Origin of the sequence: Frankia sp. CcI49, assembly GCF_001983215.1 — a bacterium.
Lineage (GTDB): Bacteria > Actinomycetota > Actinomycetes > Frankiales > Frankiaceae > Parafrankia > Parafrankia irregularis.
Genome location: NZ_MOWP01000020.1, coordinates 173015 through 282099, shown reverse-complemented (window position 1 = coordinate 282099; position 109085 = coordinate 173015). Strand labels below are relative to the sequence as shown.

Annotated in this window: 79 protein-coding genes, 5 pseudogenes and 1 CRISPR repeat array (1 of these 85 cut by a window edge); of the genes and pseudogenes, 27 read left to right on the top strand and 57 right to left on the bottom strand. The window is 68.8% G+C overall.

Going from position 1 to position 109085, the window contains the following annotated elements; all coding sequences use genetic code 11:
* Positions 1-11: 11 nt before the first annotated feature.
* Positions 12-832: a CRISPR direct-repeat array (repeat unit 29 nt; unit sequence GTCCTCCCCACGCCCGTGGGGGTGATCCG).
* Positions 833-1138: 306 nt separating this feature from the next.
* From CcI49_RS20215 to CcI49_RS20205, 3 genes and pseudogenes are all read right to left on the bottom strand, one after another.
* Positions 1139-2290: a hypothetical protein gene (locus CcI49_RS20215; protein WP_076828546.1), complete on the bottom strand. Its 1152-nt coding sequence runs from the start codon at positions 2288-2290 to the stop codon at positions 1139-1141.
* Positions 2290-3948 (bottom strand): annotated as a pseudogene (locus tag CcI49_RS20210) (type IV secretory system conjugative DNA transfer family protein). Before CcI49_RS20210 ends, CcI49_RS20215 begins: the two are co-directional and overlap by 1 nt.
* Before the next feature lie 203 nt (positions 3949-4151).
* Positions 4152-4901, bottom strand: coding sequence for an RNA polymerase subunit sigma-24 (locus tag CcI49_RS20205; protein WP_076828544.1), 750 nt, complete (start codon positions 4899-4901; stop codon positions 4152-4154).
* Positions 4902-5339: 438 nt separating this feature from the next.
* On the opposite strand from CcI49_RS20205, the gene CcI49_RS20200 reads away from it, so the two are divergent.
* Positions 5340-7070 (top strand): hypothetical protein, encoded by a 1731-nt coding sequence (locus CcI49_RS20200; protein WP_241840155.1) that lies wholly within the window; start codon positions 5340-5342, stop codon positions 7068-7070.
* Positions 7071-7260: 190 nt separating this feature from the next.
* Here CcI49_RS20200 and CcI49_RS20195 read toward each other — a convergent pair whose 3' ends face one another.
* From CcI49_RS20195 to CcI49_RS20140, 12 genes and pseudogenes are all read right to left on the bottom strand, one after another.
* On the bottom strand, positions 7261-8790 hold the full coding sequence (locus CcI49_RS20195; protein ID WP_076828539.1) for a TIR domain-containing protein: 1530 nt from the start codon (positions 8788-8790) through the stop codon (positions 7261-7263).
* Between the two features lie 351 nt (positions 8791-9141).
* Complete coding sequence (locus CcI49_RS20190; RefSeq protein WP_241840154.1) at positions 9142-12123, bottom strand: SARP family transcriptional regulator; 2982 nt, start codon at positions 12121-12123, stop codon at positions 9142-9144.
* 162 nt (positions 12124-12285) lie between these two features.
* Positions 12286-12738, bottom strand: a complete 453-nt coding sequence (locus CcI49_RS20185; protein ID WP_076828535.1) for a hypothetical protein — start codon at positions 12736-12738, stop codon at positions 12286-12288.
* Positions 12735-13184: a hypothetical protein gene (locus CcI49_RS20180; protein ID WP_076828532.1), complete on the bottom strand. Its 450-nt coding sequence runs from the start codon at positions 13182-13184 to the stop codon at positions 12735-12737. The genes CcI49_RS20185 and CcI49_RS20180 overlap by 4 nt, the downstream gene beginning before the upstream one ends.
* On the bottom strand, positions 13181-13591 hold the full coding sequence (locus CcI49_RS20175) for a hypothetical protein (protein ID WP_241840153.1): 411 nt from the start codon (positions 13589-13591) through the stop codon (positions 13181-13183). The genes CcI49_RS20180 and CcI49_RS20175 overlap by 4 nt, the downstream gene beginning before the upstream one ends.
* Positions 13592-13612: 21 nt before the next feature.
* Positions 13613-13861: a hypothetical protein gene (locus CcI49_RS20170; protein WP_076828617.1), complete on the bottom strand. Its 249-nt coding sequence runs from the start codon at positions 13859-13861 to the stop codon at positions 13613-13615.
* 95 nt (positions 13862-13956) lie between these two features.
* Positions 13957-14601: a type II secretion system F family protein gene (locus tag CcI49_RS20165; RefSeq protein ID WP_241840152.1), complete on the bottom strand. Its 645-nt coding sequence runs from the start codon at positions 14599-14601 to the stop codon at positions 13957-13959.
* A gap of 418 nt (positions 14602-15019) precedes the next feature.
* Positions 15020-15397: pseudogene (locus CcI49_RS39790) on the bottom strand (toll/interleukin-1 receptor domain-containing protein); the annotation flags it as partial.
* 453 nt (positions 15398-15850) lie between these two features.
* A complete protein-coding gene (locus CcI49_RS20155; RefSeq protein WP_241840151.1) occupies positions 15851-16606 on the bottom strand; it encodes a tyrosine-protein phosphatase in 756 nt (251 codons plus the stop codon).
* Between the two features lie 1346 nt (positions 16607-17952).
* Positions 17953-18183, bottom strand: coding sequence for a hypothetical protein (locus CcI49_RS20150; RefSeq protein WP_054571521.1), 231 nt, complete (start codon positions 18181-18183; stop codon positions 17953-17955).
* Positions 18184-18478: 295 nt separating this feature from the next.
* The gene (locus tag CcI49_RS20145) at positions 18479-18811 is read right to left on the bottom strand and encodes a hypothetical protein (RefSeq protein ID WP_076828525.1); all 333 of its coding nucleotides are present in this window, start codon (positions 18809-18811) and stop codon (positions 18479-18481) included.
* Between the two features lie 30 nt (positions 18812-18841).
* A complete protein-coding gene (locus CcI49_RS20140; RefSeq protein ID WP_076828523.1) occupies positions 18842-19150 on the bottom strand; it encodes a hypothetical protein in 309 nt (102 codons plus the stop codon).
* Between the two features lie 192 nt (positions 19151-19342).
* Between CcI49_RS20140 and CcI49_RS20135 the strand changes: the two genes are divergently transcribed.
* The 5 genes from CcI49_RS20135 to CcI49_RS20110 all read left to right on the top strand — a co-directional run bounded on the left by CcI49_RS20135 (position 19343) and on the right by CcI49_RS20110 (position 26346).
* Positions 19343-19753, top strand: coding sequence for an ankyrin repeat domain-containing protein (locus tag CcI49_RS20135; RefSeq protein WP_054571518.1), 411 nt, complete (start codon positions 19343-19345; stop codon positions 19751-19753).
* 584 nt (positions 19754-20337) lie between these two features.
* Positions 20338-22926 carry a family 78 glycoside hydrolase catalytic domain gene (locus tag CcI49_RS20130; protein WP_076828518.1) on the top strand — a complete coding sequence of 863 codons (2589 nt, stop codon included), beginning with the start codon at positions 20338-20340 and terminating at the stop codon, positions 22924-22926.
* A gap of 381 nt (positions 22927-23307) precedes the next feature.
* Positions 23308-25239 (top strand): alpha/beta hydrolase fold domain-containing protein, encoded by a 1932-nt coding sequence (locus tag CcI49_RS44490; RefSeq protein ID WP_198955576.1) that lies wholly within the window; start codon positions 23308-23310, stop codon positions 25237-25239.
* Between the two features lie 426 nt (positions 25240-25665).
* Positions 25666-25860 (top strand): FHA domain-containing protein, encoded by a 195-nt coding sequence (locus CcI49_RS43435; RefSeq protein WP_076828516.1) that lies wholly within the window; start codon positions 25666-25668, stop codon positions 25858-25860.
* Positions 25861-25875: 15 nt separating this feature from the next.
* Complete coding sequence (locus CcI49_RS20110) at positions 25876-26346, top strand: FHA domain-containing protein (protein ID WP_076828513.1); 471 nt, start codon at positions 25876-25878, stop codon at positions 26344-26346.
* Here CcI49_RS20110 and CcI49_RS43430 read toward each other — a convergent pair.
* Together CcI49_RS43430 and CcI49_RS20105 are read right to left on the bottom strand one after the other, a co-directional pair.
* Positions 26283-26450, bottom strand: a pseudogene (locus CcI49_RS43430) (GGDEF domain-containing protein); the annotation flags it as partial. The gene CcI49_RS20110 and the pseudogene CcI49_RS43430 sit on opposite strands and share 64 nt — an antisense overlap.
* Before the next feature lie 323 nt (positions 26451-26773).
* Positions 26774-27088, bottom strand: a complete 315-nt coding sequence (locus CcI49_RS20105; protein ID WP_054571516.1) for a hypothetical protein — start codon at positions 27086-27088, stop codon at positions 26774-26776.
* Between the two features lie 792 nt (positions 27089-27880).
* Between CcI49_RS20105 and CcI49_RS20100 the strand changes: the two genes are divergently transcribed.
* The 10 genes and pseudogenes from CcI49_RS20100 (at position 27881) to CcI49_RS20055 (ending at position 41627) form a co-directional block, all read left to right on the top strand.
* Positions 27881-28228, top strand: coding sequence for a metalloregulator ArsR/SmtB family transcription factor (locus tag CcI49_RS20100; protein ID WP_076828611.1), 348 nt, complete (start codon positions 27881-27883; stop codon positions 28226-28228).
* A 64-nt stretch (positions 28229-28292) separates the two neighbouring features.
* A complete protein-coding gene (locus CcI49_RS20095) occupies positions 28293-29522 on the top strand; it encodes a malic enzyme-like protein (protein WP_076828510.1) in 1230 nt (409 codons plus the stop codon).
* Positions 29523-29619: 97 nt separating this feature from the next.
* Complete coding sequence (locus CcI49_RS44485; protein ID WP_076828507.1) at positions 29620-30321, top strand: SulP family inorganic anion transporter; 702 nt, start codon at positions 29620-29622, stop codon at positions 30319-30321.
* Between the two features lie 563 nt (positions 30322-30884).
* On the top strand, positions 30885-32699 hold the full coding sequence (locus tag CcI49_RS20085) for a phosphoenolpyruvate carboxykinase (GTP) (protein WP_076828505.1): 1815 nt from the start codon (positions 30885-30887) through the stop codon (positions 32697-32699).
* A 261-nt stretch (positions 32700-32960) separates the two neighbouring features.
* Positions 32961-33293 (top strand): metalloregulator ArsR/SmtB family transcription factor, encoded by a 333-nt coding sequence (locus CcI49_RS20080; protein ID WP_006544955.1) that lies wholly within the window; start codon positions 32961-32963, stop codon positions 33291-33293.
* A gap of 331 nt (positions 33294-33624) precedes the next feature.
* Positions 33625-34827, top strand: a complete 1203-nt coding sequence (rpoD, locus tag CcI49_RS20075) for an RNA polymerase sigma factor RpoD (protein WP_235498509.1) — start codon at positions 33625-33627, stop codon at positions 34825-34827.
* 329 nt (positions 34828-35156) lie between these two features.
* Positions 35157-36902 carry a SulP family inorganic anion transporter gene (locus tag CcI49_RS20070; protein WP_076828503.1) on the top strand — a complete coding sequence of 582 codons (1746 nt, stop codon included), beginning with the start codon at positions 35157-35159 and terminating at the stop codon, positions 36900-36902.
* A 1897-nt stretch (positions 36903-38799) separates the two neighbouring features.
* Positions 38800-38972 (top strand): annotated as a pseudogene (locus CcI49_RS20065) (IS6 family transposase); the annotation flags it as partial.
* A gap of 278 nt (positions 38973-39250) precedes the next feature.
* Entirely contained in the window at positions 39251-40480 is a 1230-nt protein-coding gene (locus CcI49_RS20060; RefSeq protein WP_131831143.1) for a glycosyltransferase, read from the top strand.
* Positions 40481-40580: 100 nt separating this feature from the next.
* A complete protein-coding gene (locus tag CcI49_RS20055) occupies positions 40581-41627 on the top strand; it encodes an NAD-dependent epimerase/dehydratase family protein (RefSeq protein WP_076828499.1) in 1047 nt (348 codons plus the stop codon).
* A gap of 320 nt (positions 41628-41947) precedes the next feature.
* Here the strand turns inward: CcI49_RS20055 and CcI49_RS20050 are convergent, their stop codons facing one another.
* Both CcI49_RS20050 and CcI49_RS20045 read right to left on the bottom strand, forming a co-directional pair.
* Complete coding sequence (locus CcI49_RS20050) at positions 41948-42289, bottom strand: metalloregulator ArsR/SmtB family transcription factor (RefSeq protein WP_054569756.1); 342 nt, start codon at positions 42287-42289, stop codon at positions 41948-41950.
* A gap of 679 nt (positions 42290-42968) precedes the next feature.
* Positions 42969-43184, bottom strand: a pseudogene (locus CcI49_RS20045) (IS6 family transposase); the annotation flags it as partial.
* 467 nt (positions 43185-43651) lie between these two features.
* Here CcI49_RS20045 and CcI49_RS20040 point away from each other — a divergent pair.
* Positions 43652-44047, top strand: a complete 396-nt coding sequence (locus CcI49_RS20040) for a hypothetical protein (RefSeq protein ID WP_076828496.1) — start codon at positions 43652-43654, stop codon at positions 44045-44047.
* 208 nt (positions 44048-44255) lie between these two features.
* Here CcI49_RS20040 and CcI49_RS43425 read toward each other — a convergent pair whose 3' ends face one another.
* The gene (locus CcI49_RS43425) at positions 44256-44657 is read right to left on the bottom strand and encodes a TetR/AcrR family transcriptional regulator (protein ID WP_076828494.1); all 402 of its coding nucleotides are present in this window, start codon (positions 44655-44657) and stop codon (positions 44256-44258) included.
* 349 nt (positions 44658-45006) lie between these two features.
* On the opposite strand from CcI49_RS43425, the gene CcI49_RS20030 reads away from it, so the two are divergent.
* The 3 genes from CcI49_RS20030 (at position 45007) to CcI49_RS20020 (ending at position 48134) form a co-directional block, all read left to right on the top strand.
* The gene (locus CcI49_RS20030) at positions 45007-46161 is read left to right on the top strand and encodes an ABC transporter substrate-binding protein (RefSeq protein ID WP_054569759.1); all 1155 of its coding nucleotides are present in this window, start codon (positions 45007-45009) and stop codon (positions 46159-46161) included.
* 345 nt (positions 46162-46506) lie between these two features.
* The gene (locus CcI49_RS20025) at positions 46507-46971 is read left to right on the top strand and encodes a Zn-ribbon domain-containing OB-fold protein (RefSeq protein WP_241840149.1); all 465 of its coding nucleotides are present in this window, start codon (positions 46507-46509) and stop codon (positions 46969-46971) included.
* Positions 46968-48134: a lipid-transfer protein gene (locus CcI49_RS20020; RefSeq protein ID WP_054569760.1), complete on the top strand. Its 1167-nt coding sequence runs from the start codon at positions 46968-46970 to the stop codon at positions 48132-48134. Before CcI49_RS20025 ends, CcI49_RS20020 begins: the two co-directional genes overlap by 4 nt.
* Before the next feature lie 260 nt (positions 48135-48394).
* Here the strand turns inward: CcI49_RS20020 and CcI49_RS20015 are convergent, their stop codons facing one another.
* From CcI49_RS20015 to CcI49_RS20000, 4 genes are all read right to left on the bottom strand, one after another.
* Positions 48395-49543, bottom strand: a complete 1149-nt coding sequence (locus CcI49_RS20015) for an acetyl-CoA C-acyltransferase (RefSeq protein ID WP_076828492.1) — start codon at positions 49541-49543, stop codon at positions 48395-48397.
* A 142-nt stretch (positions 49544-49685) separates the two neighbouring features.
* Positions 49686-50504 carry a crotonase/enoyl-CoA hydratase family protein gene (locus CcI49_RS20010; protein WP_054569762.1) on the bottom strand — a complete coding sequence of 273 codons (819 nt, stop codon included), beginning with the start codon at positions 50502-50504 and terminating at the stop codon, positions 49686-49688.
* A gap of 184 nt (positions 50505-50688) precedes the next feature.
* Positions 50689-51615 carry an alpha/beta fold hydrolase gene (locus CcI49_RS20005; RefSeq protein ID WP_277872743.1) on the bottom strand — a complete coding sequence of 309 codons (927 nt, stop codon included), beginning with the start codon at positions 51613-51615 and terminating at the stop codon, positions 50689-50691.
* A gap of 132 nt (positions 51616-51747) precedes the next feature.
* Entirely contained in the window at positions 51748-52200 is a 453-nt protein-coding gene (locus CcI49_RS20000) for a hypothetical protein (protein ID WP_131831142.1), read from the bottom strand.
* A 789-nt stretch (positions 52201-52989) separates the two neighbouring features.
* On the opposite strand from CcI49_RS20000, the gene CcI49_RS19995 reads away from it, so the two are divergent.
* Positions 52990-54324, top strand: a complete 1335-nt coding sequence (locus CcI49_RS19995) for an ABC transporter substrate-binding protein (protein ID WP_076828486.1) — start codon at positions 52990-52992, stop codon at positions 54322-54324.
* Between the two features lie 75 nt (positions 54325-54399).
* Here CcI49_RS19995 and CcI49_RS41600 read toward each other — a convergent pair whose 3' ends face one another.
* From CcI49_RS41600 to CcI49_RS19970, 5 genes are all read right to left on the bottom strand, one after another.
* Positions 54400-55338, bottom strand: a complete 939-nt coding sequence (locus CcI49_RS41600) for an acyl-CoA thioesterase domain-containing protein (protein ID WP_083749629.1) — start codon at positions 55336-55338, stop codon at positions 54400-54402.
* Positions 55339-55405: 67 nt separating this feature from the next.
* Complete coding sequence (locus CcI49_RS19985; RefSeq protein ID WP_083749628.1) at positions 55406-56218, bottom strand: enoyl-CoA hydratase-related protein; 813 nt, start codon at positions 56216-56218, stop codon at positions 55406-55408.
* On the bottom strand, positions 56215-57417 hold the full coding sequence (locus tag CcI49_RS19980) for an acyl-CoA dehydrogenase family protein (protein WP_054569767.1): 1203 nt from the start codon (positions 57415-57417) through the stop codon (positions 56215-56217). The genes CcI49_RS19985 and CcI49_RS19980 overlap by 4 nt, the downstream gene beginning before the upstream one ends.
* A 111-nt stretch (positions 57418-57528) precedes the next feature.
* Positions 57529-58602, bottom strand: a complete 1074-nt coding sequence (locus CcI49_RS19975; RefSeq protein ID WP_131831140.1) for an amidohydrolase family protein — start codon at positions 58600-58602, stop codon at positions 57529-57531.
* 41 nt (positions 58603-58643) lie between these two features.
* A complete protein-coding gene (locus tag CcI49_RS19970) occupies positions 58644-61160 on the bottom strand; it encodes a CoA transferase (RefSeq protein ID WP_076828482.1) in 2517 nt (838 codons plus the stop codon).
* A gap of 499 nt (positions 61161-61659) precedes the next feature.
* Here CcI49_RS19970 and CcI49_RS19965 point away from each other — a divergent pair, with 499 nt between their 5' ends.
* A complete protein-coding gene (locus tag CcI49_RS19965; RefSeq protein ID WP_054569770.1) occupies positions 61660-62322 on the top strand; it encodes a TetR/AcrR family transcriptional regulator in 663 nt (220 codons plus the stop codon).
* Between the two features lie 94 nt (positions 62323-62416).
* Here the strand turns inward: CcI49_RS19965 and CcI49_RS19960 are convergent, their stop codons facing one another.
* The 3 genes from CcI49_RS19960 to CcI49_RS19950 form a co-directional block, all read right to left on the bottom strand.
* Positions 62417-63319 carry a crotonase/enoyl-CoA hydratase family protein gene (locus tag CcI49_RS19960; protein WP_076828480.1) on the bottom strand — a complete coding sequence of 301 codons (903 nt, stop codon included), beginning with the start codon at positions 63317-63319 and terminating at the stop codon, positions 62417-62419.
* Between the two features lie 198 nt (positions 63320-63517).
* Positions 63518-64777, bottom strand: a complete 1260-nt coding sequence (locus CcI49_RS19955) for an acyl-CoA dehydrogenase family protein (protein WP_054569989.1) — start codon at positions 64775-64777, stop codon at positions 63518-63520.
* A 147-nt stretch (positions 64778-64924) separates the two neighbouring features.
* Complete coding sequence (locus tag CcI49_RS19950; RefSeq protein WP_076828478.1) at positions 64925-66286, bottom strand: ABC transporter substrate-binding protein; 1362 nt, start codon at positions 66284-66286, stop codon at positions 64925-64927.
* A gap of 885 nt (positions 66287-67171) precedes the next feature.
* Between CcI49_RS19950 and CcI49_RS19945 the strand changes: the two genes are divergently transcribed.
* Positions 67172-68572 (top strand): diguanylate cyclase, encoded by a 1401-nt coding sequence (locus tag CcI49_RS19945; RefSeq protein ID WP_241840148.1) that lies wholly within the window; start codon positions 67172-67174, stop codon positions 68570-68572.
* A gap of 142 nt (positions 68573-68714) precedes the next feature.
* Here CcI49_RS19945 and CcI49_RS19940 read toward each other — a convergent pair whose 3' ends face one another.
* The 6 genes from CcI49_RS19940 to CcI49_RS19915 form a co-directional block, all read right to left on the bottom strand.
* Positions 68715-69581 (bottom strand): SDR family NAD(P)-dependent oxidoreductase, encoded by an 867-nt coding sequence (locus CcI49_RS19940; RefSeq protein ID WP_158230788.1) that lies wholly within the window; start codon positions 69579-69581, stop codon positions 68715-68717.
* Between the two features lie 147 nt (positions 69582-69728).
* Positions 69729-71138, bottom strand: a complete 1410-nt coding sequence (locus CcI49_RS19935) for an aldehyde dehydrogenase family protein (RefSeq protein ID WP_131831139.1) — start codon at positions 71136-71138, stop codon at positions 69729-69731.
* A gap of 312 nt (positions 71139-71450) precedes the next feature.
* Complete coding sequence (locus CcI49_RS43420) at positions 71451-71648, bottom strand: malonate decarboxylase subunit alpha (RefSeq protein ID WP_054569776.1); 198 nt, start codon at positions 71646-71648, stop codon at positions 71451-71453.
* A 59-nt stretch (positions 71649-71707) separates the two neighbouring features.
* The gene (locus CcI49_RS19925; RefSeq protein ID WP_235498301.1) at positions 71708-72526 is read right to left on the bottom strand and encodes an SGNH/GDSL hydrolase family protein; all 819 of its coding nucleotides are present in this window, start codon (positions 72524-72526) and stop codon (positions 71708-71710) included.
* 69 nt (positions 72527-72595) lie between these two features.
* Complete coding sequence (locus CcI49_RS19920) at positions 72596-73867, bottom strand: cytochrome P450 (RefSeq protein ID WP_235498302.1); 1272 nt, start codon at positions 73865-73867, stop codon at positions 72596-72598.
* 110 nt (positions 73868-73977) lie between these two features.
* On the bottom strand, positions 73978-74736 hold the full coding sequence (locus CcI49_RS19915) for a glucose 1-dehydrogenase (protein WP_076828473.1): 759 nt from the start codon (positions 74734-74736) through the stop codon (positions 73978-73980).
* Between the two features lie 466 nt (positions 74737-75202).
* On the opposite strand from CcI49_RS19915, the gene CcI49_RS19910 reads away from it, so the two are divergent.
* Positions 75203-76090 (top strand): SMP-30/gluconolactonase/LRE family protein, encoded by an 888-nt coding sequence (locus tag CcI49_RS19910; protein WP_076828471.1) that lies wholly within the window; start codon positions 75203-75205, stop codon positions 76088-76090.
* 30 nt (positions 76091-76120) lie between these two features.
* Here CcI49_RS19910 and CcI49_RS19905 read toward each other — a convergent pair whose 3' ends face one another.
* From CcI49_RS19905 to CcI49_RS19850, 12 genes are all read right to left on the bottom strand, one after another.
* Positions 76121-76714: a TetR/AcrR family transcriptional regulator gene (locus tag CcI49_RS19905; protein WP_076828468.1), complete on the bottom strand. Its 594-nt coding sequence runs from the start codon at positions 76712-76714 to the stop codon at positions 76121-76123.
* Positions 76711-78564: an acyclic terpene utilization AtuA family protein gene (locus CcI49_RS19900; protein ID WP_076828466.1), complete on the bottom strand. Its 1854-nt coding sequence runs from the start codon at positions 78562-78564 to the stop codon at positions 76711-76713. Before CcI49_RS19900 ends, CcI49_RS19905 begins: the two co-directional genes overlap by 4 nt.
* A complete protein-coding gene (locus CcI49_RS19895) occupies positions 78561-79373 on the bottom strand; it encodes a TIGR03084 family metal-binding protein (protein WP_076828464.1) in 813 nt (270 codons plus the stop codon). Before CcI49_RS19895 ends, CcI49_RS19900 begins: the two co-directional genes overlap by 4 nt.
* On the bottom strand, positions 79373-81367 hold the full coding sequence (locus tag CcI49_RS19890; RefSeq protein WP_241840158.1) for a biotin carboxylase N-terminal domain-containing protein: 1995 nt from the start codon (positions 81365-81367) through the stop codon (positions 79373-79375). Before CcI49_RS19890 ends, CcI49_RS19895 begins: the two co-directional genes overlap by 1 nt.
* Before the next feature lie 65 nt (positions 81368-81432).
* A complete protein-coding gene (locus CcI49_RS19885) occupies positions 81433-83085 on the bottom strand; it encodes a carboxyl transferase domain-containing protein (protein ID WP_076828460.1) in 1653 nt (550 codons plus the stop codon).
* Positions 83086-83103: 18 nt separating this feature from the next.
* Positions 83104-83883 carry an enoyl-CoA hydratase/isomerase family protein gene (locus CcI49_RS19880; RefSeq protein WP_054569786.1) on the bottom strand — a complete coding sequence of 260 codons (780 nt, stop codon included), beginning with the start codon at positions 83881-83883 and terminating at the stop codon, positions 83104-83106.
* A 14-nt stretch (positions 83884-83897) separates the two neighbouring features.
* A complete protein-coding gene (locus CcI49_RS19875) occupies positions 83898-85061 on the bottom strand; it encodes an acyl-CoA dehydrogenase family protein (RefSeq protein WP_076828458.1) in 1164 nt (387 codons plus the stop codon).
* A gap of 548 nt (positions 85062-85609) precedes the next feature.
* A complete protein-coding gene (locus tag CcI49_RS19870) occupies positions 85610-86617 on the bottom strand; it encodes a TIGR03617 family F420-dependent LLM class oxidoreductase (RefSeq protein WP_054569788.1) in 1008 nt (335 codons plus the stop codon).
* Between the two features lie 108 nt (positions 86618-86725).
* The gene (locus CcI49_RS19865) at positions 86726-87700 is read right to left on the bottom strand and encodes a zinc-binding dehydrogenase (RefSeq protein WP_076828455.1); all 975 of its coding nucleotides are present in this window, start codon (positions 87698-87700) and stop codon (positions 86726-86728) included.
* A 123-nt stretch (positions 87701-87823) separates the two neighbouring features.
* The gene (locus CcI49_RS19860) at positions 87824-89344 is read right to left on the bottom strand and encodes a carboxylesterase family protein (protein ID WP_076828453.1); all 1521 of its coding nucleotides are present in this window, start codon (positions 89342-89344) and stop codon (positions 87824-87826) included.
* A 6-nt stretch (positions 89345-89350) separates the two neighbouring features.
* A complete protein-coding gene (locus tag CcI49_RS19855) occupies positions 89351-89668 on the bottom strand; it encodes a hypothetical protein (RefSeq protein ID WP_054569790.1) in 318 nt (105 codons plus the stop codon).
* A 2-nt stretch (positions 89669-89670) separates the two neighbouring features.
* Positions 89671-90840 carry an acyclic terpene utilization AtuA family protein gene (locus CcI49_RS19850; RefSeq protein WP_241840147.1) on the bottom strand — a complete coding sequence of 390 codons (1170 nt, stop codon included), beginning with the start codon at positions 90838-90840 and terminating at the stop codon, positions 89671-89673.
* Positions 90841-90867: 27 nt separating this feature from the next.
* Here CcI49_RS19850 and CcI49_RS19845 point away from each other — a divergent pair, with 27 nt between their 5' ends.
* The gene (locus tag CcI49_RS19845; RefSeq protein WP_076828448.1) at positions 90868-91749 is read left to right on the top strand and encodes a LysR family transcriptional regulator; all 882 of its coding nucleotides are present in this window, start codon (positions 90868-90870) and stop codon (positions 91747-91749) included.
* A 25-nt stretch (positions 91750-91774) separates the two neighbouring features.
* On the opposite strand, the gene CcI49_RS19840 is transcribed toward CcI49_RS19845, so the two are convergent.
* Both CcI49_RS19840 and CcI49_RS44190 read right to left on the bottom strand, forming a co-directional pair.
* On the bottom strand, positions 91775-93091 hold the full coding sequence (locus tag CcI49_RS19840; RefSeq protein WP_076828446.1) for an ABC transporter substrate-binding protein: 1317 nt from the start codon (positions 93089-93091) through the stop codon (positions 91775-91777).
* A gap of 664 nt (positions 93092-93755) precedes the next feature.
* Positions 93756-93881: a hypothetical protein gene (locus tag CcI49_RS44190; protein WP_255354789.1), complete on the bottom strand. Its 126-nt coding sequence runs from the start codon at positions 93879-93881 to the stop codon at positions 93756-93758.
* A gap of 696 nt (positions 93882-94577) precedes the next feature.
* Between CcI49_RS44190 and CcI49_RS19835 the strand changes: the two genes are divergently transcribed.
* Entirely contained in the window at positions 94578-96656 is a 2079-nt protein-coding gene (locus CcI49_RS19835) for an EAL domain-containing protein (RefSeq protein ID WP_241840145.1), read from the top strand.
* 109 nt (positions 96657-96765) lie between these two features.
* Here the strand turns inward: CcI49_RS19835 and CcI49_RS19830 are convergent, their stop codons facing one another.
* From CcI49_RS19830 to CcI49_RS19810, 5 genes are all read right to left on the bottom strand, one after another.
* Entirely contained in the window at positions 96766-98079 is a 1314-nt protein-coding gene (locus tag CcI49_RS19830; RefSeq protein ID WP_241840144.1) for an ABC transporter substrate-binding protein, read from the bottom strand.
* A gap of 829 nt (positions 98080-98908) precedes the next feature.
* A complete protein-coding gene (locus tag CcI49_RS19825; RefSeq protein ID WP_076828439.1) occupies positions 98909-100420 on the bottom strand; it encodes a hypothetical protein in 1512 nt (503 codons plus the stop codon).
* Between the two features lie 5 nt (positions 100421-100425).
* Complete coding sequence (locus CcI49_RS19820) at positions 100426-103635, bottom strand: hypothetical protein (RefSeq protein ID WP_076828437.1); 3210 nt, start codon at positions 103633-103635, stop codon at positions 100426-100428.
* 28 nt (positions 103636-103663) lie between these two features.
* Positions 103664-106129, bottom strand: a complete 2466-nt coding sequence (locus CcI49_RS19815) for a hypothetical protein (protein WP_076828435.1) — start codon at positions 106127-106129, stop codon at positions 103664-103666.
* Positions 106130-106190: 61 nt separating this feature from the next.
* Positions 106191-107498 (bottom strand): DUF4407 domain-containing protein, encoded by a 1308-nt coding sequence (locus CcI49_RS19810; RefSeq protein ID WP_158230787.1) that lies wholly within the window; start codon positions 107496-107498, stop codon positions 106191-106193.
* A gap of 605 nt (positions 107499-108103) precedes the next feature.
* Here CcI49_RS19810 and CcI49_RS19805 point away from each other — a divergent pair.
* A protein-coding gene (locus tag CcI49_RS19805) for a helix-turn-helix transcriptional regulator (protein ID WP_083749618.1) crosses the window boundary here: on the top strand, positions 108104-109085 show its 5' portion. 542 nt of this gene lie beyond the right edge of the window; 982 of the gene's 1524 nt are visible here — the first part of the coding sequence; its start codon is at positions 108104-108106; its stop codon lies beyond the right edge, outside the window.

Sequence of the window (109085 nt, the reverse complement as noted above, 5' to 3'; positions counted from 1 at the left end):
GCAGTGGTGAGGTCCTCCCCACGCCCGTGGGGGTGATCCGACATCCGAAACCGCGACGTTATCTGGATACGTGTCCTCCCCACCCCGTGGGGGTGATCCGACGTACGACGGCCGCGAGTGGGTCGTCCGCGCGTCCTCCCCACGCCCGTGGGGGTGATCCGCCTCATCGAGTGACGGTCTCTGTCTACGGCGCGTCCTCCCCACACCCGTGGGGGTGATCCGAGGCTGGAGATCAGCGGGGATTTCGGCTCGCGGTCCTCCCCACGCCCGTGGGGGTGATCCTAGCCGGCCACTGTCGGCATGCTGTTGAACGGCGTCCTCCCCACGCCCGTGGGGGTGATCCGGCTCGGATCAGTGAGCAGACCAGAAGATCACAGTCCTCCCCACGCCCGTGGGGGTGATCCGGCTCGTTACCTCGGGAGTCTGGATACCACAGGGTCCTCCCCACGCCCGTGAGGGTGATCCGAGAATGCCGCCGCGCAGGAATCCCCCACAACCGTCCTCCCCACGCCCGTGGGGGTGATCCGAGCTTCGCTTCGGTTTCGGTCATGGCGTTTCCGTCCTCCCCACGCCCGTGGGGGTGATCCGGTGACGGGCCAGGGCTGGAACGGCGCCGAGACGTCCTCCCCGCGCCCGTGGGGATGATCCGCAGGTCGACCCGCAGTGATCTAGCGGGACCGGGTCCTCCCCACGCCCGTGGGGGTGATCCGAGGGCGACCCGCCGCGGGTCTGGAACAAGGTCGCCCTCCCCACGCCCGTGGGGGTGATCCGGGCTGACCGGTTGGGGGTGGTTGCCTGCTTCGGTCTTCCCCACGCTCGTGGGGGTGATCCGCATTCGAACCGCTGGGACGGCCGGCGCTTCGCGGCCCCGCTGGGGGTCAGCTTTCAGGAAGCTGCGACACCGTGGGGGTGATCCTGTGCGCGTGCTGTTCCGGTGGGTTCCCTGGACGTCCTCCCCACGCCTGTGGGGGTGATCCGTACGAGCGCTACATCATGGGCGGGACCTACGTGTCCTCGCCACACTCGCATCAACAGGCGATGAAACCGGACCCTTCATGACCACCCAGGATGACCCAGCGTCAAACGCGGAAGCGGAAACGTCACTGGCGAGGCAGTCCCTGCCTACCACCCTGCCTGGTCACGGCAGATCCATCCCAGGGCCGGGCGGCGTGATGTCCAGCGGAATCCAGCCATGACCATCCAGATCACCGACGTCGACCACGTCCGCCTGGCCAAACCCGATTGCTGCTTCTGCAGGGTTCGGGTCTGCCTCTGGCCAGCCGGGGGCGTGGGATTGGTTCGGAGAGGGCGCCGCGGGCTCCGGCGGGGTCCTTGAAGGCGATCCCGGCGTTTCCGCTGGTTGATCTGTTGTAGCTGGTGTCGCTTGAGGAGCATTTGACGGATCGCGGTGAACAGCAGCGGGCCCAGTTGCCGGAGATGGTACGGCGGGCGAAGTATTTCCACCGGATGGTGGTTCATTCGGCCCGGCCAGTGTCGGGTCGGGAGGTTCCGGGACGTCTGGAGGGACCGGCATTGGGGCCGGAGGGTTGAGCAGGCTGGGGAGCTGATGGGGGATGTGGCGGGCGGCGAGGGCAGCGATGGTGACCTGGGGTTCTCGGCCGTTGAGGTGGGGGACGTGGCGGCGCAGGTGCTGGAGGAGTTCCTGCCGGGGAAGCATCAGGGCGCTGGCGAGATCGCGGCTGGGGACGGTGATCCATCCGTGGTAGGGGTCACCGACGGTGGCGGAGTCGCCGTGGTAGTCGAGGCTGACGGCGGCTGGCGGTGCGGCCGGGTGGAGGGGTTCGGCGTGATGGGCGACCTCGCGGGTGGTGTCGGTGCGGGCGAGGTCGATCTGGAGGGCGCGTTGCGCGGCGTGGTAGGCGGCTTCGGGTGTCCGGTAGGGGCCGCGGACGATCAGTGAGGTGCGGGTGATGCCGTGGAGGTAGCCGAACCAGGAATGCGCCGGCTGTGGCTGCTGGGTGTCAGGCGCCCCTGGTGCGGACCAGACGTTCGCGGTCAGCTCGCGCTGCGGGGTCGGGGATTCGGTGGCGAACTGCACGACGTCGCCGACGTCGGTCAGGCCGGGGACGAATCCGCGCCCTCCGGGTCCGATCGCCCAGTGGTCGGCGCCCCAGCCGTGCGCGGAGCGGGAGTCCGGCCACAGGGTGGCGGCGCGGACGTTCCAGCCGGGTGGCGGGCGGAACGGCAGGTCGAGGACGACCGATCCGGCGGCCACCCGGAAGGAGTGGAATGGGGTGTTGTCCGGCGCGGTCGGCGAGGGCAGGCTCATCAGAACCGCCGTTGGCCCCGGGGCCGTTTCCGCCGCGCCCGGCCGCCGCTCGAATCACAATCTTGCTGGGGCAGCGGCGGCAGCCCGGCGGCAGGCCTCGACCATTCCCGGAATATGTCCCACGGTGCTTCCCCGTCCAGGTCACCCGTCGGGAACGTCGTCCCCTGGCCGGCCCGGGCGGTCGGGGATCCCGGCGGGGTGTCACGGTCGTCGGGGCTGATCCGGCGGCGGGCGGCGGCCTGGCGGGCGAGGTCGCCGTGGGAGAGTCGGCGGCCGGTCGCGAGGGCGTGCAGGTCCTCGTCGAGGTACCAGTAGCGGCCGAACAGGTGGGCGGGCGGCAGGGTGTTGTGGACGAGCAGCGCCTGGCCGGGGGCGACCTGGCGCAGCAGCGCGGAGGGCAGCAGTTCCACCCGGGTCGGGCTGCGTGAGACCCCGCGCCGGCCGGCCGGACCGCCCAGACCGGTGCTGTCGACGGAGGTGGATGTCTGCAGGATGTGCTCCTGGCCGAGCAGACCGGCGGCGTAGTCGAGGGTGGAACGGTCGGACAGGCCGGCGAAGAACACCTTGGTGACCGCGTTCGAGATGACGACGTCGGCCTTCGGGCCGTAGGCGGCGTCGATCTGCGCCTAGCTCTGATAGATCAGCAGCAGTTGGATGCCGATGCCGGCGCAGGTGGAGATCCGTCCGGGCAGGTTACGCATCGGCCAGTTGCCGGCCTCGTCGACGACGACGAGCAGCGGTGGGTCCAGCGGCGTGTCGGTGTGGCCGACATGGCTGTAGGCCTGGCGCATCAGGTCGTCGAGCAGGCCGCCGAGGACCGGGGCGAGGCGTTCGGCGTCGTCGAGGTCCGCGCTCAGGTACAGGGTGTTCGCCGCCCGGCCGTCGGGGCCGCGGTCGAGCAGCCAGTCGAGATCGATCTGGGACACGGCCGCGGAGGCGGCGATCCGCGGCTCCTGCCACGGTTGGATCATCTGGCGGGCGACCAGGTAGGTGGACGAGACCTGCTTGCGGTCGTTCGCCCAGATCCCTTCGAAACCGGCGAAAACCTGCGCGCCGTCGGTGGCGATGGCCTGGTCTCGGTGGGACGCCAGCGGGTTCAGCAGGCCACGGACGGTGTCGCGGTCCATGCCGACGACCCAGCGGACGACCGTGTCCATGCCGAGGTCGACGGTGGCCGCGGTCCAGAACAGCTGGCCGAGGAGGTCTTCGGCCGCGGACGTCCAGAAGCTCATGTCGCCGGAGGAAGTGGACGTCCAGGAGGTGGCGTTCGCGATCGAGCGGGCGGCGCGGCGCGCACCAGCCAGGGTGCGCGCCGCGCTGAGCGGGGACCAGGACGCGCCGAGCTCACCGGTGGCCCCGGCGGGGTCGAACACGGCGACGTCGCCGAGCTGGCGGCGCCGGGCGATCGTGGCGCCGAGCAGGTCGTTCTTCACGCTCAGGGCGATCAGCGGGCCGTCCCATTCCAGGATGGCGGGGATCGCCAGAGCGGCGGTCTTGCCGCACTGGGACGGCCCGAGGACGATCACGCTGCCGCGCGGGCCGCGGCGGCGCTGCGCGCGCCGCACCAGCCAGCCTGGCACCGCCGGGTCCAGCGGGCGGTGGGAGTCCTCGGTGGCGACGAGCCGTCCACGGGGGCTGCCGACCCGGCCGAGGATCATCCGGCCGCGGCGAGGGGCACCCACCCACAGCGCGGCCAGATCCGCCGGGCGGGCGAGCCGGGCTTCGGGATCTATCCCGAGCCGGCGCCGGTCCGCCACCCCCGCCCGGTCGCGGACCATCACCAGCGCCGCCAGCCCGCACAGCACGGCCAACACCACCAGCGGCAGGACGGTCGCCGCCCACGAGCCGAACGGTCCTGGACTCATGCCGCACGTCCGTCCGGTCGGGCCTGCCGACTGCCGGGCCGGTGATGTGGGTGCGCCTTCGCACCGGCGCCGGCCGCCCGCGGCGATGCGCTTCCGGTGCTGTCGCGCAGGCCGAGCAGGGTGACGAGTTCCGTGACGGCCCGCTGCCGGCGCAGCCGAACCGCCCGATCGGTGACGCCGTCGCGGGCGGCCACCTGATGCGAACTCAGGCCGTCGATGCCGAACTCGACCAGGACGTTCAGCGCGGCGTCCGACAGCCCGAGGCGACGTCCCGCGGCCAGCAGGTCGACCAGCTCCAGCAACGGGTCCCGGGCAGGGCCGTCGGTCGCGGACGCGGCCCGGCGGATCGTCAGGTGCTCGGCGAGCAGCGGTGGTGGGACCAGCGTCGTCAGCCGATCCACGAGCCGCTGGCGGCCGAAGACCGCGCGCTCGGTGTCGAGAACGATGTTGATCCAGGTCTTCTCGGGCCGGCGCTCCACCGGGTAGGTCGTGACGACGATCCACGCCGAGGCCAACAGCTCGTCGAAGACCGTGTCGAAACCGCGGCCGGCGCTCCGGCAGTGCGCCGCGGTCTTCATGACCAATGCCGGGACCACCCGGGCAACGGCGACCCTGGCCGCGGCGACGTCCCCCTGCGTTGCCCGGCACAGCAGGAACAGCAGCCGGCCGTTCGCCACGACATCGGGGACCGACCGGTCACGCCCGCACCCGTCGACCACCTCCTCGGCCCCCGCGAGGCCCGTCATCAAGGATGACGCCTCCTGCCAACGGCGCACCGCGTCGATCGACTCCGCGCTGTCCGTCCAGGCGTCCCAGTCGCGCCGCCAGCGCGCCAGGCACGGCGATACAGACCGGTTCTGGTTACCACGAGCCGGATTCGCGCCCGTGGAGATTCTTTTCGTCATGACCGCGCAGGCTCGCGACCGGTATCCCCGCGCTGTTCCCGGGCGAGCTCCCCGCCACCGTCCGCTCGGTTTTCTCCACCGGTGTTCTCTTCGCCCCCACGACACCCGTGCCGGGAGCCTTCCCCATCACGGCCTCAAGCGACGTCCGGGTGTTCGTGACTTCGTCGCGTCGTCCGCTTCCAGCGGGGCTCTGGCACGCACTTCCTCCTGCGTGCGTGTCCCGCGCCCCTCCCGCGGCTCACCGACGCCTACCTGCGCGGGGAAGGACCCGAGAGCATCGTGGCGAACAACGACGCCAGCCAGCCCGGCCAGCGCCCCCGAGGTACGGCGCACATCGAGATCGAGGTACCTGCCGGTGGATGGCGGTTCCGCCGCTCCCCCGGTAACACCGGCCGCATCACCGCGGAACTCGTCATCCGAGGCGAGAACCCGGCAGACAGAATTTCCGTCTACGGCGCCGAATCAACCGCGTGGGGCATCGAGACACAGCTCGGGTTCCCCATTCCCGCCACCGTCAGGGAAGCGCTACGGCTCATACCTCCCGCGGCCACGAACCCAGGGCTCAGGATCTCGGCACCCGCGCCTTGGATAGGCGCGAGCGACTATCAGCCCACACGCGCCAGCATGGTCCACCTCCCCGACACGTTCAACGTCTTCACCTACGGAACACTCCTCCACATAAAACCGCCGATACGCACCTGGGAAGAGGGGCCATACCGCATCGACGTAGTCGGCACCGAGCTAACCTTCGAAAACCGGGATAGCCCGACTCTGCAGGTCGCGTACCGAATCTGGCACGACCAGCGCGTCGTCTTCGCCTCCGGTGATCTTCCAGTGCCCATCGGCTCCGACATCCAGGCAGACGCCACCCTACGAAGCATCGCCGACCATGCGCTCACAGCAGGAACCGGTCGGGAGCCAACCGACCTGCAACGAGAATTTCTCACGAAACACAGCGCCGAGCTCCGCTCCGTGCTCACCCCACCGACTGCGCCATACCCGATCGGAACACGGGTGAAGGTCCGCGGCCTGGCCGGTGCCACACCTGCCAGTGGCATCATCACCGACACGATCGTCGGCGACGACGGCTCGCTGCACTACGGCTGGCGCCCCGACGTCGCACGCCTTCCCGGCCACCCCATGGGGCAACACCTCGATCAGCAGCTCGTCGCCCCCGCGCAGAACGTCCAACCCACCCTGCACTCCCCCGACGCGGGCCTCAACAGCAACCAGGAAGCCGAAGTCCTCGTCTACGGCGCCAGGGTCCGTGYCATCGACGACCCCCGATTCGCCACCGGAACCGTCCTGCGCGCCATCCTCAAACCCGGCGGTCAGCCGACCTACGACATCCAGCCCGACCAGAGCTCATACGCGCCGATCCGCATCCACGCCGCCGACGTCGAACCAATCGCCGGAACCGCCTGGCCCACCCTCCAGGCCCTCCTCGACGCCCGCGCCGACGCCGGCATCTCCCTCGAATCCGGCGAACTCCTCATCACCCTGCGCGAAGCCACCTTCGTCCGCGACGGACCCACCGGCCCGCTGCCCGCCTTCCCCCCGCAGGAATGGCCATCCCAGGACCCAATTCTTGACCCCGAATCACCCGACATTCCCATCTCAGCCCCGCCGCACCGCGGGCACCCGACCCCCACTCCGGCGCCCAGAATCGTCATCGAGGATGACTACACCCGTGTCTACGACCCCCGCCACGAACTCCTCATCGCCCACAAACAGCCATTCGAAATCGCCATTACCCAGCCTCGAGAAAAACTTGTCGAACTCCTCAACACCCTCCCAGATCTTCACCTCGGCGGGGACGAGTCCCTCGTCACCCTCGCGGCCCTGGCCGCCCAGCACATGCCCGACGAAGTCAACTCCATCTTCGCGGCAGGACCAGGAGCGGACCCGAACAACCCGGATCAGGCCGCCGCAGTCGAGCCAGACCTCGACGATATTTACCCTCCATCGGTAGGCGACACAGAGCCACCCGACATGGACCTTGACTTATAGAGCTCCTGTAGAGCGGCCATGGTTTCTGACCGCATACCCGACGCCAACCGGACCCACGTTCGCGTTTCTCACCCGCGGGCCGCGCAAAAATCCACGCAGCCTTCCAGCTCGATACCAGGCCGAGAGACACGGTCACCCGCACTCAGACGTCTTCCTGTCCCGATCCGTTCCTTCGGCGAGGAGTGGGGGGTCAACTTATTTGCCACAACCGCACCGCACCGCCACTGGTCGCGATAGCGAGGAGGCGGCCGTCTGGCGAGAATGCCACTGATTTCGCACTGCCGGGCAATGGCCGACCGAGTGAGCGAGGAGCCTCCGGGTCGCCCACATCCCACAGCCCCGTCCCACCACCGCCGCCACCTGCGAGGGTGCGGCCGTCCGGGGAGAACGCCACCGACCGTATTCCGCGAGTTTGACCGTTCATGAGTGGCTGACCGAGCAAACGTGGGTTGGCCGGGTCGGAAACATCCCACAACCGCACCACCTCGTCCGCAACAGCAAGGACACCACCCTCTGTGGAGAATGCCATCGACTCGACCGGCCACCCGGTGCCAGTGCGGCCGTTCAGTATCGAGCCGAGGCAGCTGGGGGCGGTCGGATCGGTGGTGTCCCACAACCACACCGCGCCGTCATCGCTGCCACTGGCCAGAATGCGGTCGGTCGGAGAGAACGCCACCGGCCGCATTCCGCGAGTTTGGCCGTTCATGAGTGGCTGACCGAGAGAACGCGGGTTGGCCGGGCCGGTAACATCCCACAACCGCACCATCTTGTCCGCGGTGGCAAGGACACCACCGTCCGTGGAGAAAGCGGCCATCAGCGAGTGGGAAGAGCCCACAAATAGGCGGAACATCGTCGCCGGCTTGCTGTGGTGGGTCAGCGTCCCACCAATCCGACGCGGGGATGCCGGGTCCGTCACATCCCACAGCCGGAGGCTGAGATCGTTAGCGATAGCCAGAATCGTGTCATCTGGGGAGAATGCCACCGACGCCTGGGTGGCGAAGCCGGAAGCGCTGCCGAGCGAGTCACCGAGCTTGCGGGGAGCCTCCGGATCCGTCACATCCCACAGTTGCACCTTCCCGTCGTTATTGCTGGCGCTGGCAAGGGTGCGGCTGTCTGGGGAGAATGCCACGCCGTGGCCGGTGAGCGGCTGACCAAGTGGGCGGGGCCTGGGTGGCCTGTGAACGGCGAGTCCTGCTGCCCGCGACTCCTGTGCCGCCGGGGGAAAGATCGGTTCTGCTGCCGGTTTTACCCGGCCTGCAAGGGCTGTCGCGATCGTATCGAGGAGGTGTTGGCGGGCGACGTCGGCTGAGTGGCCGAACAGGTCGATCGATACGATTTGGCTGAGTAGCCCCGGGCGAGGGCAGTCCTCTAGCCGGATCGGTAGCAGCTTACGGGCGAAACCGAGAGGATCTGCTGCGTGGGCGGCCTGCCACTCACTCTGCCCGTAGACCGACTTCAAGTATTCGGTCGACAGCAGGGCGATGGTACGCTGCGCGTGGACGACACCCTGCTGCATGCGGACCGCCCAGTTCGATCCGGGAACGAAATCCCAGGCCTGGACGAGCACCCGGTAGTCGGCGGCCTCCAGTTGCCAGGAGATCCATTCGGCCCAGCGCTTGTCGGCAGCAGTGTAGGAGACGAAGAAGTCCCACCGCGGTGCGGGGTCGCTGCCGTCTTCACTTCCGAGGAGGTCCCCGGCCCGATCCCCTGTGCTACCCATATCTCCTTAGCTTGCCATCCGCACCTCGGGCTCCGGTCATCAGTCCGTGACTCCAGCGCCAGCGGTGACCTCGAGGCGCCGTTGACGGCTTCTCCGCTGGTGTGAACTACGCGAGCCAGGTCGGATTTGCACGCACAAACGCGGCGCGTAGCCGCAGCTCGCGGACCTTCTCCCACGCCGGTCCGGGCGGCAGCTCGGTTACACCTTCGATGGTGACTGAATGTGATCTAATCGGGTCCTGCCCGCGGAGATCCGTAGTCACATGGAGGTCGTCCGAGACGACGTTGTCACCGCGAGGCGTCGTCGCTCGCGGCTCGATGGGGCAGCAAGGGCGCGAAGAGCGATCCTGATCTACGCCGACGCAGCTGGACCACGGTGGGCGAGCCTCTGGTGGAGGGCTTCGAGTTCGCGGTCGGTGTCGCCGTCCCAGAGGGGCTCGGCCTTTTCGGCACGGAGGTAGGAGCGGTATTCGGCCTTGACCGCGTCCGTGTCGCCAGCGGCGGCGTGGGCGCGCATCCGCAGGGCGAACAGCGCGGTGTGGGCCGGCAGGATTTCCAGGCCGCGGGCGGTCGTGCCGAGGACGCCGGCCGTATCGCCGGCGGAGAGCTGGTGTTCGGCGAGCAGGATCGCGGCGTTGACGGGGGTCGTGGTCAGGATCGATCCCATCTGGGCGTCCAGCCACGGGTAGCCGGCGGGCACGCCGCGGACCAGGTCGAGCGCCTCCGTCAAAGCGGCGATGGCGGTCTCGCGGTGGTGGCGCTGCTCGACGGCGTGGCGTAGGAGAGCCTCCAGGATCTCCAGGTCGGACACCACCCGGGCGTCGAGGGTGAGCGTTCCGCGGTCGAAGCGTGGCAGCCAGTCCTGAGCGTGCTGGCCGACCAGGTTGATGAGCAGGCGCCGCACGCGGCTGAGCCCGTTCGACAGGGTCTTGGATGTCGCTCCCCGAGGCCAGAGCGCGGACTCCAGGTCGATGCGGGTGCCGTGCCGGTGGGTGACCAGCCAGGCGAGGACCTCGTGGGTGCGTTCACGGGTCTCGTCCTGCGGCGGCGTGCGGCCGTCGCGGCTGACGACGTCCACGGGGCCGAGCAGGCGCACCATCACCTCCCATGGTGGCGGGACGAAGGGCTCGCTGATCGCGGCGGGGGGATTCGGCGCAGGCGGGTCGACGGGCGGCGCGTCCGCCTCCGCGACGAGTGTGGCGAGGGCGGTCTGCTCGGTGTCGGTGAGCCCGGCCGGGATCAGAGCGATGCCGAGAGGATCCAGACGCCACACACGGTCACCGAGATCCACGCCAGCCATCTGTTCGCCGATGGGGTAGGCGTCGGGCCGCAAGGTCCAGGCGGTGGAGATTCCGGGCTGAGTGGGGAGGACGACGGCCAGTCCGCGCCGGCCACTGCCTGCCAGGTCGGAGAGGCCAGCGAACGCGGCGACGGACGCCTGGCTGCTCTCGGTGTCGGGTGGTGTGGCGAGGAGGACGATGGTCGGGTCGAACTCCTCGCCCGGCTCGGCGATCCGCGCATGGAGCGTGCTGGAGTGCTCCTGTCGGCGCAGCGCGGCATCCAGGAAGGCTGCGTCAGCTTGGGCCTTGCCTGCCAGCTCGGTGATGTCCCTGGCCGCGTGCACACGTTCTTCGCCAGCGAAGGTGCCCGGGTGAAGGCCGATGGTGCGCACCAGGCTGAGGCCGGCCCACGGTGAGACGACGATCGCGGTGACGATCGCCCGTGTGAGGGAGGCCAGCCGGTCGACCTCGGTGGGGCTGGCCGCGACGCCGAGGGTTCCGAGGGCTTCGAGGTCCGCGAACACGGCTGCGCCCGTGAGGGTTGTGCCGAGTTGGACGAGCGCCGGGCACGGTGGCGGGATCTCCGAGTCGATGTCGAGTGCCGCGGTTGCGGGCAACGTCCAGATCCGCTGGTCGGGTCCCGGTTCCCAGGGCGGGGGCAGGCTGTGGGTTCCGTCGGGGTGGAGGAAGACCTCGATGCTGCGATCGGGGTGGACGAGCAGGACCTGCGGGCTTGGTCCCTCGGACTGGTCGCGGTGTGCCGCGCCGATGCTGCGCAGGGCGGCGTCGAGGCGGTCGAGGAGATCCGGTTCCTCCATGTCCAGCAGGGCTGTGTGCAGTTCGGCCGACGCTGGCTGCAGGGCGGGGAGGCTCCGACCCGGGGTGATGATGTTGTCTCGACGGCGTCGGCGCGCCGCCAGGAGGCCGACGATCGCGGTGGCCAGAAGCCCGGCACCGCCGATCCAGCTGGCGGGCGGGACAGCCGGTGGGCTTTCGGGAGCCCGACCGGGAACGTTGTCGGGAACACCGGCAGACGGTGTTTTCGCCGCAGGCGACTCGGGCGGGATGGCGGATAGCGGACCTTGGAAGGGCGCCGGCGTGAGCGAGGGCATCGGCGTAAACGAGGGCGTCGGCGCGCCAGGAGTGCCTTGATCAGGTCGTTCCGTGGTCGGCGGCATCGTCGCCGAGGGTTCGGATGAAGTTGCGGGCTCTGGTACTGGCAGGGGTGCCGTCGGTGCGGGTGTTGCTGGTGGCGCTGGCTGAGGGCTTCGTCCCGGGCTGCTGGTTCCGTCGCCGCGGTCGGCCTGCTGCTTCGCTCCGAAGGCCGGGAGGCGCAGTTCCATACCCGGGTTGATCACCTGCGGATCCCGCAGGGTGCGGCCGCGTGCGTCGGTGAGGCCACGGTTGGTCTCGAAGACCTCGTCGATGACTTCGGGGATCGAGGCCGGGCTCAGATCCGGGTACTCGTCCTCGACGATGCTCCACAGGTTCTCCCCCGCCCTCACCGTGTGCTGGCGCCAGGTGGCCGCACCGGGGGCGGCTTCGGGCAAGGCGGCTTCGTCGATCACCGTTCCGTCCGCGGTGTGCGTGGCGGTACGGGTGGGATCGACGCTGAGCCCCGCGATGACGGCGTCTGCCGGCAAGGACTGTGTGGCCGCGGCGGCGGTGGGAGGCAGGTACACGTCGAAGGACACCGCGACCGCGGTAGTGCGGCCGGCGGTGAGGCTGAGCAGGATCGCCAGAGAAGCGATCCAGCTGCCGGCGAGGTGCTGGGCCGCGCCGGACAGGAAGACGGTTCGGGTGGCGGTCACGCCATGCCGCAGGCGGGCGGCGATTTCCCGGACGAGCGCCAGCGCGACCTGCGCCCAGGCGATCCAGATCAGGACGGCGAGCGTGTTCGGCAGGACGTCGGGGTGCAGGTAGCCGCGGCGGGCGAGGGTCAGCCATCTGGCCGGTTCCCAGGTGCCGGGCAGTGGCAGACCTCGCCAGGCCCACAGTGCCAGCGGGATTGCCGAGAACGCCGCGAGCGCGATGAGCGCGGCCACCGCACTCATGACCACGCGGCCACCCGGGCGGGCGGAGTCGGCTGGCGGAGGCCCAGCGGCGGGCAGGGTTCCGCTCACGGGCAGGGGCCGAGCCGCCGGCCTGGATCTGTTGGTCCCGCGGCGGTCGGTTGCTCGGTGATCTGGCATCAGGTTCCACCTCACGATCGCGGGTCAGGGACCGGCGGTGGCTGTCGCGGATCGCGTCTGGGTGATGTCGGCGCCGGAGGAGCCTGCGAGCAGGGGAATCCGGAAGGAGAGGTGCTGGGTCAGCGTGACGGTGACCGTCGCTCCGGTGACCGTCACCGTGATGTCGTCGATGTCGTGGGCAGCCAGGAACGCCCGCACCGTGGAGGTTGCGCTCCGTCGGTCGACCAGGATGGTCCCGTCAGCGAGCGCCGTGGTGTCGAGCTGCTGAGCCCCGACCCGCGCCGCGCTTCCGGCCAGGTCGAAAGCTTGGGCGTTGGCGTGCAGCACGCGGGCCTGATCGCTGAGCAGCGCGACGAACAGCAGTGCGGCGCCGAACAGCACCATCACGAGGAACACGCTGATCGAGCCGTCGTCCTTGCCTGGGGCCTCCTGCGCCGTCGGCCGAGTCGCCGCCGGCCGACGGCGGATCCTCGTCACGGGACGCCTCCGCGGTAGCGGTCGATGACCGCCTCGTCGGTGGCCCGCAGGGTGCGCTGCCAGCCGAGCAGGCTGTTCGTCCGGCACGTGACCGTCACCCGTACCGTGCCGGCGGCCCGGAACTGCGCTGTGGATGTCTCCACGGTCAGCTCGGCGCAGACGTCGGTGTCGGCGAACCGGGTGCGGACGAGAGCGTCGGCTGCTCGCCGGGCGCCGTCCGCGGAGTTGGCGAGCGAGGCCGTTCGGGCCGCCTCCCTGGCGGCGTTCGTCATCGCGGCGCCGCTCTGGCTGGTCTGGTAGGCGACCGCCATCACGAGGATCGCGGCGATGACGATGCCGAAGCCGGCGGCAAACTCGACGGCGAACGAGCCGGCGTCCCGCGTGCCACGCCTGCCAGGGTGCGCGCAGGCGTGCCGGCGGCGGGCGGCGAACATCCCGTGGATCATGGGAGTGACCGGTTCTGGGGTACGAAGCGGATCAGTGGTCCGGTGGCGGAGCGGCTGGCGGCTCCGCCGAGTCGGTCGTGCGCTGTCACGGTTACCGTGACCGTCTCGTCGGCACGGGCGATTGTCACGTCGACGTCGGCGATCAGGCTGATCGAGGTCGCGAGGCCGGTGGCCGTGGCCTGCGCGGCGTGGTCCGTCCCGCCGGGCGACTGCACGATCTCCAGTGCGCGTTGGCTTGCGGCGGCGGCCGCTTCGGCGGCGAGCCACCGGATCCCCAGCGAGAGCAGGAGCACGAGGAGCATCAGCACCGCGCCGACGACGGCGGCGAGCGCGACGACGTTCCCCGCGTCCTTCTCTCCCGCGGGCTCGTGTTCGTCCACGGAGGGCCGTGGGGGCACGATGTTCACAGCTCTGCCCATCCGCCCCGGCTACGGGCGGCATTCCGCCTGGTCGGTGGAGGTGCAGATGTTGCGGGCGATCTCGGTGGCTCGGTCCCGCAGGATGGCGATCACGATGATGGCGATCGCGACCAGGCCGACGGCGATCATGGCGGTGCCCAGGGCGTCGCCGCGGTCCCGGTCGTCATGGAGCGCTCGCCGCTGTTGCTCGGTGCGCGCGAGGTACGCCGCGACGGTCGACGACAGGATCAGAAGGTGGGTGCTCAGGCGTCGGATCATGGTCGCCGTCCTCTCAGGCTTCCTGGGATCGAGCTGCCGGGCCCAGAAAATGCCTGGGCCCGGGTCTGTGGGGGCGCGGCTGCCGGCGGGTTCGCTCAGAAGCCGACGCCGCTGTTGATCATGACGAGGAGGGGGTAGGTCAGGAACGCCACGAAGGCGAGCGCGACCGCGGTGGCGGGCAGTTCCATCTGGGCGTCGGCGGCAGCTTCCCGGCCGCGGACGCGGGCGGTCTCCTCGGCGCGGATCGCGGCGGCCCGCGCTTCCAGCGCGAGGACAGGGGACGCCCCGCGCAGCGCGGAGGCGACCGTGCGGGCCAGGTCCGCGAAAGCGGGGATCGGCAGTTCGGTGGCCAGGGCTGTGAGCGCGGTGTCCGGGGGCAGGCCGCGCAGCTGGGCGTCGTCCAGGCCGCGCCGCAGGAGAGCGAACGTCCATCCGTCGCCGGCCTCCGCGGCGGCGCTCAGCGCGGCGTGCAACGGCAGGCCGCCGACGACGAGGATGCGCACCAGGTCGGTGTAGGCCGCGACGGCCAGGGCGGCGTCCTGTCTGCGCGCGGCGGCGAGGCGCGCCATCGGCCGGTCGGCGAGGTGGATCCCGAGCAGGCCCGCGGTGAGGAGAAGCAGCGGGAGCGCCGCCGGGGGCAGCAGGCGGGCCAGCACGCCCGGCGTGGCGAGCAGTGCGACGGCGCCGATCCCAGCCAGCAGGTGGCCGAGGCGCGAGGCAGTGTGTGCTTCGACGGTCACCTTTCAGGGCTGGTGTTGCAACCACCGTTAGAACCCAAGTCGGTAGGTGTGGCAAGAAGAATCCCTTCGAACCACCGAACCGTTCGCCTGGAGCGGCACCCGCGGTTCCAGCGGGATCAGACACCGGCCGGTCGCCTACCTGCCAGGTGAGCGGCAACGGATGCATGCTCATCAGCCGCGCCTCATGGAGAGCTCGGGTCTCCCGGCCCGACCACCTCGCCACCACCACCACTCCAGGCGCCTCCCTCGGAGAACCATCACCACCGTCGCTTCCCCCATCCCATGAGACCCCCGACAGCCTCAGCTCCCCGTTGACCAGATCGCGCAGGCCAGGGAAACAGGGAGTGGGATCGGACGGGAACACCGGCGCGGTGGCAGGCTTGCGCCGCGCGGCCACCGCCGCGCCTATCAGACGCTCGCGCGCTGTGTCGTCGTCCAAGCCGAAAAGATCCACCCCAATTAGCGGTCGCAAAAGGCCCGGCTGCGGGCAGTTCTCCACCCGCGCCACCAACAGACGCCGCTCTTCCCCGGTCGGATCACCCGCCCACACAGCTTGCCACTGCGCGGTCTCGATCGCCGACATCAAATACGCCGGCGACAACACCACAACTACTCGCGCCGAGGTTGAGAGTGCCGCCTGCGTCTCCTGCACAAGGCTCGACCCGACGACGAAGTCCCAGGCCCCCAGCACCACCCGAAAGCCGACGGCCTCCAACTGCCAGCCGATCCACTCCGCCCATGCCACGTCCGCGGTCGCATACGACACGAAAAAATCGGCGGCAGCGTCTGCTCCCATGACAGCCGACCGGCCTCCCCCTATGACCATGCTCACAGACTGCCACAAGCTGTGAGGCGCCGTGGTTCGAGTGAGAGTCAGCCCAGCAACGGTGTAACTGAGATTGGTCGGACTACTGCGACCTGCGGTGAGCCGGCCGTCGAGGGTGATTGTGGCCGTGAGGGCTCAGGAGATCCTTGACGGTTCGTGCTCAACACATCCTTGGCTGCAGCCCTCTATCTGTGATCTTGTTCTGTCGGTTGTTCGTGGCGGAATGGGCGGGTTCGTGGATCAGCTGGCGAAGCGCTGTTGCATTCTGGGGATCCGGCGCAGGTCGGAGGCCTGCCCGCCACCGGTCAGACCGCGCTGGGCGTACTGTCATCCGCTTCGCTGCCTCAGAGCTACGCCCGCCCCGGTGGCGACGCCAACGTCAATCCATGTCCGAGGCGGCGACTGAGCCGTCGGCCACACCGGTCAGCGCGGCTCGATGATCATGTGGCGCCACCGGTCGATCTGCACGCGGGTCGCGCCGTGGGCGAGCAGGAAGCCGGCAGCTCCGCCGTGCGTGGCGTCCAGGAAGTCCAGCGCGCCGATGATCGCCTGGGGGTCGACCACGGGCGCGGGCGCCGACCGGCCAGCTGACGCCTGCTCACGAAGGTGCTGGTACTCTTCCCGATGCGCCAGCGCCTCGCGGACGAGCTGGATCCGCTCCGCGGTGGCGAGATAGTCCGCGATGATCGCCTCACGCTCGACGTCGGCGGCGGCCAGCAGCACGGCGACGGTGACACCCGTACGATCCTTGCCGGCGGCGCAGTGCACGAGCGCCGGTGTGCGGCTGCCCGAGACCAGGAAGTCCAGCACGCGGACCAACCCCGCACCAGCCGACTCGAGCATGGTCGCGTACAGCTTGGCGAAGTCGTAGCCGCCTGCCTGCCCGCGCCTCACCGACGGGTCGGTGAGGCCGGTGAGATCGAGCAGCGGCTCGTGAAGCCAGCTGATGCCGAGGCCCGAGAACCAGTCAGCTTCGCGGGGGTTCTCGAACGGCGCGCGCAGGTCCACGACGCCGCGCAGCCCCACCTGATCCCCGAGAACGGCGATGTCACCGGCGGTCAGGCTGTCCAGATTGTCGCCGCGCAGCAGTACTCCAGGTCGGACCACACCTCCAGCGGCGGCCAACCCGCCGAGGTCACGCACGTTGTAGGCACCGGCGAGATCGATCCAGCGAGGCACACGAGGAGCAGTCACCATACCGGCAACAATAGATAGTCGCGAGACTATAGTCACCCGACTAAAAATCGCCTACCCGTTAGCACTGCAACGGGTGCACCCAGCGATCAGGAGATGGTCGCCAGCGACCCTGATGATCTCAAGCTCGTCGTCGCCTGCCGGTGGGAGTCCGGTCCGGGTAGCTGCCAGGAGGCCCGGTAGCAGGCTGGCAGCTTCGGGGAGAAACTCCCGGGGTTGAAGCCCAGCGTCCAAAGCCCTTCAGGGGGAGCGAGTGGACGGTCCGCAGCATGAAGCGAAGCCTGCCACGTCGTTAGACACCAAGAGAGAGCCGAGCCGATCTGCGGGTAGACCGGGGCCGCCGGCGCCGATCTGATCTGGGTACCCGACTACGCGGCGGGCACCCCCTCGACGCCGCGCACGAGCGCGGCACCCGCCGCGACAACATCATCGACTGGCTCAAGGACCAGTGCGTCCGAGCAGCAACCCCCAGGACCGCCACCCCGAAATGACGGCCGCGCGGTCCCACGCCTGGAAGCCAGACACAGCGCCACCCCGGACACTCGCCGCGATCCGTAGGAACTCGCTGACCGTCGTGTCCTCCGGGCCGTGGGCGTGGTCCGAGGAGCGCCCTGCGACGCAGGGCGATAGCGACGTCCAACCCGCCCTCGCACTGCTCGACCGTCCGCCGATCAACTATCCATCTCAGCCGGGTCCATGGGGCGGAGGGATTATTCACGATGGCGTGAGTTCAGGTTCAGCTGTATTTTCGGGTCGTGGCGACCATCGCTTCGGATATCTAGTCGGCCGGGCGTTGGCTGATCCGATCAGGGCCCGGCTGGCTGCTGGCTCTTCGAGACCGCCCGGCGCATTCGGCCGGTCTGGCGGAGGCGATGGGGATCTGCCCGATGCGTGGGGGCGGTTGACGTAATTCCGCTTTACCGGCTGAAAGCGTCGAGCTGTGGCGATCGTCGGGTCCACGGATGACGAAACCCCGCCGTGTCACGTAGCGTGCCTGCGCATGTCTCCGCCTGACATTACGCTCGCAATCTTGGTTAACGGGCCCTTCCGGGGTGGCACGTTCATGGTGCGCCCCGGCCAGCCCCTCACGTTCGGTGCCTCGTGGCTGAACTCGCATCCCGTGGTCTACCGGCCCACGGACAGGGTCATCGCAACGATGGAAGGTGACGCGGTGGTCCTGCGATGCGCGCCTGCCGCTCTGCCGGCATCACGCATGGTTTCAGGTGACCGGGAACGGCCAGATCACCCGAACAGGCGTTTTCCGACCGGCTGGTGACGGTCGGTTGCCCACGGTGTCGCGCCCCTGCGTGGCCGCGCGGGTGGCTCCAGAGCTACCTGGGCCGGTGGGGCTCGATCATCCAGGCCAGATCGCTGGGCTGGACGTGTAGATGGTCCGCTATCTCCTCGTACGTGCGGCCCGCGTCGATGGCCTCCAGGATCGCCTCACCGCGGATCGTCCGGAGATCCTTCGGTCCGGGGGTACCGTTCCAGAGCAGGTCGTTGGCGGTGACGGCCCGCAGCACCGGGTCGTCGATAGCACTCAGGCTGGGGATGGGAGTCACCGGCTCATGGTGGCGTTGCGGTGACCAGACGGCAAGCGGGATGTGTCCATTTGCTGTCAACTGTCGGTCATCCCACTCACGGCGGCCGGATCGCCCATGGTCGTGGCCTTCTCCCGGATACCGGCAGGGTGCGGCGTGATCGCGCCGGCGCATCGTCGCGGGGGGCTGGACACAGGGCCCTCTGGAGCCGGGGCGCCGACGTCCTGGAGGCCCGGCTACGCGCTCATGGCAGAGTTGCGGTAAGCCGCCCATTACCGCCGACCGTGGCCACAAGGTGCGATTCCGCCGCCGTTCTTCACTCAGCTGGGCCGGCTTCCGTGGCGGCGGCGCGCAGGGCGGTCAGGATGTYGTGGTCGGCGGGGCTGCCTTGGAGCGCACCGGCCGTCTGGTAAAGGCGGCATTGCAACCCGTAGCTGGTGGCGCGCTCGGCGGTCGGGTCCACGTCGCGGCCGTTGATCCGTAGCGTCGGGGAGCCGAGGAACCTCGTGGTCTGCGCGGTCAGGTCGTCGTCGATCCGCCGTAGTAGTACGGGCTCGGACACGCCGTCCGCGTCGAGGAGGCGGCGCAGATGGTCCAGGAACCGGTCATGGTTCGGGCAGCCAGCGACATACAACACCTCGATCAACATCGCTCCTCCTCCACATGCGGCGAGGTGGACTTAGGGAAGGCGATTACCAAGCCACCGCAGGGGCCGGCCGACCAAGGCGCTCTCGTGCCAACGTCGCCGGATGACCAGGCTCCGGGCGGCGCGCAGCACGTCGCGTAGCCGGGCGGTTGGTGAGCGGTGTCGCGCGTCCTCTCGGCCGCGGGCCTGCTGGTGCAGGTAGTGCGCACAGGGCAGGCAGAGCCCGACCTCGGGATGGTTGCCAAGCCGCACCATGTCGGGCTCCGCGCAGCTGCATCCACAGCACCAGCACGCCTGCGGCTCGGCGGTGTCAGGCCCGGTACTCGCCTGGACGGTCGTCATCAACGTCCCTCCCTGTCGGTCGCGCGGTCAGATGCTCTGCCCGCGCGGCGAGAAGATCCTTAGCCTGCCGGTCTGGGTCGGTTCCTAGTCTGAGCAGCACCAGCCGGATCGGGTAGTCCCCGCCGCGGTTCAGGCCGAGACCGGCGCTCTCGCGGTGCTCGCTGTCAGCCCTCAGCGGTGGCACGCGCACGCTTGACCGCGGCATCGATCCGCCCGGACAGTGCCGAGGTGGACGCACCCGAACCAGACAGCGCGATCGAGCTCGGCGCCATCCATGCCGGCGACCTCGACGCCGTACGTCGTCTCATCACCGCCGCGCCCCAGCTGCTCAGCGGCCCTCTCGGGGGACCGTTCAAGACCCGCACCGCGTTGCATGTCGTGACTGACTGGCCGGGCTACTTCCCGAACGGCCCGCAGGTCGTGCGGATGCTGCTGGAAGCGGGCGCGGATCCCGACGGCCGCGGTCCGGGTGAGGAGACCCCGCTGCACTTCGCGGCCAGCAGCGACGACGCCGATGTCGCCGCGGCCCTGATCGACGGCGGCGCCGACCTGGAAACCCCTGACGGGTCGATCGGCAGCCCGCTGGACAACGCGATCGGCTAGTACTGAGTCGAAAATGACTCAGTACTAGGACGGGCGCGTCTGATGGATGTGTTGCATCGGCAGAGTCCGCTGTCCAGCGGCCGTCGATCGGTCATGATCGATTTGATGCGTCGGCGTCGTGGCTGTCCGCCGTGGTCCACCGCCAAACCAGCTGAGCCCGGACGGGGCCCTTCGGTCGGGCTTCGTCCTGGTACGGTGGCTGCGCACTTGCGCGCGCTAGTTTCGTAGTGCTAACGTTCGCCCGTCGGATTGGCTCGTAGGCGCGGAACCTGGGACCGACACCAGCGGGAACCGTGCCGACGCCACCATGCTTCTCGGCCCCGGCCGCACCGCGGACGACGTCAGGTCACGGGCGCTGCCCCGGTCCGCCGTCCTCGACTATCTCTGCGATCCTCCCCGCGCGCGCTGGACCCGAATTCCTCGCGCCGATGAAGGAGCCCCATGAGCAGCAGGTACCGTAGCCCGTTCGGCGTCCCCGGCGCCGCGCACTCCGGCGACACATCGCGCACCCCGTTCCGCACGCGGACCGGTCCGTTCCCGAGGAATCCGGGTAACGCCGCCCCGACATGCACCGAGGCTGCACGATGAGGGCGGTCCGGCTGCGGACGGAGTATCTCCACGAGCCGCTCGGCCTGGGCATCGCGGCTCCTCGTCTGTCCTGGAACACGCACGATGGCATCCAGCAGTCCGCATACCGGATCGTGGCGCGGCGTGCCGGCGACCTGGTGTGGGACAGCGGCACGGTCGCCTCAGCGAGGATGACGCACATTCCCTACGAGGGCGCCGTGCTCGGCAGCCGCGACCGCGTGGACTGGTCGGTCGTGCTGTGGGACGAGAACGGCGCCGCGGGGCCGGCGGCGACCTCGTCGTTCGAGCTCGGGCTGCTCGACCCGGCCGACTGGACGGCCGAGTGGATCACCGGTGACTACGAGCCCGAACAGAACGTCCGTTACCCGGTCGACCATTTCCGCCGCGAGTTCCTCGCGCCGCTGCCGGTGCGGCACGCTCGCCTGTACATCACCGCGGCCGGCGTCTACGAGGCCACGCTGAACGGCCGGCCCGTCGGCGACATCCGGCTTGCGCCCGGCGCCACCGACTACCGCCATCGATTCCAGTATCAGACCTTCGATGTCACGGAGCTCGTCGGCCAGCGCAACGCCCTCGAGATACAGCTCGCTGACGGCTGGTACCGCGGCTCGGTCAGAGCCTTCGGCGTCACGAACGTGTTCGGGCGGCAGACCAAGGTGCTCGCCCAGCTCGAGCTCACCTACCAGGACGGCTCGACGGAGAGCATCGGCAGCGACGCGCGCTTCCGGTGGAGCAACGACGGGCCGAAGCGGTTCGCGGACCTGAAGGACGGCGAGGTCCACGACGCCCGGCGCCGGGCAAGCCACTCCGGCCACGCGCGGGTGACGACCGATCCCGTGGTCCCCACCGCGTCCGACAACGTCGCGCCGACCGAGCACGAGCGCTTCCAGGCGCGGTTGCTGACCACGCCGAGCGGACAACGGGTGCTCGATTTCGGCCAGAACATCGCTGGCTTCGTCGCGTTCACCGTCTCRGGCAGCGAGGGCCAGCAGCTCACCCTGCGGATGGGAGAGATCCTCGACGCGGCCGGTGAGTTCACGCAGCGCAACTTCCAGCTACGTAAGCCGGTCGATGAGTTCGGGCCCGACGTCGAGGTGCTGCTCATGACCGGCGGGGAAGACCAGATCGAGGGAGAACTACAACCCACGCCCCGGCAGGAGATAGTGTTCACCGCGAGTGGCGGGGTCGACCACTATGTGACGCGGTTTGCCGTCTTCGGCTTCCGCTACGCGCTGGTGGACACCGACATCGATATCGACCCCGACGCTTTCGAGGCGATCGCGGTCTACTCCGACATGGAGCAGACCGGAACATTCACCTGCTCGAACGAGGGAGTCAACCAGTTTCTCGAGAACACCCGCTGGAGTATGAAGGGAAACGCCCTCGACGTGCCCACGGACTGTCCGACCCGCGAGCGCCTCGGCTGGACCGGAGACGCCCAGGTCTTCTTTGACACCGCGGCCTATCTCATGGATGTCGCCGCCTTTTTCCGCAAGTGGCTGCGGGACCTGAGCGACGGCCAGCTCGATGATGGGAAACCACCGGCGGTCGTCCCGTACAACGGCGTCGCGATGCTCTACGACAGCACGGGCGGCTCCGTCGGCTGGGCGGACGCCGTCGTGCTTGTGCCGTACCGGTACTGGAAGCGGTACGGCGACCGGAGCATCCTGAGCGACTGCTACGGCGCGATGCGCCGCTACGCGATGTTCATGATCGCGAATGTGGGCCCGCTCGACCCCGAGCGGGCGGCCGACAACCCGCACGCGGCCTATATCTACGAGAAAGGCGTGCATCTCGGCGAGTGGCTGGAGGCGGCTGAGTTCCGCGACCCAAGCCCGGGCCTGACCCCGATGCCGGAGGAGGCCACCGCGTACCTGCACTTCTCGATGCGTCACCTGGCGGAGATCGCGGCCGAGCTGGACGAGACCGCGGACGTCAAGCTGTTCACCGAATACGCCGACGGCGCGCGGGCGGCCTATCGTCACCTGTATCTCCACGCGGACACGACCGATACCGACCGGCAGGCGAAGATGGTGCGCCCGCTGGCGTTCGGCCTCGTCGAGGACACCGAACGGCGCCGCCTCGAGGAACGGCTTGTCCGGGCGGTCGAGAACCGGAGCCATCACGTCAACACCGGATTCCTGTCGACCGCGTTCCTGCTACCGACGCTCACCGCGGCCAACCGAGCCGACACCGCGTACCGCATGTTGGAGAACGAGGACGCGCCGAGCTGGCTCGCCGAGGTAAAGGCCGGCGCGACGACCGTCTGGGAGGACTGGGAGGGGGCGGCGAGCCACAACCATTACTCGCCCGGGGCCGTCTGCCAATGGCTGTTCGACACGGTCGCCGGCATCCGCGTCGCCGCCGAGCGGCACTTCGTCATCGCGCCTGTTCCAGGTGGCACGCTCACCCACGCCCAGGCGTCCTACACCAGCGTCTACGGCACCGTGACCAGCGCGTGGACACGAGCGGGCGCGGGCGTCGCGCTGACCATCACCATCCCGCCGAACACGACGGCCGACATCCGGCTGCCGGGCGGCGGCGCGTATGCCGTCGGACCTGGCACGCACCGGTACGCGGTGTGACCCCCAACTCCGGGTGTGAACATCGCACAGCCGTCGGCTCGGCCTGAGGTTACGCGCTCGGCGGCCGGCGCGGCCGGACCGCTCGCGAGGCCGTCGGCCGGTGCTGCCATCCGCGCGGACCGGTCGCGGACCATCTGGGACGCGGCGCCGTTGGGCTCGACCCAGACGAAGGCGTAGTGCGACAGCGGCCTGCCGCTGTCGTCGACAAGGTTCACCGGGGAACCATGCCGGCGACGTCGTCGGCGACGTCGCGCAGCGCCTTGGTGACCTTGGCCAACCCCGGCGTCGTGCGGTCACCCTCCTGGTCGCATTCCGTCGCCAAGCCGTCCGAACTTGCGCGCGCTAGTCCATGATGTTAGCTTCCGTCCTGTGCTTCCAGTCTTGGACGAGGAGTGTGCCGCAGCCTGGCGGCTCATCATCGAAGGACACTTCGGCGGCGTCGTCCCCGAGATGACCGAGGACGAGATCCCGAAGGCACGCGCGAGCAACATGCTGACCCGCGACCTCATGCTCAGTTTGTTTCCCTTCACCGAGCGGGAAATTACGTTCCCCGGGCCCGAGTCACCGATCACACTGTCCGTCTTCACCCCGGTCGGCCATGTGCCCGGCGGCCCGGGGATTGTCTGGATCCACGGTGGCGGCATGACCACCGGTGACCGCTTCTGGGCCTTTCCGGCTCTCCGGCTGGCGGCCGCAGCCGGGGCCGTCGTCGTGTCGGTCGAGTACCGCCTGGCGCCCGAGCATCCCGATCCGGCGCCAGTCGACGACTCCTATGCGGGCCTGTGCTGGACCGCCGCGCACGCGGCCGAGCTGGGGATCGACGGCGACGCGCTGGTCCTGGCCGGCAGCAGCGCCGGAGGTGGGATCGCCGCGGGGACGGCGTTACGCGTACGTGACGATGGTGGGCCCGCGCTTGCCGGCCTGCTGCTGTTGAGCCCGATGCTCGACGACCGTATGCGGACGGTCTCGGCCGGCATGGCCGGAGTGCTGCCGTGGAGCGGGGCCAGCAACAGAACCGGGTGGCGGATGCTGCTGGGCGACCGTTCGGGCACTGACGACGTCTCCATCTACGCCGCACCGGGCCGGGCAACGGATCTTTCCGGGCTTCCCCCCACCTTCCTCGACGTCGGCAGCGTCGACCTCTTCCGTGACGAGGGCGTCGCCTTCGCGTCGACGATCTGGGCGTCCGGCGGCGATGCCGAGATCCACGTATGGCCCGGCGGATTTCACGGGTATGAGGACCTGGCGCCAGCCGCGGCGCTCTCCGTCGACACCATCGCCACCCGCGAGCGGTGGCTCACCCGCACCCTCACCCGCGCCCACGGCCAGCCGGGCAGCCAGCCCGAGGACGAGCGAGCGGCCCGTGACACCGAGGCCCCCCAGCCGCCCGGCGCGGACTCGGCGGCTCGGTCGGGGGCCACCCTGGCCGAGATACAGATCAGGGATCCGTTTCTCGTCACGCCCGCGAACAGCACCCAGTACGTCCTGTTCGGCAGCACCGATCGTGACATCTGGCAGGGACCCGCGACCGGCTTCGACTGCTGGACCAGCACGGACCTGCGGACCTGGCACGGCCCCGTCGCCGCCTTCCGGCCACCGGCCGGCTTCTGGTCGACAAGCCAGTACTGGGCGCCAGAGGTGCACGAGTACGCCGGCCGCTGGCACATGCTGGCCACGTTCGGCGGGCCGGACGTCATCCGCGGCACGGCGGTCCTGGTCGCGGACGCGCCCACCGGGCCCTTCGAGCCGTGGAGCGAGGGACCGGTGACGCCCCCCGATTGGGAATGTCTCGACGGGACGCTGCACGTCGACGCCGCTGGCCAGCCATGGATGGTGTTCTGCCGAGAATGGGTCCAGATCGGCGACGGAGAGGTCCTCGCCCAACGACTGACGAGTGACCTCAGATCGGCCGCGGACGAGCCGCCGGTGTGCCTGTTCCGCGCCTCGGCGGCGCCCTGGGCCCGCTCGATAGGAGCGCTGGAAGACGGCCGGCTCGCCTACGTCACCGACGGTCCGTTCCTGCACCGGACCTCGGATGGCACCCTGCTCATGCTCTGGTCGAGCCTCGGCGAGCGCGGGTACGCGATGGGCGTGGCACGCTCGGAGTCCGGGCACGTGCTCGGGCCGTGGACGCAGGAGCCCGCGCCGCTGTGGCCCGAGGACGGGGGCCACGGCATGATCGCCGCAATGCGCGACGGCGGCCTAGCCCTGCTGCTGCACGCCCCGAACGAGACTCCCCGGGAGCGCGTGGTCATCTGCCGGCTGCGCGAGGTCGCGGGCGGCATTGATCTTGCTCTATCGGCGGATGACTGACCTGGCAATGCGCTGTTACCACCCGGCTCGGCGCCGGCCGTTCAGGATGACGACCGACCGGCGCCAAGGCATCAGTATTCCTCATTCCTCGCGCTGCTGGATATCGTCACGCAGACCATCGAGCAGTATCGGCGGGCCGCCACGGCCACCAAGCCATCACCAGGGTCAGCACCAACCGAGTGGCCGCTTACAGGCTTGTTCACTGCGACGACCGGATGGCCCAGACGGAGTCGAACGGCGTCTGGGACGCGACCTGGTGGCGGTTCACGCTCGCGCGGGAAAGCCCGCAGATCGGCAACGAAGCTCTCCGAGTAGCAGGCCGGTGTTAGAGAAGCCTCGCGGAGTACGGACGATCCGCGGCCCTGCGCACCCGGCGAAGGCGTAACGGGACGGACACCACGGTGGCAGACGTGAAAGGGAGCTCAGGTGGAGCGGACCATGCTGAGCGTGCTCAGCCCGGCAGGTGAGGTGACGCTGACCGGCGACGGGCCGTGCGCGGTGGGCCGTTCGCACGGAGTCGACATCATCATTCGGGACAGCAGGGTCTCCCGCCGCCATCTAGTCCTCGAACCGACGGACGCCGGCTGGCTCGTCCGGGACACGAGCCTCAACGGGCTATGACAGGCCGGACAGCGCATGGACAACGTCACCGCCGTGGACCTGGCCGAGACACGGTTCCGGCTCGGTGCCCCCGACGGCCCCGAAATCATCCTCACACCCTTCACAGGCGATGGGGACGTCACCGCCATCGCCGGGTCCCGGTCTGCCGACGTCGACACAACCTTCGACGACCAGCCACGGCTGCACCCGCTTCGGCCTGGAACGCTGCGCCTGGGCCGCGTCCACGGCAATGACATCACCGTCTCGGACCTGCTCGCCTCACGACACCACACCGAACTACACATTCGCGGCGAAATTGCGGAAATTGTCGACCTCGACTCGGCGAACGGAACGTTCGTCTCCCCGGCCAGCGCGACGGACCGCATCTCGCTGAGCGCCCGGCGGTACCTGTCGACCTGCTGCGGCTCGTCGATGTCGACGGGGAGGCGTCGAGCGAACAGTGCCCGGTTGGCCAGGCCGGTCAGGGGGTCATGGAACGCCTGGTAGTTCAGCTGTTTCTCGCGTTCCCGCACCGCTGCCAGGAGGCGGGTGTTCTCGGCGAGGGTGATCATCTGTCGGGCGAACGCCAGGGCCAGCAGTGACACCGCGCCGTTGTTTGTTCCAGACCTGGTACCCGGTTTAGCGCGGATTCGCGAGGATGGCCTGTACGGCCCCCTTGGACCGGATAAGGTCAGAAACCATCACGCGTTTGAAGTCCCGTATCTTGCGGACTGGGAACGGGGATCTTCAAGCGCCCATCCTTTCTCCTGGCCCACCACGAAAGGTCCACCACGGAGCCACGGAGTACCACATATTCCGGAAATATATCGCACGTAATACGGCCACTTCCGCTCTCCGGGGTTGGGGAGCCGGGCGGGCATGCCAGGTTCGGTGGCTGCCGTTCCCTGCCACGCCCGCCCGGTATCTGAGGTGGCTACTCGCGGCCGAACGGCTGGCCCTGCCGCCCCTGATCAGCCTGCTCACCGCCGAAACGCTCACCGGACTGCCCGCCCTGGCCAACGCCGACGCCGACGCCGACCAGTTCTCGCAGCCGGTTCTCGACGTACCGCTCGCTGTGGTTGGACTTGTCGGCGATCCGTGCGATCAGGTCATTGACACCCGTCGCGGCATCCACATCCGATGCGCTGACCTGGCCGAACTGGTCGAGCAGACGGTAGCGAAGCTGCCGCCAGTTCTGACGCAGCTGCTGCTCCACCTGCCGACGCTCCTGCTGCTCCTGCTGAGTCATCCCGCTCCTCTTTCGCCGTAACATTTATTCCTTGGAAACGACCCGGGGGGAACGCTACCCAGCGGTTCGCGGATTCGCGAGCCCGGCCGTAGCGGCGGCGTGGCTACCGCCATCGCGCACAACGGGAACGTCTCACACGACAAGCCCGCATAGGACCATGAGGTCGATGGGCATGCTGCCCGTAAAGAATAGGCCTGGCCGAGCTCAGGCGATCCCCCGACGGCGGGGCCACGATCATACATATACTTCGTTCCGCTCGTCTGCGATATACCAGACCACGGAGGCGCTGCTGCGATCGCGGTAACGGCGACAGAGGCGAAGGAATGACACAAGTCGCCAGCATCGGTCAGACCTAATGTCACTACAGACCTTGAAAGGTCTGGGTCACGGGGGTTAGGGGCCGGAATGACGCTCCACTGGCCACCCGCGTGGTGGCTCAGGCCGTCGGCTGCGCAGACCAGCAGAGCGTCCAGCCGGTGCACCTGCCACCGGACCAGCGACAACGTCGGCAGACAGGTGCGACGGCAGTCATCGGTCCGCCCCGGCGATGGCCGATAGAGATCACCACGACTGCCTCGGCGGCTCCTCCCGCTGGCGGTCGTTGCCGATCCAGGGCCAGTTGCGGACAGCACACACCCGTCGCAGATCCCCCACGACGACTAGTTGCTGAATTCTGCAACTTCTAAGATAATACTGCCGCGATGTTGCCGGGCGGCCGCGCGAGGGGGCGGCCGGGCGGGCTTGGCGTCATGGACGGTGAACGTGGCTGTACTGGCTGAGAGGGGTGCCCTGGTGGTGGTTCCACTGCATCAGGTGAAGGCGGAGTTCTTCCGCATGTTGGGGCATCCCGTTCGAATCCGGGTGCTGGAGTTGCTGGTGGACGGGCCGACACCGGTACGGGATCTGCTGTCGAAGATCGAGGTGGAGCCACCGAACCTGTCACAGCACCTCGCGGTGTTGCGCCGCTCGGGCCTTGTGACGGCGACCCGAGAGGGGCCGACCGTGGTGTATGCGCTGGCGGGTGGGGATGTGGCCGATCTGATGGGGGCCGCACGGCGGATCCTGACGGAGGTGGCGGCAGGGCAGGTCGGTTTGTTGGAACAGCTGCGCGAAGCCGAAGCCGAAGCCGGCCGGTCATGAGAGTGCCACGGAGACGGCGACCTATGCCGCCGGCTCGGCGGCCTGGAGACGTGGGGGCGGTCGCATGACGTCCCGCGGATCGGCCCGGGTGAATCCAGCGTTCGGTCTCGCGGTGTATGTGTCCGCGCAGGCTCGGCCGGCTCTCGAGACGGTCCTCGCGCGGGCCCCGGGCATGGTGGTTGTTCAGGCGGATGATCCCGGTCCGGACAGCTGCCGGCGGATCATCGTGGACGCGGACAGCGGGTCGACCCTGTTGTGGCTGGTGCACGCACTGCAGGAGACGTTGGGGGCCGAGCTTCTCCATACCGAGGATCCGGTGTTCGCGGTCGCGTCCACGGGGAAGCTCGGTCAGTCGCTGCGGGCGTCGATCGCGACGGGGCGGGACCTGGCGTTGTTGGACGTGGACGCGGACCGTCGCGTGGTCCGCCATCTGTCCACCCATCCAGGGCAGATCGACAGATTCAGCGGCCGGACCCGCAGAGTGGCCTTGCTCAGCGATGCCAGCGCGGTGCTGGACTTCGAGCCGTTGCCGGCCAGCGCCTCATTGCCGGCGGTGGAATCCCAGGCGGTCCACCTGCACCGGGAGACCGGTTTCGATGTTGTTCCGATCCCGATCACGGTCGACGGTCCCGACGAGCTCGCCTTACTGGTCCGCATGATTGATGCGGGGTTCGGTGCGTCGGTGCTGGTGCACACGCATGTCCGCCACATCGACGCGGTTCGCGCCGCCCTGCGGTCCGCTCCCGCGCCGCATCCGGTGCTCCTCGACACCATCAACGATGGTTTCGCCGTGGCGGCCGCGGCAGCTGCCCTGAACCATCTGCGACGTCAGGGGGTCGGACCGGGGCAGGCTCGGGTGGCCGTCGTCGACCCGCACCGCGGTGGGGATCTCGCCGGTCTCCTGCTGGCCGCCGGCATCGGCGATCTGATGTTGTACGACCCGGTCATCTACGGTGTGCAGTTGCTGCACCAGCTCGCGGACCGTCTCGATCTCGTCGTCGACCTGATCGGTCTGGCGGCACCCCCCGCAGGTCCCGCGGTGTTGCGCGCCCGGCCCGAGGCACCACCCCGTCTCACCCAGGCGACCATGCAGCCACGGCCCCTGCACGCGCTGCCGGGCCTGCTGCGCGCCGCCGTGACCGCCCGCCGCTCGATCACCATGGCTGCTCGCGTCGCCGCGGTCCACGCTGTGGCGGAGCAGGCCCCCTTCGGCGCTCTGCTTCCACGACCGGAYCATCCCCAGCTCGTGTCGGCTGTTTCGGACGCCGCCCTGTCAGTGCTGTCCACTCCCTGATCCCGACGGACCCGCCCAACCGCCCCGCATCCATGTCCACCACTTGCAGATATTAGCAATTCAACATTACTGGAGGCAGTGACATCATCATGGCTATATGTATGCGGGACGCCGCCCGTCCGCAGGTCCGGTCCGGCTGCCCTGTCCCCAGGGCAACGTGGTGAACACGGGGCTTACCTCACAGGCGGTCTCGCTCCGTGCGTTGCCCTACCGGTATGAGCTGGCCGCATACCGGTACCGGCCGACCCAGAACCTGCTCGCGGGTGTCATCGTCGCGGTCGTCGCGCTCCCGCCGGCGTGGGGTCTCGGTGTCGCCTCCGGAGCGGGAGCCTCGGCGGGGCTCATCGCCGCGATCGTCGCCGGTGCCATCGCGGCGAAGACCGGGACAGACCGTGAGATGCAACGCCGTGCTCGTGATCGGCACAGCGGATTCGTCGCTCGCGTTCATGGCCGGGCACCAGCGGACGGAGTCGGCAGGGACATCGTTGAGAACGCGAGTGGACGCGCGCAGACGGACGTGGGCACCTCGGGGTGTCCAGCGCATCTGCTGTTTGTGGACCACGCGTCCGCCGATGATCTGGTTGGCGGATTCAACGGTGAACGCGTCTGTCTGCCTGGTGCCGAGGCAGCGCCACCAGCGGAGGCTGGGCAGGGTGCTGGGTGCGCAGCACGATCGCGCGGCTGTTTGTACGTCGGTTGGCGCGGGCGCAGGCCGGGCAGTAGGCCTGGTCGGAGAAGGCGGTGTCGACCTAGCTGGCGAGGACCTGGTGGGCCGCTGCGACCCGCATCCCGGCGCTGAGCGGACCGTCCACGCACGCCGACCTCGACGAGGGCGGAGGCAGGTCCATCTTCACCGTCGACGACACGCCGACCCACCCCCTTCCTGGCGCACCGTCTCCCAGGGAAGCGCCGCGGGGCAGGGTGTAGTCGACCGCGGCCCGGTCAAAGGCGTAAATGCAGTCCGGGCCAGCATGTTGGTCCTTCCCTCGCGATGGCCTGCCAGGTCTCCCAGCAGCTCGGTCATCCGCGCCGCGCCCACAGGCGGCAGGTATGCCCGGCACAGCACCGGGAACGCCGCGGGTCTGCCGCTGCCCTCCAGAACAGCAGCACGCTCCACCGCCGCAGACCGGGCACTGCCGACCCGGGGCTCGCGCGGAAGGCGTGGCTTCGACGATGCAGCATCGGTCGTCGAAGGGCTGTTGCGCGCCCCAAAGTCCGGACGCGATCGCGATGCGCCCTGCTTGGGGCTGTCGACCTACCCGCAACAACACATGGATGACCTTCCCTCTCAACTATCTGACGACTTCATCAGATAGTTGAGATACAGTTCGATCGTCTTACAGTCTGCCGAAGGAGTGGGAGATGCCCGTCACGATCCCGGGCCTGCAAGCGACACCGACGACACATCCGGCGTTGCTGGAGTGGGTCGCCACGATCGCTGATCTCACCCAGCCCGACCGGGTTCACTGGTGCGACGGCAGCGACGCCGAGTACGACCAGCTCTGCGCGGAACTCGTCGACAGGGGCACGTTCCTGCGCCTCGCCGAGGACAAGCGGCCCCGCAGCTACCACGCCGCGAGCGACCCCCGTGATGTCGCTCGCGTCGAGGACCGCACCTTCATCTGCTCGAAGAGCCGGGACGACGCCGGTCCGACGAACAACTGGACCGACCCGGACGAGATGCGCAGCACCCTGCGGGGCCTGTTCGCCGGGTGCATGCGTGGCCGCACCATGTACGTCGTCCCGTTCTGCATGGGACCGCTCGGGTCCCCGATCTCCGCACTCGGCGTCGAGATCACCGACTCGGCCTACGTCGCGGTCTCGATGCGTGTCATGACCCGCATGGGCCGACCGGCCCTCGAGCAGCTCGGACAGGACGGCTTCTTCGTCCCCGCCGTGCACAGCGTCGGCGCGCCGCTCCAGCCCGGGCAACCCGACGTCGCCTGGCCCTGCAACCCCACCAAGTACATCGTCCACTTCCCCGAGACCCGGGAAATCTGGAGTTACGGCTCCGGCTACGGCGGCAACGCCCTGCTGGGCAAGAAGTGCTACGCGCTACGGATCGCCTCGGTGATGGCCCGTGACGAGGGCTGGCTCGCCGAGCACATGCTGATCCTCAAGCTCACCGGGCCCGACGGGAACGTCCACTACATCGCGGCTGGGTTTCCCAGCGCCTGCGGCAAGACCAACCTCGCCATGCTCGTCCCTACCATCCCCGGCTGGAAGGTCGAGACGGTCGGGGACGACATTGCCTGGATGCGCTTCGGAGACGACGGACAGCTCCGCGCCGTCAACCCCGAGGCCGGTTTCTTCGGCGTTGCGCCGGGCACCGGCCGGACGACCAACCCCAGCGCCATCGACACGATCCGCAGCAATGCGATCTTCACGAACGTTGCGCGGACCGACGACGGAGATGTGTGGTGGGAAGGGCTGACCGAGAACCCCCCTGCGCATCTCCTCGACTGGCAGGGCCGGGACTGGACACCGCAGTCCGTAACGCCGGCGGCGCATCCCAACGCACGTTTCACCGCCCCCGCCGGCCAATGTCCGACGATCGCCGCGGAATGGGCCGACCCGGCCGGCGTTCCGATCTCGGCGATCCTGTTCGGTGGCCGGCGCGCCACCGCAGTGCCGCTGGTCGTCGAGTCCACCTCCTGGCAGCACGGTGTCTTCCTCGGCGCCACCGTCTCCTCCGAGACCACCGCCGCGGCGGCCGGGACGATCGGTGAGCTGCGCCGCGACCCGTTCGCCATGCTCCCGTTCTGCGGCTACAACATGGGCGACTACTTCACCCACTGGCTGGCGGTCGGCGACCAGCCCGGGGCGCGGCTGCCGCGTATTTACCACGTCAACTGGTTCCGCCGAAACCCCGACAGCGGCGCGTACCTGTGGCCCGGCTACGGCGAGAACAGCCGCGTCCTCGCCTGGATCATCGGCCGGCTCGACGGGTCCGCCGAAGGTCGGGTGACACCGCTCGGTGTGGTCCCCACCCCCGAAGCGCTCGACGTCACCGGCCTGGACGTGACCGCAGACGACATCGACCTGCTCCTGTCCGTGGACCGGGCCACCTGGGAACACGAAACCGACTCGATCCGGCGATATTTCGTCGGTCTTGGCCCCCGCGTGCCCGACGGCCTCTGGGTCGAACTCGCGGCCCTCGCCGACCGGCTCCGTTGATGGCGATGTCCCCCGTCCCATCGCCGCCCCGGGCGTCAACAGGCCCGGTCAGCGTCGCAGCCTGGCGGCGGTGCCCCCCCATACAGCTGGCCGTCCTGTCAGCAGGACTGGTCTGGCGACACCACCGTCCACCGATGCCCGCTCGATGACTGAACGACGCCGTTCCAATCTGATGAAGTTGTAAGGTTGTCGAGTCACGTGACGAGCTGTTGGGCTGATGTCGTTCCTGACAGGCGAATAATGGCTGGAGGGAGAGGTCATATGGCGACGCCGTTGTACAAGCTGAAGGCGGAGTTCTTCCGGACCCTGGGCCACCCGGCACGTATCCGGGCGTTGGAGCTGCTCAGCGAACGGGAGTGGTCGGTGAGCGAGCTGGTGCCCGAGGTCGGACTGGAGGCATCGCATCTGTCCCAGCAGCTCGGGGTCCTGCGTCGCGCCGGGCTGGTGACGACCCGCAAGCAGGGCAACACCGTGTTCTACGCGGTGGCGTCGCCGGAGATCGTGACGTTGCTGGCGGTGGCCCGCTCCATCCTGACCGGCGTGCTCCACGAGCAGGCCGACCTCCTGCGGGACCTCCTCGCCACCGAGCACTGACCCTCCTGACGGAACCGCGGCCACGCCTGGCCACGACCATCGAAACGGTGATCCCCTCTCAGGACACCGAGAGGCTGCCCGCCCCACCCCAGTCGACAGCGCAAGGAAAGGCCCGTGATCGGGGGCACCTCACGGACATCGTTACGTTCGCCACGTGGAGAGAGGACCTGCTCAGTGGTCGGCACTCTGAGCGCCTCGCGTCTTTCAGGAGTCTACGGGTTCCACGATCCACGTCGGTGGCGCGGACCCGTTTCCAACTGCGACACAGGACATGGCCGGACCTCCCGGAAACATCCGCGATCTCCGGCACCGGACATGGATGCCGCTTGACATGGGTCGTCTTCTTCACGGACAGGTCCAGGCGCCGCTCACAGATCTGAACGCCTCCGACGGGACCGCGGTGGAAAAGCTCGCAGAATTCATCACCCGGGGTAAGGAGAACGGTTTCGTCACTCCGGAGGACGTTGCCACCGCGCTCCTCGACGCAGAGCTGCCGCCCGAAAGAAGCGACCTCGTCCTACGGCTGCTCGCAGACGACGGTATCGAGGTCCTCGACGAGGCCGACAACGACGCTTCAGACACACCTGGGCGGCGTCGCGCCCCGGAGGAACACGCGTCCGCGATGCCGACCTCGGATCCGGTGCGGATGTATCTCAAGACCATCGGCCGCGTGCGACTGCTGACCGCAGCGGAAGAGGTCGACCTCGCGAAACGGATCGAGGCGGGCCTGTTCGCCTCCGAGAAGCTCGCCACCATCCGAAGGATCTCCCCGCAGCTGCGTCAGGACCTGCAGGTGATCGAGCAGGACGGGCAGATCGCCAAGCACAAGCTGGTGGAGGCGAACCTGCGCCTCGTGGTGTCCATCGCCAAGCGGTACGTCGGCCGGGGCATGCTGCTGCTGGACCTGATCCAGGAAGGCAACCTGGGTCTGATCCGGGCGGTGGAGAAGTTCGACTACACAAAAGGCTACAAGTTCTCCACCTACGCCACCTGGTGGATTCGGCAGGCTGTCACGAGGGCCCTCGCGGATCAGGGGCGTACCATCCGGATCCCGGTACACATGGCCGAGATGGTCAACAAGGTGACGCGAATCCAACGGCAGCTCCTGCAGGAATTAGGCCGAGAACCTTCACCGGAAGAGATCGCCACACAGGTCGACCTCGCCCCGGACAGAGTGGAGGAGATTCTCAGGATCGCACAGACACCGGTCGCCCTGGAGACCCCGATCGGCGCGGAGCAGAACTCCCAACTCGGAGACTTCATCGAGGACGACGACGCGGTTGTTCCCTTCGAAGCGGCAAGTTCCGTCCTCCTGCAGGAGCACATCGAATCGGTCCTCCACACCCTGCCCGCACGGGAAAGGAAAGTCATCCAACTCCGGTTCGGTCTGGCAGACGGCCAACCCAGGACGCTGGAGCAGGTAGGCCGGGAATTCGGGATATCGCGGGAAAGGATCCGGCAGATAGAGTCAAGAACCCTGGCGAAGCTCAGCCACCCGGCACGTTCACAACGCTTACGCGACTACCTGGCATAGCGTCCAGACAGGACCGGGGCGCAGGGTCTGCGTGTCCAGCCGCCGTTGCCGGCAGGAAGAACCTGCGGAGACTGTTGAGGTCTGAGGAAGCCCATACTCCGCCTTCTCCTCTCTGCCGCGTATCACCTCGGCCCGACGGTCGGGTTCGGTGCGATCTCCAACGTCACACCGAACCCGACCGGGGTCTCGCACCCACGGCACCGCGAACTGAAGAAACTATTCCTCATCATCTCCACCCGGATGGGTACGGAGATCCACATCCTGACGATGATCGGATTGTTCATGTACCCGACCACTCCGCCTGTCCTCAGCGCCCCCGCCCTGCCACGATGAATACCGCCTCCTCACGGTGGATAGCGTTGCCTGGTCGGTTCCTGCCCGGCCGGGCCGATGCGCTGGCCATGCGCCGTCAACCCGGCCGCGATCTGATCGCGGGGATGACCGTCGCGGTGGTCGCCCTGCCCCTCGCGCTCGGATTCGGCGTCTCCTCCGGCCTGGGCGCAGCCGCGGGACTCACAACCGCCATCGTCGCGGGCGCGGTCGCGGCCATCTTCGGCGGATCCAACCTCCAGGTCTCCGGACCCACCGGGGCCATGACCGTGGTGCTCGTACCGATCGTGCACGACCACGGTCCGGGTGGCGTCCTGACCGTCGGCCTGCTCGCCGGCATGATCCTGCTCGCGCTCGCCGTCCTTCGCGTCGGCCGCGCCATGCGCTACGTACCGGCCCCTGTGGTGGAAGGATTCACCGCAGGTATCGCCGCGGTGATCTTCCTTCAACAGGTTCCCGCCGCCTTGGGAGTACATCCACAGAACCAGGACACGGTGACCGCCGTCGCCTGGGGGGCCATCACCGATTTCGCCCACCGGCCGCGCTGGACCGCCCTCGCCCTCGCCGCCGCCGTCGTGGYGTTCATGCTCGCAGGCGCCCGGATACGACCCACCGTGCCGTTCTCGCTGATCGCCGTCGCCACCGCCTCCATCCTGGTCGCGGTGACCGGGTGGGACGTCGCCACGCTGGGCGCACTGCCCGCGACCCTACCCAGTCCCTCCCTCGGGTTCCTCGACATCTCCGCCATCCCGGCCCTCGCGGCGTCGGCGGTGGCGGTCGCCGCGCTGGCCGCCCTGGAAAGCCTGCTCTCCGCCAGCGTCGCGGACGCGATGACGTCCCAAGAACAGCACGACCCCGACCGCGAACTGTTCGGCCAAGGCCTGGCCAACCTCGTCGTTCCGCTGTTCGGCGGAGTACCCGCCACCGGTGCGATCGCCCGCACCGCCGTCAACGTCCGCTCCGGAGCATCCTCGCGCCTCGCGGCCCTCACCCACGCCCTGCTCCTCGCCGGGATCATGCTCGTAGCGGCGCCCCTCGTCGCGTACATCCCGCTGGCCGCGCTCGCCGGTGTTCTCCTCGCCACCGCCCTACGGATGGTGGAGATCGCCTCGTTGCGGGCCCTCGGCCGCACATCACGCTCCGACGCGGCCGTCATGACACTGACCGCCACAGCGACCATCGCTCTCGACCTCGTCATCGCCGTCCTCCTCGGCCTCGTCACCGCCGGAGCCCTCGCACTACGGCAGATCGCCCGCAGCGCGCGCCTGGAAGAGGTACCCCTGGACACAGCCGATCATCACGACGCCGACCAGGCACTTCTCACCGACCACGCGCTACTCACCGAGCACATCGCCGTCTACCGCATCGACGGACCCATGTTCTTCGCCGCCGCCCACCGCTTCCTTCCCGAACTCACCGCCATCGCAGACGTCAAGATCCTCATCCTCCGGCTTTCCAGAATCAGCGCGATCGACGCCACCGGCGCGATCGTTCTACGCGACATCATCGACCGTCTCGAACACCGCGGCACGACCGTCTACCTTTCCGGCCTGCGCCCCGAACACACAAAAGCCCTGGCGGCCATCGGTCTGCTCGACCGACTGGAAAAACAGGGGCACCTGTTCGACTCCGCCGCAGCGGCCATCCAGACCGCCCGAAACCATCTCCGCCACACCGGAAACCTCCCGGAACAAGGACAACCACTCCCGGCGCACAGCACCATCCTTCCCGGACCCGAGGCGTGATCGGGTGAACGGCTGCGACACTTTCAGGAGCTCACCCGCATAGCGCCGGCAGATCGATGCGTCCCCGGGTCGTTCATTCGCGGACAGTAGGCGGCGATGGCATCGAGGATCCTGTCGACGGCCGTGGTCCAGATGAACGGCTCAGGGCCGTTGTTCCAGGATTTGRCCCCTCGCTTCCGTCGCCGCCGGCGCGTTCGGGGTTCGCGGGCTCCCGGTGGCCCACCGTCATGCTCAGCGGATACGGCGCCTGCCCTTGCCCCGACACTTGCCGATCAGGTGGCCATGCCGGCCACAACGAGCACCAGCTGTTGGCAGCGATGGGCACCGGGCCGAGATCCGGTGAGTCGGTGTCGATGAGAACGAGCACCACGGTGACAGACCCGCGCGCGTGGGTCACCGCGGCGCCATCTCACTGCGGCTTCTGCCCAGTATGTAACGGGATCGAGCCGGGCGGCGGTCGGGGAGACCGGGCACGCTGGCGGGTACGGCGGCGCACCGGTGGTGATCGTGGCGGCCGACATGTGGTGCTCGCTCTCGCTTACGTAGCCGATCAGGCGGCCACCGGCCAGTGATGGTCTTCGGCCTCGGCGAGTTGCTCCTATCACGGGCTGCACGCGACCCGTGAGCGGTGCGATCTCGTCCCATGTGGTCGCGGCAATCTCGTCGTTGGAGGTGCAAGGGTTACTCGATGCGGCGTTTCCCGCGCCCACCGCCGCGTACTCGGCGCGCTGCCCGAGACCCAGGATAAAAAAGCCGGCAGCCGGCACCGGCCTCCACGGGCCCTCCTGGTCGGCAGCCTCAGCGCACATCGCCAGCAGACCATGTACACCGGCCCCGCGGCCGTGCCAGTGCGGTCAGGTCCAGAGCAGGGACGGATAGAGATGGCTGGCAGGGCACGCCACTCGGGAAAACGGGATGGCGTGGAATCTCCCGATCTCCCGGATGTCGTGACCGTCCCCTGTCAGGGCCGAACCAGTCGGACCGCACACCCCGAAAATACGCCAGGAACCGTCATGACGGCCAACCACGGGATACTCGACAAACCTGTCGCGGCCCTGCGCCACTTCCTCGCATGTCCGGTGGATGGATTCGGCGACTTCGGAGGCCCGCCGGTTAGGCTGCGGGACAGCCGGCAGACACGGCGCTCGCATCGGGGGCATCCGACATGGCGGTGGGCGGGGACGTTATGCCATGTCCTGCGTCCTATCGAGTGAAGGGAGCTTTCTTTCCGATGCCAGGCGAGCCTCTGCAGGTCGGGCTGCAAATGAACCGGCCGATACTGGTTCGGGATCCTGCTGGTGGCAGGCGAGGAGTGACCCGGCTTGTCCCGACATCTCACGGTGCTGCCCCGTTCGGGCGTCGTCACAGCGACGCGGGGAGGAGCCACGGGTGATACGCGCGCAGGCGGGGCCGTAGCCGAGTCCGATGAGGGCGGGCAGCAGACCCTCGCAATGCCAGCGGCGGGCCTGCCGGGTTGTCGGAGCACCTGTGCGGGGTGCGATGCCCTGACAGCCTACGGATCGAGCTGGTCAGCCCGAATTTCGGCGTACCGGTGGATATGCGCTTACCTCCCCACCCCGAGCGCTGACGGACGCCTACGTCTCGCAGGCCACCGTGGCCTGGCAACCGGTTGGACAACAGCACGATCGGCCTCACCCACTCCGGGCACCGAGCACGGGAAGTAAACAAGCGCATCCCCTGCCTTACCTTCACACTCCCATGAGTTGCCAATCTCCGCAATTACGCATCCGAAACGACGAGGAGATCCAAGGTCATGGTCGTACACATGTTTGCGATGACCCACTGGAAAGGCACTGCCGCATCAGCGAGAACCACCAACGCGCGGCTGCCGATCCGTCCTGGCCCGATCAGCTGCCCGCGTCGTGTCCGCCCACCGATCCCTCCATCGGAATTCGCCGGATCCCTCCTCCCTCCCGAGGTGATCCCCTGGCGGTCCGCTGGTACCTGCGGTTCGCCCCATCCCACCGAGACGTCGAAGAGCTCCTCGCCGAGCGCGGCCTCGACGTCAACCACGTCACGATCTACCGGTGGGTGCAACGTTTCGCGCCCTCGCGCACCGACGAGGACCGGCCCTGCCAGCACCAACCTGGGGACAGGTGGATCATCGACGAGACCCACCTCAAGGTTGCCGACCGGTGGACTCCAGGCATTAGTCCGCCTTACCGGTGAAGGGCACCCACTTCCACTGACACACATGCCAAATCAATTTCCTAGGCATTACGGAAAAACAATGAATACTCAACACTGAACGCCACCCCGACCGGGAGGAAAGAATGCGGATTGTTATCGCAACCGAGGCGCAGTTCCACCGCACTGAGGATGGCCGCGTGTTGGCTCCGGACTCCGCCCTCGGCTACGCGGCGTGGGTCCACTATCTGGGTGTCTTCGACCAGATCTTGATCGCCGCCCGGGTGACCCGCCGAAGTGCCCAGGGTGCGGCAGGTCTTCCGGTGGAGGGCCCCGGGGTGCGGGTACTGCCACTGCCGGCCTATCAGGGTATCGGCGGATACCTGCGCCGCCGGGGCGCGCTGAGTGCCGCGGTGCGCCAAGCCGTGGCCGAGCATCGAGGCACGGCAGCCGATACCACTGCCTTCCTCGCCCTGGTTCCGGGGCTTGTCGGTACCGCCCTCACAAGAGAGCTCAACCGGCAGGGCCTTCCCTTCGGGCTCGAGGTCGTCGGGGATGTGGCGGAGGTCCTCGCCGACCGGCGGATCGTCTCCGCAGCCGCCGGCCGCATGCTCGCCCGCCAGTGCCAGCAGGCCCGCGCCGTCAGTTACGTCACCCGCACCGTCCTGCAGGGCAGGTATCCGGCCAGGGCCGATGTGCCGACTGTGAGCTGTCCCCGGGTTCGGCTGGAGGAGGAGGACTTCGTTGCGGGATCCCGACCCGCACCGGATGGCTGGGGGGCCGTCGGGGCCAGGCATCCGCACCCCGCTCGCACGGTCCGGCTGTTGACGATCGGTTCGCAGGAGCGCACCTACAAGGGACATGACGTCCTTGTCGACGCGGTGGCCCTGATGCGGTCCGAGGGCCTCCGGCTGGAGGTGACCATCGTCGGAGACGGCCGGCACCATGACGAGATCGTTCGACGGGCGGCCGCCCACGGCCTCGGGGACACCGTCCGCTTCGTCCGCCGGCTCGGTAGCCGACCCGAGGTGCGGGCGACACTCGACGCCACCGACGTGTTCGTGCTCCCGTCCCGCACCGAGGGTCTTCCCCGCGTCCTGGTCGAGGCCGCGGCGCGCGCGCTGCCTGCGGTGGCGTCGGCGGTGGGCGGCGTGGTCGAGATCCTGCCCCCACGCGATCTCGTTCCTCCGGACCAACCCCGACGACTCGCGGAGTCCTTGACAGACCTGATTGCCAGCCCGGACCGCTACGCCGCCGCGTCCGAGCGCAATCTCGCGACTGCCCGGGAGTACAGCTTGGACCGACTCCGCCCGATCAGGCTTTCGTTTCATCGGACCTTGCGAGAGATCACTGTCAGCGTCGATGGATCGGACGCAACGGGCCGCCACAGCCACGCCCCCGCCGGATCCCTCGCCGGGCCCGGCCGATGACCGCTGCCAGCAGGGTGCGGGCGCGGCGTGCTTCGTCCTCGCCCCGTGCCGCAGCCTGTCGTGACCAAACAAAAACCAACCGGGTCCAGGGGAGCTCACCATGAAAGTCGTCGTGACCGGCGGTGCCGGTTTCATCGGTTCGCACGTGTGCGAAGGGCTCGTGCGACGTGGCGTCGCTGAGGTCGTGGCCTTTGACGACCTCAGCACCGGCAGCGCGGCCAACCTGGCCGGTACCGGGGTCGGGCTCCGCGAGGGAACCATCCTGGATCGGGCCGCCGTGGCCGCCGTCACCAAAGGCGCCAGCGGCGTTGTCCACCTCGCGGCGCTGCCCTCGGTTCCCCGTTCGCTCCTCGACCCGTTGGCATCCCACGAGGCGAACGTGACAGGCACACTGCACGTACTCGAAGCGGCCCGCTCGTGCGGAGCGCACGTCGTCGTGGCGTCATCGTCGTCCGTCTACGGGTCAGAGGCAAGACTGCCCAACAGCGAGGACACTGCGCCGCAGCCGGTCAGCCCCTACGCCGTGAGCAAGCTCGCCGCCGAGAGCTACACCCTGGCATACACGCGCTCCTTCGGTGTGCCCACCCTCGCCGTGCGGCTGTTCAACGTGTTCGGGCCTCGGCAGCGGGCCGACAGCGCCTACGCGGCGGTCGTCCCCCGGTTCATCCAGGCAGCCATCGCGGGCGCGCCACTGCAGGTCCACGGAGATGGGAGACAGACTCGCGATTTCACCTTCGTCGGCACCGTCGCTGACAGGCTGTGCGAGGCGGTCGTCCGCCGGATCGTCCACGACAGGCCGGTGAACCTCGCCTTCGGCCTACGCACCAGCCTGCTGACGATCATCAATCTACTGGGTGAGATCCTCGGCCGGCCGCTGGACGTCGTCCACACCGCGTCCCGGTCCGGCGACATACGCGACTCCCAGGCCGGGACCCGGACCCTCCGACGGCTGTTCCCTGAGGCGGAACCATATGACCTCCGTGAGGCCTTGACCGAAACCGTTTCCTGGCATGTCAACCGAGCAACGGAAGTCCACGCCGCCGCAACGCCAGGAGATCCAGAAGGCCGCGAAAACCCGTCCGTCCGGATATCAGCTCCCGTTCCCGACCTGGAGCCCGTCGGAACTCGCGGAGTACCCGGCTGCTGAGGGGGGCGACGCAATCAGCCATGAGGGCCTGCGGCCGGGGCCAACCGACAAGCATGAACTGCGCTACGCCCGCCGCCTCGGCCTGTTCGTACATCATCCCTTGAGGAATGGCGGGGACTCCGATGAGCACGATCGACGCGCGGCTGGCGACCGCCCCGGCCGGCACACGGTCAGACGACAACGCCCCCGACACAGACGAAGGCCACCTGTCCCGCGTGCCCCTGGCCGGCAGACGGACGATTTCGACCCGGTCAGCGTGGTGACCGGGATCGGGATCCGAGTGCGCCGAGCCGCCAGCGGCGGCCTCCTCCTTGGCGCTGTCATGACCGGCTGGCTTCCGCTTCGCGCAACTGTTCCAGCAACCCGGCCTGCCCCGAGGCCAGCTCCGTCAGGATCCGCCGTGCCGCTCTCATCAGGTCGGCCACATCCCCGCCCGCCAGCGCGTACACCACGGTCGATCCCTCCCGGGTCGCCGTCACGATGCCCGAGCGGCGCAACACCGCGAGGTGCTGTGACAGGTTCGGGGGTTCCACCTCGATCGCGATGAGTAGATCCCGTACCGGTTTCGGGCCGTCCACCAGCAGTTCCAGCACCCGGATCCGTACCGGATGCCCCAGCATCCGGAAGAACTCCGCTTTCACCTGATGTAGCGGAACCCCCACTAGCACACCCCCTCCGGGCCGGCGCGGCCACGTTCGCGGTCCATGAGGCCAGCTCGCCCAGCCGCCCTCTCGCGCGGCCGTCCGGCAGCATCATCCTAGAAGTTGCAAATTCAGCAACCAGCCTGGTGAGGCCTGGTCCGGGTGCCTACCACCCACGGCGGGCAGGCCTGTCCAGATAATGGGTGTTTCGGGCAAGGGTGGGCTGGCTGGGCTGGGTCCACTGCCCGGGGTGTGGGGTGCCGATGCCGGCGGTGCGGAGTATGTCGAGCGGACCCTCGCTCCCCGAAACAGCTAAACGATCTACTGGCCGGCCAACGTTACCGTCACCCGTTCCACTTTCTGGTTACTCAAAGTATTCGGCGAGTCGTCGTAGARAGTGACCGCTCGCGCGTGGCGAGACAACTCGCCGTGCCTTGACAGGTCAGCCGAGCCGCCGATGGACGCCCGAGGCAACCCCTCGCGGGCACCGATGGCCCGGGACGGATTCGGTTTGCCACTCAGACCAGAATGTCACCCAATGCGACGTTGGTGTACGGGTGAGGTGGAGTGTGCTGCGTACGACCGGAGGAGGCCGCGATGTCGATGTGGCCGTCTCGGTGTTGGACCGTGAGACCAACTGGCGCTGTTGCGTTGCGGGGAAGCTGGGCATGCCAGCGGACGGGATGACCGCCGGTCAGACTGCGGTGGCGAGTAAGGGCGTGAAGCGCCGCACCCACCGGTAGATCGCGACGTGGTCGACCTCGATGCCACGTTCAGCGAGGAGTCCTTCAACGTCCCGGTAGGACAGCGCGTGCCGCAGGTAGCACCGCACCGCAAGGACGATCACCTCGGGTGAGAACCGGAGCCTGGCGAACTCCGACGTCGGCGTTGGGGGACGGACACGACGTCGACGCATCGCTCGATCACGACCGAGCGACGACCGCAGGACAGCGGACTCCGCCGATGCAACAGACCCCGCTGGAGGACCTGCTCGCGTACCACGCGCTGGGCCAGGCCCACGGACACGCACCGTGGCCATCCCCTGCCTGCGAGCCGCATCGGACCGCGCCCGCGACGGACTTCATCCGCAGACAGACCTACGTGGCGCTCAAAACATAGCGAGTGCTACCGTAACGGGGTCACGCGCCCCGAACGCCATCAACCTGGGGGCGCCAGGAACGGCCGCACAGAGCCGGGGGAGGTTTGCGGTGACCGTGGCGGAGGCCATCCAGCACGAATCCTTCTGCGCGCGCCACGACCACGAGGCAGGCAGGCGGTTGACCGGCGGCCGTTTCGAGGCCGGCATCGACTGACAGCACGACAGGACTTCGCCAGCACGGCCTGTCGAGAAGGCGAGGCCGTCCACAACCCCAGGAGGCATCGATGCCGACCATGAAGCCCGGGGAGTTACCCGAGAACGGCGGTGGCCGATGGCCGCATACCGGATTCCGCTCCGTTCAATGGGGAGACATGGAAGTCGGTTACACGGTCGTCCCGGGCCCCGTCGACTGCACGCCAGGGTATCAGGGACTGCCCGGAGGCGTATGCAACTGCCCGCATTACGGATACATCTTCAGTGGACGGCTTCGTGCCGTCTACCCTGGCACCGACTGGCCAGACGAGGTCGCCACGGCCGGAGACGTCTACTTCTTCCCCGCCGGGCACTCACTGATTTACGAAGAGCCGAGCGAGGTTCTGGAACTGAACCCAGCCGCCGCGCTCGCAGCTCTGATGGAGCACTTCGAAAAGATGATGGCGGACGGCTGGGATGGCGGCTGATCGGTTTCGGTGGGCGACCGCCGCGGCCGAGGCGGTGGACGGCCCCTGACTATGCCAACCATCAGCGTTCGCGACTAGCTGGAGGGCGGTCAGGCCTTTTCGACGGGCCTGCCCTTCACGACTGATTCGACGAGTGATTCGACGAGCATTCTCATCCACTCCCGCACCCGGCGGTCGACGTCGGGGGTCGCCTCGACACCGGCACCGGTCAGCCCGATCGAACCGAACAGCCGCCAGCCGAGCGCGATGGTCTGCATGAATGCGGCGAGCAGGTGGGCTTCGGCGGCCGGCAGGTCGAGGTCGTGCGGCCGTCCTGCCGTGCGGCCCGGACCATCATCGAGGCGACCTGCGCAAGCCCAGGCGAAGGCCCGAACACATCGACCGGATCACCCTCGAGCGCCGCCCAGCCCATGATGCGCCCGACACTGTCGTCCGCGGTCAGGAAGATGTCGATCGCGTCGGCGAGGTCGTCGATGTGCTCGAACCGGGTCGCCGACCTCGCCGAGACACGCTGATACACCGCCCGCAACAGCTCCTCCCGGGTACCGAGGTACTGGTAGACGAGACCGAAGTTCACGTCGGCGTCCTCGGCGATCTCACGCAGCCGCACCTTGGACGGCCCTGCCGCGCGATCAGCCGCTGCGCCGAATCCAGCAACGCCTCCCGCACCTCCGCACGACCGCGCGGCTGCCGGCCGCGGCCCACACCTTCGACGATTTTCTCGATATCCGATCGCGACTCCCTCATCAAGGAAAACACGGACACCCGCTCCAGGCGCTGCTCATAACGAAGGCCGGTGAACGACGATGGATCTACGAATTACTCGACGCCGGGAGGACACCGTCCCACGGTCAGGCTCCCAGGCGATGCGGTGTCGCAGGCCGGCCCTTCTCCTGGTCGTGGCGTCACTCACCATGGGGGCGGGGTGCACGGCCTCCAGCGGACCTTCGAGCCGCGCAATGGCATGCAACACGCCGGGCATCGACGGAACCAAGATCAAAATTGGGCTCGTCTACCCGGACACAGGTCTCCTCAGCACCGCTTTTCGGGACGCGCGTAGTGGGGCCGAGGCCCGGATCCGGGCCGCCAACGAGGCGGGTGGCGTCAACGGACGTACAGTCGAGTACGTCCTGCGTGATGACCACAGTGACGCCGCTTCCAACGACAAGGCCGTGCGCGACCTGGTCGGCAACGAGAAGGTGTTCGGCTTAATGGAGACGACAGCGGTCGCCTCCGGAGGAGCGCAGTATCTTTCGAAAGAATCGATACCGACCACAGGAATAGCTGCGGAGCGGGTGTGGTCCGAGAACAAGAACATGTTTGCAGCCTCGGACTCCTTTGCCGAATCCAGCGCACTCGGCGTTTTCGGGCGCTACGTCCGCAGCCTGGGGGGGACAAAAGCCGCGACGATCAATGTCGAGACCGTCACTGCCGCCGCGGATATCAGCAGGCAGCTCGAGAACGCCCTTCGGGACGCTGGGATAGCGGTGCTGCCACAGCCGTTCATCTACAATCAGGAAACAGTGTCCCCGCAGTACATCGCTCGGCAGATCAGAGAGTCGGGAGCCGATGTCGTCATCGGCGGCATGGGCGCCGACCAGTCGGCGACGGTTCTTCCGGCCGTCAGGGCGGGAGGCGCGCAGATTCGGGCGGTAATCATCCCCGGCGGCAATGACCCGGCCTACCTTCTGCGGTATGGAACCAGCCTGAGTGGGGTGTCAACATTTGTCCAGTACATCCCTTTTGAGATCGGCGGCGCAGCACATTCAAAATACCTTGAGGCGATGGCCAGATTCGCTCCTGAGATTGACAGCCCAAAATCCGGAGCGGCCCTGGGCGGCTACGTTCAGGCCGATCTGTTCCTGCGCGGACTGGAGATATCCGGATCGTGCCCGACGCGCGAGAGCTTTGTCACCCGCCTGAGCGCGACGAAGGACTACACCGCCGGCGGCCTGCTCCCCGGGCCGGCGGATCTTTCCGACAGCCCCGACATCGTCACGAGATGCATCGCCATTCTCCGGGTGGACTCAGCGGGCACCGGCTTCGAACTGGTCCGGGATCCCGCGGCTACACCCGACAATCCCCACGCCTGGTGCACCACGCAGCCGCAATGACCTGGCCGAAGCGGACCGACTCTCGGCCACACGGCATCGCGGCCGCCGTGAGCGCCGAGGAGGAGTGGGGCGCACGCCATCCTGCAGAGCGCCTCGTTTCCGGTCACGCGCACCGAGGCGCCCACCTCGCAGGTGAGTGCCCACCGCCGCAGGGCAGCCAGCCCGTTCGACGCCACCCGGGCCCCGCGTCCCTCCCCCGAACATGACCGGCATCGGCGCCGTGGCCTCAGGGCGCCCGGCAGGCGAGGGCCGCGCCTGCGCGGACTGCGCCTGCCCCGATTGCGGGAGGGCCGACCCGTGGATAGCATTCACTATGTGCCAGACACCATTGCCGTGAGTGGGGCCGTGTCCAGGCCAGCACCAGCGGTCACCGAGGACAACGAGTTCTTCTGGGGCGCCGCCCGCGAGAACCGACTGGTGGCCCAACGTTGCGCAGCCTGCGGACTGCTACGACACCCTCCGGYGGTCAGCTGTCCAGCCTGCCACTCACACGACCACGAGATCGTCCAGCTCAGCGGCCGCGGCCAGATCTACAGCTACGCGCTGCTACACCACCCACGCCACCCACGCTTCCACTACCCGGTGGTCGCGGTCCTCATCGACCTCGAAGACGGCATCCGCATCCTCTCGAACCTGGTCGACGCCGACCCCGCCTCCATCCACATCGGCCAACCCGTCGAGGTCACCTTCGAACCAACCGACGACACCCTCGGCGCCCCCGTCTTCCGCCCCCGCCCCCGCCCCCGCACCGGCACYGGCACCGGCACCGAAGCGCACAACACCGCGCCCGAAGACGGAGACACCCGATGACCAGCACCGGACCAGGCGGGCACACCGCCATTGTCGGCATCGGGGCGACCGAGTTCTCCCAGAACGCCGGACGCAGCGAGACGCGGCTGGCCACCGAGGCCATCCTCGCCGCCCTCACCGACGCCGGCCTGTCCACGAACGACGTCGACGGGCTGGTCAGCTACACCATCGACCCGGTCGAGGAAACCGAACTCGTCCGTGCCCTCGGCATCCCGGAGATCGGCTGGTCAAGCCGGGTGCCCTATGGCGGCGCAGGATCCCAGGGTGTGCTGCTACACGCGGCGGCCGCGGTCGCCTCCGGCGCCGCCGACGTCGTCGTCGTCTACCGAGCCGTCCGGGCCCGGTCAGGGCGGCGCTTCGGCGCGGCGCGAGCCGGTGGGGCGACATCGTCACACTCCGGCACCACCGCCGGCCAGTGGTGCGCGCCGTACGGCGTCCTCACCCCGGCATCCTGGATGGCGCTCAACGCCACCCGCTACATGCACACCTACGGCGTGACCAGCGAGGACTTCGGACGGGCCGTGGTCGGGCTGCGAGCCTACGCAGCCACCAATCCCGCCGCGCGCTTCTACGGTCGGCCGATCACCCTCGACGACCACCAGTCCTCCCGCTGGATCGCCGAGCCGGCGATCCGGCTGTTCGACTGCTGCCAGGAAACCGATGGCTCTGTTGCCCTGGTCATCACCGCGACGGACCGTGCCCGCGACACCCCGGCCCCGGTCACCATCGCCGCCGCGGCCGGTGCGGCACTCGCCGGCCAGGAGGTCGGCAGCGACCACTACTCCCCTGACCTCGCGACGATGGCCGGATCGACGGCACTGGCCAGGCGTCTGTTCGACCGGAGCGGCATCGACCGGGCCGACCTCGACCTGGCGATGGTCTACGACGCGTTCACCCCGGTGCTGTTCATGCAGCTCGAGGGCCTCGGCTTCTGCGGCCCCGGGGAGGCGAAGGAACTCGTCGCCGCCGGCGCCTTCGGCCCGGGCGGAGCACTGCCTCTCAACACCAACGGCGGCCTGATCGGCGAGGGTTACATCCACGGCCTCAACCTCGCCACCGAGGCCGTCCGTCAACTCCGCGGGACCGCCGCCAACCAGGTCGACCGCGCCGAACTCGCCCTCGTCAGTGCCAGCCGCACCGGGGTCATACTTGCCCGAGCCTGACCCGGCCACCGGCGTGCACCACCGATCCGGCGCTGCGTTCCATGCAGCCCGGCGAGTAACGGCCAGACACGCACCGGCCATTCCTGAATAATTCGGCAGCCAGACGGCGCTGCTCTCCTGGAGGTGTCACGAACAGCCCGGCGGCGCAAGCCACATCTGCCGCCGAGAGCACCTTCGCTCCCGCCAGCCCACGGCCAAGATCCCATCGGTAACAGGCGGCATCGGTGGGCTGGCGCTCGCGCCCGTCCGGTGAATCAGGTTCAGAGCAGCTCGAAGATCGTGGCGTTGGCCTGCCCGCCGCCTTCGCACATGGTCTGCAGCCCGTAGCGAATGCCGTTGTCCCGCATGTGGTGCACCAGGGTGGTGGCGATCCGGGCTCCGGAACCACCGAGCGGATGTCCGATGGCGATCGCTCCGCCGTTCGGATTGACCATCTTGGGTTCGACGCCAAAATCGGCCAGCCAGGCGAGTGGCACCGGCGCGAACGCCTCATTGACCTCGAAGGCGCCGATGTCGCCAAGACCCAGCCCGGATTTCCGCAGCGCCTTCTGGGTCGCCGGGATGGGGGCCGTCAGCATGATCACTGGATCGGAGCCGGCCAGCACCGCCGTGTGCACGCGTGCGAAAGGAGACAGGCCGAGCTCACGGGCCTTCTCGCTCGTCGTGAGCAACAGGGCCGCCGACCCATCCGAGATCTGCGAACTGTTCCCGGCGGTGATGACGCCGTCATCAGGTCGGAACACGGTCTTCAGCCCTGCCATCGTCTCCAACGTGCCACCGCGGCGCACGCCCTCGTCACGATCCACGACGACGCCTTCCGGCAGGGTGACCGGGGTGATCTGACCGTCGAACCGACCACCGTCCTGCGCATCGGCCGCCTTCGCGTGCGAGCTCAGGGAGAACTCGTCGAGATCGGTACGGGTGAACCCCCATTTCTCGGCTATCATCTCGGCGCCGAGGCCCTGGTTCGGCGCGACCCCGCCATACCGGGCCAGGAAGTCCGGGCCAAGAGGGTCCTGATCCAGCATCGCGCTGAACATCGGGACCCGGCTCATGGACTCCACTCCGCCGGCCACGACCACGTCGTAGTGGCCGGCTATCAGCCCGGCCGCGGCGAAGTGGATGGACTGCTGGGACGAGCCGCACTGTCGGTCAACGGTTACCCCGGTGACCGATTCGGGCCAGCCGGCAGCCAGGGTGGCATTCCTGGCGATATCGAGGGTCTGCTCCCCGACCTRCGACACGCAGCCCCAGATCACGTCGTCGACCACTGCCGGATTGATTCCCGTGCGGTCGACCAGCGCCCGCAGCACGTGCGCCGACAGACCCACGGGATGAACCCCCGACAGGGCGCCGTTTCGCCGGCCGACCGGCGTTCGGATGGCTTCCGCAACAACTGCGTCGCGCATGTTCTGATCCTCGATCCGTGTTTGCCCGCGGCATGGTGGTTGCCGTGGTGTGCTTACCCCAGGAATGACAGATGTCCGCGAAACCGCTCCCGCAGTCGCTGTCAGCGCTCAGAGCGGGAGTACACGCCCGATCCGAGCTGCCTTAACTCGGACTACCGGGATCGCGGTAAACCGGTTCACGCTTCGCGAAGAAGGCCTCGACGGCTTCGACCTGGTTTGCTCCGCCCAGCAGTGCGGTGACCTCCTGCCGCTCAAGTTCCAGTTGCCGGGCCACCGAACGCTCACCTGTCCCCGTCAGCAGTCTCTTTCCCGCGCGCAGCACGTCCGGGCTTTGCCTCGCCAGCTCGGCCGCCAGATTCAGAGCCGCGGCGCGGGGATCCTCCTCGCATCGGGTGGCCAGACCCAGCCGGGCGGCATCATGGCCACTGACCGTTCGCCCGGTCCAGTACAGCTCCTTCGCGACATCCAGCCCGACCAGGTGCGGCAGGGTGAGACTCGCGGCCATGTCGGGGACGATGCCCCAACGGACCTCCATGACAGCCAGTGACGCAGCCGGGTCGACGAGCCGGATGTCCGCGCCCAGCGCGATCTGCAGACCAGCCCCGAAGCATGGCCCGTGAATCGCCGCGACAACCGGTACCTCGAGTTCGGTCCAGACCCAGGCAGCCTGCTGGCCACGATGTGTAATGCGTCCGTCGGTCTTCAGCACCTCAGCGAGAGGACCGTCCTTCAGCGGCGTTCCCACCGCTTCCCTGAAAGCCGTGAAATCAATTCCTGCGCAGAACCCTCGCCCTTCCCCGGAAAGCACCACTGCGCGTAGCGAGGCCTCGCGTTTGAGGCGTTCGCCGGCCTCGGCTATTTCCACGAACATTTCAGGGTCGAGAGCATTGATCTTGTCCGGCCTGTGGAGGCGGACATCCGCGACTCCGTCGCGGATGTCGACGAGGACACGTGGCGCCATGGGTTGGATATCCTCCGGATGGTCAGGTCAGACCGCGTACCGTGAAATAAATTCTGCACTGCTGATCCTACGAACCATCGAGCGTCCCTTCTGGTGAGTTTCGAGCCTTCCATGTCTCCCGGAGAACGGGCCCCCCATGGTGATCCAAATGTTTTCCGAGATCCTCGCGCCGCGATATCTCGGCCTATTCCACGGAGCACCGCTCTCGGATCATCTCCGTCCAGTCCCGTATCCTGTCCCACAGAAGGTGCCGGTTGGGTGCGATATTGCTGTTGTGATAGGCGTCCTGAAGGACGAAGACGGTGACGTCGCGGCTGCCAGGGAAGTGCCCTGGGATTTCGTGCGGCGGCCCGACGATGTCGTGGTCGCCTACTCCGGCGAGCACCGGCACGTCGATCGAGGCCAGTTCGTCGGCATGGCTGCCAGGCAGCATGGAGGTCAGGCCACACAGGGCGAGTAACGGCCCGGCAGCGGCGCCCAGCGCCCCCAGGGCGCCCGGGCTGGCATGCGGGCCGACCAGCATCTCGGAGTGCGCCGGCCCACCCGACACCAACGGCCGACCGAACCGGGACCGAGCGAGCTGGACGATCGCATCACGCGCCCCAGCCGGATCGTGGGCCACCGCGAGCTCCTCCCGGCGGAGAACCTCGGGCAGCCCGCGGCCTGAGTAGCCGACCAGTACCAGGCCCTGGTAGGGGCGATGACGCGCCTGTTGGTACGCGACGAGCATTGCGCCCATCGAGTGCCCGAGGCCGATGACGACCGGATTGGCGAGTCCGAGCCCGGCGATCACGCGCTCGACGGCGAGGACCTCGACATCGGCGACGAGCTCGGGGCGCAGCGTCCACGGATCATCGGGTACGTCGCTGTCGCCGACCCCGGGATGGTCGACCAGCACGACGATCACGCCGGCGCCGGCCAGGTGCGCCGCCATGTCGTAGCCATCCATCTCGAAGTAGGCCGTCGACATGCCTCCCCCGGGGAAGCAGCACAGCACCACGGGCCTCGATGCGGCCTGTAGGTCCGGGTCAGCGACCACGCGGACCGCCAGTCGGGTCACCCCTGGCGGCGCCAGGTCACCGACCGCAATCCGTACCGACCTGCGCTTCATCATCCGGTTCGGGCCCTTCGGAATCGACCTTGGTCTCGGACACCAGAGGTCCCTGACCGACGTCTGGCGCACCGGTCCAGCGCGACGAACAGGACCGGTCCCAGGCAGACAGGCCGGGCCTGCCGGCCGCTCTCAGCGGAGGCCGGGCAGAACCTCGTGTTCGATGAGACGCAGACTGGGCCAGGCAAGCTCTGGCGGAATGCCACCCGTCATCGGGTGCGCCTGGCCGATGGCGACGGGCTGCGTCCGCAGTTCGTCCACGTACTGCTCGGGTGTGACCACTCGGTAACGATCTCCTGCGGCCAGGTCCTCGCCGGACTCGGCCGGCTCGCAGGCGCCCGTCTCGTTTTCCTGCCCGGCGGCCGCGTTCCATCGGCTGTAGGTCGCGGCGTCATGCAGGGCAAACGGAGCGATCTGCGGCCAGACAGCCTGGACGGCCTCCTGGCCTGACGCGAGATGGGTGAATCGAGTATCGCCGCCGAAATACAGGGCCATGTCAGGGTGCACCAGCAGCGCGCAGGTGCCCGCGCGATCTCCTTGCGGATGCCGTCTGCACGGACACCTCCTTGTCATCTGGAACCGCATAGGCCGGCGCACATCATAGCATTGACTATGTAGTCAACTCAACAGTCGGACACGGCCCCACGACCAGGGCCACCCAGGCGACCGACGGAGCGAGACCATCGAGCGGCCGATCTCCGCCGGCGTCGACGATGTCGACGCCGCTCGACACCCGACCGAGCCACTCACCGCCCGACACCTCCCGGCCACCCTGGGTTCATAGTAATTGCAATGTTTACTTACTATGTGGCACCTGTTACGGTGCGGACGTCGACGGCGGCTCAACCTGTCCTGGGGGAGGCGATGAAACACGACGGCCCGATAGCCGGCGAACCAGCGGTGATCGTGTCGGCGGACTGACCTTGAACCACCGACCGACCGAGTATCTGGCGCAGAGCATCTGGTAAGGCGGAGCTTCATGAGCGCCACGAGGCAGGGCGCGTCCGCTCCTGCCGAGATCTTCGCCGCCGTGTAGAGGTCGAGTCAGCTATTCCGGCGCCGCGCAGCCCAGCGGCCGCGAACTCCGCCGAGAGAGCCTTCCTCCCGATTCCAGCACGACCAGCAGGTGAGCTTCTCGATGCCGTCGTCGAACGGGCTCGGGGTGTTATCGGCGCGATGAGTCGACGCCACTTGAAAATCGGTCCTTCCCACCGGGAGAAGCAGCCGCCTTTGAGGTCGATCCCACTTCCGGCGCGCACGAGTTCGATACCGCGCACGACGAGTGGTGAAGCCCACGGGCCGGCCGGACGAGCCGATACCTCACAGGTCGAAACCAATCGACCGGTGGAGGTTCGGCAAACTAAGGAGACAGGTATGCGGCGACCTACCCGGGTTGCTCTGGTCCTATCCGCGGCCTGCGCGCTGGGCCTCGCCGGCTGCGGCGGAGGCGACAGCGCCGGTCCGGTCACTGTCGACCAGTCACTCACCAAACTGGGGCCGGACCACGGCTGGAACCAGACCAACGTCACCGTCGACGCGGCCTCGCTCAAGTGCAACACGAAGGCCACCAACCCGAATCGCGGCATCACCGCGACCTCGATCAAGATCGGCGGCCTGGTCTCCGCCACCAGCCCGACCGGTTCCTCGCATGCCGACACCATCGACGGCGCCAAGGCCCGCTTCGCCAGGGCCAACGCGGACGGCGGCGTCAACGGACGGCAGATCGACCTCCTGGAGGCACGCGACGACGGGAGCGAAGCCGCCCGAAACGCCAGCCAGGCCCGCGCCATCGTCGAGAAGGACCAGCCCTTCGCCTCGATCGTCGGCACCACCAACGGCAACTACGTCGACTCCTTCTGCTCGGACGTCATGCCGTTCTTCGGCTGGGGCAACAACACCGGCTTCTGCGGCAACGCCATCGGCTTCGGGATCACCGGCTGCCAGACCCCGCCGGCCGGCAGCCAGCGGTCCGTCGACACCGGCGGTGGCCTGCTCGTCGCCAACGAGCTCCCCGCGGGTGCCTCCAGGACCCTCGCGTTGGTCGGCCTCGACAACGACGCCGCCCGGCAGGGCCTCGTGACCGTGCGCCAGGGCTTCGAGGTCGCCGGTTTCAAGACCGTGTACCAGGAGTCGTCCATCCCGGTTTCCGGGCTGGCTGATCCGACGTCCATCGTCAGCAGCATCATGCAGGCCGACGGGGGCCAGGCCCCAGGCGTCGTCTTCTTCATCTCGCAGTTCGCCGACGCGACCAAGCTTTCCGGCGCTCTCAAGGCCGCCGGGTTTGAAGGGTTGATCGTCTCACCGATCTACGACCCACGCGTCACCGGCATCAAGGACCTCGACAACACCTACGCGCTCATGCAGTGGCAGGGTGGGTTCGACGCCGACGTCCCGGCCGTCGCCCAGATGACGGCCGACTTCGAGAAGTACTCCGCCGGCGTCGCCCTCAGCCTCACCGCGATGTCCGGATACTGGGCAGCCGACATGCTGGTCACAGCCCTGCAGAAGGCCGGCAAGGACGTGACCGTCGACTCCTTCCTCAAGCTGCTCAACACCGGCTACACCAACTACGTCCCGGGAGCCCTGCCCGAGACACGGTGGCCACTCAACCACGTCGCCCAGGCACCCTGCGAAACAGTCGCGCACCTCTCCAACGGCAAATGGAGCGCGGACCCGCTGCAGTGCGGCGCCGTCACCAAGGTCTCCTGAACCCCGCCCATGGCTGCCCGTCCGGACGCACCCACCGGGCAGCCATGGGCATTCACGGTCCTGGAGTCAGGGGCGCTACGCATGGCGCATGAGCGTGGACTGGCCGGCGGTGGCGAGCAGCCGGCCATCCTCGCCGAACATCCGGGCGTACAGCTGCGCGACACCGCGAACCAGCGCCTCCACCCTTACGTCGAGCAGGATCCACGGACTCGAGCTGTCGTCGCCCGCTCCGGGGTCGGGTGAGATGTGCGCCAGGCGGATGCTGTTGTCCAGGCTCACCCCGTACGTGGGCACGCCGCGGGCATGGCCGATCGCGACCGGGGCGAAGTCCGCCAGTACCGCCAGCACGACGGCGGACAGCGGTAGCGGCACACGGGAGCGCAGCCACAGCATGGTGCGGGCGTTCCCGGGGGTTCCTGCCAGTTCCGGGGTGGTGGGCGTCGCCCAGCGCTGCTCGACCCGTTCCAGTAGACCTGCTGCGGACCCCGGCAGCTCAGGCCGCACCGTGTACTCGGGGCATTGCGCGGGCGTCCGCACTCCCACCGGTGCCGTCGCCAGTTGCAGATCGCGGCCGAAGTCGTCGGCGAGGTCTGCCGTGGGCCCGTTTCCGGCGCGGCCTCCGAAGGTCCCTGTGACGAGCAGGGTCTGGCGGCCCTCCACGGTTCCCCGCACGGCGGCCTGGGTCAGCCCGCGGCCACGCCGGCCGGCGTGGAGGCTCAGTTCCAGTCGTTCGCCGCACCGGATCGGACTGATGTACTGCACGGACGCCCACAGCGCGCGGCGCCCGAGTACCTCCTCGCAGAGACCGATGGCGGCGGCCAGCCCCACGCCGCCCCACAGCGCCCCGATCGAGTTGAGCAGCTGCGGCACGACCAGCACCTCGCCGCGCCCCAGCGCAGGATCGACCCGCAGCCCCAGCAGCTTTTCGGCGGCCAGGTCCCGCGGCACCCCAAAAACCGGGCGGACGCCATCCTCATGGCCTGTAGCCGCCTCCAGCTGGCTCATCCCAGCCATACCCCCACGTCGCTGAATCGCCACAATCGGTGTCCGCGTGAGACGCGGGCCATCGCTCGGTCATCGGTCAGCGAAAGCCGGCGACGCGTTGCTCCGTGTCGGAGATGTCGTACCGAGCGGCCGCCTCGTACTCGAGGCCGGCGGTAGTACGGGCGTCGTCCGCCTGCCGGTAGAGATCCTTGTACGCGGTGAGTGCACCCGCGCTGTTGGCCGCTATCTGGCGAGCGACGCCGGCGACGGTCTCGTCGAGGTCGTGCCGGGGGCAGGACAGCGTGGCCAGCCCCCAGGTCGCGGCGTCGACACCAGAGAAGGTCGTCGCGGTGTACGAGAGCAGACGGGCCCGGGCGAGGCCGACAGCACCGGGGAGGCGCTGGCTCATCCCCCAGCTCGGCCTGAGCCCCCATTTGGCGTGGGTGTCACCGAAAACCGCTTCGTCGGCGCAGATGATGACATCGCAGGCGAGCGCGATTTCCAACGCGCCGGTGAAGCAGTACCCGTTGACCTTCGCGATCACCACCGCGTCGAGGTGTCGAATCCTGTGGATGACACGCCGTGCCGGTCCGTCGAGCAACTCGCCGACCGCACCTCCGGTCAACGGCGCACCGCGCAGGGACTTCAGATCCACACCGGCGCTGAATGCCCTGCCCGCGCCGGTAAGGATGATCACAGGCACGTCATCCGCGGCCGCGGCCAGCTCGAACGCCTCTTCCAACTCGGCCAGCATCGTCGGGGTGATCGCGTTCATCGCCTGGGGCCGGTTAAGGGTGATGGTCGCGATCGGCGCGTCGAGCTGCAGCGTCAGCTCGGAGAACTCGGGGACCGTGGAGAGCCCTGACCTCGCCGCCCGCTCGTGCTCGGCACCGGATGCCGGGGCACTCATCTCGCTGGCTCCGGTGTGACCCTGCCGGCGACCGCGGCCTTGTCGGTCGCCTGCTGGGCGATTTCGCGCCCGATGATCTCCTTCATGATTTCGTTGGTGCCGCCGAAGATCGGCTGAATGCGTGCGTCGGCATAGGCGCGGGTGATCGGGTACTCCCACATGAAGCCGTATCCACCATGCAGCTGCACACAGTGGTCGACAACTCGGTTCTGCAGGTCGGACACCCACCATTTGGCTTTGGCCGCGTCGACCGCCGACAGCGAGCCGTCATTGAGGGCGAGTATGGCGCGATCCACATACACCTGTGCGATGTCCAGCTCGGTGGAGAGCTCGGCCAACCGGAACCGGGTGTTCTGGAAGTCGCCGATCGGTTTGCCGAAGGCCCGGCGCCCGAAGCAGTACTCGACGGTCCAGTCGTACGCGGCGCGGGCGAAGGCATAGGACGTGGCGGCGATCGACAGCCGCTCCAGCGGGAGCCGTTCCATCAGGTGGATCAGCCCCCGGCCTTCGGTGCCGAGCAGGGCGGTCGACGGAAGCAGGATGTCATCGAAGAACAGCTCGGCGGTGTCGTTGCCGCGTAGGCCGAGCTTCTCGAGCTTGCGACCGTGYCGGAAGCCGGGTGCGGCGCTCTCCACCAGGAAGAGGCTGTACCCGCGGGATCCGGCGTCGGGGTCGGTGCGGGCGAACACGATGACGATGTCGGCCAGGAAACCATTGGTGATGAAGGTCTTGCTTCCGGAGAGTCGCCATCCGTCGCCGTCGCGGACCGCGCTGGTGCGGACGCCCCGCAGGTCGCTGCCCGCGCCCGGCTCGGTCATCGCCAGCGCGCCGATCGCCTCGCCCGCGCACAGCCGCGGCAGCCAGCTCGCCTGCTGTTCGGGCGTGCCCAGGTCCCGAAGGTAGGGGACGACCAGGTCGTCCTGCGCGGACGTACCTGCGTTGAAGGACGATGCGCCGACCCGTGCCAGCTCCTCGATGAGGACCATCCGATACCGGTAGTCCTCCTCGCCGGCGCCGCCGTACTCGGCGGGCGCGGCGATTCCCAGCAGCCCCTGGGCTCCGGCTGCGAGCCACGCCGACCGGTCCACCAGTCCTTTCTCCGACCAGGCGTCCTGATGCGGAATCACCTCGCGCTCGACAAAGGTGCGCGCGGTCTCCCGCAGGGCCTCGTGGTCGGGCTCGTAGAGTTCTCGCCGCACGTCGCGCGCTCCTCACTTCGCAATGATGCCGAAACCGGGGACCTGACCTCACCGGACCCGGGCACCCCGTGGCCGCGCCACAGGGTGCCATTCAGGTGTTCCGGCGCATGATCAGAGGTGGAAGACCCGCTTCGCGTTGCCGTAGACGAGCTTGTACGCCTCGTCCGCGGGGACGTCGCTCATCAGATCCGCGACGACCTTGCGCGAGTTCGGCCAGGTGCAGGCCGGGTGCGGGAAGTCGGTCGACCACATGATGTTGTCGATGCCGATGTCGTGGCGCATGTTCACGCCGCGCTGCTCGTCCATGAAGGTCAGGAAGACGTTGCGGCGGAAGTACTCGCTCGGCTTCTCCTTCAGCGCCGGGAACTCGTAGCCGTGCTTCGTCATGTAGTCGAGCGTGTCCAGGTAGAAGGGCACCCAGCTCAGGCCCGGCTCGACGAACACGAACTTCAGCCGCGGAAAACGCTCGAACAGGCCGGACAGCAGCAGCATGCCGAGCGCGTCCGACATCCGCAGCGCCGGCTGCGAGGTGAACACGCCCATCTGCGGGGTTGGGTCGCGTGCCGCGATCTCCCAGTACTCGTCCTCGACGCCGAGATGCACGCAGACCGGCATGTCCAGCTCCTGCAGCCGGGCCCACAGCGGGTCGTAACGCGGGTCGTGGTACTCCGGCAGGCCGACCGAGCCCGGCTTGGTCGGCAGGTGGACGGTACGCGCCTGGTGCTCGGTCACGAGGCGCTCAAGCTCGGCCACCGCGACGTCGATGTCGCGCAGCGGGAGCTGGTAGGCGACGAGGAGCCGGCTCGGGTCGGCGCTGGCGAAGGCCGCGCCCAGATCGGCGAAGGCCCGCGCGGCTTCCTTCCAGCCGTCCAGCATCTTGCCGAAGATCCGGAACGCGGACAGGTCGCTGAAGAGGATCTCGACGTCGACGCCGTCCTCGTCCATCGCGGCGAGCCGGGCGGCCGGGTCGGAGTAGCCGGGATGACGGGCCGCCTCGTGCAGGTAGGAGCCGAGGCCGAGCGGCGGGGTACCGCGACGCTGCATGGCGGCCATCTTGGGCGCTTCCACCAGGCGGTCGGCGGCGGCGATCTCATCGCGGAAACGGGCCGGAGCCGCTTCCTTGAGCTGGTCGACCGTGACGCGGAAATGGGAGTCGACGGAAATCAACCGATCAGTTCCAGACACAGCACACCTCCTGTTGTGGGCTGTCGGGGTCGAATGGGGATTCAGGCAACCGGGGCGTCAAGCGCGGCGCGGGCGTCGAGCAGCGCGGCAATCGAGGCCTCGTCGTAGCCGAGTTCGGTGAGGATCGGTCGGGTGTGCTCGCCGGCGAGGCACGGCGGTCCGGACACCCGGCCAGGATGCGTGACGAGGTCGACGAGGACACCGGGCTGCTCGATCCGGCCGACTCCGGGCCGCTGCGCGGTGGCGATCCAGCCGCGAGCGCGGATGTCGGGGTCGTCGAACAGCTCGCGGGAAAAGGTGGTGGAGGACAGTTCACAGGGCAGGTTCCGCTTCTCGAACGCGGCCACGACGTCCTCAGCGGAGCGCCGGGCGAACAGCGGTTCGAGCACGGCACGCAGCTCGGCGTCATGTGCCCGCCGAAGAGTCGGATCGGCGAACCGCGAATCACCGCGCAGCTCGGCCGGCGCCTCCAGAGCATCACACAGGTCCGGCCAGGAGCCGTCGTCGACCACCGCGATCGTCAGCCAGGCGTCGTCTGCGAGCCGGTACAGCCCGTGCAGTGCGGACAGGCCCCGCTGACGCGCATCGATCTGTGGCCGGTCGACCGGCGTCCCGTCCGCCCGGCTGTAGGCGTACGAGGTGGCCAGCAGGGCCGCGTTGATGATGGCGGTGCCGACCCGCTGCCCCTGGCCGGTGCGCTCTCGGTGGTAGAGCGCCTGGAGGACGGCGGTCGCCCACAGATAGCCGTTACCGGTGTCCCCCATGTTGACCCGGCTCCAGAGTGGAGGGCCACCGAACCGGCAGCCGCCGTCCTCGTACTCGGTGCCGGCGAGCGCGTTCGCGGTCTGGTCCGTGCCGGGCTGCGACGAGCGCGGTCCGTCCTCGAAGCCACGGGTGTGGCAGTAGACAAGCCGGGGATACCGTTCCCGCAGCTGCTCGTAGCCGATACCGAGACGCTCGGCCGCGCCCGGGCGCATGTTGTGCGCGAGGACATCCGCAGTGGCGAGCAGGCGTTCGAGCACCTCCCTGGCCGCCGGGTCCTTGAGGTTCAGCGCGATGCTGCGCTTGCCCCAGTTCGTGCCCAGGCCGAGGTGGGTCCCGGTCCAGTAGCCGTCGTGCAGCGCGTGAACCTTGATCACGTCGGCGCCCAGATCGGCCAGGACCCGCCCGCCCCAGGGCCCGGCGACACCGATCCCGAGGTCGAGCACGCGGATGCCGTCCAGCGGGCCGCCGGCCAGGCGACGCGGCGCATCCACCGCGGCGGTCGGGCGAGTGGGCGCCTGCTCACCGGCGCTACGGTCCGCGGCGGCCTCGCCCTCGCCCGCGAGTGCGGCCAGCACCTCGCTGGTGTGCTCGCCGCGCCGGGGCGCCGGGCCGGTCACCGCGCCCGGGGTGGCCGCGAACTCGAGCAGGACCCCGGCGTGCCGAATCGGCCCGGCGTCGGGGTCGGCGACCTCGACGACACAGCCGTGGTCCAGCAGCGCCTGGTCGGCGAACGCCTCCTCCGGCGAGCGCACCTGGGCGATCCCCAGCTTGCGTGCCGCCCCGAAGGCAACCCACTGATCGCTGGGGAATCTTCGGAAGGCCGCGGCAAGCTGCTCCTGGTACATGTACAGAATCGGCAGCTCCTCGGCGTCCATCCCGATCCGCACGCCGGCCCGCATGTCGTCCGCCGGGCCGTCGATGACCAGCTCGTCGCCTTCGGCGGCGTCCAGTACCGGCGTCGGCCGGATCGTCCAGAAGTGCACCCAGCGGCCGTCCGCGCATTCGAACAGGCCCTCCGGTGCTCGCCGGTCGGTCACCCACATCCAGTAGCCGGCCGCGGTGACGTCGTCGACACGCTGCCAGTTGGGGCCGGCGGCGGCCATCGCTCCCTGCAGCAGTGACGTACGCACATGCTCGCCGAGGCCGGTGACCTCCCGGGCGCGCAGGGCCGCGCTGACGCCCGCGGTCGCGAGGTAGGCCGCTCCGACGCTCGGCCACATGGACCGCAGGAACACCGGACCGTCCTGATCGAACCGGCTTGCCGGCAGATCCGGCACCTCCAGATCGGCGAGCGGGCTCTCGGCACCGCTGATCCGATTGAGCGCCGTGCCGACGATTCCGCGTGACTCCCATTGCAGCCCGGTACGAGCCGCGACAAGTGCGTCAACCGCGGCGCGATGAGCGTCGGGGCCGTCAGCCCCGTAGCCGGTGATCGAGCAGTACACCAGCCCTGGATTGCCGGCGCGCAGCTGCGGCTCGTCGATACCCAGCCGGGTGGTCTCGCCCGGTTCGAACGACTCGACCAGCACGTCCGCCTGCGCGGCCAGTCGCAGGAAGGCCGCTCGCTGGCTGGCGTCGTCCAGGTCGAGAACTGCGCTGCGCTTGCCGCGGTGCCAGACCGTGTGCGCGACGTCGTCGCGCCCGGGATCGCCGTGCGGGGATTCGATCCGCAGGACATCCGCGCCGGAGTCGGCCAGCAGCATCGTGGTCATCGATCCGGCGGCGCCCCGGGACACGTCGAGCACGGTCAGRCCGGCGAGCGGGCCGCGGCGCGGCAGAGTCGAGTCGACCATCAGGTCCTCCCGAGTCGGTTGGGGCTTGAGGGCTGGTCCGCGCGACGCGGTCGGCGCGGTTGTCTGCGTGGGGCCTGGTCGGGCTTCGCACCGCGGCCTCGCGACCTGGCTGGGATCAGCGAGCGGACGGGACGTCAGCGCTGTTTGCGACCCGCCGCGACCGAGAATAGCATCCACTATGTGGTAGGGACCATATCCGCCCGGGACGCCCTCGCACTCCCAGCGCCGGCGGTCACCGAGGACAATGAGTTCGCCTGCACCGACATGCCACCACCCCACCCCCGTGGAGGGAGACACCCGATGACCAGCGACAGGCCGGGCGGACACACCGCCGTCGTCGGCATCGGGCCGTCCGCAGCCGGTCGTCTCGCCCTCGTCAACGGCAGCCGCACCGGCCCTGTACCGGTCGGAGCCTGACGTCTGACCAGGCCGGCGCATCCAGTCGGTTCCCCAGTCCATGGGAGGATCTGGGCCAGGTATGTGGATTGGGAGGAACACTGTGGCAGAGACGGCCGACAACGTGACCGGGTACGCCCCGCGCAACCGGTCTCGATCGCGTCGGCCGCCCAAGGACCCGGCCGGGAACACCCAGATCGTCGACGCAGCCGTCGCCTGCATCCTCGAGCTCGGCTTCTACCGGGCGAGCACCAACGAGATCGCCAGGCGAGCAGGTGTCAGCTGGGGCTCGATTCAGTACCACTTCGGTAGTCGCGAGTCGTTGATGCTCGCCGCAATCGAAGAAATCAACCGGCGTTTCATTGCTTCGATAGCAAAGTGCCACGTCGAGGGTGCCACGCTCGCAAAGCGGATCGAGTCGCTCTACGACCTGCTGGACCAGCACTACGGTGATCCGTCATATCTCGCAAGCATGCAGATCATGCTGAACTTCCAGCACGACCCGGACACCTCCCAGGCGGCCAAGGATGCCCTCTCGGAACAGCACGAGCGGGTCGCCGTCGAGGTCCGGCGGCTGCTCGCCGAGGCGCTCGGCCCGGAATCCGACGAGACCCGCCGCACCACGGTCTTCCATGCGATCCGCGGTTACGCCATCAGCACCCAGCTGGTCGACTCGATCGCCCCGGACCTTCCCCGGCTGCACAAGCATGACGCTCGAAGGATCTTCCTCGCGGGACTCGTCGCCACCCAGGAACAGGCGGACTGATCCTGGAATCCCCGCGGCCGGCGGGTCAGCGCGGCGCCGGCCCCGCGGCCGGTGGCCCGCCGGGCAGCCGGACTCCGGCTCGGCGGCCACCCGCTCACCGTGAGGTACCCGGCTGCCGGTAGGTCGGCAGGGGCAGGTGCGCGAACAGGTCGGGGGTGTCGGTCGACACACGCTGGGGGAACGTCGCCTCGCGTTTGTCGAGGAAAGCGCTGATGCCTTCACGCGCGTCGGAGCTCACCCCTCGAAGGTTGATGGCGAGTGTCTCCAGCTCGTGCGCGCGCATCGGGTGGGACTCGCCGAGCATGCGCCACAGCAGCTGGCGCGTCAGTGTCACCGACACCGGAGCGGACTCCCTCGTCAGTGAGTCCGCCAGTACGCGCGCGGCCGGGAGGAGATCAGCGGGCTGGTGGATGCTGTGGAGGAGCCCTGAGGCCCGCGCTTCCTCGGAGTCGAAGATTCTTCCGCTGTACATCCAGTCGAGTGCGGTCTGCATCCCCACCAGTCGGGGAAGGAACCAGCTCGAACATGATTCAGGAACGAGGCCACGGCGGGCGAAGACGAAACCGATTTTCGCCGCGGGCACCGCGAGACGGAAGTCGGCGGCCAACGTCATCGTGATACCCACGCCCACGGCGGGCCCGTTGATCGCCGCGATGATCGGTTTTCGTGACTCGTACATGCGCAGCGCCACCCGACCGCCGCCGTCGCGGCGCATCGCGTCGTCATGAGATCGCGCGCCGTCAGGCGCTGATCCGCTCGACGTCCACACGTCAAAGGCGCCGCCGCCGTCGCCGAGGTCCATCCCGGCGCAGAACGCCCGTCCGGCGCCGGTGAGGATGACCGCACGGACGGAGTCGTCGGCGTCCGTCCGGTCGTACGCGGCGACGAGCTCCCCCTCCATCGTGTCCGTGAAGGAGTTGAGAGCCTCCGGCCGGTTCAGGGTGATTGTGGCGATTCCATCCACCGTGTCGAGTCGAATGTGCTCGAAGAATGTCACGCCGATTCCTCCTGGGATCACAGTGCACGCCGGGCTGAGAAGGTCGAGAAGACTGGCGGCGACCCGTCGTTCTTCGGGGAACGGCCGGAGCATGCCGGTCGGCGGGCCGGCCTACCGGCGGCGGAAGTCGGCCAGGTTCATGGCCCGCGCAGCCGGCCGCCGACGGTTCCCGCGCCGCTTGTCATGCCTGAGCCCCGGTCACCGGGCAGGTCTGAGAACCGCCTGTCGGCCTGCCTCGGTCCTGGCGATCGCGTTCAGGTGCACCTCGTCCGGCCCGTCGAAGATGCGCATCGCGCGATGCCACCCGTACATGGCGGCAAGTGGCACGTCGTCGCTGACGCCGGCGCCGCCGTGAACCTGGATCGCGTGGTCGATGACCTGCAGGGCAACCCGCGGCACACTCACCTTGGCCATCGACACCAGGGGCGCGGCGGCCTTGTTACCCTCGGTATCGATCACCTTCGCCGCGTGCTGGCACAGCAGGCGAGCCTGGTCGATGGCGATCCGGGATTCGGCGATGTCGCGCCGCACCATCCCCTGATCGAGCAGCGGTCCCCCGAACGCGATCCGTGACCTGGCCCGCGCCACCATCAGCGAAAGGGCGCGTTCCGCCGCGCCAAGCGCGCGCATGCAGTGGTGGATGCGTCCAGGGCCGAGTCGGGCCTGGGCCAGCGCGAAACCGCTTCCTTCGTCACCGAGCAGGTTGTCCGCCGGGACACGGACGTGGTCGAGACGGACCTCGCAGTGCCCGTGCTGGTCGTGACGGCCGAACACGGGCACGTCCCGCACGATCTTCACCCCGGGGGTGTCGACAGGCACCAGGACGATGGACTGCTGCCGATGACGCGGGGCGGCCGGGTCCGTCTTCCCCATCACCACAAGCAGTCTGCAGCGTGGGTCGGCAGCTCCGCTGGTCCACCATTTGTGCCCGTTGATCACATAGTCGTCACCGTCACGCGTAATGCGGGTTTCGATATTGGTGGCATCACTGCTTGCCACCGCGACCTCCGTCATCGCGAACGCCGACCGGATCGTTCCGTCCAGCAGTGGCTTCAGCCACCGCATCTTCTGTTCGGCCGTACCAAAGAGGTGCAGAAGCTCCATATTGCCGGTGTCAGGGGCCTGCCCGTTGACAGCCTCGGGTGCCAGATCGAGACTCCAGCCGGTTATCTCGGCGAGCCCGGCGTAGTCAAGCTGCGAGATTCCGGACTCGGCGGGAAGGAACAGGTTCCACAGCCCACGCCGACGCGCCTCGGACTTGAGAACCTCCACCACCGGCGGGACGGTGTGGTCAGCGGGCCCCAGGCGGGCACGATATTCATGATATGGGGCTTCGGCCGGGAAGACCTGTTCGTTCATGAACTCGACCAGGCTCGCCCGTAGCGCGCGGGCCCGGTCCGACGGCGTCAGGTCGAGACCGCACACCTCGTACGGATCGTCGGTGGAGATATAGGCCATGGTCGGCTCCTCGGCGAGGATCCCCACTCGCATGTGCTCGGGCTCAGCTTCGCGAAAACGCTTCACTGGTCCCATCAAAAGGCTGATCCGAAGCCGGGATCCGATCGGGCCGGGTACCACTGGCACCCGGCCCGACGGAGTTGCCGGCTACTTCCCGGTGAGGAACACGGAACCACACCTGAGCGGGCCCGTGATGCGCCAGGCACCGTCCTTGATCTGTGCCACTGAACTACACGGAGTGGAGATGAAGTGGTTGAGCGGCCACCGGCTCTCGGGAAGCGAACCGGGAAGCTGGTATGAGTAGTTGTTGTTCAGGACAGCCAGCAGCTTGTCCACCGTCAGGTCGGGTCCGGCCTTCTCCGCGGCGGTGAGGAACATGTCGGCGGCGAAGTAGCCGGCCATCGTCGGGAGGCTCGCCACCTGGCCGGGCGCGTACTTGGCGAGATCCGCGAGCAGCTGCTTGTTGGTCGGGTTCGCGTCGTCGGATGCGGGCAGCCACTGCAGGCTGCCGTAGTTGCCGTCGAAATCCTTCACCCCGACCAGCCGGGGGTCGTAGGTCGGGCTGACCTGCTTTCCCTCGTACCCGGCCGCCTTCAACGCGGTGGAAAGCTTCAGCACCGACTGGAAGTCAGACGAGTGATACACCACGTCGGGCGCCTGACCGTCGTTCGAGGTCATGACCGCCTGGACGACCGCCGTCGTGTCGGTCAGCCCGGCGACCGGGATCGGGTTCTCCGCGTAGACCACGTCCAGGCCGGCCGCCTTCAGATTCCGGGCGATCGCCTTGACACCGGCGCGAGCAGAATCGTTGTCCACACCGACGAYAGCCACGGTGTGGTTCGTCGGAGCACCCTCGAACAGCGAGTTGATCGTGTAGGCCAGGCTGTTGGTTGCCACCTTCTCGTTGGCGAACTGGCACCCGGTTATACCGAAACCAATCGCCGTGGAGCAGTAGCCCTGATTGAATCCCCACCCGAAGAACGGAACAACATTCTCGCAGAACGTGTCCAGGTAGCCGGTGTTACTCGTCATCAGCGGAACCGCGGCGAAGATCTTTTCCTGCTCGATGAGCCGACGCGCCTGCTGCGCATTACGAGCGATGTCCTGGCCGTCGTCCGACACACCGATGAAATTGATCTTGCGGCCGTTTACTCCACCTTCGGCGTTCGCCCGCTCGAAACGGGCCTTCGCACCGACCTCGGTACCGGCCATCGAGCTGCCGTTGGCGCTGGTCAGATAGGCGAGGCCACCGATGGTGATGCTGTCCGCCGTGATTCCCCGAGTCGGGTCGGCGGCCTTGGAGCCGCATTTCAGACTGGCAGTGTCGGGCTTGTACCCACCGTCACTCCAGCCGCCGGGCGGGCCAGCCGTGGGGCCGGCCTTGGCCAGCTCGGTACCACCTGGCGCCGCCCCGCCGTCGGAGGAACTACACGCGGCAAGTGCCGTCGCCAGGACGACCATGGCGACGCCCAGCACGCGACGCCGGGAGCGCTGCCCCCGGCTCAGCATAAGTTCAGCCCCCCGCCCTCGGGCAACGCACGGCCGGAGGCCTGCCCCGCCGACGCGGTCGGCGGCCCCTCCTTGTCCGGCCAGGGATTCCGTGACAGATCAGACATGATCCACTCCTGCCGTGTCGTGACGGGCTGGATGCCCGTACCCAGGTGGGGATGAACGGCCCGCGGCCGCCACACGCTGGCCACGCAGGGCCACATGAATGCGAGCCCACGCCTAGCTATCTGTGAGTCGGGACACAGTAGCATCTACTATGTTTCTATCACTACCCTGCGACGGGACGCACCATCTGGCGCAGGTCAACCCAGATCACCACCCACAGAAACCACCGGTCATCCGCAGAACCGCTGTCCGGCAGGGACGAAGGCAGCCTCGGAGATCCCTTCACAGACCACCGAAAGTCCGACCCGGAACGAGGTACGTGACCAACGTGCGCGACCACCGCGGGACGGTGATGCTGGAGCAGTGACTCCGTACAGGCGGGCGTCGATCCCGGGCTGCGACACCGAGCAGCGCGAGGACCGAAGCATCCCGGCCACCGGCCGGCGCGGCCCCCCTGGCACACGGCAGCCACCGACTCCATCGGACATCTCGGCGGCAGGACCCGTCAGCGAACGGACGTTCCGCCGGGTCGCCAAAGGGGTCGCCCTGCTTCTCGTAGTGCTGATCGCTCCGCTTCTCATGCTGTCAGGACGGGCGCTGGTGATCGCGGAGGGCATCGCTCTCGTCGCCAGCAGCACCATCGCCACTGCCATGGGCACCGTTTCAGTGGTACGTACACGCGGTATCCAGCGCCGATGGCGCCTCCTGCTGACCGTCTGCCTTCTCAGCCTCCTCGTCGCCTCGGTCCACTGGTGCCTTCTCTTCGCACAGGGAGAGAGGGTGGAGCTCAGGCCCTCGGGGTCCGACACGGCCTACCTGCTCGCACCGGTGCTTTCCCTGCTGGCGTTGATGATCCTGCCGAAAGGCCCACCTGCCACCGTCCCGGGAAAGCGCGCACCTCCCGACATGGACGGCACCACCCAGTCCTCACCCATCGTCGTCGTGCTCGACAGCCTGGTGTTCGTCGTGTCGATGTTCCTGATCGCCTGGATGGCACTGCTGAGGCGGATCGCTGATTCCGGAATCAGCGGACTGCCTCTCGCGATCGCGCTTGGATTTCCGCTTTGCGGGACGTTGGTGGTGGTCACCATCCCGCTGATAATGGTCTTCCGGCGGCCACAGAACGGGCGGGCCGTAGCCGTGCTCACCGCCRGCCTGCTCGTGTTGGCCGGTTCCGCATCGGTGATCGTGCACCTGACCGTGTCGGGCGCGCTCAGCGCCGACCGCCTCGCCCTCTACTGGCTTGGCATGGTCGCCGCACCGCCGCTGATCGCGGCCGCCATGCTGGTTCCACAGCAGCGCGTCAAACATCGGCGCGAACGTCCTGGGGCGGACGACCTCGCGGTCTGGCTGCATGCCTACCTGCCCTATCTGCCATCGCTGATCGCCGCCGTGCTTGTGGTCGTGCCCGCCGCGCGCCGTGACGATCTTGACGGCACCACGGTCCTCCTTGCGATCACGCTGGCCGCTCTGGTCGTGATTCGCCAGATGATCACCGTCGGTCAGAACGCGCGACTACTGGTGAAGGTCCGCGCGGCGCACCGGCGGCTGCACTACCAGGCTCTTCATGATCCTCTAACAGGTCTGGCGAACCGCGCGCTGTTCACCACCGAACTGACCGAAGCGGTCGAGGAACACCACTCCCATCAGCTGTCCGTGGTCACTCTTTTCTGCGATCTCGACGAGTTCAAGGCGGTCAACGACGCTCTCGGACACGCGGCTGGCGACGAGCTCCTGCGAGCGGTGGCCATGCGGCTGCGCACCGCGGTCCGGGACGACGACCTCGTCGCCCGAATCGGAGGGGACGAGTTCGCCGTCCTGATCCGCGATGCCCGCAGGAACGCCCGGGCGATCGGCGAGGACACCGCCGGGAGAATCGCAGGCGCGATGCGCCCCGCGTTCAGCCTCCACGGAGTGCCACGCCACGTCCGCGCCAGCGTCGGCGTCGCCGTAGCCGACTCCTCCGTGTCCGGAGTAACTGCCGAGGAGCTTATGCACCGTGCGGACATGGCGATGTACGAAGCCAAATGTCATGAACAGCAGACCCGGGCAGCCCACCGCCTCCCGAGCCCCTTCAGCTGGCTCCAGAGGTGGCGACAGTCCGTAGAGACGAGCAGACCCCCTGGGCAGAAGCTCCAACACGATCCCGATGGGCGGGACGTGACAGCGCGGCGTCGGTGAGGCGCGACTCCTGTTTCGTGACGATGACGGGCGCCAGCGTGTTCTCAGCTGTCAGACCGGGCGGTTTGCAGCCGGCCGACGCGATCTGTCTGCCCGGCTATGAGCTGCCGTCGCCGCCGCGGCGCCGGTCCGGCCCGCCGGCTCAGATTCCCCAGAGGTAGGAGTCGGGAGCCGATCGGTCGACGAGAGCCGCCGCACGGCGGCGAATGATGTCGGCCTGCCAGTCGATGTCGGCGGCGAATCGGCCGTCGTAGAGCCGCTTGTCGGCTTCGTGGTCGTGGTAGGCCCAGAAGCTACCGTTGCGGACCGCTTCGAGCACGGTGGTCGCGACTTCCTGGGGCTCCGCGAGCACGGCTATGGCGCCCTTGGCCTCGAGGCCCTGCTGCACGAAGGTCATGGTCGCCCGGTCACCCGCCAGGTTCGTCTTCGTCAGCGGCGGGAGCACGACATGCGCCTGGATCAGCGCGCCCTGGTCGCGCAGCTGGCCGTACAGGGCTTCCATCAGCGTGCAGACGGCCGCCTTGGAGCTGGAGTAGGCCGGCGTCTGGTACATGACACCGACTGCTCCGGACCCGGACGATGCGCCGAGGATGTGGCCGGGAGTTCCCTGGGCGACCATCCGCGGCGCGAACGCCTTGATGCCGTGCAGTATCCCGAAGAAGTTGATGTCGTACACCCGACGCCAGTCGGACATCTCGTCGTCGAACAGGCCTCCGCCCCCGGCGACGCCGGCATTGAGGAACAGCACGTCGACCTGTCCGTAGTGATCGAACGCGGCATCGGCGAGCTGTCGGACCGAGTCGAAGTCGGCTACGTCGGTCGGCACCCCGAACACGTCGTGACCGCGACCGCGCAGCTCGTCGACGGCGTCCTGAAGCGCCGCGGAGTCGATGTCGGACAGCACGACCCTGCATCCCTGCCCCGCGAAGAGCGTGGCCGTGGCCCGGCCGATTCCGTGTGTTCCACCGGCCCCGGTGATGACCACGACCTTGCCCTCGAGATCCTGCACGCCCATCTCCCTTTCCATTCTGCGACGGCCCAGCCCATGGGGGCTCCTCGGTATCCGCCATTCATCGCCGGGGCGTTATCTGATCCGGCCGCTGACCCGGCCCGTCGAGAAAGACCTCCGCCCGGCTGGGGCGGAATGGCAGATCGGTCAGACCCGCTCCGGGTCCTTGTAGACGATGACGGTCTTGAGTTCGGCATAGGCGTCCAGGCCCACCTGGCCGCAGTTTCTGCCGATGCCGCTGGACTTCACTCCGCCGAACGGGATTCTCGGGTCTATCTCGGTGTGCTGGTTCACCCACGCGGTGCCGCACTCCAGCCGCGCGGCGATCCGCTCGCCCCGCGCGAGGTCCGAGGTCCAGACCGATCCGCACAGACCGTACTCGGTGGCGTTGGCCTGCTCGAGCGCCCATTCCACGTCGTCGAAGGGGATGACGGGCAGCACCGGGCCGAACTGCTCCTCGTCAACGACCTGCACACCGGGGCCGACACCCGTCATGATCGTCGGTGGGTAGAAGTAGCCCGGGCCCTGCGCCGGCGTGCCGCCGACGACGGCCTTGCCGCCATGGTCGAGGGCATCGGTGACGAGGGCGCTGACGCGGTCGAACTGGGCCCTGGTGGTGACCGGGATCATCCCGACGACCCGTTCGCGGGCGATCACCGCGAGCTCGTCGACAAGCTCCTGGTAGACGGACTCGTGGGCGTACACGCGCTTGATCGCCGCACAGACCTGCCCGTGACCGGTGAACGCGGAATCGAAGATTCGCTGTGCGACCTTCTTCGGGTTCACGTCGTCGAGCACGATCGCCGCGTCGTTGCCGCCCAGCTCGAGCAGCAGGTTCTTCAGCCCTGGCGCGGCGGCGGCCGCGATCGCGCGGCCCGCCGCGATGCTGCCCGTGAAGCTGATCAACCTCGTGGCCGGGTGCGCGACCATCGCCTTCCCGATCTCGTCGTCGCCGGCAAGGATGTTGACGACCCCGGGCGGAACAATGTCCTTCCAGAGCTTCGCCACGAACAAGGTCGCCAGCGGCGTGAACGGGGAGGGCTTCGCGACGATCGTGTTCCCGACCAGCAGGGCGCTGAAGACCTTCTCGGCGAGAATGAGGATCGGCGCATTCCACGGGATGATCGCGGCGACGACCCCGACCGGGGCGCGCACCACCTTGACGGTACGTTCGGCGGAGTCCTCGATGAGGTCGACCGGCAACTCCTGCTCGGCGGCATGATTGGCGAACCAGGGCGCGGCCAACGCCTCGAGGGCGATGGACGGGGCACCCTTCTCCAGCGCGGTGATCTCCTCGATCATCGCGTAGTTGGCCCCGATCGCCTCACCCATCGCCTTGATCACCGCCTGGCGTTCCGCCTCCGGCCGGGCGGCCCAGGCCGGCAGAGCGGCCGTCGCCGCCGTCATCGCGGCGCCCACCATCTCGACGGTCGCCACCGGGAACCGGGCGACCTCTTCGCCGGTCGCGGGGCTGACAACCGGCATGCTCTGATCACCCGTCACCAGGTGGCCGTTGATCAGCTGACCGAGCTCATTCAACGTTGCCTGCACGATCATCAGGAAGTTCACCTCATCCGTCCGTCACGCGGCTGTCTGTTACCTGCGACCAGGTGAACAATAGTTCTCACTATGTAGTGATGCAACCATCAGTCTGGTGGTTCGCCCCCTGGGCCGCGGCTGGGAATGCCGCCGCGAGGAGTCATGACCTGGATGTCGACGTAGGTCTCCGCCGCGGCCAGGCGGCACGCGAGTTCGGCTGCCTCCCTGCGTCGCAGCACGGCGGGTGCGTTCAGGACGAGATCGCTGTCGCGGTCAGCGAGCGGTCCCGTTCCCCCGCCCGGCGCACGTCGATCACCGCGGGACGCGTCATCACCAGCTCCGGAACCGGGCCGGCGGGTCGTAGAGACCGCCCGAGCAGGCCACGAGGTCTTCGATGCTGTGGGCCGCGAGCAGAGAACGGTCAGCCTCTGCACGCCGCACGCCGAGGTCCTCCGGGGTGACCAGAACCCCGTCACGGCGCAGTCGCCCGCGCTCGGCCGGTGTCGAACCCGCGCCCGCGAGCTGCACGAACGCTACCCGGGGTGGGCGGACATCGACCTGTAGCGCCAGGCCCCTCTGCGCTCGGCTCAGTCGAGCAGTTCCGCCAGAGCGCCCGCGATCGCGGCCATTCCGGCCAGGTTCGGATGAAACGACGCCCCGGTACGTTCCAGTTCCGGCACGAAGCCGAAAATCCACGGCTCCCGAGCAGCGCCGCCCAGCTCGTGCCCATCGCTCAGCACAGAGGCCGCCAACAGCTCGGCGCCAGAGCGCTCGGCGGCCCGCACATGGGCGTCCCGCAGCGCCGCCTGGATGCGCAACAACGCCGCCAGGTCCTCGGCCGGGAAGGGCACGTCGACACGCGGGCGGGTGCCGTCCCCGAGAGCGGTCAGATAGTCCACAAGAATCACTCGGCTGCGTGGGGCGCGCCGGTGCGCCTCGCGCACGATGCGGGCCAGACCATCCGCGACCTGCTCCACGTCTGCGTCCGTGGGGTCCGGGATGCCGCCGCCGCCCAGCATCTCGTCCAGCATCCGCACCATCGCGCCATCCGGGTCGTGACTTCGCCACGCGGCGGCGAGCATCGAGCCCACGAACCGCAGGTCGTTGCCGCCGGCCGTGACCGTGACTATGTCGGCGTCGGCGGGGAGGCCATGGATCTGCGGCGCGAACCGGGCACCTCTCATCGTCGTCTGCGCATTCTCCAGGATGGTCTCGGTGGTCGCGCCCGAGACGGTGAGATCCACAAGCCGCACGCCGAGCTGTGCCGCGAACAGGTGCGGATAGTTGCGAGCGGATCGCATCGCGGCGGTGTCCGCCATCGGTTCGATGCCGGGACCAGCTGCGTAGGAGCTTCCGAGCGCGGCGATGACCCGGGGCTGAGCCATGCGCCGATGTTGCCGGCTCATGCCCGCGAGGCGCTCGTCCGCGCCGCGCTCGGATGCGCGACTGCATGATTCCATCATCGAAGGCAGCCCTCAGGTGGTTGCGGTGAACGGCACCTTCGAAAGTCCGCGCACGTTCGAGGAGTACGCGCGTTCGAATCCGGCGCGATCCACCTCGTAGTCCGGGAAGCGCCGGAGAAACTCCTCCAACGCGATGCGGGTCTCCAGCCGGGCAAGCGCCGCCCCCAGGCAGAAATGCACGCCCTTGCCGAAGGCAAGATGCCGATCGATCACGCGGTCGACACGGAACACATCCGGGTCGGTGAACACCCGGGGGTCACGGTTCGCCGCCCCGTTGACCAGCAGCACGGTCTCCCCCGCCGGCACCTCCTGACCATGCCAGAGCATCGGCCGCGTGGTCACCCGCCCCTGGTAGTGGGACGGCGGGTCGAACCGCAGCACCTCCTCGACCGCGTTCGGCCACAGCCCCGGATCGGCGACCAGCCGCGCCCGCTCACCCGGGAAGTCGGCGAGCGCCACCACGCCGGTGGTGATCAGCTTGGTCGTCGTCTCATTGCCTGCGACACCGAGCAGCAGGCAGAACCAGACGATCTCCTCGTCGCTGAGACGCTGCTGCGCGCCGTCATCGTCCACGATGGTCGCCTCGACAAGCGCCGTCGCCAGGTCGTCCCGGGGGGCTCTACGCCGCGACGCGACCAGTTCGCTGAAGTACACCCACAGCTCGGCGCCGGCGGACTGCGCATCCCCTGGGCGGTCGAGGCTGCCTTCCTCTCGAACCATCAGGCGATCGGACAGGCTCCGGATGTGAGCCCGGTCGTCGTCCGGCGCCCCCAGCAACGCCGCGATCACCGCCATCGGCAGGAGCCCGGCGAAATCCGCGACAACCTCACCGCCGCCGCCCGCCACCAGCGGATCGAGCCAGCCCGCCGCCATCCCCCGCACCTTGGCGTCCAACTCCGAGACACGCCGCGGTGTGAACGCCCTACTGACAATCTTGCGCAGCGTGTCGTGCCGCGGTGGATCCTGGAAGATGATCATATCCGGCGGCGGTTCGTCGGATCGAATGGACTCGATCAGCGTGCCACGGGCCGAACTCAGGGCGGCATGGTCGACCAGGCCTGCCGCCACGTCCTCGAACCGCGTCAGGGCCCAGAAACCCACCTCGGCGTTGTGATACAGCGGCTGTTCTTCCTGCATGCGCCGGTATATCGGGAAAGGGTTGTCCTGATCCTCGAAAGAAGCGGGGTCGTAGCTGAGAGCTGTTTGCGTCACAAGCATCCTCCTGAATCGGGCCATGCGCGATATTTTAAACTCGCTGTAGTAGTTACTATGTTCCGGCAACACGGATCCGATGTCATACGCATCGACATCCGCATGCCAGACGCGAACTGCAGTCGTCGCCGATCAGACCCGGCTCAGCGAGCCCGCAGGCCACGAATCGGGTGGCCCGCCAGTCAGGTCGTCAGCATGCCGCCATCGACAGGCAGCAACACTCCAGTGATGTAGGACGCGGCATCACCTGACAGGAAAACCGCCGCGGCGGCCAGCTCCGCGGGATCCCCCGGCCGCCCTGCCGGGACTCGCGCCGCCACCTGCCGGTCGAGGTAGCCGGGCTCGTACTGGTCGACCATCTCGCTCGGGAAGAAACCGGGAGCCAGGGCGTTGACACGGATCCCTTTCCTGCCGGTCCACTGCGCGGCGAGATCCCGGGTCAACCCGATGATCGCCGCCTTGCTTGAGCTGTAGGCAGCCTGCGGCAGCCCCGCGGTCGTCGACCCCAGCACAGATCCGATGTTGACGATGCTGCTGCCCGGACGCATCACCCGCCCACAGGCCTGCGCCATCCAGTAGGCGCCCATCACGTTGACGTCGATGACGCGTCGGAACTCGTCGGGCTCCTCACGGGTCGCCGGGCGCGCACTGGCGACACCTGCGTTGTTGACAAGCACGTCGACCGCGCCGAACGTCTCCAGCGCAGCCGCGACGACACGCCGGCAGTCCTCGACCGCGGTGACGTCCGCCTGCAGCGCCAGGCACTGCCGGCCCGCGGCCTCGACGAGCCGGGCCGTCTCGGCGAGCCGGTCGGCCCTGCGCGCGCAGATCACCACATCCGCCCCGGCGGCGGCGAACCCAGCCGCGAAGGCGACGCCGAGCCCGGACGAAGCACCCGTAATCAACACGACCTTGCCAGCCAGGCTGAACCGCTCAAGCACGAATTCTCCTCCAGAACGGCGCCGCCTTGGCTGCTGCCGGCCCCACGGCGGGCAGATCTTCCCGCCTCGCCCGCGCCTACCCGACGGCGCGCTCGCCGCTCGCGATGCCAGGCAACCAGCATCACCGATATTATGTCTTCCGATACTAGGACGGCATAGTATGCCGATCCAGGTCCACACGCACGCAGTCATCCCGGCACAGGGCACAGCCCACCGCCTCGGCCACCACGGCACGAGGCCGCGAGCATGGCCGAGAAGCGGGCCGACAACGGAGACGTCGCGACGGGAGTTGACCAACGTGCGGTGCGGCGGAGTGCGGCCTTCGGCCGGCCCGTAGAGCCGCTGGCGAGCAGGATCGTGGCCGGTCGCCGGTCGAAACCGACCGCCGCGGCGCTGCCGGAGGGACGGCGGGACAGGCCGAACACCTCCAGCGGGCGGCCCGCCGGAGGTAATGGACGGAGATGCGATGACCAGCCAGAGCTCGACACTGTTATGCGAAGGATTCGCCTTCCCAGAGGGACTCCGCTGGCACGACGAGCAGCTCTGGATCTCGGATCAGACGACGGGCACGGTCTGGACGATGACCGAGGACGGCGCGGCTGAGCCCCTCGTGAACGTGCCTGGAGGCGCATCCGGCCTTGGCTGGCTGGCAGACGGTGACCTGCTGGTCGTGTCGATGGCGGATCGCCGCCTGCTCCGTGTGCACGCCGGCACCGGCGAGGTCGCGGTGCACGCGGATGTCGGGAATCTTCCGGGTTACCGGCTCAACGACATGGTGGTCGCCACCGACGGCCAGGCGTATGTCGGGGACTTCGGCTTCGATCCGCGCGCCCTCGTCGCGCGATTCGGGAGCTCGGCACTCGACGGAGACCAGGTACCCGCGGCGTTTCTCGCGCGGGTCGACCCCGACGGTTCGGTGCACCTGGCTGCGGATGGGCTGCGCTTCCCCAACGGCTGCGCGATCACCGCGGATGGTCGGACACTGATCGTCGCGGAGACCTTCGGCCGCCAGCTGACCGCCTTCGACCGTTCTGAAACCGGTGCCCTCTCCGCCCGACGACCATGGGTGACGCTCGATGCCCGACCCGACGGCATCTGCCTGGACGCGGAGGGAGCGATCTGGGTCGCGAACGCCGGCGCGGCAGAGTGCCTGCGTGTCTCGGCTCCACGGGCCGGACGATCCGCGGCGGTGATCGATCGGGTGGTGACAGGCGCCCCCGCCTATTCGTGTGCTCTGGGTGGCTCCGACGGCCACACCCTGTTCCTCGCAACCGCCCAGAACTCCCCCGACGCGCGCACCCCGGGCCGGATCGAGATCGCGCGGGTGGACGTGCCCGCCGCGATCTCGACCTGAGTCGCTCGCCGATCCGACCGCCCCGCGCGACTAACTCGGTCCCGTCACGCCGAGACACGACAGCGCGGCGTTGGTGAGAATGGAGACGAGCTCCGTTCGCTGCAGGCCGCTGTCGTAGGTGACGACCGACTGGATCGCGGCAATCGCGGCCTGGACGAGTGCCGCGGCTTCGGCATCGTTGAGGCCGGGGCGGAGCTCACACAGTGTGGTGATCCACTCCTCGTTGTAACGCCGCTGCGCGCGGCGCAGCCCACGTCCTTCCTCGACCGGGAGCGTCGGGCCCTCCCGCCGGTACAGACGGACCATGTCCTTGTTCTCGATGGAGAAGTCGACCTGGGAGCGCACCAGCATCCGCATCGTCGCGGCAGGCTCGTGACCTGCCTCGACGATCCGCTCCACGTCCGCCAACAGCGCCGTCATGGTCCGGTCGAGCAGGGCGGAGAGCACCTGGGCCTTGCTGGCGAAGTGTCGGTAGACGCCAGAGCCGACGATGCCGGCCTCCTGCCCGATCTCGGCCATCGTCACCGCGTGGTAGCCACGGGCCGCGATCAGTTCGGCCGCCGCGATAAGGATCTTGTCGCGGCGCTCCGGGTCACGTACCCGGCTGCTGACCTGCCGGGTCACGGGTCTACGACCGGTTGGGGGTGCAGGAGCGCCACGGGGATGTCCATGAGCCGCGAGCGTACGTACTCGCCAAGCCCTTTTGCCTGTGGGTCGAGGCGCACGCTGGACGCGACGCCTTCGCCCAGCAGGCCGACGACGACGAAGTTCACCGCCCGCAGGTTCGCCAGGTCATAGCGGTGGACGGGCAGACCACGCGCCTCCGGGATCAGTTCGCGGAAGGTCTCCACCGTGAGTGCCGCTGCGAGCCAGCGGTAGGCGGCATCGCTGCGTGCCCACAGCCCGACGTTCGCATTGCCCCCTTTGTCACCCGAACGCGCGCCTGCCACCAGACCCAGCGGCACGCGCGCTGTCGCACCGCCCGAAGTGGCCGGAGCCGTCTGGGCGGCGTGACGCACGAAGTCGACACCACCGGCCAGGTCGACACCACCGGCCGGGTCGACGTCGTGCGTCGACGGGCTGTGCGGGATCGCGACGGTGGTGGCATCGGCGAGGACGAGCGTGTGCGCGACGGCGTCACGGGAGACGAGCGCCGGCCAGTAGACCCCGTAGGCGGTCGCGCTGCCGGGCGGGCCGGTGGTATGGAAGCCGGCGTAGCCGCCGAGGAAGAGACTGTTGGCCGTATCCGAGAACGACCGGCCGACCTTCCTCGCGTCCCGGTCCTTGACCGTGATCCGCAGGTGAGCCGTCGCCAGCGGATTGGAGGCGGCGTCGGCCTGGTCAAAACGCAGGAGCTGGACGTCGACGGCGTCGAAGCGGTACTCACCGCCGAGCTGGTCGAACAGTTCCCGGCGGGCCCAGGCGGCCTTCTCCTCGATGTCGAGGCCGGTGAGGACCATGGTGACGGTGTTGCGGTAACCGCCGAGATAGTTCATCGCGACCTTGAGCCGGTCCGAGGGCGGGGTGCCGCGGGAGCCGGAGAGCAGCACCCGGTCGGGCCCCTGGCCGGTCAGCCGGATGGTGTCGAAGTGCGCTGTGACGTCGGGGTTCGGGTACCTGGGCCCGGCGATCTCGTAGAGCAGCTGAGCGGTCACGGTGCCCGTGGTGACAGTGCCACCGGTGTCCCGGTGTTTGGTGATCACGCTGCTGCCGTCAGCGGCGATCTCGGCGAGTGGGAATCCCGGATACCGCCGATCGGTGATCTCGTCCAGAAAGGCGTAGTTGCCGCCGCAGGCCTGCGGGCCGCATTCGATGACGTGCCCGGCGGCCACCGCACCGGCGAGCCTGTCCCAGTCGGTGCGCTCCCAGTTGTGCCACCACGCCGCTGGTCCGACGACGAGCGACGCGTCGGTGACCCGCCCGGTGATGACGATGTCCGCGCCGCGGGACAGCGCGGTCGCGATACCCCAGCCGCCGAGGTAGGCGTTCGCGGTGATCGGCTCGACTCCGACATCGGCGAGGCTGCGGCCGGTGTCGAGGTGGGTGAACGCCTCGCCGGCGGCCTGCAGCGCGCCCACCCGGCCCACGATATCGTCGCCGCTGACGTAGGCGACGTTCGGCCGCAGGCCAAGGGCCGCGGCAACCGCGCGGATCTTCTCGGCAAGGCCGGCCGGGTCGAGGCCACCTGCGTTGGCGACGATCCTGATGCCGCGTTCCAGGCAGGTTCCGAGGACATCCTCGACCTGGCGGAGAAACGTGCGGACGTAGCCGACTCCACCGGGCCGGCCCTGGGTCTTGTGGAGGATGAGCATCGTCAGCTCGGCCAGGTAGTCGCCGGTCAGCACGTCGATGGGACCGCCGTCGACCATGAGGCGGGCCGCGTCGAGCCGGTCACCGAAGAAGCCGGAGCAGTTCGCGATCCGTACCGGCCGCCTCGGCCCGCCGCCGGCCTGCGCCTGGGCCCCGGTCGTCATGTGGTCCCGTCCCGCGCCGGGACGGGGCTCGCCGCGCGACCGGCCGCAGGCGGCCCGGCGAAGACCTGGGCCACCTCCAGGAACGCCGCCGCGTCCGCGCCGGTGGCCGTCAGGGCCAGCTGGCCGGGGTGCCGGCGCTGCGCGACAAGCAGGCAGAAGTCGAGCGCCGGGCCGCGCAGGATGTTCGGGGCGTCCGGCGGGCCCCACGTCCAGGGAGAACAGTCCGGCGCGGACAGCTCGACGCGGAACGGGTCCGCGGGCGCCGGCCGCCCGTGGACGGTGAAGCTCCACGCGATCGTGGCGACCCCCAGGTGCGCGACCTGGCGCAGCCGCGTGCTGGGCACCCGGGTGACACCGAGCGCGTCGGCGACGTCCTGCCCGTGTGCCCAGGTCTCCATCAGCCGGGCCGTCAGCGAGCTCGCGGCGCTCATCGGCGGGCCGAACCACGGCAGCTTCGTCCCAGGTGGTACCGCGACCAGCGTCGCCAACAGGACCTCGCGGGCGCGGTTGAACCAGTCGAGCACCTGTGCGCCGGCCTGGTCGCGGAACCGCTCGGCGATCACGTCCGCGAAGTCGTCCCCCAGAGCGAGGAAAGCCTGCCTCTCAGCCGCGAACCTGTCCGCATCGATGGCGGCGAGCGTCGCGATCCCGTCCCAGAACGCGAGGTGAGCAACCTGGTCGAGGATGTCCCAGCCCGCGGCGGGGGTGGGCGTGTGCCAGGCTGCCTCGTCAAGGCCACCCAGCAGTGCGACGAGGTCCGCCGTCTCCGCCCGCAGGTCGGCGACGATCGCCGTGACGTCGGCCGCCATCAGGCCACCGCCGGCTGGCTCGACGCCGCGGCGCGGCCGGAATCGCCCGCGTCGCCCGTCAGGCTGATCACGGCGAGCACTGCCCCGCTGTCGACCGTGTCGCCCACGCCGAAGCCCAGCTCGACGACGACGCCGTCATGCGGTGCGGTGATCGTGTGTTCCATCTTCATCGTCTCCAGGACGGCGACCAGGTCACCTTTCGCGACCCGATCGCCGGAGGTGACCCCGATCCGGACGACCGTGCCGGGCATCGGCGCGGTCAGCGACCCCGGGGAGACACCGGAGCCAGGCTCGACGAACCGCGGCAGCTCGCGGGCAGCCGTCGAGCCACCCCTGCCGTCCAGGTACACGTTCGAGCCGGTGGCCCCGGCGAGGACCCTGGTGACTCGTGTCCGGGAGCGGACCCCGTCGACGGTCAGGTCCGCCAGGCGCCCGTCCACATGGTGGATCTCGACCTCGGCCGGCCGTCCCCCGACAGTCGCCTCGACCCGGCGGCCGCGATGCCGGTAGGCGACCTCGATCGTCTCCCCGGCCGTCTCGTACTCGACGCGTTGCGGCGACAGCGAGACGTTGCGCCAGCCGGACGGCACGCCCGGGAGGATCGCGGCGCGGCGCCGATCGGCGGCGGCGGTGAGCGCGGCGGCGATCAGATGGGTGGTCCGTGTCTCCTCGTCGCAGGAGACCGAGCCCATCACCACCGGGTCATGCCGGTCGAGATACCCGGTGTCGATCGCACCCGCGCGGAACTCGGCCTCGCGCAGAATCGCGACCAGCAGCGCCCGGTTCGTCGCCACGCCGTGGGCCCGGGTGCCGTCGAGGGCCCGGGCGAGCCTGCGGATCGCCTGATCGCGAGTGGCGCCATGCGCGATCACCTTCGCCAGCATCGGGTCATAGTGCACGCCGACGACCGAACCGTCCTCGACACCCGAGTCGACCCGGATCCCGGGCGCCGCAGGGACCTCGAACCGATGCACGGTGCCGGTGGAGGGCAGGAAACCCGCCGGAACGTCCTCCGCATAAAGGCGGGCCTCGATCGCGTGGCCAGTGATCTTCACCTCGCGGGCCGCCGGCGGCAGCGGGGCGCCCTCGGCGACCAGGATCTGCAGGGCAACCAGGTCGAGGCCGGTGACCTCCTCGGTGACCGGGTGTTCCACCTGCAGGCGGGTGTTCACCTCGAGAAAGAAGAAGCGGCCTGACTGGTCGAGGACGAACTCGACGGTGCCGGCTCCGACGTAGCCGATTGCCGCGGCGGCCGCGACCGCCGCAGTGCCGAGCCGCTCGCGCAGCTCCGCGTCGACCGCGACCGACGGCGCCTCCTCGATGATTTTCTGGTAGCGCCGCTGGATCGAGCATTCACGCTCGCCCAGATGCACCACGTCGCCGTGCCTGTCGGCGAAGATCTGCACCTCGATGTGCCGGGGCCGCTCGACGTAGTGCTCGAGGAAGACCGAGCCGTCGCCGAACGCGCTGGCGGCCTCTCTGCTGGCGGCGGCGACCGCCTGCGCCAGCTCGGGCACGGCCCGCACGATCCGCATCCCGCGGCCACCACCGCCGTAGGTGGCCTTGACCAGCAGGGGGAATCGGAGGTCCGCCACCGCATGAACGAGCGCGTCCGCGTCGGCGGCGAGCCGTTCGTCCACGACGAGGCCGGGCAGCACCGGGACGCCGGCCGCTGCCATCAGCTCCTTCGCCCTCGTCTTCGAACCCATCGCCTCGATCGCGTCGGGCGGCGGCCCGATGAACGTGACTCCGGCCGCGGCGCAGTCCCGGGCGAACGCGGCGTTCTCCGAGAGGAAGCCGTAACCGGGGTGGATGGCGTCCGCCCCGACCCGCTTCGCGGCGGCGAGGACGAGGTCGGCCCGTAGATAGGTCTCGCCCGGGGTGGCGCCCGGCAGTCGCACCGCCTCGTCCGCGGCGGCGACGAAGGGCGCGCCGCTGTCCGGGTCGGAGTAGACCGCGACGGTCGCTATGTCCAGCGCGCGGGCGGTACGCATCACCCGGGTGGCGATCTCACCGCGGTTGGCGACCAGCAGCTTGGTAATCGTCCTCACGGCGACCCCTACATCCTGAAGACGCCGTAGCCACGGCGGCCCTCGATCGGCGCTGAATGCGCGGCGGACAATGCGATACCGAGCACGGTGCGGGTGTCGCGAGGGTCGAGGACGCCGTCGTCGTAGAGCTTTCCGCTGACGAAGAAGGAGTGTGACTCGGCGGCGATCTGACGTTCGATCGCCGCCCGCCTCGCGTCGTCCTCGGCCTGGTCGAACGGCCGGCCCGAGGCCGCCGCGGCGGCCTTGCCGACGATGGAGAGCACCCCCGCGAGCTGCGTGGCGCCCATGACCGCGAGCTTCGCGTTCACCCAGGCGAACATGAACCGGGGGTCGTAGGCGCGTCCGGACATACCGTAGTTCCCGGCACCGAACGACGCCGCCATGTTGATGGTCAGATGCGGGACCGTGCTGTTCGTGACCGCATTGATCATTTTTGCGCCGTCCTTGATGATGCCGCCCTGTTCGTAGGCGGCGCCCACCATGAAGCCCGTGGTGTTCTGCAGGAAGACCAGTGGTGTGTCGATCTGGTTGGCCAGCTGGATGAACTCGGCGCCCTTCTTCGATTCCTCGGAGAAAAGAATGCCGTTCGCGTTCGCGAGCACGCCGACCGGGAAGCCATGAATCGATGCCCAGCCCGTCACCAGGCTCCGGCCGTAGTCCGGCTTGTACTCACCGAACCGGGATCCGTCGACGACGCGGGCGAGCACCTCACGCGGGTCGAACGGCGTCCGGAAGTCCGCCGGAGCGATACCGAGCAGCTCGTCCGGATCATACAGCGGCGGGTCGGCCGGCAGGCTCGGCCCTGGGCCCTGCTTGCGCCAGTTCAGCTCCGAGACGATTCGCCTGCCGAGGCGGATCGCATCACGCTCGTCAACGGCGAAGTAGTCGGCGAGCCCGGAGACGCGGGCGTGCATCGCGGCACCGCCGAGTTCCTCGTCGTCGGATTCCTCACCGGTCGCCATCTTGACCAGCGGCGGGCCGCCGAGGAACACCTTGGCCTGCCGGTCGACCAGCACCGAGTAGTCACACATGCCGGGCACATAGGCGCCGCCCGCCGTCGAGTTGCCGAACACCAGGGCGATCGTCGGGACCCCCATGGATGACAGCTCGCTCAGGTCATGGAAGATCTTTCCGGCCTGCACGAACAGGTCCGACTGGCTCGGCAGGTCGGCACCGCCGGACTCGACCAGGTTCACCACCGGCAGCCGGTTACGTTTCGCGATGTCGAGTGCCCGCAGGGTCTTGCGCAGCGAGAACGGGTTCATCGCACCGCTGCGGACCGTCGGGTCGTGGGCGATGATCACCACCTCGACACCGCTGACGATGCCTGTTCCCGTGACGACGCTCGCGCCGACCGTGAACTCGCTGCCCCACCCCGCCAGCGGCGAGAGCTCGAGGAACGGCGAGTCCCGGTCAACCAGCAGCTCGACACGCTCGCGGACAAGCAGCCGGCCACGCTGGTGATGACGATCCCGGTAACGAGCACCGCCGCCATCGCGAGCCTTGTCCAGCTCGTTCTCCAGCCCGGCGAGAGCCGCCAGTTGGCCAGCGCGGTTCGTCCGGTACAGCTCGGCACTCACGTCCAGCCGCGACCGCAGCACGCTCCCCTCGGCCACCCGAACATGGCCCGAGACACCCGCCGGCCCGCCGAAACCACTCATGGATCTCCCTTTCGATGGCTAGTGCCCCGTCCAACGGGGCTGCCGACGGGCGCGGAACGCGGCGACACCCTCCTGGAAGTCCTCGGTGGCGAAGGCGAGCGCAAGCTGTGCCTGCAGGTAGCCGAGGGCGTCGTCGAGGGGCTGGTCACGAGTCGCGTCCAGCGCGTCCTTACCCATCCGCATCAGCAGTGGGGAACGGGCCGCGATCAGCCCCGCCCACCGGTCGACGTCGGTGGCGAACTGGTCCGGGTGCACGACAGCGTTGACGACGTGCAGCCGTTCGGCCTCCTCGGCCGAGATCAGCTGACCGGTCATCATGAGTTCGTTCGCCTTCGCCCGCGGCACGCTTCGGTAGATCAAGGCGGAGATCATGAACGGGAAAACCCCGACGTTGATCTCAGGACAGCCAAAACGGACGCCCGCGCGGGCGATGATCAGATCGCAGGCCAGGGCAAGACCGAAGGCGCCCGCGAGAACGTCGCCGCCGGCCGCGCAGATGCTCGGCTTTCCGAGCCGTCCGAGGAGCCTGAAGAGACGAGGAAATCGATCCAGGCCCGCGTACCTGGCAATCAACGAACTGTCCTCGGCGAAGGACTTGAGATCACCCCCGCTGGAGAACACCCGATCACCGCTCGAGGTGAGTACGACAACACGCACGGAGCTGTCCAACCGCGCCTGTTCAAGCCGGCCGATCAGCTCGTCGACGAGCTGATCGGTCAGTGCGTTACGCGTCGCGGGGTCGTCGAGGGTGATCGTCGCAACGCCCCGGGCGTCACACTCATAGCGGACAAGTGGCACAGGGATTCTTCCTGTCAGTAGGACCTGGGCAGCCCGAGGCTGTGCTGGGCGACGAAGTTCAGCACCATTTCCCGGTTCACGGGGGCGATGCGCAGCAGCCGGGCCATGCCCCACAGCGGCACCAGACCGAACTCGACGGACATCCCGTTGCCCCCGTGGGTCTGGATCGCCTGGTCGACCGCCGCGAGTGCGGCCTCCGCGGCGGCGTACTTGGCGATGTTCGACGCCTCGGCGGCACGCTGGCCGTGGTCATGCGCCCAAGCCGCCTTCTGGGTCATCAGCGCGGCCAGCGAGGTCTCGATCCGGGCTTTCGCGAGCGGGTGGGAGACACCTTGGTGCGCACCGATCGGGACGTCCCACACCTGTCGCTGTGTCGCATAGCTGACCGCGCTGTCCAGCGCGTAGCGGGCAATGCCGAGGCACAGGGCGGCGACCGCGATCCGTTCCGGGTTGAGCCCGTGGAAGACCTGCCGGAATCCCTCACCTGCAGTGCCGATCAGAGCACCTGCGGGAACCCGTACGTCGTCGAGAAACAACGTGAACTGTTTTTCGGGCAGCTGGGCGGCGACCGGCAGCGGGCGCGCGGTCAACCCGGGCGCGTCGGGCGGCACGAGAAACAGCGACAGCGCCGGCCGGCCCGCGGAACCCCCGTCGCTCTCCGTCCCCGTCCGGGCCACGACGAGCACGGCGGCGGCCTCGTCGAAACCGGAGATGTAGTACTTCTGGCCGGAGAGCAGCCAGTCATCACCCGCGCGCACCGCGGTTGTGGACAACCGGTGTGTGTTGGACCCTGCGTCCGGCTCGGTGATCGCGAAGGCGATCTTGTGCGAGCCGTCCGCCAGACCTGGGAGCCAGCGGGACTTCTGCTCCGTGTCGCCGAACCGCGCGATCAGCTCGCCGCAGATCGCGGACGAGACCAGGAGCATCAGCAGCGGGCATCCCTGCGCGGCGCTTTCCTCGACGACGGCAGCGAGCTCGGTGATCCCGGCGCCACCGCCGCCGTACTCCACAGGCAGGTTCACACCGACGAAGCCGGCCTCGGCCAGCGCTGCCCATGCCTCGCTGGTCGGCACACCGGCCCGGGCTCGCTCGGTGTAGTAAGCGCCACCGAAGGGCTTGGAGATCGCCGCGACGGTGGCTCGCAGCGAACTCAGTTCGTCGCCCTCACCGAAGTCCATCCCGCTCCTTAGTGATTCAAGATTTACTAAGACATGCCAACGAAGATCGTCGGAATCACTGACGCCACCGAGCCGACCCGTCCGAAACCGTACCGTTGCAGCACGAGGCACGGACGTCGCCCACGGGGAGCGGAAGCCGGTCAGATCTCTCGAGCGACCTCCGTGTTAGTGAATATAGAATCACTAGACCCATCGCGCAACCAGCTCCGAGGTGCGGACGAGGCACGCCGGAGCGCACGCCGGCGAAAGGACGAACGCCGTCGCGCAGGAGCTGCTGCGCCCGTCGTCGCCAGATGGGTGCCGAGTAACCGCGCTGCTGTCGCGCAGGTCGGGGGCAGCGCGCAAGATCAGGAAAAGCGCCTGGTCACGTCGTGCAAGCGCCGTGCGGCTGCGACAGCATCCAGCGCGCGGTCATTCCGCCGCGTTGCCGCGATTCAACCCGCCGGGCGACAGGCCATCGGCACCACCGCGGAGGCGGTGTCGGGCGTGCCCTGCACGCCCGACACCGCCGGTGACAGCCTCTGGCTCTCGGCTCGGTGATGCTGGTGCTAGTCCATGGCCGCGAGGAGTTCGGCCCACAGCGACGCCTCGGCGTCATAACCGCCATAGAACGTGATGCGCCCGTAGACGTTGCCGACCTTGGCGCTGAGCCTGGGCCCGACCTCGGCAGGGGTTCCGACGACAGAGAACTCGTGCAGCATCTCGTCCGTGATCACGTCGGCCATGTCGTCCCAGCGCCCCTGCTTGGACAGCACGTTCAGCTCGTCCTGCGCCTCGCCCCAGCCATGCATCTCGAGTACCCGGCGATAGGCGGGTGTCGAGCCGTAGAACGCGATCCGGGCCTTCGTGGCACGGACGGCGTTCGCCAGCTCCTCCTCCGTGCGGCCGATGGTCGCGAAGACCGGGCCGTTGATGACGAAACCGTCGAGATCGTCTCTGCCCGCCCGAGCTCGTCCGCGGAGCAGGGCCGGAATCGTGACCTCCTCCAGGTACCGCATCGTCGTGAACGGGTGGACGAAGAACCCGTCCGCAACCTCGCCCGCCACCTCGGTCATCTTCTCGCCGACCCCGGCCAGATAGACGGGGGGCGGGCCGAACTCGTGCGGCTTCGGCGTGAAGAACGGCGTCATGAGTGTGTGCGTGTAGAAGTCGCCGCGGAAGTCGAGGGCCGCACCCTCGTGCCAGGCTGCCCAGATCGCGCGGGTCGCCAAGATCAGCTCCCGCATGCGCTCGGCGGGAGCTGACCACGGCATCGAGAACCGACGCTCGATATGCGGCTTGATCTGCGAGCCGAGGCCGAGCACGAAACGGCCGCGAGAGTAGCGGGCGAGGTCGTAGCCGGCGTTCGCGAGCGTCATCGGCGACCGGCCGAACGCGACAGCGATGGCGGTCCCGACAGTGATCGTCTCGGTCGCCGTCGCCGCCTGCAGGCACTGGAGGAAGGGGTCGTGTTTGGTCTCGGAAGTCCAGATACCCGCATAGCCGCTGTTCTCGGCCACCACAGCGCCCGACTGCGTCTCGTCGATATCGTCGGGCAGGCTTGTATCGATCTTCACTGGTTCTCCTTCTGACTGGCGGCACGGCGATATCTCGCACGGCACCATCCGATTACCGCGCTCCGGCACTACGGGAAGATCCGGCCGCTGATGGCGCGGCAGCTCCGGTCAGACCGTCAGCACGAGCTTGCCGTAGACGTCACCCCGGACCAGCCGTTCGAACGAGGCCCGGGCGTCCGCGAGCGGGCGGACGTCATCGATGACGGGCCGGACACCGGTCCGGTCGAGGAACGCCACCAGATCGATCAGCTCGTCGCGGGTCCCCATCGTGGAGCCGACAACCGAGAGCTGAAGGAAGAAGATCCGAGTCAGCTCCGCAGGTGGGTTGTCGCCGCTGGTGGCACCGGAGCAGACGATCCGCCCGCCGGGCCGCAGCGATGCCACCGAGTGATGCCAGGTCGCCGCGCCGACCGTCTCGATCACCGCGTCCACCCGCCGAGGCAGCCGGGCCCCGCTCTCAAGCGCGGCATCCGCCCCGAGGTGAAGGGCGCGCTTTCGCTTGCTCTCCGCTCGTGAGGTGACGAACACCGTGTGCCCGGCGGCCTTCGCGATCAGGATCGCCGCCGTCGCCAGGCCGCCGCCAGCACCCTGAACGAGCAGGGTGCCACCGCCGTCGGCGGGCAGACCCGCACGGTTGATCACCATCCGGTAGGCGGTCAGCCAGGCAGTAGGCAGACAGGCCGCCTCCTCCCAGCTCAGCGACGCCGGCTTGGGTACCAGGTTTCGGGTGGGTACGGTGACCCGCTCGGCCAGCGTGCCGGGGTGCAGTTCGGAAAGGAGCGTCCGCTTCGGATCGAGCGTCTCATCGCCGCCCGCCGCAGCCGGATCACCGATCACCGCGTGTACAACCACGTCTCGACCGTCCTCGGTGACACCGGCGGCGTCGCAGCCGAGGATCATCGGCAGCCGCTCGGCGGTCAGTCCCACCCCGCGCAGACTGAAGAGATCGTGGTGGTTGAGTGCCGCAGCGCGGACCGAGACCGTCGTCCAACCATCGGGTGCGGGCCGTTCCGGCTGCTCGCCCACGACCAGGCCGGCGAGCGGATCGTCAGGATGCGTGGAGACGGCGGCGGCAGCAAGCATGGCCTGGAAGCTACGGCCAGTCCGGTCCGCGAAGCCAGATATTCATATAGCAAATGCTATGTGGTATTCGCCACAGTCAGATTTCGTCGAGGAGGGCCGTCCCGCTGGATCCGGTCGGCTGGCTCACGCCGCCTGTGTCCAGGCGGTGGTGGCGTCGTCGTCGGGGGGTTCGGTGACCATGTCGGTGTCACCGCCGAACTGGCGGGTGTTGGGGTCGGCGGTTGGCGCGTACAGGGGCCAGCCCGGGTCGCCGGTGGCGGCGAAGCGTGCCCACGCGCCGGTGAGGTCGTGCTGGATCTGGCGGAGTTGTGGTGTGGCGACTCCCCGGCGTTCGAGGGAGTCGAACAGGACGAGGAGGTCGGCGGCGTGGAAGGCGCCGAGTCCAGGCCCGAAGGGTTCCGCGGCGAACAGGTAGGTGTGGGCTCGGCCTCCGGCGGCGACCTGGGCGGCGGCCAGTCTGCTGGCGGGCAGCCGGTAGATGGCGTCGGTCAGGAACCGCGCACGAAGGTCGCCGGCGTCGGCGTCGGGGGCTCTGCGCCGGTAGCCGGCGAGGAGCCGCTCGGGAACGGGAGCGCCTGCCTGGCTCATCTCGGCGAGCAGGGCGGCCTCGTCGGCGGGGATGAACGCGGCCCCCTGCATGGTCTGGAAGAGCCGGACCTCGTCACGGTTGGCCGCGACCAGGAGGCCGATACCGGCGGCGTCGCCGGCGGCGACCGCTTGTTCGGGATGCCGGGGCAGGATGGTGCCGTCGTGGACGACACCCCAGGAGCGTCCGCCGGGCAGGTTGCGGCGGCCGATGTCACCGTCGATGACCGTGTGCTGTGTGTCCAGAATCCGCTCGACCGGGATGTCGAGGAGGTCGTCGACCTTCTGGAGGCCGAGCGCGGCGAGCAGGTCGGTGGCGATCGCCGTACCGGTGTCGGCGTCGAAGATCCGTGACGCGCTCCCGCTGCTCAGGATCGCCTTGTGGAAGGTGCCGGCGGCTGCGGGCATCGTGAGCAGTGCGCCGACGCAGAACGCTCCGGCGGACTCGCCGGCGGCGGTGACGTTGCCGGGGTCGCCGCCGAAAAGCGCGATGGTGTCGCGGACCCAGCGCAGCGCCGCGGCCTGGTCCTGCAGGCCGAGGTTGCTGCTGCCCTCCCAGGCGGATCCGCCGAGGTCGGCGAGGTGCAGGAAGCCGAGCGCGCCGACCCGGTAGTTGGCCGCGACGACCACCGTGCCGGTGAGGCGAGACAGGGCCGCACCATCCGTCGCGGGCGGGGCGGCGGAGCCCGTGTCGAATCCGCCCCCGTAGAACCAGACGATCACCGGAAGGTTGCCGGTGAGATCCGGAGTCCAGATGTTGAGGTAGAGGCAGTCCTCGTCGCTTTCGAACGTCATCGCAGCGCCCGCGCCGCTGCGTGGGGACGACGTGGCTGCCGGAGACGCGCCCTTCAACGCGGAGACGCGCTGCGGGGGCGCGGCGCGGAACCGGGTGGCGTCCCGGACGCCCGACCAGGCGTGCGGTGGCTGCGGGGGGCGCAGCCGCCGGGGCCCGACCGGTGGGGCGGCGAACGGGATACCGGCGAACAGGGTCCCGCCGCCGGGTAGCGGGGCGCCGCGCAGCGTGCCCGCGGGCGTGTCGACGAGATGGGGATCGGTCATTGCCGGTCACGCCTCCGTGCGGTCGGGAAGGTTCATCTCCAGGAGTGACGAGCCGAGGGTCTTGCCGTGTGCGTCCAGGTTGAGGCTCTGGGTGACGCCGCCGTCGAGCGCCTGGTGGAGGACGAACTTAAGCGCGTGCAACTGGGGGAGCTCGTAGCGGTCGACGTGGCCGGCCACGATGTCCGCGAAGTGCTCGCGTACCCGCTCGGCGGTGACATGTTCGCGCAGGAAGGGGAAGTCGTCGGGGTGGTAGGCGATGACCGAGATATCTGCGAGGTCGCCTTTGTCGCCGCCGCGGGAGTGGGCGATGTCGTGAAGTCGCACCGTCAGGACTCCAGGAGGGTGACGTCCGGGCTGACCTGGTCACGCGGCAGGAACACCGAGGCCAGCCCGATGAGCTCGCGTGCGTCGCGGGTGGCACCCCCGCCCCCTGCCGGGCCGTTGAGCCACAGCGCCGTCACCTCCCGGCCGATACGGCGGGCATCGACCAGGCTCGCGGTGCGACCCGCCACCCGCGCCCGCACCTCGACCGGCTCAGCCGGCGGCAGGTGGCCCGCCCCTCGGTGGACGGCGTCCACACCGATGAGCTGGAAACAGATCTCGGTGGCCGGTATCCCGATCAGCGCAAGCCGCTCCTTCACCACCTCCAGGGCCAGCCGGCCGCGGGCCACCGCGCCTGGCCCGGCGTAGGAGATCTCCCCCGTCCCGACGTAGCCGTCCCGATAGGCGACGGACACCTTCAACGAGTCAGGGCGTTCCCGGCCCACGATCCCGAACACCGCCACCTCGTCATCACCCACCTGTTCCAGCCTCGCCTGGGAGAGGTCCGCGACCACGTCGGGGGTGCGGTAGGCGGCCGGGTCATGCACCTCATAGAGGAGCTGCTCGGTCATGGTCCGCACCGTGACCCGGCCTCCGGACCCTGCCACCTTGGTCACCGTGAACGAGCCGTCGCTGGTCACCTGCGCGATCGGGAAACCCAACCGGGCGAGATCGGGCACGTCCTTCACCCCGGGGTCGGCGAAGTAGCCACCGGTGACCTGGCCGGCGCATTCCAACAGGTGACCAGCCGCGGTGCCCCGGGCGAGCAGATCCCAGTCCTTCGCGGACCAGCCGAACTCATGCACCAGCGGCGCCAGGTACAGCGACGGGTCCGCGACGCGCCCCGTCACCACCACGTCCGCTCCCCGTTCCAACGCCCGCACGACCGGCTCGCAGCCGAGGTAGGCGTTGGCCGACACGACGGCGTCTCCCAGCGACGCGACCGTGCTCTCCCGCTCCAGCAGCGGAGGGTCCGCAGCCCGGACCGCGTCCAGCACGTCGTCCCCGGTCACCGCGGCGACCACCAGCCCGCGCAGGCCACGGCCCCGGGCGGTCTCGACGATCACCCGGGCCGCCGCCAGCGGGTTGGCCGCGCCCATGTTCGTGACGACCCGGACGCCCCGGCGGACACACGGCTCGAGGACCGCGGCCATCCGCTCGCCCAGAAATATCAATTTGACATTGATCCATACCCTTGAAGCATGGACCTCACCCTGCACCAGCTGGAGATCTTCACCAGGGTGGCCCGGTCGGGATCGTTCACCCAGGCCGCCCGCGACCTGCACCTGAGCCAGCCGGTCCTCAGCCGGACGGTCCGCGACATCGAACAAACCCTGGACACACGCCTGCTCGACCGAACCACCCGATCGGTGACCCTCACCGCGGACGGCAGGGAACTCCTCGACATCGCCGAGAACATCCTGGCCGGCTACAGGACAGGGATGAACACCTTCGCCGCCTACCGCGCCGGTGAACGCGGCACGATCACCCTCGCCGCGTTGCCCTCCATCGCGGCGAGCCTGCTACCGCCGATCATCTCCGGGTTCCTGGCCGACCGCCCTGACGTCCGTTTCGTCATCCTCGACGGCACGACCCGGGAAGTCCTCGACCACGTCCAGTCCGGAACCGCCGATCTCGCGCTCACCGACACCGCCATCGTCCACCCGAGCCTCGACACCCATGCGTTACGAGAGGATCCCGTGCTGGCCGTCCTCCCGACCGGGCACCGCCTCGCCGCCCGGTCTCGTCTCGCCTGGGCCGACCTCGCCGACGAGACCTTCATCGCCCTGCACCCCGACAGCAGCGTCCGCCACCTCACCGACCTCGCCTTCTCCCAGGCCGGCATCAGCCCGACGACCCTCGTGGAAACCCGCACCGTCGCCACCGCCGCAGGCATGATCGCCGCCAGGCTGGGCGTCAGCGCGATGCCCGAGCTCGTCCTTCCCCTCATGTCCTTCGCCGACATCACCGTCCGACCACTCATCTCACCCCCGATGATCCGCAAGCTGGCCGTCCATGCCCGGAGACAGCGGCCGGCCCCTGTCACCGCAGGCTTCCTCGATCACCTGCGCACCGGCTCCTGACCCGACGCGAGGCGGTGAGACTGGTTCAGTCCTCGATGGGAGTGACCCCGAGTGCCTTGTATCCGGCGGGCTGGCCGTCGCCGTCGAGAGTGGTGGTAAGCCCGCCGCGGACGCAGACCGACGGCGACTGCGGGTAGGCCTTGCCGTTACAGCGGAACCGCACGCCGTCCACACCGGTCAGATCGGCCGCCGACATCGACCTGAGAGCGGCGATCAGGGATTCCGAGCTGACGTCGCGGGTGATACCTTCGGTGCCGGTCCGGAACGCCATGACCGTCGTGAACATGTTCATTCCACTGTTTCCGCTGTCGTCGAAATCGCCCTTCGCGTAGGTCGCCATGACGGCGTCGTAAAGCTTCTTGGAAGGGCTGTCGGAACCAGCGGACGCCGTGGCGGCGATAACCGTCCCTTCGAGCGCATCCCCCGGCACGGCCTTGCGGGTCGCGTCGGTGACGCACTGCGAGACAGCACTGACCTGGCCGTCGAAACCGACCGCTCGCAGGCCGTTCATCGCGCTGATGCAGAACGAGTCGTTACCTACGATGAAGACGATGCCGCCGCCGTCGGCGACACGCTGCATCTGCGGCGTCATGTCGGCCGTGCCCGGTGGGACAGCGACCACCTCAAGGCCGACACCCGCTTTCTCGAACAGCTTGGGCGCGACGTTGTTGACCAGGTTCAGCGCCGCAGGAACATCGATCACGACGGCCGTGACCTTCGAAGCGTGACGATCCTTGGCCAGCCGCAGGGGAAGCGTGATCGTCCCGAAAGTCGGATCGCTCAGGATAAAGGTCGACTCGGCATCGGCCAACTGGTCAGCACCGCCCGAGGCGAACAGCATCACCGGCACCCCGGCGTCATGCAGCGGCTTCCAGGCGCTTTCGTTGACCGTCGAGCTGCCGATGAGGACGGCGGCAACGTTCTTTTCGATCATCTCGTTGCCGCAGTCGGTGCCCTTGGACGGGTCGGACAGTGTCTGGCACGTCACCAGCTCGATGGGCCGACCACCGATCCCGGAACGGTGCTCGTTCACGTACGCCACAGTCGCATTCGCCGCCGCGGCCTCCACCGTCGTATCCGCCACCGCGTTCCTGCCATCGGTCACGAACCCGATCCGGACCGGCGCGCCCTGGGCCACAGCCGACGGCCCGAGCAGCGCGGTCGCGCCCGCGCCGCCACCGTCGTTCTCACCGGTCGCCCGGTCGTTCCCAGAACTACCGCACGCGGCCCCGGAAAACAGGATCGCGGCCAGGAGCGACAGGCCCGCTAAACGGGTCCCCGCCGCCCGGCGTCGAACCCGTGACCGAGGCGGAACGTCAGATGACTGCCTCGTTATCGCCATATCCACTCCTCATTCGTGACCAGATTTCCGGGAACGGGAACGACGCAGGCCGGCCACGTGTACCGCACCCAAGCGAAAAACCGACCGCTGACCGCACACCCATCGCCCTCAGCCCGACGGATCAGCTACGGCCCGGGAGCGGCAATTCCAGAGAAACAGACGGAGCGCAGTCGGACCGTGTCGGCAGATTTCCGGGTTTGTCATCAAACTGGCCTGGCGGCTGGAGACTGAGGCCGCACCGCACCGGCGCCCGCGACCCGATGAAGCTGCGGTGACCAACGATCGTGAACTCACCGCAGTCGGCAGGGAAGCCCGCGCCACACCTGCCCCGCGCAGTCCTCATGGCCCCAACCTCATGCGGCCCGAGTCTCCACCCACCACCACCGACAACGGAAATATCAATATCGCATTGATCCATGCCTCTGAGACATTGACCTGGCCGACCGTGTTGCCGGCCGCGCCCTCGAGCCAGGTGGGTCGTGGCGGGGTACACCGCCGTCCCGCCCTCGACGGCAGGGTGGCCCTCCAACCGCGACCAGCGCCGCTCGAACAGGTCGGTCGCGACCGTAGCGTCCCGTCCAGCATGTCGGACAGGTCGACGTCCGTACGGATCGCGCCGCGCGTGTCCCGGCGTGCGGCGGGGTGCCACAGACGACAGCCCTGGTCAGCCGCGGAACGCCTCGTCCGCGTGTGACGGGTCGACGCTGAGATCGCGGGCGGTACGTGTCACCGGCTCGCCGGTCAGGTGTTCCCAGCCGGCGATCGGGCCCAGCAGGTTCTCCAGGACCATCGCTCGGCGCCAGTATGAAGTGGGCGTCGTGCTCCCAGGCGTAACCGATCCCACCCAGCAGTGTGATCGGCTCCAGGCCGATCTCGGTGGCTCGCGACAGGCAGGCGACCGCGGCACCGGCGGCGGCGAAGGGCGCTCGGCTACCGCACCGTCGCATCTGCCCAGCTCACCGACCAAACCGACTTCTGACACCCGACAGGGACGGTGATGAGCGGGGTACCGTTATCAGAGAAATCCTCGGAGTGAACCGATGGCACTGCGTGACGAGCGGTGGTGATGTGCGGGAATCCTGGGATTCAGGGGGCTTTGAGGATGGACCTTTTCGACCGGATGGAGATAGGGCTCGCGATCTTCGATCTTGACAGCGGCCGGGTGCGCAGGGTGAATCCGTCCACCTGCCGGATCCTTGGTCGCGATGAGTCCGAGCTCGTCGATGTCACGTGGGAGACGCTGATCCATCCGGACGATCGGGACGCGCAGGTAGCAAAGGCGATGYAATGCCTGACTTCCGGGGAGGGCAGCTGGCAGGATGACGTACGGTTCGTACGCCCGGACAGGACGCTGGTCCACGTTCTGGCCACATGTGTGGTCATTTCGGGCGACGATGCCGAACGGTGCCTTCTCGTTCAGTTTCAGGACATAAGCAGGGAGATGGCATCGTACCGAAATCTTCGTCTCGTGGCGGAGAGCACGCCGGTGATCTTGTCATTGATCGACAGAACCGGCCGCAGCCTGCTCAGTGAAGGCATTCCCGGGCACTATCGTCAAACCCTGGAATTCGCCCGGCGCAGCTCGGTCTTCGAGGCCTTCGCGGACCATCCCGAGGCGCTGGCGCAGATTCGGCTGGCGCTGACCGGCGAGCGCGCGTCGGGGGTCTACGAGGCAGATGGGCGCTGGTTCGATCAGAGCGCGGTCCCGATTCACGGGATGGACGGCGCAGTGGAGTCCGTCGCGGTGATCACAACTGACGTCACCGATCGTGAAGAGGCCCTCGCTCAGCTGCGGGCACGGTCGGCCGAACAGGCGATTGTCGCCGACCTCGGCCGACGCGCGCTGGACAGCCCGAATCCTCCGTCGATCTGGCAGCAGGCCGCGACGGTGATCGCCGAGCACCTCCGCGCGGATCGTGTGACGCTGCAGCGGACGGGTCGGCTCAGCGAGGAACCTGAGCTTGTGGTCGCAGTCGAGGCAGGCGCATCCGCGTCCCACGGGTCCACCTCGTCCGCGCCGCCACCGAGCCGCGCCCACGAGCCCGACGATGAAGGCGCGCCCGGCCTGAACCGTCGTCGTTCACCGTTGTGCACACCGATAGGCCGTTCTGAGGATCCTGACGCGGTCCTCACGGTTTTCCGTAGTTCTCCGGGTACGTTCGCTGATCACGAGATGGCGTTTCTTGATGGCGTCGCGACCGTCCTCGCCGCCGCGGACGCGCGGTTCCGGATCGAACAGCAGGTACGCCACCGGGCACTGCACGACGGGTTGACCGGGCTGCCGAACAGGACCGCCCTGTTGGAGACCATGCACCGTGCGGTGGACCGAGCCCGAAGCTGCCGACGCCGGGTCGGCCTGCTGTTCATCGACCTCGATGGCTTCAAGACCGTCAACGATTCACTCGGCCACCAGGCCGGCGACCAGCTGCTCCGGGACGTCGCCGAGCGTCTCCGCGGCACGGCGCGTAAGGGCGACCTCGTCGCTCGTCTGTGCGGAGACGAGTTCGCGGTCCTGTGCGACGGCGACCCGACCCTCGCCTCTCTCCGGGAGATCGCGGACCGTGTCACCAACGGCCTCGCCGTTCCGAGAACTCTCGCAGGCCAGCCGGTCGCTGTGACCGCGAGCGTCGGGATCGCTCTGCTCGACAAAGGGCCGAACAACCACACGGAGCCGAGGGACGCCGACGGGCTGCTGCGCGCGGCGGACCTCGCGATGTATGCCGCCAAGCGGCAGGGCCGCGGCCGCTGCCTGGCTTTCGACGAGAACATGCGTGTCGAGGCTGTCCACCGCGCCGAGACCGAGAGGGACCTTCGGCGTGCCCTCGACACCCGGAGCAGCGAACTGCAACTGCTCTACCAGCCGATGGTGAGCACCACGGGCCATGTCGCCGGTGCCGAGGTGCTGATCCGTTGGCGCCACGCCGGGCGCGGTCTGCTCAGCGCGGACATGTTCGTTCCGGTCGCCGAGGAGACCGGACTGATCGTGGCACTCGGTCGATGGGCGTTGGAGACCGCCTGCCGCACGGCCCGCGGGTGGCGGCCTGTGCCGCCGGGCGCGCCCAGGCCACGGATCGCGGTCAAGGTCTCACCGGCTCAACTCGCCGACAAGCGGCTACTGGATGACGTCTCCTCGGTCCTCGCCGCCACCAATGCAGAACGCCGCTTCCAGCTGTGCCTGGAGATCACCGAGGAATCACTTATCCGATACCTCCCATCCACGGTGGCGACTCTGCACTCCCTCCGAGATCTCGGGGTCCGGGTGTACCTGGACGACTTTGGCTTCGGGAACTCCTTCCTAGGCCACCTGCGCGGCCTCCCGATCGACGGAGTCAAGATCGACCATCGGCTCGTCGCCGGGCTCACCACGGACCGGGCCGACCGAGCCGTCATCGATGCCGTCATCCGCCTCGCCCACGCGCTCGATCTCATCGTCATCGCCGAAGGTGTCGAGGCCTCCGACCAGGCCAGCGAACTCGGCCGCCTTCACTGCGATCTCATGCAGGGCCGTTACCTGGCCTGTCCACAGGACCGCCTGCCGGACCTGGACACCATCGCGGGGCTGTAGAAGCAACATGGCCTCTCCCGACCCGCCCGGGTCCGTATGACGGTGGACGTCGCCTGTCTCGCACGCACGCACGCTCTAGCGAGGCGAACTCCGGTCTGTCTCCCTCCGCCTACCGCCCCGTCGGCTGCAGACGGGTGCCGCACCACTGACTCGATCCATCACCGTCGTGCATGACGTCGAAGCCGGTGGCGTTGGCGTTGACGCGAACGAACGCATAGCAGGTGCTGACACTGCCCCGATTGGTAGACAGGTCGATCGTTCCGGGGACGAGGCCGCCTGCGTCGTAGTCCTTGACTGCGCGCAGATTGGTGATGAAGGACTCCCGGGTCGGGCAGGGACCCGCGGCCTGCAGGCCGCGGAGAAAAAGATCGGCGCTGATGTAGGAGGCGACGGCGACCTCCTGGTCAGGAGTCTCCAGGCCGGGCCCGTACAGGGCCATCGCATTCTCGTACTGGCCGATGGCAGGTGACCGTGACTCGAAGGGGGTGTAGTTGAGCCAGATGGACAGGCCGGCGAGTGCCGCCCCCTTCTCCTGCAGCAGCCGAGCATTGTAGCCGGTGGGGCTGATGATGACTCTCGGCTTGCCGCCACGCACGCGGACCGCTTCCAGGACTTCGGCGAGACTATCCATCGACACGGTGGAGACGATGATATCGGCCTTGCTCGCGATAATCTGGTCAGCGGTACGCGTGGCGCTACTGATTCCAGTCGTGAAACCAACACGTCCGACGGTTTCGATGTACTGGCTGCCGAGGCTGACTATCAGCTGGTCGGCGATCTCCGTCGAGCTTCCAGGATCTTCTTGCTGAAGTACGACAGCCCTGGTACCGCCCTGTGCTCTCGCATACCGGCCGAAGGTGGTTACTGCCGCACCCTTGGCCGAGACGTAGGAGAACGAGAACATGTTGTCGTGGTCGTTCCACAGCGACTCGGCCGTCAGCCCTGTCACCGGAACACCTGCCTGGTCGAGGTAGTCCGCGGACCCGGAGACCGCCGCGCTCAGCTGGACGAGCCCGAAGACCCTCTTCTGCTCGACGAGATCTTTCGCGACCCCGGCATTGACGCTTGGCGTGTCCGAGTCATCACCCGCGACGAGCTCGATCTCACGGCCGTTCACACCGCCGGTCGCGTTGGCGAGACCGATTCGGGCCTCGACAGCGCTGCGTGCCGGCCTGAACGCATCCGCGAGTCCTCCGGTGTCCGGATAGATCAGGCCGACCTTGATCGATTCCGGAGTCACTCCGGGAGCGTCGCAGCTCGCGATCCGACCAGCGTCCCCCTTGCCGGCGGAACAACCGGCGAGCAGCCCGACCGCCACGGCGGACGTCACCGCCTTGCGCCGCCAGGGAGATGAGCGTCGACGGCTTCCAGCCCGAAGCTCCTTCGCGGCCGCGAGCATGACGACTAATCGTGAGACACCCATCGGATACTCCCTCGCAGGTGCCACGGCCCCCGTGGTTGACGCGTGGCGGAATGTGCGAACGCTCCGCCGGGGCGCCATGTGGCTGTGTGACTCCCGGGCGGCCCCACCTACTCAAGTGGGCGAGCCAAAATTGGATATTGGATATTTTAGTAGATCCGGCCGGATCGGCTTCGGCGACATCGAGTCGGCGAGCTGCCGCGGCGAGCGCGCCACTCGTTCAGGATGACCGGCGGTGCCAGACCGTGCCGTTCAGGCCGAGTTGGACCCGACCGTCGGCGCAGAGCCAAGGAGGGCGTCGGACCGCCGCGTCCCAGCTGGGGCAGATCAGCGTGGAATCAACGCTCGCCCCTCAGGTCGCGCGCTGACGCCCGTGGGTCGCAGGCGGCGACGACCTGCACCGCTTCACGTATCGCTGAGCCATGTTGAAGCGGCCTTCCGCTCGGAGGACCGTAGCGGTGGGCCGAGATCGAGGACCCTTTTCGAAAGATTCATCAACATTCCCCGTGCCGGGATTCGGTTGGACGGCCGGCGCTGACAGGGCCGGCCTCCGAGCAACGCCGGCCGGACGACCGGGCCGGACACGCCCACCACCTGCACCTTCTCTCCTCGGCCTCTGAGCCGGTGGGGCGACCATAGGGTAGATGCAGTGTCCAGTCAACGGCCTGCCTGTCCGCCTGGTTCGCCGGGTCAGCGCTTCGGGTCTCACGCACACGGCCAGTGTCGCCGGCGGCGGCCAGCACGCCCCGCAGCTCGGCGAACCCGGCCGCCGTCGAGATTCCGTGGTGTATCAGCAGGCCGTAGGAGCAGGCCGATGGACCGAGCCCAGGTTTCAACGACTGGTTGTTCGCAATGCGCGGCCTTGGCTTTCGAAACGGCCGCTGGAGCCGAGGTAGGGCGCCCTGAGCTCGCGGAGCAGCCAGCCGGGGTGCTGCCTGTCGATGATCTCGATGTCGTCATCCCGGTAACGGTCTGGCTGTGTGCGTTCGGTGGTGTTGACAGGCACCGCGCCGATGTCCGGCCGCGGTCCGGCGGCGATCTCGGTCCCGGCCTGGTCAAGTGCACGCCGGGCCGCCGTGAGCGCGCGATCCCACCAGCTGTCCTTGGCCGGCAGCGGCCAGGGGTAGACGGAGGCGACCATCTCGTGGACGCGCCAGACCTCCTCCGCCTCGGCCTCCGACCGCTCGGGCTCGGCGTTGGCGAGTCGCCGAAGCCGCCGCAGCGCCTCCTCTCGATAGCGCGCCCGGACATCCGAGTCGCACAGCGGCCGGTCGGGCCCCCGCTCCCAGGCGCACCGCACCAGTTCGGCCGGGTCATCGAGCTCGGAGACACGCAACAGGTCGCTGACCGCCACCGCGAGTACGCCGAAGCGCTCGGCTTTCGTTCCCAGCGCGTCGATGGCCTCCTGAAGTGGTGCGCCCAGGCCGAGGCTGTCCGCGGACGGCACCGGCGCATGGCCGTGGCCGGCCATCCGGGCTGCCAGACAGTTGTGCTCGTGCTGGGCGACGTCGACGGGGAACGCCAGCAGTACCAGGCCGATCCAGGAGGCGAGGATCTCCGGGTCGGCGAGGTCCGGGGCTCGCAGCGCGGGTGACGCGGCCGGAACCAGGCCACGGCTGCGCGCGGGATGGCCGGCGAGCCGACGCGCTGCCTCCCGCAGCACCTCGCCGCGGGAGGCAGCGGCAACCGCGGCGGACATCTGGACATCGACAACGTCCGCGTCATCGCTGGGCGGCTCGTCCGCCGCGGTCGCGCGAGTGCCACCAGCGCTGGTAGCGCCAACAGCGCTGGCGGCGCTCGTGGCAGGCGGCAGAGGCCGAAGGGCTGTCCCAGACCGGGTGGTTTCCACGCGCCCGGGATGCGAACTGCCTGCTGCGGCGCCGTCGGCCCCCGTGCCAGGTGACCCGTCGCCGACATCGACCAGCGCTGGGCTGAGTTCGCCGGAGGGCATCGGCCCGGCGTTACGGCTGACGAGACGCGCCAGTGCGTCGCCACCGGTCCGCAGCGGGCCGCGGGCCTCCGGCGCCGCCGAGGATGGGTCGATCCAGTCCGCCGCGAGGCGGAGAAGGTCGCTGCGGGCGCGGGAGGTCGAACCAGGTTCGCGCAGCGCGCTCAGTACGGCGCCGAAGTCCGTCAGGTCGTCGGCGGACAGCGAGCTCCCCGGTCGCGCCATTGTCACGAACGCTTCTTCTGGCCGCGGTGCGCCGGTCGCGGACGAGGACCGCGTGGAGTCGTGCAGCGGTGCCTGGAGGGTGGCCGGATGACCGTCGGCCGCCTCGGGCAGTGACACGGCGGAGTCCGTCGCGGGCTCGGCTGGCTCGCTGGTTCCAGTGGTCGTCGTCATTGCTCTCAGTGCTCACCTGTGAAGGGGATCCAGTCGGGGTCGAGGTCGGGCACACCGGGCCTCATTTCCTTGCGCAGCACGCTTCCCGGGTTTCGGAGCAGGTCGGTGAAGGAACGCGCCGGCCAGTAGCGCGGCCGGCCGAGGTGGAGGCGCAGCCGGCCGTCCTCGCTCAGTGACGCGAACCAGGAAGCGCCTTCTTCGGTCTGCCACTCCGGCTTCGGTACTGGTTCGAACAGTGGGGAGTCGCCGTCGAGCGTGCGGGCGAGAAACGTCCAGGTGCCGCCGTCGGGGATTTCCGGCAGCGGGACGGTCGAAACCCGGGCCCGGAACTCCTGCGGCTGTCCATCGGTAGCGGCGGGGCGGACGAACGTGTCGGGATACGACTCGGCCACCGTCCCGTTCGGCAGCGCGGGGAACACCTCGACAGCCCGCTCTGGTCCACTCTGATCAGGCACGGCGAACACCGCCGCGGTCGCCGTCCCGTCGATGAGCGCCTGCTGCCGCAGCTCGTAGCCCTCGTCCTCGGCGACCAGGTATGGCACCCTGCCGAGGCAGAGATTGACAAACGGGTTGAGGCGCTGGTCGACCTCGACCTGCATCTGAACCTTCGGCTGCCCGGGCGCGAGCGGTTTCCACCTGTTGTCCGATTCGGTCGAGACGTGTTCCAGGGCGGCCTCCCGCGCGGGCACGAACTGGCCCCAGACGATGTCCTCGGAGGCGTCGATCATCCGGTAGAGGTCGGCACTCCCCCAGACCGCCCCCCAGGGGCCCCGGGCCGTGCCCAGCTCACCCTTGTGACCGATGACGAACGGGTCACCGGCACGGAGCACGTCGTCGGCGACGTCGTCGTTGCCCCGCAGCCGGAAGTCGCAGGGCAGGCGGAGCATCAGGCCGCCGGTCTGGAAGGCGATCCGGCTGTCGCCCTTCTGCGCCCGCTCGTCGACTCCGACACCGGCGACTGTCGCCGCCCAGGCGGCGCCCATGGACGCCACCTCCTTGGCGCGCTTCTTCTCCACGACAAGGTTGGTCGGGTTCCAGGTAAGCGGCCGGCCACGGACGGACAGGTCCGCGAGGCGGGCTCGGATGGTCTCGGCGACCAGCGGCATCTCGACGGTGCGGCCGGACAGCGCCACTTCGTCGAGCCTGGCGTCGGGGTCACCGCGGAAGGAGGCGCTCACCTGCGCCGCGGCCAGGCCGGCCGCCCGCCGGATGAGCGGCCGGACGAGGCGCTCGAAGTCCTCCGACCCGAGAGTCACCTTGAACGTCATCTCGGCGCTGCTGTTCCCGCTGCCCGACAGATCGTTCCCGCCCGGATCGGCCGACGTCTTCACCGATGCGCTGAGAAACTTGCTCAGGTCGCCGTCCTCCCAGACCCGGCGAGCGCCGAGCTTCCGCTTGGCGTCGTCCGCCTTGTGCCATAGCTCGAGGAATTCGGTGGCCTTTTCCTCCCCTCGGGTGGGCACCAGTTCGTCGAGACGGGCCCTGACCGTGGCGGGCACGGGCTTGCGCGCGCCGCTGGTGACCACCTGCCTGGCCAGGTTCTCGGCCGGCTGGCCGGCGGCGAGCAGGTAGGCGTCGGCGATCGCGGCCTTCAACCAGTAGAAGACCCGCAGCGTGAGGTTGTCACCGCCGAGCTGCGGGTGACCGGTGGTGCCGAGCACCTCGGGCGTGAGCCGGTAGCGGCGCCCGATCAGCCGGTCGTCGTCCGCACCGACGGGGATCTCGGTGAGCCGGACGCCGATGAGGGCGATGTCGGTCGTGCCACCGCCGATGTCGACGACGAGGATGGTCCGCTGCCACCGCTTCTCGCCGTTCGGGCCGTCGGGCAGCCGCCGGGAACGGCCGCGCAGCGCCTCGACGCCGATCCCGGAGGCCGAGCCGATCCCGAGCATGACGAAGTACAGCGCCGCCGCGATCCCCTCGTCGACATCGATCGGTGGGATCTCGACGTCTGGCATCGCCTTCAGGGCAAGCTCGCGGAGCCGTTCGCGGGCGGCCGGCGGAGTCACCGTCGGGCACAGCAGGAACACCCGGCGCAGGGCCAGTGGTTCGCCGGTATCGGGATTCTCCTCGATGCGCTGCTGGGCCTCGCCGTAGAGGTGTTTGAAGACCTGGCCGAGCAGATCGTCCGTCTGCGCCGTCCTCGCGGCGTCCGGCAGGTCGCCGCGCGCGCGGAACTCCCGGAGTGTGGACAGGGGCCGAGGCACGGTGATGCTCGGGAACTCGCGCTTGAGGCTGCGGACGCTGCCTTCGATCTTCCCTCCGTCTTTGGGCGGCTGGTCTCGGAGCTCCATCCGCACTGCGAGCGGATCGAACGTGACAACGTGGACCATGCTGGAAAGCGCGGTGACCGAGCTCTCCTCCGGGGCGCTGAACCGCACCGACTGGAGGCCGTTCGCTTCCAGGGGCGGGACGGCGTAGGCGGCGCGCAGGGCCTGGTCCAGCCGCCGGTGCARCTCACGCGGAGCCCGGCGCCCGTGGCAGGCGACCTCCAACGGGCCGAGAACCGCGTGGAGCACCTCCAGATTGCCGCTGTCCAGCTGGGCCGCGATCTCGTCGAGGGTGCGCTGGTCTCCGGTCCGCCGGAACACCTCGGCGGGCACGCCGCCGAGCAGCTTGGCCCATTCGTCCTGGGTATCGGTGAGCGGCACGCGCAACAGGCCGGCCAGCGCCCTGGCGAGCGCACGGGCCTGCTCGGGGTCCAGCGGGTCCTGCAGATCGACCCTTGGCTTGTAACGGAGCGTGATCGCAGTGGTCGTCGTGCCGAAGTCGAAAACGGCGAAGCCGGTGTACTCCCTGACCGGCGGGTCCGCGGTCGCGGCGCTCGGCTCCAGCGTGACCAGCAGGACCGTCTCGTTCACCGCCGGGGAGGACCACGTCACGGCGACTGTCGCCGCCGCGGTGATCAGCTCGCCGGGGACCCGGATTCCCGGGTTGGTCAGCACGGTGACGGGGGCCGCGGGATGGCCGGCGTCGACGAGCCGCAGCCAGTTGCCGCGCAACCACTCGGCGAGCGGCTCGGCCTGCGGGTCGTCGACGGACAGCTCGGCCTGGATTTTCGGCAGTGCCCGCCCGGGCACCAGCAGCTGCATGGTGACCTCGGGCAGGCCGTAGGTGCCGCCGAGGAGCGGGTCAGGAGAGGCCGTGTAGGTGTTCGCGCCCTGCAGCGTGACGCGCGGATCAGTGCTCCGCGTGATGAGCTCGAAGTCAGCCATGGTCCGGTTCCGTTCCGTCCGTGGGGGTTCAGCGGTAGTCGTCGTCGGGGTCGTCCCCGGGGGCGGCGGCGAGCTCGTGCTCGGTCGGGAGCGCCCGGATCAACTTGTCGATCTCCAGGGTGAGCTGCTGGGAGATCTCCGCGGCGAGCTCGATCACCTCGCCCTGGACGATGTCGCGGACGGCCGTGACGGCCTCGGTCCGGCGCCGGAGCACGGTTGTGAGGTGGCGGCGTGTCGCGCTGCCGGCCGGATCACCCTCGTACCCCGGGTTCCAGGGCAGGGCATGGGGGCCTGGTGGGAAGGGAGCCGCGTCGGCCGGCTCCCTACCCGCCGGCGTGACCGGGCCGGTGCCCGCGAGCCGGGCGCGTGCCGCGTCGGTCAGGCCTGACGGCTGCCCCGCGGCCGGGTCGTGACCGACGAGTCGCGTGCCGGTGAGCCGCTCGAGCCGGCCGAGCCGCTCGGGGCTGAGCGCCGTGGCGAGGACGCCCAGGACGCCCGGGTCGGCGAGGGCCGCGGCGAGCGGGGTGAACAACCGGCTTCGTTCGGCCCGTTCCCACCCGTCCACGGCGTCGAAGACCTCTTTGTGGTACTGCTCGACAAGCCTGCTGGCCGACAGGCCGAACCGTCTGGTCAACGCCTGGGTGGACAGCGCGATCGCCGGCCGTTCGTCGGGCGGGGTCTCCTGCTGCGCGCGCACCGCGAAGCCCGTGTCCTCCCAGCTCAGTTCCTGGGCGAACTCGGGCCAGAAGGGCCAGCGGCGCACCTCCTCGAGGGCGTCCTCGGCGGCCCGGTCGAGCAGCGCCGCCAGCGGCGCCGTGGGGGTGCCCGGCGCCGAGGGCGCTGACCGACCGGCGTATCGAAGGCTGTCGGCACCGCCGCGGAGTTCCCTCGCGGCGTCGCGCAACTCCTCGACCAGGGTGAGCACAGCCTCCTGCGCGGCATTGGCATCGGGGCTGCCCTGGGCGTCGAGGCGAGCGACCTCCCAGTCGTGCTCGGTGAGCGCCGCCTGTACGGCGGCGGCCGCCGTGTTCAGCTGGTCGAGCCGGTTCGCCAGCCCGTTCGTGCGCACGTGGGTGGTCACCAGGCTGCGCAGCGCCGAGATGCCGCAGTCACGGGCGTACTCGGTCAGGGCGTCGCGCACATCGCGGGCCGCGGCGCTGTAGGGATCGCCATCCGCGAGCCGTTCGGCAACGACCGCCCAGGCACCTGGTTCCGCCTGTGGCACCTTCTCGAGGTGCCGGCCCACAGACTGCATGGCTGGCAGCGTGGAGACGAGCACCAACCGGTCCAGCCGGTGGCCCTTGTCGATCCGGGCTCCGGTCAGGCTCTCCGCGACGACGCACACCCCGTGCAGCCGGCTGACGCCGCCGAAGAGCGTCTGCAGCGTCAGCGGCCCGTCACCCGCCGGGGCCCTGACGTCCTCGAACCAGGTCGCCACGACGATGGGCGCACGCGCGACCTGGCCCGCGGGCATGCCCAGCTTGCGCAGAAGCGCGTAGAACTCCAGCGACGCCGGCGCCGCCGGCTTGCGRGTGTCGACGAAGTTCAGGAAGGTCTCGATCCCCTCACCGCCCAGCCCGCTGACGAACAGGTCGCGGTGCTGGGTGTGCTGGGCGTTGAACCCGGGGAAGTCCCGGATCTGCAGATCCACCGCGCCGAGCAGGCCGGGCAGCGGCCAGTTCTCCGGATCGGCCTCGACGGTCGCCCGCAGCTCACGGACCAGCGAGAACGCCTCCCGCAGATGGTTCTCCTGGAGGTCCGCGACCGGGTCGGCCAGGTTGCTCGCCGGGGTGGCCGGGGCCGGCGCCGGCTCGGGGAAGGCCAGCGGTGGGGCCGCGGGCAGCGGCAGCCGGACCCCGGCGCTGACCAGTCCGGGCTTGATGGTGCGCCGCCGGCCCAGCAGGGTGCCCGCCCGCGCCTGCGCGTCGCGCAGCATGACCAGTTCCATGGCGATCTGCTTGATCGTCACATCGCCGGCCTGGTCGGCCCAGAGCCGCTTGCGGCACCAGGCGTTGAACCGCCCCCACCCGTCGGTGACCGGGCAGTAGTCGGCGAGTTCCTGCTGGGCGCCCAGCGCCGGGTTCTCCTCGGTCGCCCGCGTGACGAGCTTGCCGAGCACGTGGTCGGCGCAACGCACGAGCTCGTCGCGGCTCATGAACTGGACCTCGGCATGGACGACCCGGGTCGGCGAACCGGCCGGCGCGGCGCGAAGGCGCAGGACGGTCACGTTGCCGGTCGTCGGATTCTCGCTGCTCTCCAGCAGCAGCGGGACGCCGAGCAGCACACTGAGGACCGTCGACTTCAACGAGTTGTACTCGCCGACCGCGCCCAGCACGATCGGCGCGTCGATCTTCCCGGTGAGCGTGTTCAAATGGCCGARCAGCCGGCTCCGGATCTCCGCGAGCGCGGGCGATGACCGATCGGCGCAGGCGTCGTGCCGGCCCTTCGCCTTCTCCGCCTCACCGCGCAACCGCGCGATTTCGTCCTCGTACACGATGCGTGTTCTCCCCCCAGAGGTCGGCGCCGCGACCGGGCGCAGAGTGTTGGTTGTGCGTTCATTGCGGTGGCGGTGGCGGTGGCGGTGGCGCGCCGCCGCCGGCGTTCGCCTTCTGGCCGTTCGAAGCCGAGTGACCGGAGCCGAACGACGAAGCGCCCGGGGACGGGTTCGAACCGTTTCCGCCTGGATGGTTGGCTCCGTTGGAGCCGTTCGAGCGGATCCACCGGGACGAGAACTCAGGGGAATCGCCGCGCAGCCAGAGCGCGAGCCGGTCGCGGCCCATCGCCACCGAGACCCGGGCCCACGCATGGCGCAGGTCACGAGTCAGGCCGTCGCGGTAGCGGCGTTCCTTGTCCTCTTCGACGTCGCGCCAGCTGGCCCGTGCCTCACGACGCTCGACGATCTCGTCGTAGGTGGATCGGCGGGTGACCAGCTTCGTCAGCAGCGGCAGCAGGTCCGCGCCGAGCAGCACCCCGCGCAGCACCCACGGCCACTGCCGGACCTCGGGATGCGCGGCCAGCACCCGCCGGAGCGCGACCTCCCGCGCAGTGAAGCCACGGTCGTCGCGGATCGCGTCCGCTTCGGTCTGGGTGAGCGTCGGCAGGTTCTCCGGCTTCAGGGCGTCGGCCTTGCGGGTCTGTGCTGCCACCAGGCTGTCGTTGAGCGGCTCGTAGACGTCTTTCGCCGTCTCGTAGACCTCCCAGTCCGCGGCTGCCTTGTCACCGGGAGGGGTGTTGTGGTCGGCGGTGGTGAGCTTGTCGTTCTGGTCCTTCCAGGTCTGGAAGGCACCTTCCATGCGCTTCTTGGCGTCCGCGACCGGCCGATTCAGCGCCGTGATCTCTCTGTCGATCTTCTCGACCTCGAGGTCGCGCTTGTGCACGCGCGCCTCGTCCAGGTGCAGCTCGACGACCGACACCAGCTCACGTCTGATCTCCGGGGCGAAGACCAGCATGAGCATCGCCTCCGCGACCAGGTAGGCCATGCCGAGGGCGATGGCCAGCCGAAGGCCATAGCGGACAATCCGCCTCCACAGGGCCGAAAATCCGCCACCGGTCCGCTTCACCTCGGAGACGATCATCCGGTCGAGCAGGAAGACGAACGTGCCCCAGCCGAGGCTCACGGGTAACAGCCACAGGTGAAACGCGAGCACCGTTGACAGGAAGGCGAGGCAGACAGCCGCGGCGACGGCTCCGACCATGAGCAGCATCAGGCCGTAACCCGCGTAGCGCGTGCGCAACTCCGGCGTGACGAGCGCTGCCGGATCTGCGCCCGCGCACCAGAGCAGTGCCCGCGTCGGCCGTTTCGGCGGTGGCAGGTCATCGTCGCCGCCTGGCGGCATCGCACCGCCAAGCGGTGATTCAGTCACCGGTGCCGCCTCGCGGTCCACCGGATGGCGCGCGGAAATCGCCACCTGAACCGGGCCATGGTCTACCCCCCGTATTCCGAGGCCCATCAGAGGTTTCGTGTCGACCGTATCGACCTCTGTTCATTGCGTCTAGCATCCTTCGAGCTTTCACAACGGAATGCGGAACGGAGCACAATGGCCGCCCCCGATGTTCGCCTGAGGGCGCGCGATGTTCATCAGATCACCGGTGGCCGGACCGTCCGCCGTTGAAACGAAGGGGCACCGCCGCGGTGGTCCTGTCGGCTGCCGCGGGGTTTGATCCTGCAATCCGCCTGGAGTGGGGCCACACCAGGTCCGTGCGAGTCCGGGTTTCGCGCCTCGTCGGCCCTTCTTGTTGCAGCCACCCTAGAGAGACGGTGGCGAGGTGGTATAGCGTTGCCCGTCTCCAGTTGAGGTAATCACGGAGGGCGACAGTCAATCACGCGGCGTCGTCTCGGATCGGCGCGAGCGGGCGGTCACGGCGCCCGGCCTTTCACTTGCTCTTTGTCCAATGGAGTAGGGTCACGCCAGCCTTGAATCGTCTCAACGGCCAGCAAAAATGCACTGATCTACCCAAGTGCGACCGTATGCTCATTTCTGTGAGCCAACCGGATCTTGAATGGTCCACCCCACTGGGCGGCGAGCTGCGCGCGCGGCGTGAGGCCGCCGGCCTGAGCCTGCAGGGCCTCGCCGTGCGCAGTGGTTACAGCCGGTCGTACCTGAGCCGCGTCGAGACCAGCAGGCGGGCGGCGACGCCCGCTGTCACCCGGACCTACACCGAGCTGGTCCCGACCGGTCCGACCCCGACGCCGCGGCACAGCCCACAGTCGCCCCCGGGGCGTGCGGCCGGTCCGGAACTCGATGTCACCTGGTTCGGCTCCGAGGTGCGTCGCCTGCGCATGGCGACGGGCAAGTCCCTGACGACGCTCGGATCCGAGGTCTACCTGTCGCGTTCCCATCTCAGCAAGATCGAGCAGGGCGACCGCCGTGCGAGCTATCCGCTCGCGCGCTCCCTGGACACGGCACTTGCCGCCCAGGGCCGGCTGACGCGGCTCTACCTCGAGGAATGCACGCGGGCCGTCCCGGTCGCCCCGGACACGGACATTCTCGCCCGCAGCGGACGGGACCGCGTCGAGGCCGGAGATCCGGACCCTGCCGAGCGCGCGGCAGCGGCGGCGGAGCGACTGGAGACCTTGCGGATACGCAGCCACCAGGTGGGTCCGTACTCCGTCCTGCCCGACCTCGGCGCCGGCGTCATCAACCTGCACGCCGCTGCCGGAGACGGCCGGGGCGCGGCCAGCCCGGTGTGGGCGGTGCTGCTTCGCTACGCCGAACTGCTCGGCTGGACGGCTCAGGAGACCGGGCACGACGCGACAGCTCTGCGCTGGACGCGAACGGTCGCGGACTGGGCGCGTGCTCTGGGCGACACCGACGCGCTCGGGTACGCCCTGATCCGGCAGTCGCAGGTCGCGCGGCGACGCGGCGACGCGGAAGCGGCCGTCGGCCTCGCCCGCCGGGCGGGCGCGCTGCCCGGGATCTCGCCGCGCGTCATGCTGTTCGCCACGCAGC

Excerpts from the sequence above, each read along its gene's own strand:
- CcI49_RS20215 (WP_076828546.1), bottom strand. The coding sequence starts at position 2,290 with ATGAGCCTGCCCTCGCCGACCGCGCCGGACAACACCCCATTCCACTCC.
- CcI49_RS20205 (WP_076828544.1), bottom strand. The coding sequence starts at position 4,901 with ATGACGGGCCTCGCGGGGGCCGAGGAGGTGGTCGACGGGTGCGGGCGT.
- CcI49_RS20195 (WP_076828539.1), bottom strand. The coding sequence starts at position 8,790 with ATGGGTAGCACAGGGGATCGGGCCGGGGACCTCCTCGGAAGTGAAGAC.
- CcI49_RS20190 (WP_241840154.1), bottom strand. The coding sequence starts at position 12,123 with ATGAGTGCGGTGGCCGCGCTCATCGCGCTCGCGGCGTTCTCGGCAATC.
- CcI49_RS20180 (WP_076828532.1), bottom strand. The coding sequence starts at position 13,184 with ATGATCCACGGGATGTTCGCCGCCCGCCGCCGGCACGCCTGCGCGCAC.
- CcI49_RS20170 (WP_076828617.1), bottom strand. The coding sequence starts at position 13,861 with ATGATCCGACGCCTGAGCACCCACCTTCTGATCCTGTCGTCGACCGTC.
- CcI49_RS20140 (WP_076828523.1), bottom strand. The coding sequence starts at position 19,150 with ATGACGACCGTCCAGGCGAGTACCGGGCCTGACACCGCCGAGCCGCAG.
- CcI49_RS20110 (WP_076828513.1), top strand. The coding sequence starts at position 25,876 with ATGGACAACGTCACCGCCGTGGACCTGGCCGAGACACGGTTCCGGCTC.
- CcI49_RS20105 (WP_054571516.1), bottom strand. The coding sequence starts at position 27,088 with ATGACTCAGCAGGAGCAGCAGGAGCGTCGGCAGGTGGAGCAGCAGCTG.
- CcI49_RS44485 (WP_076828507.1), top strand. The coding sequence starts at position 29,620 with ATGTATGCGGGACGCCGCCCGTCCGCAGGTCCGGTCCGGCTGCCCTGT.
- CcI49_RS20085 (WP_076828505.1), top strand. The coding sequence starts at position 30,885 with ATGCCCGTCACGATCCCGGGCCTGCAAGCGACACCGACGACACATCCG.
- CcI49_RS20080 (WP_006544955.1), top strand. The coding sequence starts at position 32,961 with ATGGCGACGCCGTTGTACAAGCTGAAGGCGGAGTTCTTCCGGACCCTG.
- rpoD (WP_235498509.1), top strand. The coding sequence starts at position 33,625 with ATGGGTCGTCTTCTTCACGGACAGGTCCAGGCGCCGCTCACAGATCTG.
- CcI49_RS20055 (WP_076828499.1), top strand. The coding sequence starts at position 40,581 with ATGAAAGTCGTCGTGACCGGCGGTGCCGGTTTCATCGGTTCGCACGTG.
- CcI49_RS20040 (WP_076828496.1), top strand. The coding sequence starts at position 43,652 with ATGCCGACCATGAAGCCCGGGGAGTTACCCGAGAACGGCGGTGGCCGA.
- CcI49_RS20030 (WP_054569759.1), top strand. The coding sequence starts at position 45,007 with ATGGCATGCAACACGCCGGGCATCGACGGAACCAAGATCAAAATTGGG.
- CcI49_RS20020 (WP_054569760.1), top strand. The coding sequence starts at position 46,968 with ATGACCAGCACCGGACCAGGCGGGCACACCGCCATTGTCGGCATCGGG.
- CcI49_RS20010 (WP_054569762.1), bottom strand. The coding sequence starts at position 50,504 with ATGGCGCCACGTGTCCTCGTCGACATCCGCGACGGAGTCGCGGATGTC.
- CcI49_RS20005 (WP_277872743.1), bottom strand. The coding sequence starts at position 51,615 with ATGAAGCGCAGGTCGGTACGGATTGCGGTCGGTGACCTGGCGCCGCCA.
- CcI49_RS20000 (WP_131831142.1), bottom strand. The coding sequence starts at position 52,200 with ATGCGGTTCCAGATGACAAGGAGGTGTCCGTGCAGACGGCATCCGCAA.
- CcI49_RS19995 (WP_076828486.1), top strand. The coding sequence starts at position 52,990 with ATGCGGCGACCTACCCGGGTTGCTCTGGTCCTATCCGCGGCCTGCGCG.
- CcI49_RS41600 (WP_083749629.1), bottom strand. The coding sequence starts at position 55,338 with ATGGCTGGGATGAGCCAGCTGGAGGCGGCTACAGGCCATGAGGATGGC.
- CcI49_RS19985 (WP_083749628.1), bottom strand. The coding sequence starts at position 56,218 with ATGAGTGCCCCGGCATCCGGTGCCGAGCACGAGCGGGCGGCGAGGTCA.
- CcI49_RS19955 (WP_054569989.1), bottom strand. The coding sequence starts at position 64,777 with ATGGCCTATATCTCCACCGACGATCCGTACGAGGTGTGCGGTCTCGAC.
- CcI49_RS19935 (WP_131831139.1), bottom strand. The coding sequence starts at position 71,138 with ATGATCGTGCAGGCAACGTTGAATGAGCTCGGTCAGCTGATCAACGGC.
- CcI49_RS19925 (WP_235498301.1), bottom strand. The coding sequence starts at position 72,526 with ATGAGCCGGCAACATCGGCGCATGGCTCAGCCCCGGGTCATCGCCGCG.
- CcI49_RS19910 (WP_076828471.1), top strand. The coding sequence starts at position 75,203 with ATGACCAGCCAGAGCTCGACACTGTTATGCGAAGGATTCGCCTTCCCA.
- CcI49_RS19900 (WP_076828466.1), bottom strand. The coding sequence starts at position 78,564 with ATGACGACCGGGGCCCAGGCGCAGGCCGGCGGCGGGCCGAGGCGGCCG.
- CcI49_RS19895 (WP_076828464.1), bottom strand. The coding sequence starts at position 79,373 with ATGGCGGCCGACGTCACGGCGATCGTCGCCGACCTGCGGGCGGAGACG.
- CcI49_RS19890 (WP_241840158.1), bottom strand. The coding sequence starts at position 81,367 with ATGCGTACCGCCCGCGCGCTGGACATAGCGACCGTCGCGGTCTACTCC.
- CcI49_RS19885 (WP_076828460.1), bottom strand. The coding sequence starts at position 83,085 with ATGAGTGGTTTCGGCGGGCCGGCGGGTGTCTCGGGCCATGTTCGGGTG.
- CcI49_RS19875 (WP_076828458.1), bottom strand. The coding sequence starts at position 85,061 with ATGGACTTCGGTGAGGGCGACGAACTGAGTTCGCTGCGAGCCACCGTC.
- CcI49_RS19865 (WP_076828455.1), bottom strand. The coding sequence starts at position 87,700 with ATGCTTGCTGCCGCCGCCGTCTCCACGCATCCTGACGATCCGCTCGCC.
- CcI49_RS19860 (WP_076828453.1), bottom strand. The coding sequence starts at position 89,344 with ATGACCGATCCCCATCTCGTCGACACGCCCGCGGGCACGCTGCGCGGC.
- CcI49_RS19845 (WP_076828448.1), top strand. The coding sequence starts at position 90,868 with ATGGACCTCACCCTGCACCAGCTGGAGATCTTCACCAGGGTGGCCCGG.
- CcI49_RS19840 (WP_076828446.1), bottom strand. The coding sequence starts at position 93,091 with ATGGCGATAACGAGGCAGTCATCTGACGTTCCGCCTCGGTCACGGGTT.
- CcI49_RS44190 (WP_255354789.1), bottom strand. The coding sequence starts at position 93,881 with ATGGTCCTGGAGAACCTGCTGGGCCCGATCGCCGGCTGGGAACACCTG.
- CcI49_RS19830 (WP_241840144.1), bottom strand. The coding sequence starts at position 98,079 with ATGGGTGTCTCACGATTAGTCGTCATGCTCGCGGCCGCGAAGGAGCTT.
- CcI49_RS19825 (WP_076828439.1), bottom strand. The coding sequence starts at position 100,420 with ATGACGACGACCACTGGAACCAGCGAGCCAGCCGAGCCCGCGACGGAC.